118 protein-coding genes, 2 pseudogenes and 2 riboswitches (2 of these 122 cut by a window edge) are annotated in these 111,003 nt (G+C 73.4%); of the genes and pseudogenes, 60 read left to right on the top strand and 60 right to left on the bottom strand.

Features of this window, described 5'->3' with window-relative positions:
• Positions 1–312, top strand: partial view of a DUF4037 domain-containing protein gene (locus tag GA0074696_RS18325; protein WP_088962229.1) — the final stretch only. The gene continues 762 nt to the left of window position 1, outside the view; 312 of the gene's 1,074 nt are visible here — the last part of the coding sequence; the start codon falls outside the window, past its left edge; it ends in the stop codon at positions 310–312.
• Positions 313–321: 9 nt separating this feature from the next.
• On the opposite strand, the gene GA0074696_RS18320 is transcribed toward GA0074696_RS18325, so the two are convergent.
• A complete protein-coding gene (locus GA0074696_RS18320; protein WP_088962228.1) occupies positions 322–1,584 on the bottom strand; it encodes an MFS transporter in 1,263 nt (420 codons plus the stop codon).
• 86 nt (positions 1,585–1,670) lie between these two features.
• Between GA0074696_RS18320 and GA0074696_RS18315 the strand changes: the two genes are divergently transcribed.
• The 7 genes from GA0074696_RS18315 to GA0074696_RS18285 all read left to right on the top strand — a co-directional run bounded on the left by GA0074696_RS18315 (position 1,671) and on the right by GA0074696_RS18285 (position 11,650).
• Positions 1,671–2,564 (top strand): winged helix-turn-helix transcriptional regulator, encoded by an 894-nt coding sequence (locus tag GA0074696_RS18315; protein ID WP_088962227.1) that lies wholly within the window; start codon positions 1,671–1,673, stop codon positions 2,562–2,564.
• 228 nt (positions 2,565–2,792) lie between these two features.
• Positions 2,793–7,241 carry a HAMP domain-containing protein gene (locus GA0074696_RS18310; RefSeq protein WP_088964660.1) on the top strand — a complete coding sequence of 1,483 codons (4,449 nt, stop codon included), beginning with the start codon at positions 2,793–2,795 and terminating at the stop codon, positions 7,239–7,241.
• 124 nt (positions 7,242–7,365) lie between these two features.
• Positions 7,366–8,610 (top strand): low temperature requirement protein A, encoded by a 1,245-nt coding sequence (locus GA0074696_RS18305; RefSeq protein ID WP_231925062.1) that lies wholly within the window; start codon positions 7,366–7,368, stop codon positions 8,608–8,610.
• Between the two features lie 9 nt (positions 8,611–8,619).
• Entirely contained in the window at positions 8,620–9,735 is a 1,116-nt protein-coding gene (locus GA0074696_RS18300; protein ID WP_088962225.1) for a M24 family metallopeptidase, read from the top strand.
• A complete protein-coding gene (locus GA0074696_RS18295; RefSeq protein ID WP_088962224.1) occupies positions 9,732–10,874 on the top strand; it encodes an acyl-CoA dehydrogenase family protein in 1,143 nt (380 codons plus the stop codon). Before GA0074696_RS18300 ends, GA0074696_RS18295 begins: the two co-directional genes overlap by 4 nt.
• 9 nt (positions 10,875–10,883) lie before the next feature.
• Entirely contained in the window at positions 10,884–11,105 is a 222-nt protein-coding gene (locus GA0074696_RS18290) for a DUF433 domain-containing protein (RefSeq protein ID WP_088964659.1), read from the top strand.
• 53 nt (positions 11,106–11,158) lie between these two features.
• Positions 11,159–11,650, top strand: coding sequence for an Lrp/AsnC family transcriptional regulator (locus GA0074696_RS18285; protein WP_088964658.1), 492 nt, complete (start codon positions 11,159–11,161; stop codon positions 11,648–11,650).
• Between the two features lie 24 nt (positions 11,651–11,674).
• Here the strand turns inward: GA0074696_RS18285 and GA0074696_RS18280 are convergent, their stop codons facing one another.
• Complete coding sequence (locus tag GA0074696_RS18280) at positions 11,675–12,241, bottom strand: histidine phosphatase family protein (RefSeq protein WP_088962223.1); 567 nt, start codon at positions 12,239–12,241, stop codon at positions 11,675–11,677.
• A 312-nt stretch (positions 12,242–12,553) separates the two neighbouring features.
• Between GA0074696_RS18280 and GA0074696_RS18275 the strand changes: the two genes are divergently transcribed.
• Positions 12,554–12,745, top strand: coding sequence for a CsbD family protein (locus GA0074696_RS18275; RefSeq protein ID WP_088962222.1), 192 nt, complete (start codon positions 12,554–12,556; stop codon positions 12,743–12,745).
• Positions 12,746–12,807: 62 nt separating this feature from the next.
• A complete protein-coding gene (locus GA0074696_RS18270; protein WP_088962221.1) occupies positions 12,808–13,140 on the top strand; it encodes a YnfA family protein in 333 nt (110 codons plus the stop codon).
• On the opposite strand, the gene GA0074696_RS18265 is transcribed toward GA0074696_RS18270, so the two are convergent.
• Both GA0074696_RS18265 and GA0074696_RS18260 read right to left on the bottom strand, forming a co-directional pair.
• Positions 13,118–14,281, bottom strand: a complete 1,164-nt coding sequence (locus GA0074696_RS18265) for a low temperature requirement protein A (RefSeq protein ID WP_088962220.1) — start codon at positions 14,279–14,281, stop codon at positions 13,118–13,120. The genes GA0074696_RS18270 and GA0074696_RS18265 overlap by 23 nt on opposite strands.
• Before the next feature lie 93 nt (positions 14,282–14,374).
• A complete protein-coding gene (locus GA0074696_RS18260; RefSeq protein ID WP_088962219.1) occupies positions 14,375–15,781 on the bottom strand; it encodes a KamA family radical SAM protein in 1,407 nt (468 codons plus the stop codon).
• Between the two features lie 145 nt (positions 15,782–15,926).
• On the opposite strand from GA0074696_RS18260, the gene kdd reads away from it, so the two are divergent.
• The 6 genes from kdd to GA0074696_RS18230 all read left to right on the top strand — a co-directional run bounded on the left by kdd (position 15,927) and on the right by GA0074696_RS18230 (position 22,676).
• Positions 15,927–16,988, top strand: coding sequence for an L-erythro-3,5-diaminohexanoate dehydrogenase (kdd, locus tag GA0074696_RS18255; protein WP_088962218.1), 1,062 nt, complete (start codon positions 15,927–15,929; stop codon positions 16,986–16,988).
• 5 nt (positions 16,989–16,993) lie between these two features.
• Positions 16,994–18,565 carry an amidohydrolase gene (locus GA0074696_RS18250; RefSeq protein WP_088962217.1) on the top strand — a complete coding sequence of 524 codons (1,572 nt, stop codon included), beginning with the start codon at positions 16,994–16,996 and terminating at the stop codon, positions 18,563–18,565.
• A gap of 67 nt (positions 18,566–18,632) precedes the next feature.
• Positions 18,633–20,195, top strand: coding sequence for a lysine 5,6-aminomutase subunit alpha (gene kamD / locus GA0074696_RS18245; RefSeq protein WP_088962216.1), 1,563 nt, complete (start codon positions 18,633–18,635; stop codon positions 20,193–20,195).
• Positions 20,192–20,953, top strand: a complete 762-nt coding sequence (gene kamE, locus GA0074696_RS18240) for a lysine 5,6-aminomutase subunit beta (protein ID WP_088962215.1) — start codon at positions 20,192–20,194, stop codon at positions 20,951–20,953. Before kamD ends, kamE begins: the two co-directional genes overlap by 4 nt.
• Complete coding sequence (gene kal / locus GA0074696_RS18235; RefSeq protein ID WP_088962214.1) at positions 20,950–21,342, top strand: 3-aminobutyryl-CoA ammonia lyase; 393 nt, start codon at positions 20,950–20,952, stop codon at positions 21,340–21,342. Before kamE ends, kal begins: the two co-directional genes overlap by 4 nt.
• Positions 21,339–22,676: a glutamate mutase L gene (locus GA0074696_RS18230; protein WP_088962213.1), complete on the top strand. Its 1,338-nt coding sequence runs from the start codon at positions 21,339–21,341 to the stop codon at positions 22,674–22,676. The genes kal and GA0074696_RS18230 overlap by 4 nt, the downstream gene beginning before the upstream one ends.
• Before the next feature lie 402 nt (positions 22,677–23,078).
• Here the strand turns inward: GA0074696_RS18230 and GA0074696_RS18225 are convergent, their stop codons facing one another.
• A complete protein-coding gene (locus GA0074696_RS18225; RefSeq protein ID WP_088962212.1) occupies positions 23,079–23,783 on the bottom strand; it encodes an alpha/beta fold hydrolase in 705 nt (234 codons plus the stop codon).
• A 142-nt stretch (positions 23,784–23,925) separates the two neighbouring features.
• On the opposite strand from GA0074696_RS18225, the gene lnt reads away from it, so the two are divergent.
• From lnt to GA0074696_RS18210, 3 genes are all read left to right on the top strand, one after another.
• Positions 23,926–25,503 carry an apolipoprotein N-acyltransferase gene (gene lnt, locus GA0074696_RS18220; RefSeq protein WP_231925455.1) on the top strand — a complete coding sequence of 526 codons (1,578 nt, stop codon included), beginning with the start codon at positions 23,926–23,928 and terminating at the stop codon, positions 25,501–25,503.
• An 11-nt stretch (positions 25,504–25,514) separates the two neighbouring features.
• The gene (locus GA0074696_RS18215; RefSeq protein WP_088962210.1) at positions 25,515–26,315 is read left to right on the top strand and encodes a polyprenol monophosphomannose synthase; all 801 of its coding nucleotides are present in this window, start codon (positions 25,515–25,517) and stop codon (positions 26,313–26,315) included.
• Between the two features lie 98 nt (positions 26,316–26,413).
• A complete protein-coding gene (locus tag GA0074696_RS18210) occupies positions 26,414–26,953 on the top strand; it encodes an FxsA family protein (RefSeq protein WP_088962209.1) in 540 nt (179 codons plus the stop codon).
• A gap of 66 nt (positions 26,954–27,019) precedes the next feature.
• On the opposite strand, the gene GA0074696_RS18205 is transcribed toward GA0074696_RS18210, so the two are convergent.
• Complete coding sequence (locus GA0074696_RS18205; RefSeq protein WP_088962208.1) at positions 27,020–27,361, bottom strand: RNA polymerase-binding protein RbpA; 342 nt, start codon at positions 27,359–27,361, stop codon at positions 27,020–27,022.
• A gap of 216 nt (positions 27,362–27,577) precedes the next feature.
• On the opposite strand from GA0074696_RS18205, the gene GA0074696_RS18200 reads away from it, so the two are divergent.
• The gene (locus GA0074696_RS18200) at positions 27,578–29,059 is read left to right on the top strand and encodes a peptide MFS transporter (protein ID WP_088962207.1); all 1,482 of its coding nucleotides are present in this window, start codon (positions 27,578–27,580) and stop codon (positions 29,057–29,059) included.
• Between the two features lie 102 nt (positions 29,060–29,161).
• Positions 29,162–31,240, top strand: a complete 2,079-nt coding sequence (locus tag GA0074696_RS18195; protein ID WP_088962206.1) for a molybdopterin-containing oxidoreductase family protein — start codon at positions 29,162–29,164, stop codon at positions 31,238–31,240.
• Here the strand turns inward: GA0074696_RS18195 and GA0074696_RS18190 are convergent.
• Entirely contained in the window at positions 31,228–32,346 is a 1,119-nt protein-coding gene (locus tag GA0074696_RS18190) for a hypothetical protein (RefSeq protein WP_088962205.1), read from the bottom strand. The two genes, GA0074696_RS18195 and GA0074696_RS18190, sit on opposite strands and share 13 nt — an antisense overlap.
• A 33-nt stretch (positions 32,347–32,379) precedes the next feature.
• Complete coding sequence (locus GA0074696_RS18185) at positions 32,380–33,726, bottom strand: MFS transporter (protein ID WP_088962204.1); 1,347 nt, start codon at positions 33,724–33,726, stop codon at positions 32,380–32,382.
• A 59-nt stretch (positions 33,727–33,785) separates the two neighbouring features.
• Between GA0074696_RS18185 and GA0074696_RS18180 the strand changes: the two genes are divergently transcribed.
• From GA0074696_RS18180 to GA0074696_RS32295, 4 genes and pseudogenes are all read left to right on the top strand, one after another.
• Complete coding sequence (locus tag GA0074696_RS18180) at positions 33,786–34,427, top strand: TetR/AcrR family transcriptional regulator (protein ID WP_269458680.1); 642 nt, start codon at positions 33,786–33,788, stop codon at positions 34,425–34,427.
• A 65-nt stretch (positions 34,428–34,492) separates the two neighbouring features.
• Positions 34,493–35,821, top strand: a complete 1,329-nt coding sequence (locus GA0074696_RS18175) for a flavin-containing monooxygenase (RefSeq protein ID WP_088962203.1) — start codon at positions 34,493–34,495, stop codon at positions 35,819–35,821.
• Positions 35,818–36,642, top strand: a complete 825-nt coding sequence (locus GA0074696_RS18170) for an SDR family NAD(P)-dependent oxidoreductase (RefSeq protein WP_088962202.1) — start codon at positions 35,818–35,820, stop codon at positions 36,640–36,642. The genes GA0074696_RS18175 and GA0074696_RS18170 overlap by 4 nt, the downstream gene beginning before the upstream one ends.
• 3 nt (positions 36,643–36,645) lie before the next feature.
• A pseudogene (locus GA0074696_RS32295) lies at positions 36,646–37,044 on the top strand (NUDIX hydrolase); the annotation flags it as partial.
• 148 nt (positions 37,045–37,192) lie between these two features.
• Here the strand turns inward: GA0074696_RS32295 and GA0074696_RS18160 are convergent.
• A complete protein-coding gene (locus GA0074696_RS18160; protein WP_088962201.1) occupies positions 37,193–37,843 on the bottom strand; it encodes a LysE family translocator in 651 nt (216 codons plus the stop codon).
• Positions 37,844–37,948: 105 nt separating this feature from the next.
• Between GA0074696_RS18160 and GA0074696_RS18155 the strand changes: the two genes are divergently transcribed.
• Complete coding sequence (locus tag GA0074696_RS18155) at positions 37,949–38,506, top strand: GNAT family N-acetyltransferase (protein ID WP_088962200.1); 558 nt, start codon at positions 37,949–37,951, stop codon at positions 38,504–38,506.
• 2 nt (positions 38,507–38,508) lie between these two features.
• Here GA0074696_RS18155 and GA0074696_RS18150 read toward each other — a convergent pair whose 3' ends face one another.
• Positions 38,509–39,234: a sulfite exporter TauE/SafE family protein gene (locus GA0074696_RS18150; protein ID WP_088962199.1), complete on the bottom strand. Its 726-nt coding sequence runs from the start codon at positions 39,232–39,234 to the stop codon at positions 38,509–38,511.
• The gene (locus GA0074696_RS18145; RefSeq protein WP_088962198.1) at positions 39,231–39,635 is read right to left on the bottom strand and encodes a YkvA family protein; all 405 of its coding nucleotides are present in this window, start codon (positions 39,633–39,635) and stop codon (positions 39,231–39,233) included. Before GA0074696_RS18145 ends, GA0074696_RS18150 begins: the two co-directional genes overlap by 4 nt.
• A gap of 143 nt (positions 39,636–39,778) precedes the next feature.
• Here GA0074696_RS18145 and GA0074696_RS18140 point away from each other — a divergent pair, with 143 nt between their 5' ends.
• Positions 39,779–40,264, top strand: coding sequence for a DnaJ family domain-containing protein (locus tag GA0074696_RS18140; RefSeq protein WP_088964656.1), 486 nt, complete (start codon positions 39,779–39,781; stop codon positions 40,262–40,264).
• A 58-nt stretch (positions 40,265–40,322) separates the two neighbouring features.
• On the opposite strand, the gene GA0074696_RS32620 is transcribed toward GA0074696_RS18140, so the two are convergent.
• From GA0074696_RS32620 to GA0074696_RS18125, 3 genes and pseudogenes are all read right to left on the bottom strand, one after another.
• A complete protein-coding gene (locus GA0074696_RS32620) occupies positions 40,323–40,919 on the bottom strand; it encodes an endonuclease domain-containing protein (protein ID WP_088962197.1) in 597 nt (198 codons plus the stop codon).
• Positions 40,901–41,110 (bottom strand): hypothetical protein, encoded by a 210-nt coding sequence (locus GA0074696_RS31420; RefSeq protein ID WP_088964655.1) that lies wholly within the window; start codon positions 41,108–41,110, stop codon positions 40,901–40,903. Before GA0074696_RS31420 ends, GA0074696_RS32620 begins: the two co-directional genes overlap by 19 nt.
• Positions 41,097–41,870 (bottom strand): annotated as a pseudogene (locus GA0074696_RS18125) (IS256 family transposase); the annotation flags it as partial. The gene GA0074696_RS31420 and the pseudogene GA0074696_RS18125, both read right to left, overlap by 14 nt.
• 45 nt (positions 41,871–41,915) lie before the next feature.
• On the opposite strand from GA0074696_RS18125, the gene GA0074696_RS18120 reads away from it, so the two are divergent.
• Positions 41,916–42,704, top strand: a complete 789-nt coding sequence (locus GA0074696_RS18120; protein WP_088962196.1) for a maleylpyruvate isomerase family mycothiol-dependent enzyme — start codon at positions 41,916–41,918, stop codon at positions 42,702–42,704.
• Between the two features lie 626 nt (positions 42,705–43,330).
• Here the strand turns inward: GA0074696_RS18120 and GA0074696_RS18115 are convergent.
• The gene (locus tag GA0074696_RS18115) at positions 43,331–44,272 is read right to left on the bottom strand and encodes a DUF1062 domain-containing protein (RefSeq protein WP_231925060.1); all 942 of its coding nucleotides are present in this window, start codon (positions 44,270–44,272) and stop codon (positions 43,331–43,333) included.
• A 377-nt stretch (positions 44,273–44,649) separates the two neighbouring features.
• Here GA0074696_RS18115 and GA0074696_RS18110 point away from each other — a divergent pair, with 377 nt between their 5' ends.
• A complete protein-coding gene (locus tag GA0074696_RS18110; protein ID WP_088962195.1) occupies positions 44,650–45,426 on the top strand; it encodes a maleylpyruvate isomerase family mycothiol-dependent enzyme in 777 nt (258 codons plus the stop codon).
• A 69-nt stretch (positions 45,427–45,495) separates the two neighbouring features.
• On the opposite strand, the gene GA0074696_RS18105 is transcribed toward GA0074696_RS18110, so the two are convergent.
• Positions 45,496–45,723: a PNPOx family protein gene (locus tag GA0074696_RS18105; RefSeq protein WP_231925059.1), complete on the bottom strand. Its 228-nt coding sequence runs from the start codon at positions 45,721–45,723 to the stop codon at positions 45,496–45,498.
• A 60-nt stretch (positions 45,724–45,783) separates the two neighbouring features.
• A complete protein-coding gene (locus tag GA0074696_RS18100) occupies positions 45,784–46,305 on the bottom strand; it encodes a maleylpyruvate isomerase N-terminal domain-containing protein (RefSeq protein WP_231925058.1) in 522 nt (173 codons plus the stop codon).
• Between the two features lie 199 nt (positions 46,306–46,504).
• Here GA0074696_RS18100 and GA0074696_RS18095 point away from each other — a divergent pair, with 199 nt between their 5' ends.
• Complete coding sequence (locus tag GA0074696_RS18095; protein WP_157746002.1) at positions 46,505–47,086, top strand: hypothetical protein; 582 nt, start codon at positions 46,505–46,507, stop codon at positions 47,084–47,086.
• An 8-nt stretch (positions 47,087–47,094) separates the two neighbouring features.
• Entirely contained in the window at positions 47,095–47,832 is a 738-nt protein-coding gene (locus GA0074696_RS18090) for a class I SAM-dependent methyltransferase (RefSeq protein WP_088962193.1), read from the top strand.
• Positions 47,833–47,840: 8 nt separating this feature from the next.
• Here GA0074696_RS18090 and GA0074696_RS18085 read toward each other — a convergent pair whose 3' ends face one another.
• Positions 47,841–49,364, bottom strand: a complete 1,524-nt coding sequence (locus GA0074696_RS18085; protein WP_088962192.1) for a glycosyltransferase family 39 protein — start codon at positions 49,362–49,364, stop codon at positions 47,841–47,843.
• A gap of 110 nt (positions 49,365–49,474) precedes the next feature.
• Between GA0074696_RS18085 and GA0074696_RS18080 the strand changes: the two genes are divergently transcribed.
• Positions 49,475–49,960 (top strand): GNAT family N-acetyltransferase, encoded by a 486-nt coding sequence (locus GA0074696_RS18080; protein WP_088962191.1) that lies wholly within the window; start codon positions 49,475–49,477, stop codon positions 49,958–49,960.
• A 70-nt stretch (positions 49,961–50,030) separates the two neighbouring features.
• Positions 50,031–50,426 (top strand): cupin domain-containing protein, encoded by a 396-nt coding sequence (locus GA0074696_RS18075; RefSeq protein WP_088962190.1) that lies wholly within the window; start codon positions 50,031–50,033, stop codon positions 50,424–50,426.
• Positions 50,427–50,430: 4 nt separating this feature from the next.
• Here GA0074696_RS18075 and GA0074696_RS18070 read toward each other — a convergent pair whose 3' ends face one another.
• Positions 50,431–51,660 carry an MFS transporter gene (locus GA0074696_RS18070; protein ID WP_088962189.1) on the bottom strand — a complete coding sequence of 410 codons (1,230 nt, stop codon included), beginning with the start codon at positions 51,658–51,660 and terminating at the stop codon, positions 50,431–50,433.
• A gap of 68 nt (positions 51,661–51,728) precedes the next feature.
• On the opposite strand from GA0074696_RS18070, the gene GA0074696_RS18065 reads away from it, so the two are divergent.
• From GA0074696_RS18065 to GA0074696_RS18040, 6 genes are all read left to right on the top strand, one after another.
• Positions 51,729–52,226, top strand: a complete 498-nt coding sequence (locus GA0074696_RS18065; RefSeq protein ID WP_088962188.1) for a MarR family winged helix-turn-helix transcriptional regulator — start codon at positions 51,729–51,731, stop codon at positions 52,224–52,226.
• A 55-nt stretch (positions 52,227–52,281) separates the two neighbouring features.
• Positions 52,282–52,800, top strand: a complete 519-nt coding sequence (locus GA0074696_RS18060) for a DUF2087 domain-containing protein (protein ID WP_088964654.1) — start codon at positions 52,282–52,284, stop codon at positions 52,798–52,800.
• 52 nt (positions 52,801–52,852) lie between these two features.
• On the top strand, positions 52,853–53,320 hold the full coding sequence (locus tag GA0074696_RS18055) for a MarR family winged helix-turn-helix transcriptional regulator (RefSeq protein WP_088962187.1): 468 nt from the start codon (positions 52,853–52,855) through the stop codon (positions 53,318–53,320).
• 75 nt (positions 53,321–53,395) lie between these two features.
• Positions 53,396–53,809, top strand: coding sequence for a DUF6069 family protein (locus GA0074696_RS18050; RefSeq protein WP_088962186.1), 414 nt, complete (start codon positions 53,396–53,398; stop codon positions 53,807–53,809).
• 113 nt (positions 53,810–53,922) lie between these two features.
• Positions 53,923–54,447 (top strand): GNAT family N-acetyltransferase, encoded by a 525-nt coding sequence (locus tag GA0074696_RS18045; protein ID WP_231925057.1) that lies wholly within the window; start codon positions 53,923–53,925, stop codon positions 54,445–54,447.
• 70 nt (positions 54,448–54,517) lie between these two features.
• Positions 54,518–54,949, top strand: a complete 432-nt coding sequence (locus GA0074696_RS18040) for an Hsp20/alpha crystallin family protein (RefSeq protein ID WP_088962185.1) — start codon at positions 54,518–54,520, stop codon at positions 54,947–54,949.
• Here the strand turns inward: GA0074696_RS18040 and GA0074696_RS18035 are convergent.
• Entirely contained in the window at positions 54,939–55,961 is a 1,023-nt protein-coding gene (locus GA0074696_RS18035; RefSeq protein ID WP_088962184.1) for a helix-turn-helix transcriptional regulator, read from the bottom strand. The genes GA0074696_RS18040 and GA0074696_RS18035 overlap by 11 nt on opposite strands.
• Before the next feature lie 81 nt (positions 55,962–56,042).
• Between GA0074696_RS18035 and GA0074696_RS18030 the strand changes: the two genes are divergently transcribed.
• A complete protein-coding gene (locus tag GA0074696_RS18030) occupies positions 56,043–57,041 on the top strand; it encodes a tyrosine-type recombinase/integrase (protein WP_088962183.1) in 999 nt (332 codons plus the stop codon).
• 61 nt (positions 57,042–57,102) lie between these two features.
• Here the strand turns inward: GA0074696_RS18030 and GA0074696_RS18025 are convergent, their stop codons facing one another.
• Together GA0074696_RS18025 and GA0074696_RS18020 are read right to left on the bottom strand one after the other, a co-directional pair.
• Positions 57,103–57,477 (bottom strand): VOC family protein, encoded by a 375-nt coding sequence (locus GA0074696_RS18025; RefSeq protein ID WP_088962182.1) that lies wholly within the window; start codon positions 57,475–57,477, stop codon positions 57,103–57,105.
• Positions 57,478–57,519: 42 nt separating this feature from the next.
• Positions 57,520–57,957, bottom strand: a complete 438-nt coding sequence (locus GA0074696_RS18020) for a DUF6194 family protein (RefSeq protein WP_088962181.1) — start codon at positions 57,955–57,957, stop codon at positions 57,520–57,522.
• Between the two features lie 209 nt (positions 57,958–58,166).
• On the opposite strand from GA0074696_RS18020, the gene GA0074696_RS18015 reads away from it, so the two are divergent.
• Positions 58,167–58,625 carry an Rv0361 family membrane protein gene (locus GA0074696_RS18015; protein ID WP_088962180.1) on the top strand — a complete coding sequence of 153 codons (459 nt, stop codon included), beginning with the start codon at positions 58,167–58,169 and terminating at the stop codon, positions 58,623–58,625.
• Here the strand turns inward: GA0074696_RS18015 and GA0074696_RS18010 are convergent.
• The 3 genes from GA0074696_RS18010 to GA0074696_RS18000 are packed head-to-tail and all read right to left on the bottom strand — an operon-like array spanning position 58,622 to position 61,553.
• Positions 58,622–59,338 carry a thymidine kinase gene (locus tag GA0074696_RS18010; RefSeq protein WP_088962179.1) on the bottom strand — a complete coding sequence of 239 codons (717 nt, stop codon included), beginning with the start codon at positions 59,336–59,338 and terminating at the stop codon, positions 58,622–58,624. The genes GA0074696_RS18015 and GA0074696_RS18010 overlap by 4 nt on opposite strands.
• 43 nt (positions 59,339–59,381) lie before the next feature.
• Positions 59,382–60,770 carry an MFS transporter gene (locus GA0074696_RS18005; RefSeq protein WP_088962178.1) on the bottom strand — a complete coding sequence of 463 codons (1,389 nt, stop codon included), beginning with the start codon at positions 60,768–60,770 and terminating at the stop codon, positions 59,382–59,384.
• Between the two features lie 15 nt (positions 60,771–60,785).
• Positions 60,786–61,553 (bottom strand): glycerophosphodiester phosphodiesterase, encoded by a 768-nt coding sequence (locus GA0074696_RS18000; RefSeq protein ID WP_088962177.1) that lies wholly within the window; start codon positions 61,551–61,553, stop codon positions 60,786–60,788.
• Positions 61,554–61,692: 139 nt separating this feature from the next.
• On the opposite strand from GA0074696_RS18000, the gene GA0074696_RS17995 reads away from it, so the two are divergent.
• Complete coding sequence (locus tag GA0074696_RS17995; RefSeq protein WP_088962176.1) at positions 61,693–62,514, top strand: ATP-grasp domain-containing protein; 822 nt, start codon at positions 61,693–61,695, stop codon at positions 62,512–62,514.
• A gap of 6 nt (positions 62,515–62,520) precedes the next feature.
• Here the strand turns inward: GA0074696_RS17995 and GA0074696_RS17990 are convergent, their stop codons facing one another.
• Together GA0074696_RS17990 and GA0074696_RS17985 are read right to left on the bottom strand one after the other, a co-directional pair.
• Complete coding sequence (locus tag GA0074696_RS17990) at positions 62,521–63,363, bottom strand: SDR family NAD(P)-dependent oxidoreductase (RefSeq protein WP_088962175.1); 843 nt, start codon at positions 63,361–63,363, stop codon at positions 62,521–62,523.
• A 133-nt stretch (positions 63,364–63,496) separates the two neighbouring features.
• Positions 63,497–64,273, bottom strand: a complete 777-nt coding sequence (locus tag GA0074696_RS17985) for a lysophospholipid acyltransferase family protein (RefSeq protein ID WP_088962174.1) — start codon at positions 64,271–64,273, stop codon at positions 63,497–63,499.
• A gap of 177 nt (positions 64,274–64,450) precedes the next feature.
• Between GA0074696_RS17985 and GA0074696_RS17980 the strand changes: the two genes are divergently transcribed.
• The 3 genes from GA0074696_RS17980 to GA0074696_RS17970 all read left to right on the top strand — a co-directional run bounded on the left by GA0074696_RS17980 (position 64,451) and on the right by GA0074696_RS17970 (position 68,185).
• Entirely contained in the window at positions 64,451–65,866 is a 1,416-nt protein-coding gene (locus tag GA0074696_RS17980; RefSeq protein WP_172894325.1) for a cytochrome ubiquinol oxidase subunit I, read from the top strand.
• A gap of 13 nt (positions 65,867–65,879) precedes the next feature.
• Entirely contained in the window at positions 65,880–66,878 is a 999-nt protein-coding gene (gene cydB, locus GA0074696_RS17975; RefSeq protein ID WP_088962172.1) for a cytochrome d ubiquinol oxidase subunit II, read from the top strand.
• Positions 66,879–66,994: 116 nt separating this feature from the next.
• Positions 66,995–68,185: a GNAT family N-acetyltransferase gene (locus GA0074696_RS17970; RefSeq protein ID WP_088962171.1), complete on the top strand. Its 1,191-nt coding sequence runs from the start codon at positions 66,995–66,997 to the stop codon at positions 68,183–68,185.
• A 191-nt stretch (positions 68,186–68,376) separates the two neighbouring features.
• On the opposite strand, the gene GA0074696_RS17965 is transcribed toward GA0074696_RS17970, so the two are convergent.
• The 3 genes from GA0074696_RS17965 to GA0074696_RS17955 all read right to left on the bottom strand — a co-directional run bounded on the left by GA0074696_RS17965 (position 68,377) and on the right by GA0074696_RS17955 (position 70,464).
• Complete coding sequence (locus GA0074696_RS17965; RefSeq protein ID WP_088962170.1) at positions 68,377–69,060, bottom strand: hypothetical protein; 684 nt, start codon at positions 69,058–69,060, stop codon at positions 68,377–68,379.
• 67 nt (positions 69,061–69,127) lie between these two features.
• Positions 69,128–69,586 (bottom strand): peroxiredoxin, encoded by a 459-nt coding sequence (locus tag GA0074696_RS17960; RefSeq protein WP_088962169.1) that lies wholly within the window; start codon positions 69,584–69,586, stop codon positions 69,128–69,130.
• A 47-nt stretch (positions 69,587–69,633) separates the two neighbouring features.
• A complete protein-coding gene (locus GA0074696_RS17955) occupies positions 69,634–70,464 on the bottom strand; it encodes a patatin-like phospholipase family protein (RefSeq protein ID WP_088962168.1) in 831 nt (276 codons plus the stop codon).
• A 78-nt stretch (positions 70,465–70,542) separates the two neighbouring features.
• Between GA0074696_RS17955 and GA0074696_RS17950 the strand changes: the two genes are divergently transcribed.
• On the top strand, positions 70,543–71,271 hold the full coding sequence (locus GA0074696_RS17950) for an SDR family NAD(P)-dependent oxidoreductase (RefSeq protein ID WP_088962167.1): 729 nt from the start codon (positions 70,543–70,545) through the stop codon (positions 71,269–71,271).
• Between the two features lie 136 nt (positions 71,272–71,407).
• Here the strand turns inward: GA0074696_RS17950 and GA0074696_RS17945 are convergent, their stop codons facing one another.
• Entirely contained in the window at positions 71,408–72,592 is a 1,185-nt protein-coding gene (locus tag GA0074696_RS17945) for a saccharopine dehydrogenase family protein (RefSeq protein WP_231925056.1), read from the bottom strand.
• Between GA0074696_RS17945 and GA0074696_RS17940 the strand changes: the two genes are divergently transcribed.
• A complete protein-coding gene (locus GA0074696_RS17940; protein WP_088962165.1) occupies positions 72,567–73,523 on the top strand; it encodes a helix-turn-helix domain-containing protein in 957 nt (318 codons plus the stop codon). The genes GA0074696_RS17945 and GA0074696_RS17940 overlap by 26 nt on opposite strands.
• 132 nt (positions 73,524–73,655) lie before the next feature.
• Here the strand turns inward: GA0074696_RS17940 and GA0074696_RS17935 are convergent, their stop codons facing one another.
• The 5 genes from GA0074696_RS17935 to GA0074696_RS17915 all read right to left on the bottom strand — a co-directional run bounded on the left by GA0074696_RS17935 (position 73,656) and on the right by GA0074696_RS17915 (position 76,512).
• A complete protein-coding gene (locus GA0074696_RS17935) occupies positions 73,656–73,964 on the bottom strand; it encodes a hypothetical protein (protein ID WP_088962164.1) in 309 nt (102 codons plus the stop codon).
• A 276-nt stretch (positions 73,965–74,240) separates the two neighbouring features.
• Entirely contained in the window at positions 74,241–74,576 is a 336-nt protein-coding gene (locus tag GA0074696_RS17930; RefSeq protein ID WP_172894323.1) for a hypothetical protein, read from the bottom strand.
• Positions 74,577–74,652: 76 nt separating this feature from the next.
• Positions 74,653–75,444 carry a hypothetical protein gene (locus tag GA0074696_RS17925; protein WP_088962162.1) on the bottom strand — a complete coding sequence of 264 codons (792 nt, stop codon included), beginning with the start codon at positions 75,442–75,444 and terminating at the stop codon, positions 74,653–74,655.
• A gap of 21 nt (positions 75,445–75,465) precedes the next feature.
• Complete coding sequence (locus GA0074696_RS17920; RefSeq protein ID WP_172894321.1) at positions 75,466–76,068, bottom strand: TetR/AcrR family transcriptional regulator; 603 nt, start codon at positions 76,066–76,068, stop codon at positions 75,466–75,468.
• A 234-nt stretch (positions 76,069–76,302) separates the two neighbouring features.
• The gene (locus GA0074696_RS17915) at positions 76,303–76,512 is read right to left on the bottom strand and encodes a hypothetical protein (RefSeq protein ID WP_088962160.1); all 210 of its coding nucleotides are present in this window, start codon (positions 76,510–76,512) and stop codon (positions 76,303–76,305) included.
• A gap of 1,309 nt (positions 76,513–77,821) precedes the next feature.
• Between GA0074696_RS17915 and GA0074696_RS17910 the strand changes: the two genes are divergently transcribed.
• Positions 77,822–78,829 carry a tyrosine-type recombinase/integrase gene (locus GA0074696_RS17910; protein WP_088962159.1) on the top strand — a complete coding sequence of 336 codons (1,008 nt, stop codon included), beginning with the start codon at positions 77,822–77,824 and terminating at the stop codon, positions 78,827–78,829.
• Positions 78,830–78,842: 13 nt separating this feature from the next.
• Here GA0074696_RS17910 and GA0074696_RS32290 read toward each other — a convergent pair whose 3' ends face one another.
• A complete protein-coding gene (locus tag GA0074696_RS32290) occupies positions 78,843–79,931 on the bottom strand; it encodes an SRPBCC domain-containing protein (protein ID WP_088962158.1) in 1,089 nt (362 codons plus the stop codon).
• 144 nt (positions 79,932–80,075) lie between these two features.
• A riboswitch (ZMP/ZTP riboswitch) is annotated at positions 80,076–80,152 on the top strand.
• Between the two features lie 13 nt (positions 80,153–80,165).
• Between GA0074696_RS32290 and GA0074696_RS17900 the strand changes: the two genes are divergently transcribed.
• On the top strand, positions 80,166–81,056 hold the full coding sequence (locus GA0074696_RS17900) for a bifunctional 5,10-methylenetetrahydrofolate dehydrogenase/5,10-methenyltetrahydrofolate cyclohydrolase (RefSeq protein WP_088962157.1): 891 nt from the start codon (positions 80,166–80,168) through the stop codon (positions 81,054–81,056).
• Between the two features lie 40 nt (positions 81,057–81,096).
• Here the strand turns inward: GA0074696_RS17900 and GA0074696_RS17895 are convergent, their stop codons facing one another.
• The gene (locus GA0074696_RS17895) at positions 81,097–81,876 is read right to left on the bottom strand and encodes an endonuclease/exonuclease/phosphatase family protein (protein WP_088962156.1); all 780 of its coding nucleotides are present in this window, start codon (positions 81,874–81,876) and stop codon (positions 81,097–81,099) included.
• A gap of 195 nt (positions 81,877–82,071) precedes the next feature.
• Here GA0074696_RS17895 and GA0074696_RS17890 point away from each other — a divergent pair, with 195 nt between their 5' ends.
• The 3 genes from GA0074696_RS17890 to GA0074696_RS17880 all read left to right on the top strand — a co-directional run bounded on the left by GA0074696_RS17890 (position 82,072) and on the right by GA0074696_RS17880 (position 85,357).
• Positions 82,072–82,854 carry a sulfite exporter TauE/SafE family protein gene (locus GA0074696_RS17890; RefSeq protein ID WP_269458679.1) on the top strand — a complete coding sequence of 261 codons (783 nt, stop codon included), beginning with the start codon at positions 82,072–82,074 and terminating at the stop codon, positions 82,852–82,854.
• A gap of 18 nt (positions 82,855–82,872) precedes the next feature.
• Complete coding sequence (locus GA0074696_RS17885) at positions 82,873–83,688, top strand: GNAT family N-acetyltransferase (protein WP_088962155.1); 816 nt, start codon at positions 82,873–82,875, stop codon at positions 83,686–83,688.
• A 94-nt stretch (positions 83,689–83,782) separates the two neighbouring features.
• A complete protein-coding gene (locus GA0074696_RS17880) occupies positions 83,783–85,357 on the top strand; it encodes a VWA domain-containing protein (RefSeq protein WP_088962154.1) in 1,575 nt (524 codons plus the stop codon).
• A 48-nt stretch (positions 85,358–85,405) separates the two neighbouring features.
• On the opposite strand, the gene def is transcribed toward GA0074696_RS17880, so the two are convergent.
• Positions 85,406–85,915 carry a peptide deformylase gene (gene def, locus GA0074696_RS17875; RefSeq protein ID WP_088962153.1) on the bottom strand — a complete coding sequence of 170 codons (510 nt, stop codon included), beginning with the start codon at positions 85,913–85,915 and terminating at the stop codon, positions 85,406–85,408.
• Between the two features lie 47 nt (positions 85,916–85,962).
• On the bottom strand, positions 85,963–86,718 hold the full coding sequence (locus GA0074696_RS17870; RefSeq protein ID WP_088962152.1) for a TetR/AcrR family transcriptional regulator: 756 nt from the start codon (positions 86,716–86,718) through the stop codon (positions 85,963–85,965).
• A gap of 73 nt (positions 86,719–86,791) precedes the next feature.
• Between GA0074696_RS17870 and GA0074696_RS17865 the strand changes: the two genes are divergently transcribed.
• The 3 genes from GA0074696_RS17865 to GA0074696_RS30840 are packed head-to-tail and all read left to right on the top strand — an operon-like array spanning position 86,792 to position 88,730.
• Positions 86,792–87,751: an ATP-binding cassette domain-containing protein gene (locus tag GA0074696_RS17865; RefSeq protein WP_088964651.1), complete on the top strand. Its 960-nt coding sequence runs from the start codon at positions 86,792–86,794 to the stop codon at positions 87,749–87,751.
• Complete coding sequence (locus GA0074696_RS17860) at positions 87,748–88,560, top strand: ABC transporter permease (protein ID WP_231925055.1); 813 nt, start codon at positions 87,748–87,750, stop codon at positions 88,558–88,560. Before GA0074696_RS17865 ends, GA0074696_RS17860 begins: the two co-directional genes overlap by 4 nt.
• A complete protein-coding gene (locus GA0074696_RS30840; protein WP_157746000.1) occupies positions 88,557–88,730 on the top strand; it encodes a hypothetical protein in 174 nt (57 codons plus the stop codon). Before GA0074696_RS17860 ends, GA0074696_RS30840 begins: the two co-directional genes overlap by 4 nt.
• Before the next feature lie 131 nt (positions 88,731–88,861).
• On the opposite strand, the gene GA0074696_RS17855 is transcribed toward GA0074696_RS30840, so the two are convergent.
• The gene (locus GA0074696_RS17855) at positions 88,862–90,061 is read right to left on the bottom strand and encodes a chorismate-binding protein (protein WP_088962151.1); all 1,200 of its coding nucleotides are present in this window, start codon (positions 90,059–90,061) and stop codon (positions 88,862–88,864) included.
• Positions 90,062–90,184: 123 nt separating this feature from the next.
• On the opposite strand from GA0074696_RS17855, the gene GA0074696_RS17850 reads away from it, so the two are divergent.
• On the top strand, positions 90,185–90,385 hold the full coding sequence (locus tag GA0074696_RS17850) for a DUF5999 family protein (RefSeq protein ID WP_088962150.1): 201 nt from the start codon (positions 90,185–90,187) through the stop codon (positions 90,383–90,385).
• 123 nt (positions 90,386–90,508) lie between these two features.
• On the opposite strand, the gene gcvP is transcribed toward GA0074696_RS17850, so the two are convergent.
• Positions 90,509–93,331, bottom strand: a complete 2,823-nt coding sequence (gene gcvP / locus GA0074696_RS17845) for an aminomethyl-transferring glycine dehydrogenase (protein WP_088962149.1) — start codon at positions 93,329–93,331, stop codon at positions 90,509–90,511.
• 75 nt (positions 93,332–93,406) lie between these two features.
• Positions 93,407–93,505: riboswitch (glycine riboswitch) on the bottom strand.
• 96 nt (positions 93,506–93,601) lie between these two features.
• Positions 93,602–94,492, bottom strand: a complete 891-nt coding sequence (locus GA0074696_RS17840; protein ID WP_088962148.1) for an NAD-dependent protein deacetylase — start codon at positions 94,490–94,492, stop codon at positions 93,602–93,604.
• A gap of 80 nt (positions 94,493–94,572) precedes the next feature.
• Between GA0074696_RS17840 and GA0074696_RS17835 the strand changes: the two genes are divergently transcribed.
• On the top strand, positions 94,573–95,244 hold the full coding sequence (locus tag GA0074696_RS17835; protein ID WP_088962147.1) for an NAD(P)H-binding protein: 672 nt from the start codon (positions 94,573–94,575) through the stop codon (positions 95,242–95,244).
• A gap of 42 nt (positions 95,245–95,286) precedes the next feature.
• Here the strand turns inward: GA0074696_RS17835 and GA0074696_RS17830 are convergent, their stop codons facing one another.
• On the bottom strand, positions 95,287–95,724 hold the full coding sequence (locus tag GA0074696_RS17830; RefSeq protein WP_088962146.1) for a VOC family protein: 438 nt from the start codon (positions 95,722–95,724) through the stop codon (positions 95,287–95,289).
• A 1-nt stretch (position 95,725) separates the two neighbouring features.
• Positions 95,726–96,310: a DinB family protein gene (locus GA0074696_RS17825; RefSeq protein WP_088962145.1), complete on the bottom strand. Its 585-nt coding sequence runs from the start codon at positions 96,308–96,310 to the stop codon at positions 95,726–95,728.
• 61 nt (positions 96,311–96,371) lie between these two features.
• On the opposite strand from GA0074696_RS17825, the gene GA0074696_RS17820 reads away from it, so the two are divergent.
• Entirely contained in the window at positions 96,372–97,331 is a 960-nt protein-coding gene (locus GA0074696_RS17820; protein ID WP_088962144.1) for a helix-turn-helix transcriptional regulator, read from the top strand.
• 27 nt (positions 97,332–97,358) lie between these two features.
• Here the strand turns inward: GA0074696_RS17820 and GA0074696_RS17815 are convergent, their stop codons facing one another.
• The 15 genes from GA0074696_RS17815 to GA0074696_RS17745 all read right to left on the bottom strand — a co-directional run bounded on the left by GA0074696_RS17815 (position 97,359) and on the right by GA0074696_RS17745 (position 109,912).
• The gene (locus tag GA0074696_RS17815) at positions 97,359–98,021 is read right to left on the bottom strand and encodes a DivIVA domain-containing protein (RefSeq protein ID WP_088962143.1); all 663 of its coding nucleotides are present in this window, start codon (positions 98,019–98,021) and stop codon (positions 97,359–97,361) included.
• Entirely contained in the window at positions 98,018–99,247 is a 1,230-nt protein-coding gene (locus GA0074696_RS17810; RefSeq protein ID WP_088962142.1) for a globin domain-containing protein, read from the bottom strand. Before GA0074696_RS17810 ends, GA0074696_RS17815 begins: the two co-directional genes overlap by 4 nt.
• Positions 99,248–99,252: 5 nt before the next feature.
• Entirely contained in the window at positions 99,253–100,434 is a 1,182-nt protein-coding gene (locus GA0074696_RS17805; RefSeq protein WP_088962141.1) for a nitric oxide synthase oxygenase, read from the bottom strand.
• Positions 100,435–100,884: 450 nt separating this feature from the next.
• Positions 100,885–101,478 (bottom strand): MerR family transcriptional regulator, encoded by a 594-nt coding sequence (locus GA0074696_RS17800; protein WP_172894319.1) that lies wholly within the window; start codon positions 101,476–101,478, stop codon positions 100,885–100,887.
• Between the two features lie 200 nt (positions 101,479–101,678).
• Positions 101,679–102,143, bottom strand: a complete 465-nt coding sequence (locus GA0074696_RS17795) for a bifunctional nuclease family protein (RefSeq protein ID WP_088962140.1) — start codon at positions 102,141–102,143, stop codon at positions 101,679–101,681.
• Between the two features lie 183 nt (positions 102,144–102,326).
• Positions 102,327–103,025 carry a transcriptional regulator FtsR gene (gene ftsR / locus GA0074696_RS17790; RefSeq protein WP_172894317.1) on the bottom strand — a complete coding sequence of 233 codons (699 nt, stop codon included), beginning with the start codon at positions 103,023–103,025 and terminating at the stop codon, positions 102,327–102,329.
• Between the two features lie 50 nt (positions 103,026–103,075).
• Positions 103,076–103,528 (bottom strand): oxoglutarate dehydrogenase inhibitor Odhl, encoded by a 453-nt coding sequence (odhI, locus tag GA0074696_RS17785; protein WP_088962138.1) that lies wholly within the window; start codon positions 103,526–103,528, stop codon positions 103,076–103,078.
• A gap of 215 nt (positions 103,529–103,743) precedes the next feature.
• Complete coding sequence (gene gcvH / locus GA0074696_RS17780; protein ID WP_088962137.1) at positions 103,744–104,124, bottom strand: glycine cleavage system protein GcvH; 381 nt, start codon at positions 104,122–104,124, stop codon at positions 103,744–103,746.
• A gap of 56 nt (positions 104,125–104,180) precedes the next feature.
• Entirely contained in the window at positions 104,181–105,182 is a 1,002-nt protein-coding gene (locus tag GA0074696_RS17775) for a DUF881 domain-containing protein (RefSeq protein WP_088962136.1), read from the bottom strand.
• A gap of 10 nt (positions 105,183–105,192) precedes the next feature.
• Positions 105,193–105,525: a small basic family protein gene (locus GA0074696_RS17770; protein WP_067311500.1), complete on the bottom strand. Its 333-nt coding sequence runs from the start codon at positions 105,523–105,525 to the stop codon at positions 105,193–105,195.
• Positions 105,522–106,469, bottom strand: a complete 948-nt coding sequence (locus GA0074696_RS17765) for a DUF881 domain-containing protein (protein ID WP_088962135.1) — start codon at positions 106,467–106,469, stop codon at positions 105,522–105,524. The genes GA0074696_RS17770 and GA0074696_RS17765 overlap by 4 nt, the downstream gene beginning before the upstream one ends.
• Positions 106,466–107,104 (bottom strand): CDP-alcohol phosphatidyltransferase family protein, encoded by a 639-nt coding sequence (locus GA0074696_RS17760; RefSeq protein WP_088962134.1) that lies wholly within the window; start codon positions 107,102–107,104, stop codon positions 106,466–106,468. The genes GA0074696_RS17765 and GA0074696_RS17760 overlap by 4 nt, the downstream gene beginning before the upstream one ends.
• Positions 107,105–107,397: 293 nt before the next feature.
• Complete coding sequence (locus GA0074696_RS17755) at positions 107,398–107,868, bottom strand: MarR family transcriptional regulator (RefSeq protein ID WP_088962133.1); 471 nt, start codon at positions 107,866–107,868, stop codon at positions 107,398–107,400.
• Between the two features lie 46 nt (positions 107,869–107,914).
• Positions 107,915–109,093, bottom strand: coding sequence for a PP2C family protein-serine/threonine phosphatase (locus GA0074696_RS17750; protein WP_088962132.1), 1,179 nt, complete (start codon positions 109,091–109,093; stop codon positions 107,915–107,917).
• Between the two features lie 72 nt (positions 109,094–109,165).
• Positions 109,166–109,912: an SAM-dependent methyltransferase gene (locus GA0074696_RS17745; RefSeq protein ID WP_088964648.1), complete on the bottom strand. Its 747-nt coding sequence runs from the start codon at positions 109,910–109,912 to the stop codon at positions 109,166–109,168.
• A 118-nt stretch (positions 109,913–110,030) separates the two neighbouring features.
• Here GA0074696_RS17745 and GA0074696_RS17740 point away from each other — a divergent pair, with 118 nt between their 5' ends.
• Complete coding sequence (locus tag GA0074696_RS17740) at positions 110,031–110,912, top strand: universal stress protein (RefSeq protein ID WP_088962131.1); 882 nt, start codon at positions 110,031–110,033, stop codon at positions 110,910–110,912.
• Positions 110,913–110,984: 72 nt separating this feature from the next.
• Positions 110,985–111,003, top strand: partial view of a phosphatidylethanolamine-binding protein gene (locus GA0074696_RS17735; protein WP_088962130.1) — the 5' end (the start) only. 191 nt of this gene lie beyond the right edge of the window; the window shows 19 of its 210 coding nt (coding positions 1–19); it begins with the start codon at positions 110,985–110,987; the stop codon falls past the right edge of the window.

Here is a 111,003-nt window from a genome sequence, read left to right as displayed (position 1 = left end):
GACGCCCTCGGGCCGGCCGGCTGGACGGCGCGGGAGGCCGGGCTCGGCCGGGCCCTGGAGACCCTCGCGGACTGGACGAACGGCATGGGCCTCGCCGCGCCGGTCGACCCCCGGGTGCGGCCCTTCCACGGCCGGCCGTTCCTGGTGCTGGACGCCGGCCGGTTCGCCACCGCGTTGCGCGCCGCGATCGGTGACCCGGCGCTGCGCGGGCGTCCGCCGGTCGGCGCCGTCGACCAGTACGTCGACAACGTGGACGTGCTCACCCACCCGGAGCGGGTCCGCCGGCTCGCGGCGGCCCTGCCGCTGCGCTGACCCCCCCCGTCACCGAGCGCCGAGGACCTCCCGGCGATCGACGCCGTCCACCCGCAGGTCGGTGAAGTCCCGCAGCCGGCGTACGGGCGAGCGGAGCAGGGCCAGCGGCGCGCACACCGCGGCGGCGGCGAAGACGAACAGGGTGCCCCGCGCGCCGACGACACCGGCGAGAGCGCCGGCGACCAGCCCGCCGACGGGGATCGCGCCCCAGGAGACGAAGCGGACGGTGGCCATCACCCGGGAGAGCAGCTCGGGCGGGCTGGCCGTCTGCCGGTAGGTGCGGGTGGTCACGCTGAGCACCACCACGCTGCCGGCGAAGACCACGTTGCCGACGGCGAACGCCAGGTACGCCGGCCAGCCGACCCCGAGCGGGACGACGAACGCGCCGGCGACGGAGACCACGCAGGCGACCAGGACCGACCGGGCGGTGCCCCACCGGCCGGTGATCCAGGGGGTCAGCGCGGCGCCCACCAGCGACCCGACGCCCTCCACGGCGAGCAGCACGCCGACCAGCACGGCCGGGGCGTGCAGCTCGCGGACGAGGTAGAGCGGGTAGACCGCGAGCTGCGCCCCGCAGACGAAGTTCACCGCGGTGGCGGTCCACATGGTCGGGCCCATCACCGGGTGGCGGGTCACGTACCGCCAGCCCTCGCCGATCATCTGGCGGATCGGGGGCCACCGGTCGGGTGCGTCCGCGCGGCGGGCCGGCAGCGAGCGCAGCAGCGCCGCGGAGACGAGGTAGCTGGCCGCGTCGACCAGCACCGTCGGCACCGCGCCGAGGGCCTGCACCGCGAGCCCGCCCAGCGCGGGACCGCTGAGCTGGGTGGCGGCGTGCGTGGCCGAGGTCAGGCTGTTGCGGGCGTGCAGCTGCTCGCGGCCGACGATGGCCGGCAGGAAGGTGGAGTTGGCGACGTCGAAGAGCACGTTGGCGAAGCTGACCACCAGCGCCACCACGACCAGTTGGGCGACGGTCAGCCATCCCCACCACCAGGCCAGCGGGATGGACGCCACCGCGACGGCGCGGGCCAGGTCGGCGCCGACCTGCGCGCCGCGCAGCGGCAACCGCTGCACGATGACCCCGGCGGGCAGCCCGATCACCAGCCAGGCCACGTAGCCGGCGGCGGCGACCAGGCCCATCTCGAAGGCGGTCGCGTCCAGCACGGTCAGCGCGGTCAGCGGCAGCGCCACCCCGCCGACCGCCGACCCGACCAGGCTGGTCGTGCCGGCGGCCCACCAGCGCCAGAACACTCCGGCTCCCTGCTCGACGGTCATGACCGTCAACCCCCGTCCCCGAGCCAGTGAGTTCCAATCTGGAACGGACTATAGTCGACGGCGGACCGAGCGAGGGGGTGGGTGGGATGAGGCGGACGGACCTCGCCGACGCCGACTGCGGCATCGCCCAGGCCCTCGGCGTGCTGGGCGACTGGTGGACGTTCCTGATCGTGCGCGACGTCGCCGGCGGCACCACCCGCTTCGACGCGCTCCAGCGCGAGCTGGGGGTCAGCCGCCGGGCGCTGACCGAACGACTCGCCGCGCTGGTCGAGCACGGGGTGCTGCGCCGGGAGGCGTACTCGGACCACCCGCCGCGCCACGACTACCTGCTCACCCCGAAGGGGGAGGGACTGCTGCCGGTGCTGGTCGCCCTGCAGGACTGGGGCAGCCGGCACGTGATGGGCGACGGGGCCCTCACCGCGACCGCACGCGCCGACTCCGCCGAGGCCCGCCGGGTGCGCCAGCTCGTCGGCCGCCGGCTGCCGGCGGTCACGCTGCCCCGGCACGACGGCGGCGACGAGCCGGCGGCCGTGCCGGGCCGCTGGACGGTGCTCTACCTCTTCCCCGGCGCGTTCGCCCCTGGCGACCAGGGACTTCCGCCGGGCTGGGGGGACATCCCCGGTGCCGTCGGGTGCACGCTGGAGGCCCGCACGTACGCCGACCGGCACGAGCTCATCCGGGCCGCCGGCGCCGAGGTGCGGGGCGTGAGCACCCAGCGCCCGGACCAGTTGCGGGCCTTCGCCGGGTACGCCCGGCTGCCGTACCCGCTCCTGTCCGACCAGGACGGGCGGCTCGCGGCGGGGCTGCTGCTGCCGACGTTCCGGGCCGGCGGGGTGGACCGGTTCAAGCGGCTCACCCTGCTGGTCGACCCCGATGCCGTGGTCCGCGCGGTGCAGTTCCCGGTGACCGACCCGGCCGGCTCGGTGGCGGAGATGGTGGAGCTGGTCCATCAGTCGTGCGGGCGCCCGTCGCCGCACTGACCCGGGTACGCCCGAGCGCACCCGCCCAGCTCCGTCCCCGCCACCCCGGCCCAGCTCACCCCGGTTCGCTCTCCCATGCGGGCCGCTCGCCCAATGGGCATACTTGCGCGGTTGATGTTGTCGCCGGGACGGCTCCGCCCGTGCCCGGCGGCTCGGCGATGGGGGCGAGTGGTGGTCGAACAGACGGTGCCGCGGCGACGCGAGACGGCGGGCAGCGCCGGCGGGCCGATGGCCGATCCGGGCCTGCGGCAGCTGCTGGCGGGCCTGACGGCGGTGCGGGACGGCGACTTCGGCACCCGGCTGCCCGAGGACGCCGACGGGCTGCTCGGCGAGATCGCCACCGTCTTCAACGGCATGGTGGACCAGTTGTCGCTGTTCACCTCCGAGGTGACCCGGGTGGCCCGGGAGGTCGGCACCGAGGGCCAGCTCGGCGGTCAGGCCGAGGTGCCCGGCGTCTCCGGCACCTGGAAGGACCTCACCGACTCGGTCAACGCGATGGCCGGCAACCTCACCGACCAGGTCCGCGACATCGCCGAGGTGGCCACCGCCGTGGCGCGGGGCGACCTGTCGCAGAAGATCACGGTCGACGTGCGCGGCGAGATCCTCGAACTGAAGATCACCATCAACACGATGGTGGACCAGCTGTCGTCGTTCGCCGACGAGGTGACCCGGGTCGCCCGGGAGGTGGGCAGCGAGGGCCGCCTCGGCGGCCAGGCCGAGGTGCCCGGTGTCGCCGGCACCTGGCGCGACCTCACCGACTCGGTGAACTTCATGGCCGGCAACCTGACCAGCCAGGTCCGCAACATCGCCCAGGTCACCACCGCCGTGGCCCGGGGCGATCTGTCGCAGAAGATCACCGTCGACGCCCGCGGCGAGATCCTGGAGCTGAAGAGCACCATCAACACGATGGTGGACCAGCTGTCGTCGTTCGCCGACGAGGTCACCCGGGTCGCCCGGGAGGTCGGCACCGACGGGCGCCTCGGCGGCCAGGCCCAGGTCAGTGGCGTCGCCGGCACCTGGCGCGACCTCACCGACTCGGTCAACTCGATGGCCGGCAACCTCACCGACCAGGTGCGCAGCATCGCCCAGGTGGCCACGGCGGTGGCCCGGGGCGACCTGTCGCAGAAGATCACCGTCACCGCGCACGGCGAGATCCTGGAGCTGAAGAGCACCATCAACACGATGGTGGACCAACTGTCGTCCTTCGCCGACGAGGTCACCCGGGTCGCCCGCGAGGTGGGCACCGAGGGCCGCCTCGGCGGCCAGGCCGACGTGAAGGGCGTCTCCGGCACCTGGAAGGACCTCACCGAGTCGGTCAACGTCATGGCCGACAACCTCACCGCGCAGGTGCGCAGCATCGCGGAGGTCACCACCGCGGTCGCCAAGGGTGACCTGACGCAGAAGATCCGGGTCGACGCGCGTGGGGAGATCCTGGCGCTGAAGGAGACCATCAACACGATGGTCGACCAGCTCTCCGCGTTCGCCGACGAGGTGACCCGGGTGGCGCGCGAGGTGGGCACCGAGGGGCGGCTCGGCGGTCAGGCCCGGGTCTCCAACGTGGGCGGCACCTGGAAGGACCTGACCGACAACGTCAACGAGATGGCCAACAACCTCACCAACCAGGTGCGCTCGATCGCGCTGGTCGCCACCGCCGTCGCCCAGGGCGACCTGAGCCGGCAGATCACCGTCGAGGCCAAGGGTGAGGTCGCCGTCCTGGCCCAGACCATCAACACGATGGTCGGCACGCTGAGCGCCTTCGCCGACGAGGTGACCCGGGTGGCGCGCGAGGTGGGCACCGAGGGACGCCTCGGCGGTCAGGCCCGGGTGCCGAACGTCGCGGGCACCTGGAAGGACCTCACCGACAACGTCAACTCGATGGCGAACAACCTCACCGGCCAGGTCCGCAACATCGCCCAGGTCACCACGGCGGTGGCGCAGGGCGACCTGACCAAGAAGATCGACGTCGACGCCCGCGGCGAGATCCTGGAACTGAAGACCACCATCAACACGATGGTCGACCAGCTCTCCAGCTTCGCCGCCGAGGTCACCCGGGTGGCCCGGGAGGTGGGCAGCGAGGGCCGCCTCGGCGGTCAGGCCGAGGTCGAGGGCGTCTCCGGCACCTGGAAGCGGCTCACCGAGAACGTCAACGAGCTGGCCGGCAACCTGACCCGCCAGGTGCGGGCGATCGCCGAGGTGACCAGCGCCGTCGCCACCGGCGACCTGACCCGGTCCATCACGGTGGACGCCCCGGGCGAGGTCGGCGAGCTGAAGGACAACATCAACTCGATGGTGGAGTCGCTGCGCGAGACCACCCGCACCAACCAGGAACAGGACTGGCTCAAGACCAACCTAGCCCGCATCTCGGGGCTCATGCAGGGCCACCGCGACCTCGAGGTGGTCGCCGGTCTGGTGATGAACGAGCTGGCGCCCCTGGTCTCCGCGCAGCTCGGCACGTTCCTGCTGGTCGACGACCTCGCCGAGGGCAGGGCGCTGCGGGTCGTCGGCGGCTACGGGCACGACGCCACCCGGCGCCGCTACGCCCTCGGCGACTCCCTCGTCGGCCAGGTGGCGGTGAGCAAGCGGGCCATCGTGGTCGACGCGGTGCCGGCCGACTACGTGACCGTCTCGTCCAGCCTGGGGGCCGCCGCCCCGCTGCACCTGGTGGTGCTGCCGGTGCTCTTCGAGGACCAGGTGCTCGGCGTTATCGAGCTGGCCAGCATGAGCCGGTTCACCGACACCCAGCGCGACTTCCTCGACCAGCTCACCGAGACCATCGGGGTGAACGTCAACACCATCGTCGCCAATGCCCGTACCGACATCCTCCTCACCGAGTCCCAGCGCCTCGCGGCCGAGCTGCGGACCCGGTCGGAGGAGCTGCAGGCCCGCTCCGAGGAGCTGCAGCGCTCCAACGCCGAGCTGGAGGACAAGGCGGCGCTGCTGGCCCGGCAGAACCACGACATCGAGACGAAGAACTCCGAGATCGAGCAGGCCCGCCAGGAGCTGGAGGCGCGCGCCCAGCAGCTCGCGCTCGCCTCGAAGTACAAGTCCGAGTTCCTGGCCAACATGAGCCACGAGCTGCGGACCCCGCTGAACTCGCTGCTGATCCTGGCCCAGCTGCTCGCGCAGAACCCGAACCGCAACCTGACCAGCAAGCAGGTCGAGTACGCCACCGTCATCCACTCCGCCGGCACCGACCTGTTGCAGCTCATCAACGACATCCTCGACCTGTCGAAGGTCGAGGCCGGCAAGATGGACATCAACCCGGAGACCTTCGACCTGTCGGTCCTGCGCGACTACGTCGACGCCACCTTCCGCCCGCTGACCACGCCACGCGGGCTGGAGCTGGACATCGTCACCGGCCCGGACGTGCCCACCACCCTGCACACCGACGAGCAGCGGCTGCGCCAGGTGCTGCGCAACCTGGTCTCCAACGCGGTCAAGTTCACCAAGCAGGGCAGCGTGCAGCTGCGCATCGAGCGGGCCCGGCCGGACGAGCTGCCCGGCGGCGTCGAGCCGGCGGAGACCGTCATCGCGTTCCGGGTCATCGACACCGGCATCGGCATCGCCGAGCAGCACCTGACCGCCATCTTCGACGCCTTCCAGCAGGCCGACGGCACCACCAGCCGCCGGTACGGGGGCACCGGCCTCGGCCTGTCCATCAGCCGCGAGATCGCCCACCTGCTGGGCGGCCGGATCACCGCGCAGAGCGTCCTGGGCCAGGGCAGCACCTTCACCCTCTACCTGCCCGCCACCGTCGTCGGGCCGTACGGCGTCGAGGCCGCCGGCCCGGTCGGCGGTCACCTGACCGCCCCGGCCGAGCCGGACACCTACCGGCGTGCCGAGCAGCGGCGCCTGCTGGTGCTCGAGGAACACGACAAGGGACTGCTCACCATGCTGGCCCAGGGCGTCGCGGCGGGGCCGGCGGAGCACGCGGTCGACGTGTCCACGGCGGTGGACACGGCCTCGGCGATCGAGGCGCTCACCGCGCACCGGTACCACCTGCTGGTGCTGCACCTGGACATGTCCGTCGAGGGCGGGACGGCCCTGCTCAAGGCGCTCGACGACCACCCGGACCTGCACCGCCTGCCGGTGCTGGCCTACCTCGGGCAGCCGTTGACCGCCGGCCAGGAGACGCTGCTCCAGGCCATCGGCAAGGACCGGCCGGTGGAGGTGCTGCGCAGCCTGGACGACCTGCGCGAGCGAATCGCCCTGCACCTGTCGGCGGAGAGCCCCGAGCGGGTCGTGCCGCTCACGTCCCCCACCGCCGACCCCGCACTGGCCGGGGACGCGTTCGCCGCGGCGCTGACCGGGCGCAAGGTCCTGGTCGTCGACGACGACGCCCGCAACGTCTTCGCGCTGACCAACATCCTGGAACTGCACGGCATCGACGTCGTCTACGCCGAGAACGGCCGCAAGGGCATCGAGACGCTGATGCGCCACGACGACATCGACCTGGTGCTGATGGACGTGATGATGCCGGAGATGGACGGGTACGCCGCCACGGCGGCGATCCGGGCCATGCCCCGCTACGCCGAGCTGCCGATCATCGCCGTCACCGCCAAGGCGATGCACGGCGACCGGGAGAAGAGCATCTCCTCGGGCGCCAGCGACTACGTCACCAAGCCGGTCGACGCAGACGACCTGCTGCGCTGCATCCAGCGCTGGCTCAGCAGCTGACGCCGCCGTCCGCCTCCCGGGACCCCGTGCCCCGGGAGGCGGACGTTTCCCCGACGCTCCCGTCCGGCCCCGCCACCGGCCCTAGCATCGGATCCAGTCGGCGGGACGGACGGGTGGTGGCGCCGTGCGGTTCTCAACGCGCGGCCCGGCGGCCCGGATGGCGCGGGACCATCCGGCCACCACCTTCGAGATCTTCTTCGACCTCGTCTTCGTCTTCGCGCTCACCCGGATCATCGCGTTCATGGGGCAGCCGCCGTCCCCGCAGTCCATGGCGCGGGGGCTGCTCCTGCTGGTGCTGCTCTGGTTCTCCTGGTCGTCGTACGCGTGGTTGGGCAACCAGACACCGGCGGACGTCGGCGTGGTCCGCGCGGGTGTCCTGGCCGCCATGGCCGCGCTCTTCGTCGCCGCCCTGGTCATGCCGCAGGCCTGGTCGTCCGGTCCGGGCCTCGACGGTCCGCTGCTGCTGGCGCTGGCCTACGTGCTGCTGCGGGTGGTGCACCTGGCGCTCTACTACTGGTCGGCGGCGGCGACGCCGGGCCTGCGGGCCCGGATCCGGATCTTCGCGGCGGTCAGCGCCGTGGGCTGGCTGCCGCTCGTGCTCGGCGCGCTGCTCGGCGGTACGGCAGAGTCGGTGCTCTGGGTGCTGGCCTTCGCGGTGGAGGTCGGCGGGCAGCGGCTCGCCCATCTTCTCCGCGGCGGCTGGCCGCTGCGCAACCCGCACCACTTCGCCGAACGGCACGGGCTGGTCCTGATCATCGCGCTGGGCGAGTCGCTGGTCGCCGCCGGTGTCGGCGCCGGATCGGCGGTGACCCGGCCGCCGGTGCTCGGCGCGGCGCTGGTCGGGCTCTCGGTGACCGTCTGCCTGTGGTGGCTCTACTTCGACCACGTCGCGCCCGCCGCCGAGCGGAGCCTCGACCTGTCGACGGGGGACCGCCGGGACCGGATCGCCAGCGACGCCTACAGCCTCTCCCACCTGCTGCTGGTCATCGGTGTCATCTACGTCGCGCTCGGCGTCGAGCAGGTGCTGATGCTCGTCGCCGGCGGGCACGGCGCGCCGCCGGCCGCCGGGTCGATGAGCTGGCCCGGCGTCACCGCCCTGTACGGCGGGACGGCCTTGTTCCTGGTCGGGCGGCTACTCTTCCGGCGGTTCTCGGCGCACCAGGTGCGCCGGGCCCAGGTGGCCCTCGTCGGCGTCATCCTGGCGCTGCTGCCGCTCGGTCGGGCCCTGCCCGCGGTGGCGGCGCTCGGCCTGCTCGCCGTGGTCCTCCTGGTCGCCGCCGTGCAGGAGCGGCGACGGCAACGCGCCCGGCCCGGGTCGGGTGACGCCGAACCGGCGACCGACTCCCTGGAGCGCCCAAACGACCGTTAAGCTGACGGGGTGGGAACCGCCGAGCTGTATCCGCCCGACCGGCTGGCCGCCGCGCGCCGCGCCACCGCCGCCGCCGGCCTGGACGCGCTGCTGCTCACCCCCGGTTCCGACCTGCGCTACCTGACCGGCTACGACGCGCACGCGGGGGAGCGGCTGACCTGCCTGGTGCTGCCCGCCGAGGGCGAACCGACCCTGATCGTCCCCACCCTGGAACGTCCGGCCGCCGAGGCGTCCCCGGCGCCGGACACCGGCGTGCGCATCGTCGACCACGCCGACGGCACCGACCCGTACCCGCTGGTCACGGCCGCCCTCGGCGGACCGGTCGCGGCGGTCGGCCTGGCCGACCGGATGTGGGCCGAGCAGGTCCTCGCGCTGCGCGCTGCGCTGCCGGGGGCGACCCAGCGGCTGGCCGGGGAGGTGCTGCGCGAGTTGCGGGTGCGCAAGTCGTCCGCCGAGATCGCCGCCTTGGCGGAGGCCGGCGCCGCGATCGACGCGGTGCACGCGCGGATGGGCGAGTGGCTGCGGCCGGGGCGGACCGAGGCCGAGGTCGCCACCGACATCGCCGCGGCGATCCGCGCCACCGGCCACGCGACCGTGGACTTCGTCATCGTCGCCGCCGGCCCGAACGGCGCCAGCCCGCACCACGGCACCTCCGACCGCCGGATCCAGGCCGGCGAACCCGTCGTCGTCGACATCGGCGGCACCATGCCCTCGGGTTACTGCTCCGACTCGACCCGCACCTACCTCGCCGGCGGGCGCGCCCCGGCCGAGTTCACCGACTACTACCAGGTGCTGCACGCCGCGCAGCGCGCGGCCGTGGCCGCGGTCCGGCCCGGCGTGACCGCCGAGGCGGTCGACGCGGCCGCCCGCGAGCCGATCACCGCCGCCGGGTACGGCGACGCCTTCCTGCACCGCACCGGCCACGGCATCGGCCTGGACGGGCACGAGGAGCCGTACGTCGTCGCCGGCAACTCCCGGCCGTTGGAGCCCGGCATGGCGTTCTCCATCGAACCCGGCATCTACCTCGCGGGCCGACACGGCGCCCGCATCGAGGACATCGTCGTCTGCACAACGGACGGCGTGCACCGGCTCAACACCACCCCCACGGAGCTCATCGCGCTATGACTGTCGACCGGATCCTCCCCACCGACGAGGCCCACGACCTGCTCGACCTCGCCACCGAACTCGCCGACCGCGAGCTGGCCCCCCGGGCCGCCGGGTTCGAGGAGCGCGCCGAGTTCCCCCGGGAGGTGCTGCGCACCCTGGGCCGGGCCGGCCTGCTCGGCCTGCCCTACCCCGAGGAGTACGGCGGCGCCGCCCAGCCGTACGAGGTCTACCTCCAGGTGCTGGAGATCCTGGCCAGCCGCTGGCTCGCCGTGGCCGAGGCGGTCAGCGTGCACACCCTGTCCTGCTACCCGGTGGCCCAGTTCGGCACCGACGCCCAGCGCAAGCTGCTGCCCGACATGATCGGCGGGGAGCTGCTGGGGGCCTACTGCCTCTCCGAGCCGCAGGGTGGCTCGGACGCGGCGGCGATGACCACGAAGGCCGTCCGGGACGGTGACTCGTACGTCGTCTCCGGCACCAAGGCGTGGATCACGCACGCCCGGGTCGCGGACTTCTACAACATCTTCTGCCGCACCGGCGGCCCCGGCCCGAAGGGCATCTCCTGCCTGTTGGCCGAGAAGAACACCCCGGGCCTGCACCCGCAGGCCGCCGAACGGACCATGGGCCTGCACGCCTCCCCGGTCGCGCAGATCGCCTTCGACGACGCCCGGGTGCCCGCCGACCGGCTGATCGGCGGCGAGGGCATGGGCTTCACCATCGCCATGTCGGCCCTGGACTCCGGCCGGCTCGGCATCGCCGCCTGCGCGGTCGGGCTGGCCCAGGCCGCCCTCGACTACGCGGTCGGCTACGCGAAACAACGGCGGCAGTTCGGCCAGGCGATCATCGACTTCCAGGGGCTCGGCTTCAACCTCGCCGACCTGGCCACGCAGATCTCCGCCGCCCGAGCGCTGACGCTCTCCGCCGCCCGGCTGCGCGACGCCGGCCGGCCGTACTCGATCGAGGCGGCGAAGGCGAAGCTCTTCGCCACCGACGTGGCGATGCGGGTGACCACCGACGCGGTGCAGGTGCTCGGCGGCGCCGGATACGTGGCCGACCACCCGGTGGAGCGGTACATGCGGGAGGCCAAGGTGCTCCAGATCGTCGAGGGCACCAACCAGATCCAGCGGCTGGTGATCTCCCGGGCCCTCGCAAAGGGCTAGCCTGTGCCGGTGACCTTCCCCCGGATCACCGTCGACCCCGAGGTGATGGGCGGCGCGCCCTGCGTGCGGCAGTCCCGGATCCCGGTGGCCACCCTGCTGGCGATGATGGCGGAAGGGATGTCCGTCACCGACATCCTCACCGACCTGCCCTTCCTCGACGAGGAGGACCTGGCCGAGGTGCTGAACTACGCGGCCGATGCGGTGCGCGACCGGACGGCCCGCCCAGCGTGACCGCGGCCGGCCGGTCGTCGCACCCCGGGCTCGGACCCGGTAGGTTGCACGCCGTGGAGGAGATCGACCGCGCCATCGTCGCGGCACTGACCGTTGACGGTCGGCTGTCGTACACGGATCTGGCGGAGAAGGTGGGGCTGTCGGTCTCCGCGGTGCATCAGCGGGTCCGCCGGCTGGAGCAGCGCGGGGTGATCAACGGCTACGCCGCCCGGGTCTCGTTCGAGGCGCTGGACCTGCCGCTGACCGCGTTCGTGGCGATCCGCCCGTTCGACCCGTCGCAGCCGGACGACGCGCCGGAGCGGCTGGCTCACCTGCCCGAGATCGACTCCTGCTACTCGGTGGCGGGGGAGGACTTCTACCTGCTGCTGGTGCGGGTGGCCGGCCCGGCCGACCTGGAGCGGGTGCTTCAGGAGATCCGCACGGCGGCCAACGTCACCACCCGCACGACCGTGGTGCTCTCCACCCCGTACGAGGGGCGGCCGCCGAAGATCGACCTCGACCCGCGGACCCGGGTGCGGCCCCGCACCAACGGCGAGGCCGGCTGAGCGGGCCGGCCGGCTCCCGTTCCCTCAGCTCCCGTTCCAGCGCAGAATGACGGGGCGCCCGTGCTCGTGCCCGAGCACGCTGATCGTGGCGGTGTCCAGCCGGAGCTTCCCGCCGCCGGACGGGGGCAGCCCGATCCAGCGCGCGCCCACCACGCGCAGGTTGTGCGCGTGTCCGACCAGGGCGACGCTGCCGTGGTCGAGCAGGGGAGTGACCCGGGCGAGCAACCGGTCGACCCGCTCGCCGACCTGCTCCGGTGTCTCCCCTCCGGGACACCCGTCGGTCCAGATGTTCCAGCGCGAATCGTCCTTCTGGATGTCCACGGTGGTCCGGCCCTCGTACTCGCCGTAGTTCCACTCGGCCAGGTCGTCGTCCACCTCGTCCACCGTGAGGCCGGCGAGCTGCGCGGTGGCCCGGGCGCGCTGGCGAGGACTGGACAACACCCGGGCGAACCGTCGGCCGACCAGCACCGCGCCGAGGGCGCGGGCCTGCCGCTCGCCGTCGGGCGTCAGGGCCAGGTCGGTGTACGAGGTGTGTTGGCGGCTGGCGCTCCAGGTGGTCTCGCCGTGCCGGACCAGGAGGATCTCGCTCATGCCCCCAGTCAACCAGTACCGGACGCCGTCGGCCGGACAGTGACGAGCCACCCATTGTCCTAGGACGCCTCAGCGGGTGTGGCGCGGTGACCACGCCAGCGCGGTCACCGCGCCAGCCGCCGCCCGGCGGGATGAGGTCTCCAGGGCAAACCCCTCAGACCAGTATCCTAGGATGCCTTACGCGACGCGCTCCTGGTCACGGCCCAACAGAGCCGCAACCAGGAGCGCACGGTTTCGGGTCTTGGGGACCGGGGACGCACCGGGGAAGCGGGGCGGAGCGCCTCGCACACCGCCGGAGCAGCAGGAGGCGAGATGAGCTTCACGGACAAGGCGAAGAACAAGGCCCAGCAGCTCGCCGGCGTCGCGAAGGAACGGATCGGCGACGTCACCGACAACGAGCCGTTGCGGGGTGAGGGCGCCACCGACCAGAGCACCGCCCGGGCCCGGCGGACGGGCGGGGACCCCCGGGACGCCGGTCGCCGGGCGCGCGACACGTTCCGCTGACCCAGGCACCTGACGAGCGGTCCCCGGCTACCGCCGGGGACCGCTCGATTAGCGTTGCGGGCGTGACGGTCGCCCGGTCCCTTCTGCTGTTCGCCCTGGCGGCGCTCGCCGAGATCGGCGGAGCCTGGCTGGTCTGGCAGGGCTGGCGCGAGCACCGGGGCCTGTGGTGGATCGCGGCCGGGGTGATCGCGCTGGGCTGCTACGGCTTCGTGGCCACCTTCCAGCCGGATCCACACTTCGGCCGGATCCTGGCCGCGTACGGCGGCGTGTTCGTGGCCGGGTCACTGGCGTGGGGGATGGTCGTGGACGGTTTCCGGCCGGACCGCTGGGACCTGGCCGGTGCGGCGATCTGCCTGGTCGGCGTCGCGGTGATCATGTACGCCCCGCGCGCCTGACGCCGGTGACCGCCGGGATGTCGTGGCGGCGGCGGTCGGCCACCAGCATCACGGTGAGCAGGGCGGTCACCACGGCCAGGTGCAGCGAGCCGTTCACCGTGGCGCCGACCGGGAGGGTGAGAAGGATCAGGGCGGCGACGGCGAGGCGATCTCCGCGCCGGCCGGTGCCGAAGGTGCGACGCGCGTCGGCCATGCCGGCGAGGAAGAGCGCCGGGCCGCCGGAGAGGGCGAGCGCGGCCGGCCAGCCGGAGGGCTCGTCGGGGTGGGCGACGACGGCGTGCAGCCCGGTGGCGGTGAGGACCACGCCGAGCAGCAGCACGAAGTGCCCGAAGACGTAGGTGTGGGCGGTGAGCCGGGTGCGGGTGGCGGGTGCGGCGTCGGCGAGCGCGTGTTCGGTCCGCGGGGTGTCGGTGAAGTAGGTCCACCAGAGGGCGGCGGGCAGGGCGAGGGCCAGCACGACGGCGCCGACGGTGCCGGGGCCGAGGTGGTCGGGGGGTACGCCCATGCCGATGGCGATGACGGTTTCGCCCAGGGCCACGATGAGCAGTAGGCCGTGCCGTTCGACGAAGTAGGCGGCGTTGACCTGGAAGCTCGCCGCCACACCGATCCAGGAGTGGCGGGGGGTCAGGTAGGGCAGGACGCTCTGGGTGAGCACGGCCGCGATCCAGAGGGCGGGTACGGCGGGGCCGGTGAGCAGGCCGGCGGCGATGACCAGCGCGGCGGCGCCGAGGTTGTAGGGGGCGAGTCGGCGGACCCCGGCGCGGGCGGTGCTGCGGGCGAACAGGGTGAGGTGGACGAGGACGACGACCAGGTAGCCGACCCCGAAGAGCAGGCCGCTGCCGGTGAGGGCGTCGGGCAGGGCGACGGCGGTGATCAGGAAGCCGGCCATGCCGGCGAAGAGCAGAAGTTTGCGGCCGGGTCGGCGGGGCGGCACGTGGTTGGTGAGCCAGACGTAGCCGGTGTAGAGGTACCAGAGCAGCCCGAAGATCAGGACGGTGCGGCCCAGGCCGGTCCAGTGCAGGTCGGCTTCGAGGAGCCGGGCGAGTTGGGTGATGGTGAGGACGAAGACGACGTCGAAGAAGAGTTCGACGGGGGTGACCCGGTCGGCGGTGTCGGGGCGCTCGGCTGGTGAGGGCCACATGTCGTGACGCTAGCGTCGGCGGGGCGGGCCGGGAGGAAAGTCGTCACCCCCGCCGGCCGGTGGGCCGCGCGGGGGTGACGGGGGTGGTGCGGGTCAGTCGTCGCGGTGGGCGGCCCACCACTGCTGGCCGGCCTCGGGCAGCGTGTCGATCGGGTCGTAGTAGGCGTAGCGCTTGTTGAGCGCCTCCAGGTCGGCGGACTCGATGGAGGTGCGGTAGTTCTTGGTCCAGTACGAGATGCCGCGTTCGCGGTCGTACTCGGTGAGCATGTGCACCCAGCGCTTGCCGACGAAGGGGACGTCGCAGACGATCCGCGGGGTGGCGTAGCCGGGCAGGTAGCCCATGATGTCGTGCTGGAGCTGCTGGGCGTGCCAGACGGGGACCCGCCAGTGCTCGGCGTTGGGGATCATGTCGCACATGTAGAAGTAGTACGGCAGGATGCCCGCCTCGCCCTGCAGGGCGAAGCAGAGGTCGAGCAGGTCGGGGGCGGTGGCGTTGACGCCGCGCATGAGCACGCCCTGGTTGCGTACGTCGCGGACGCCGACGTCGAGGGCGGTCTGGGCGGCCTTGGCGACCAGCGGGGTGATCGACTGGGCGTGGTTGACGTGGGTGTGGATGGCCAGGTTGACGCCGCGTCGGGCGGCGGTGCGGGCGACCCGCTCCAGGCCCTCGACGACGTCGTGCTGGAGCCAGTGCTGCGGCAGGCCCATCAGGGCCTTGGTGGCGAGCCGGATGTCGCGGACGGTCTCCAGTTCCAGCAGCCGCATCAGGTACGACTCGAGGTTGCGCCACGGCACGTTGGCCACGTCACCGCCGGAGACCACGACGTCGCGGACGCCGGGGTGGGCCTTGAGGTAGGCGATGTGGGCGTCGTAGCGGTCGACGGGCTTGAGGGTGAGCTTGAGCTTGTCGACGGCGGGGGTGGAGTTGCCGACCAGGTCCATCCGGGTGCAGTGCCCGCAGTACTGCGGGCAGGTGGAGAGCAGCTCGGCGAGGACCTTGGTGGGGTAGCGGTGGGTGAGGCCCTCGGCGACCCACATGTCGTGCTCGTGCAGCGAGTCGCGGCTGGCGTACGGGTGTGACGGCCAGTCGGTGCGCCGGTCGGAGGCGACGGGGATCATGTAGCGCCGCACGGGGTCGGCGTGGAACGCCTCGGTGGTCATCGGGGCGAACGGGACCATGGTGTTGAGCATCTGCGGCGTCACCAGCATGGACATGGTGGCCAGGGCGCTCTGGTCGGCGGCGAGGTCGTCGTAGAAGGTCTCGTCGACTCCGTCGCCGAGGACCGTGCGCAGCTGCTTGATGTTCTTGACGCAGTTGACGCGCTGCCACTGGGCGTTCTCCCACTGGTCGCGGGTGACGTGGCGCCAGCCGGGGAAGCGGGTCCAGTCGGGTTCGACCAGGGGGCTGCGGCGGTATTCGTACGGCTGCCCGGCGGTCGGCGTCGCGACCGGGGCGTGACGGGGTTGAGGGATGGTCTCAACCGGTTGGGTCTGGGTCACGGCCCCTCCTCGGTGCGTAGTGGTGCAGATGATCAGCGGCCCGTAGGCTACTGGAAAATATCCGGTGAAGATATTAGTCTGCCGGAAGTTTTCCCGCGATGCGAGCCCAGGCCGGGGCTTCACGCGGCTGACAGGGGAGGTCGGCGTGACGTCACCGGTGGGTCTGCACCGCGTTGTGGAACCGGCGGGGGTGCTGCCGCAGGCGGCGTGGCGGCTGGACGCCGACCCGCGGATCGCGCCGAACGAGGTGCGGATCCGGGTCGAGCGGCTGAACCTGGACGCGGCGAGCTTCCGGCAGTTGTCGGAGAAGCACGGCGGCGACGGGGAGAAGGTCCGCGCCGAGGTGCTGGAGATCATCGCCACCCGGGGCAAGATGCAGAACCCGGTGACCGGGTCGGGCGGCATGCTGATCGGCACCGTGGAGGAGGTCGGCCGGCGTTCGCCGCTGGAGCTGACGGCCGGTGACCGGGTGGCGACGCTGGTGTCGCTGACCCTGACCCCGCTGACCGTCCTCGACGGGCTGGCCCGCTGGGACGGGCGCAGCGAGCAGGTGCCGTGCGACGGGTACGCGATCCTGTTCGCCCGGTCGATCGCGGCGGTGCTGCCGGCGGACCTGCACCCGGAGTTGTCCCTGGCGGTGCTCGACGTGTGCGGGGCGCCGGCGCTGACCGGGCGGGTCGTCGCGGAGCACGTGGCGCGCAGGCAGCGCGAGAACGACCCGACGCCGGTGCGCGTCGCGGTGATCGGTGGGGCCGGTAAGAGCGGGTCGCTGTCGCTGGCGGCGGCGCGGCGGGCGGGCGCGGGTCGTACGGTCGGGGTGGTGCCGGTGGCGGCTGAGCGCGACGCGCTGACCGACGCCGGGCTGGCCTCGGTGGTCGCGTTGGCCGACGCCCGGGATCCGGTGGCGTTGTCGACGGTGGTGACGTCGGCGCTGGGGGTGCCGGCGGACGTGACGGTGGTCTGCGTGGACGTGCCGGGTTGCGAGCACGGGGCGGTGCTGGCCACGGCGGACGGCGGCACGGTGATCTTCTTTTCGATGGCGACGAGCTTCGCGGCGGCGGCGTTGGGCGCGGAGGGCCTGGCGGCTGATGTGACGATGCTGGTGGGCAACGGGTACGTGCCGGGTCACGCGGAGCTGGCGCTGGGTCTGCTGCGGTCGGAGCCGGGGGTCCGCGCTCTGTTCGAGTCCCGGCTGGCGGCAGACTGAGTGTCATGACGAACCCCTCGACTCTGTACCGCGGCGGCGTGCTGCACTGTCCGGCCGATCCGCGCGCGACGGCCCTGCTGGTGACCGACGGCCGGATCGTTTGGTTGGGCGCGGACCGGGACGCGCCGGTCGCCGACCGGGTGGTGGAGCTGGACGGTGCGCTGGTGACGCCGGCGTTCGTGGACGCGCACGTGCACGCCACGGACACGGGGTTGGCGTTGTCGGGGTTGGACCTGTCCGGGGTGCGGTCGGCGGCGGGGCTGCTGGCGGCGGTGGCGGCGTTCGCGGCGGGGTTGCCGGCGGACGCGGTGGTGCTGGGGCACGGGTGGGACGAGTCGAACTGGCCGGTGCCGCAGTTGCCGGACGCGGCGGCGCTGGACCGGGCGGCCGGGGGTCGGCGGGTGTACCTGTCGCAGGCGTCGATCCATTCGGCGTTGGTCTCGGCGGCGCTGTTGGCGGCGTGTCCGCAGGCGGCGCAGGCCGCCGGGTACGACGCGTCGGGGTGGTTGCGTCGGGACGCGCACCACGTGGTGCGGGCGGCGGCGTTCGCGTCGGTGACGCGTCCGCAGCGGGTGGCGGCGCAGCGGGCGGCGTTGGCGCACGCGGCGTCGCTGGGCATCGCGGCGGTGCATGAGTGCGGTGGTCCGGAGATCTCCGACGAGGAGGACTTCACGGGTCTGCTGGCGGTGTCGGGCGACGGCGTGCCGGAGGTGTACGGCTACTGGGGTGAGCTGCTGGGTGCGGCGCGGGCCCGGGAGTTGGGCGCGGTCGGGGCCGGTGGTGACCTGTTCGCCGACGGGGCGTTGGGCTCGCGGACGGCGCACGTGTCGTCGGCGTACCTGGACGGTGACGCGGGTTCGTGCGGGCACGGGTACGTCTCCGCGGACGAGGTGCGTGACCACCTGCTGGACTGTGCGGCGCACGGGATGCAGGGCGGGTTCCACGCGATCGGGGACGCGGCGATCTCGACGGTGTTGCAGGGGTTCGCGGCGGCGGCGGAGAAGCTGGGCACGGACCGGGTGCGGGCGGCGCGGCACCGGGTGGAGCACGCGGAGATCATGAACAAGCGGCTGATCGCCGGGTTCGTGGAGTACGGGATCGTGGCGAGCATGCAGCCGGCGTTCGACCGGTTGTGGGGTGGCGCGGGTCGGATGTACGAGTCGCGGTTGGGTTTGGACCGGTCGTTGGAGTCGAACCCGATGGGGGCGATGCACGCGGTCGGGGTGGCGTTGGCGTTCGGGTCGGATTCGCCGGTGACGCCGCTGGACCCGTGGGGTTCGGTGCGGGCGGCGGCGGCGCACCACAACCCGGTGCAGCGGATGAGTGCGCGGGCGGCGTTCGCGGCGCACACCCGGGGCGGTTGGCGGGCGGTGCACCTGGACAACGAGGGTGTGCTGGCGTTGGGGGCGCCGGCGACGTTCGCGGTGTGGTCGACGCCGGCGGGGGTGGAGCGGGGTCTGCCGGTGTTGCAGGCCGAGGACCCGGAGCTGCGGGGTCCGCAGGATCCGACGCCGTTGCCGGTGTGCCGGCGCACGGTGCTGCGCGGTGAGGTCATCTATGAGGAAGGGTCTGCGTGAGCGAGCGAAGCATCGAGGCAGCACGGGCGCGGGTCGCGCCGGCGGCGAGTGGGGCCGGGGTGACGGCGTGACGGGCAAGCTCGACCTGGATCCGGTGCTGGTGGCGCGGGCGCGGGAGTTGGCGCGCCGGGCCGGGCAGCCGGTGGTGGATCTGGCGCGTAGCCACACGACGGTGTCGGTGGAGCGGGCGGTGTTGCGGCTGGCCGGGGTGACCGGCGCGGACCCGGACGGCATTCCGTGGGTGAACCGGCTGGTCGACGCGGTGGTGGCCGACGTCGGGTTGGGGCACGGGGTGGCGGTGCCGGTGTTCGACGCGCTGGCCCGGGAGCAGATCAGCGACGTGACGTTGCTGGCGCAGAAGGCGGCGGCCGGGTCGGTGCGCTTCACACAGCCGGCCGGAAAGGCGGCCACCGCCGCCCGGAAGGCGGCCCGCAAGGCGGTCGGGGCGGGGATCCGGTCGATCGACCGGCGGCGCGCGGAGCGGGACCGGCTGGTGAAGCGGTACGGGGATCCGGCGCAGCGGCCGTGGATCTACCTGATCGTGGCGACCGGTGACATCTACGAGGACATCCCGCAGGCGCAGGCCGCGGCGCGGGCCGGCGCGGACGTCATCGCGGTGATCCGGTCGACGGGGCAGTCGCTGTTGGACTACGTGCCGGAGGGGGCGACCCGGGAGGGTTTCGCCGGCACGTACGCCACGCAGGAGAACTTCCGGTTGATGCGGGCGGCGTTGGACGAGACGTCGAAGGAGCTGGGCCGGTACGTGCGGCTGACGAACTACGCGTCGGGTCTGTGCATGCCGGAGATGGCGGCCCTGGCCGGCCTGGAGCGGCTGGACATGATGCTCAACGACTCGATGTACGGGATCCTGTTCCGTGACATCAACCCGATCCGCACGTTCGTGGACCAGCGGTTCTCCCGGCAGGTGCACGCCCGGGCGGGGATCATCATCAACACCGGTGAGGACAACTACCTGACCACTGCCGACGCGGTGGACGAGGCGCACACGGTGACGGTGTCGCAGCTGCTCAACGAGTTCTTCGCGCACGAGGCGGGGTTGGCCGACTGGCAGTTGGGGCTGGGGCACGCGTTCGAGATCAACCCGGATCTGCCGGAGTCGTTCCGCCTGGAGTTGGCGCACGCGCTGCTGGCGCGGGAGTTGTTCCCGGACGCGCCGTTGAAGTGGATGCCGCCGACGAAGCACATGACCGGGGACGTGTTCCGCGGGAATCTGCTCGACGGGTTCTTCAACCTGGTGGGTGCCATGACCGGGCAGGGCATCCTGCTGGTGGGGATGATGACCGAGGCGGTGGTGACGCCGTGGCTGTCGGACCGGGACATCGCCCTGCAGAACGTGCGCTACGTGCTGGGCGCGGCCGGTGGGCTGCACGAGGACTTCGTGCCGGCGCCGGGCGGGTTCATCCAGCAGCGCGCCAACCGGGTGCTGGGTGAGGCGCTGGATCTGCTGGAGCGCATCGGTGACCAGTCGCTGTTGACGGCGATCGCCGAGGGCACGTTCGGGATCATGAAGCGGCCCGCGGACCGGGGCAAGGGCCTGGCCGGGGTGGCCGCCCACGACGCCGACTACTACAACCCGGCCACCGAGATCCTGGAAGGGGAGCGCCCGTGACGGCCCCGGCGGAGAAGAAGATCGTCCGGCCGTACGGGGACACCACCGGTGACGGCATGGTGCAGGTGTCGTTCACCTTGCCGGTGCCGCACGACAAGCGGGCCGAGGGCGCGGCGATCCAGCTGGCCAACAAGATGGGCATCGACCCGGCGATGCTGGTGCACGCCAAGCCGATGAGCGACGGGTTCACCTTCTTCGTGGTGTACGGGCGGGTGAACCATCTGGTGGACCTTTCCGCGGTGCAGGTGGTGGAGCGGGACTTCCCGCTGCTGAGCGCCAAGGAGGTCAACGCGGTGGTGAAGCAGCGGTTGCGGCGCAAGCTGTCGGTGGTGGGGGCGTGCATCGGCACGGACGCGCACACCGTGGGCATCGACGCGATCCTCAACGTCAAGGGCATCGCGGGGGAGAAGGGCCTGGAGTACTACCGGGAGCTGAAGGTCACCAACCTCGGCGCGCAGGTCAGCGTGCCGGAGCTGGTGGAGGCGGCCCGGGTGGAGAAGGCCGACGCGGTGCTGGTGTCGCAGGTGGTGACGCAGCGCGACGCGCACCTGCACAACACGCGGGAGATGTCGGCGGCGTTCCGGGAGGCGATGCCGGCGGGGAAGCGGCCGCTGCTGATCGTGGGCGGGCCGCGGTTCGACGAGACGATGACCGGCGAGTTGGGCGTGGACCGGATCTTCACCCGGGGCACCACCCCGGGTGAGGTGGCCAGCTACCTGGTGCACGCGCTGATCACGAACAAGAAGGCAGGGGCATGAGTGATTCCCGGGTCGGGCTGACCGTCACCCACCGGCGGTATGTGCCGTACTCGCACGCCCACTACGCGGGGAACCTGGTCGACGGGGCGTACGCGCTGGGGTTGTTCGGGGACGTGGCGACGGAGGTGTGCATCCGCACCGACGGCGACGAGGGGTTGTTCGCGTCGTACTCGGATGTGCAGTTCCGCGGCGCCATGCGGGCGGGGGACGTGTTGGAGGTGACCGCGACGGTGACCCGGGTGGGCACCCGCAGCCGCACGATCGACTTCGAGGCGCGGGTGGTGTGCCGGGGTCGTCCGGACCGGTCGGAGTCGGCGGCGGAGGTGCTGGACACGCCGATCGTGGCGGTCACCGCGACCGGCACCGTGGTCGTCCCGCCGCCGGCGTGACCCTCGCCGTCTGCGCGGACGTCGGGTCCACGTACACGAAGGTCGCGGTGGTGGACCTCGACGGCGCCGCGCTGGTCGCGGCGGCGTCGGCGCCGACCACGGTCGGCACGGACGTGCTGCACGGCCTGGACGCCGCGGTCGGCGCGGCCACCGCCGGCCTGGGCGTGCGGGACGTGCCGTGGTACGTGTGCTCGTCGGCCGGTGGTGGGCTGCGCCTGGCGGTGGTGGGCTACGAGCCGCTGGTCACCGCGCAGGCGGGCCGCCGGGTGGGGTTGTCGGCGGGCGCGAACGTGGTGCACGTGGCCGCGGGCCGGCTCGGCGCGGCGGAGTTGGCGGCGTTGCGGGCGGCCCGCCCGGACGTGGTGCTGCTGGTCGGTGGCACCGACGGTGGGGACGCCGACACGTTGACGCACAACGCGACCCGGTTGGCGAAGGCCCGCTGGCGGGTGCCGGTGGTGCTGGCCGGCAACGTCGCGGTCCGCGACGAGCTGTCCGCGCTGCTGGCCGGGGCGGGGGTGCCGGTGACGGCGGCGGACAACGTGCTGCCGCGCATCGGGGTGCTGGCCCCGGCGTCGGCGCGGGCGGCGATCCGGCAGGTGTTCCTGCGGCACGTCATCGGCGGCAAGCGGCTGTCGCGGGGGACCCGGTTCGCGCGGCTGGTACGCGCGGCCACCCCGGACGCGGTGCTGACCGGCGTGGAGGTGCTCGCCGACACCCTGGGCGGGGACCTGGCGGTGGTGGACGTCGGTGGGGCCACCACCGACGTGTACTCGGTGCTCACCCCGGACGAGCGGGCCGACGGGCCGGGCCGGGAGGTCGCCGGGACGCTGTGGCGGGCCCGCACCGTCGAGGGGGACCTGGGGATGCGGTGGAGCGCCCCGGGGGTGGTCCGCGCCGCCGCCGAGGAACGCCTGCTCGTGGTGGGGGAGCAGGACGATCTGGAGCGGGCGGCGACGGTGCGGGCCGCCGACCCGGGGTTCCTGGCCGAATCCGGTGCGGAGCGGGCCGTCGACCGGCGGATCGCGGCGCTGGCCGCGACGGTGGCGCTGCGCCGGCACGCCCGGGGCGCGGCCACCGGGGAACGCGCCGGCCGGGACCTGCGGGACGTGCGGCTGATGGTGGGTTCCGGTGGTGTGCTGCGGCATGCGCCCGCCGACCACGCCGCCGGGGTTCTCGCCGCGGTGCTGGCCGACCACGCCGGCGGGTGGCCGCTGCCCCGGGAGGCGCGCGCGGTGGTCGATGTGGACTACGTGCTGGCCGCCGGCGGGCTGCTCGCCGACGACCATCCGCAGGCGGCGCGGGCGTTGCTGCGCCGGCATCTCGGCACGGATTGAGACGCGCCGACGCGACACGCCGTGTCGCAACACACGACTGGCCGGGGGTGGGTTGACAGCGGCGGGGGTCCAAGCCGTACCGTCTTTGAGTCCTACTACGGGAAGCGGCTGTTGTTCGCTTCGTCCCTTCGTCCGCTGGCCGAGCGACACGGTGCAACTCGTCGCGGCGGCCAGGTCCAGCGGGCGGGGGTCGGCGGGGCGGCGCGAACCGGCCGCGGTTACCGGTGTACGGGCAGGGTGAGAGGCACGGCCAGTAGACAACGGCCCGGCGGGGGCAGCCAGTCCGCGTCCGGTCGGTCCGAAGGTCGGCGCACCTTACTCTCGCCCCACCGGCCGGGGAGGGCCTGGGAGCATCGGGGCGCGGCGTATGCCGCGCCCCGATTTCTGTTCCCGCCCGCCCGTTCAGATGTCCCGGGCGTAGGACTCCAGCAGGTCGGCCAGCCGGCGGGGCTGGCTCAACGCCAGCAGGTGCCCGCCGGGCAGCTCGTCGGGGCGCGCGCCGAGGCGCTCGACGGCCAGGCGGCGCTGGAAGTCCGCCGGGAAGAACCGGTCGTCGCGGCCGGTCACCACCCGGGTCGGCAGGTCCGGCCAGCGGCGCAGCGGGTTCGGCCGGACGAACACCGCCTCCGCCTCCTCGCCGCCCCCGCCGGCGAGCAGCCGGGCGGTCACCTCGGCGGGCACGTCGTGGAAGAAGTCCACCGCCAGGTCGACGCCGGCGTGCGGGTCACGGCCCTGGGCGGCGGCGTACGCGGCGCGGGCCGGGCCGTGGCCGGTGGCCGCCCACCAGTCACCGGCCGTCTCACCCGGCGCCGGCACCATCGGGTTGACCAGCACCAGCAGCCGCACCGCCGGATGGTCGGCGACCAGCGGGGCGGTGAACGCGCCCAGTGACTGCGCCACCAGCACCACCCGCGGGTGCGCGTCGACGGCGGCGCGGACCACGGCCGCGTACTCGGGCAGCGCGGCGTGCGGGTCGGCGGCGGGCAGCGCCACGGCCACCGCCTCCCGGCCCCGCCGGCGCAGCTCGTCGACCAGCGGCTGCCAGTAGTCGGCGCTGCCGCCGGCGCCGGGTATCAGCACGTACGTCACGGTCGGGGGTGCTGTCATGCCGGTCACCCTGCCAGCCGGGTACGACACGACCCTGCCCGGCCGGCGGCACCGGCCACCGCCGGCCGGGTAGCCTTCGGCGCGTGATCGTGGTGAGGTGCCGGTGACGACGCTCGACCGGGATGAGACCCGGGCCGCCGAGGTGGTCGGCCGCGCGGACGCCCCGCGCGCGCTGCCGCTGCGGCTGGCCGTGCCCGCCGCCGTGCTCGCCGGCCTGGCGATGCTGCTGGCGTTCCCGCCGTACGGGGTGTGGCCGCTGGCCCCGGTGGGGGTGGCGCTGCTCGGCGCGGCGGCGCACCGGCGGCGGCTGCGTGCCGGCGCCGGCCTGGGCTTCCTGACCGGGGTGGCGCTGTTCGCGCCGATGCTGGAGTGGACCAACCTGCACACCGGCTACCTGCCGTGGGTGCTGCTGTCGCTGCTGCAGGCCGGCTACCTGGCGCTGCTCGGCGTCGCCACCGCGTGGGTGTCGCCGCTGGTGGACCGGCGCCGCTGGGCGTGGCCGGTGGTGACCGGGCTGCTCTGGGTGGCGCAGGAGGCGCTGCGCGACCGCACCCCGTTCGGCGGGTTCCCGTGGGGGCGGCTGGCGTTCAGCCAGGACACGTCGCCGCTGCTGCGGCTGGCCTGGCTCGGTGGCGCGCCGCTGGTGACGTTCGCCGTGGCGCTGACCGGTGGGCTGCTGCTCGCCGCCGGGTGGCGGCGCTGGCCGGGCGGTGACCGGCGCGGCTGGGCGCCGGTGGCGCTGCTGGTGGCGTCGGCCCTCGCGCTCACCGGCGGGGCGCTGCTGGTGCCCACCGGCGCGGCCGGCACCGGCCGGACCGTCACCGTCGCGGTCGTGCAGGGCAACGTGCCCCGCCTCGGGTTGGACTTCAACGCGCAACGGCAGGCGGTGCTCAACAACCACGTCGACGCCACCCTGGAACTGGCCGCCGGGGTCGCCGCCGGCACGCGGCCGCGCCCCGACCTGGTGGTGTGGCCGGAGAACTCCTCCGACATCGACCCGCTGCGCAACGCCGTCGCCGGGGAGCGGATCTCCCAGGCCGCCGACGCGATCGGCGCGCCGATCCTGGTCGGCGCGGTGCTGCTCGGCCCCGACCGGGGGCAGGTGCGCAACGCGGGGATCCTGTGGCGCCCGGGCACCGGGGCGGACCTGTCGCAGCTGTACACCAAACGGCACCCCGTCCCGTTCGCCGAGTACGTGCCGCTGCGCACGCTCGCCCGGATGGTCAGCAAGCAGGTCGACCTCGTCCGCAACGACTTCGTGCCCGGTGAGCGGCCCGGCGTGGTCCGGTCCGGGCCGGCGGTGCTCGGCGACGTGATCTGCTTCGAGGTCGCCTACGACGGCCTGGTGCGCGACACCGTCGACGGTGGGGCGCAGCTGCTGGTGGTGCAGACCAACAACGCCACCTTCGACGTCGCCGAGGCCCGCCAGCAGCTGGCGATGGTGCGGCTGCGGGCCGTCGAGCACGGCCGGGGCGCGTTGATGGCCTCCACGGTCGGGGTGTCCGGGTTCGTGGCCCCCGACGGGCGGGTAAGCGGCGCCACCGGGTTCAACACCCGCGCGGTGGTGCTGCGTCAGATGGCGCTCGCCGACGGGCGTACCCCGGCCACCCGGGCGGGTGTGTGGCCGGAGCTGGCCCTGGCCGGGCTCGCGGTGGCGGTCCTGGTGGCCGCCGGCGGGCTGCGCCGCGCACGCCGCCGGGAGGTCGACGCCGGCCGCTGAGGCCGGGGCGGATGCGCGAAAGGGGTGCGGTGAGCGAGCCAGTGCCGGTGGGCCACCCCGGGGTGGGGCGCGTGCTGGTGGTGATCCCCACCTACAACGAGGCGGAGAACCTCCCCGACGTCGTCGCCCGGGTCCGCGCCGCCGCGCCGGCGGTGGACATCCTCGTCGCCGACGACAACAGCCCCGACGGCACCGGCGTCATCGCCGAGGCGATGGCGGCCACCGACCCGCACGTCGACGTGCTGCACCGCCCCGCCAAGGAGGGCCTCGGGGCGGCGTACCTGGCCGGGTTCGCCTGGGCGCGCCGGCGCGGCTACGACGCGGTGGTGGAGATGGACGCCGACGGCTCGCACGCCCCGGAGGACCTGCCCGCGCTGCTGGCCGCCGCCCGCGACGCCGACGTGGTCATCGGCTCCCGGTGGACCCGCGGGGCGCGGGTGCTGAACTGGCCGCTGCGGCGGCTGCTGCTGTCGCGCTGCGGCAACCTGTACGCGCGACTGGCGCTGGGCATGCCGGTCTCCGACGCCACCGGCGGCTACCGGGTGTACCGGTCGACGGCGCTGACGGCGATGCAGTTGGAGTCGGTCTGCTCGCAGGGCTACTCGTTCCAGGTGGAGCTGTCGCGGCTGGCGCACCGGGCGGGGGTGCGGATCGTGGAGGTGCCGATCACGTTCGTCGAACGGGAGCGCGGCGCGAGCAAGATGAGCCCGCTGATCGTGGCGGAGGCGCTGTGGCGGATCACCACGTGGGGGCTGCGGGACCGGCGGGCGGGGGCGTGGTCCGGCCGGCGGGTCGCGGGCCGGTGGCCGTGACGCGCGGGCGTGTCATGCTGGAGGGGCGGGGTTTCCGCCCCGTGTCCGGTTCACGGCGGCGTCGTCGACCGGGCGCCGCGCGACGCGGATGAGGTGAGATGCGCCGATACCTGAGGTTCGTGCCACCGGCCCTGCTGCTGGCGGTGGTGCTGGAGCTGGCGGTCTTCGTCGGGGTGGGCCGGGTGATCGGGTTCGGCTCGGCGGTGCTGCTGGTGTTCGCGGCGTCGCTGCTGGGGCTGGTGCTGCTGCGCCGGGAGGGGATGCGCGCCTGGCGCGGGTTCCGCTCGTCGGTGGAGGCCCGGCAGCCGCCGGGCCGGCAGGTCACCGACGGGCTGGTGGGGCTGCTGGGGGCGCTGCTGCTGGCCACCCCGGGTCTGGTCAGCGGCGTGGTGGGCCTGTTGCTGCTGGTGCCGCCGGTGCGCCGGCTGGCCCGCGCCGGGGTGCAACGTGCCGCCGAGCGCCGGGTGTCGTCGATGGTCGCCGGTGACCTGTTCGGGCCGCGCACCGTGCGGGTGCGCCGCGGCGCCAGCCGGCCCGCGCCGGAGCCCACGGTCGACGGGCAGGTCGTCGAGCCGCCGCAGGTCGTCGACGGGGGTCGGGCCATCGAGGGTGAGATCGTCGAGCCGCGTCGCCCCTGACCGCAGACACACGACGGCGCCCCCGGGAAGTTCTCCCGGGGGCGCCGTCGTCGTCAGGTGGGGCGCTCAGGCGCGGCCGCGGCGGGTACGAATCTCCTGCAGCCGCTCGGCGAGGATGTCCTCCAGCTCGGCGATGGAGCGCCGCTCCAGCAGCATGTCCCAGTGGGTACGCGGCGGCTTGGCCTTCTTCTGCTCCGGCTCGGTGCCGTCGACCAGCCGCGCGACGCTGCCGTCGAACTTGCACTCCCAGGTCGTGGGGACCTCGGCGTCGACGGCGAACGGCACCTCGAACTGGTGACCCTTGGCGCACAGGTACTCGCGGGTCTGACGCGGCGCGAGCTCCGTGTTGCGGTCGGATTCGTAGCTGACCGCGCCCAGCCGGCTACCGCGCAGCATACGCTCGCCCATGATCGACTTCCCCTCGTTCGTGGTGCTGGTCTTCTCGTGTAACGGCCCGTCGCCCCCGCGGCATTCCCGCCCGGCTGGGTGATCCGGCCGGTGGCCCCTGCAAGGGTAACCGGCCACGGGCGGGACCCGGCGGGGTCGTCCCCGGCCGGGTCGAATCGGTGGAGTGTTTCGGCGCTCACCGGGGATGTTAGCCGCCCCAGGTTGCCGGAGGTGACGATGACCAGTGACACGCCGGTCGACGCCCGACCGCCGGGCGGGAAGACGTTCTTCGGTCATCCCCGCGCGCTGTCGACGCTGTTCCTCACCGAGATGTGGGAGCGGTTCAGCTTCTACGGCATGCGCGCGATCCTGGTGCTCTACCTGACCGCGGCGGTCGCCGAGGACGGCCTGGGCATGCGGGAGTCCACCGCCAACGCGGTCTACGGCACCTACAACGCCATGGTCTACCTGATGGCGCTGCCCGGCGGCTGGGTCGCCGACCGGCTGATCGGGGCCCGCCGCAGCGTGCTGTGGGGCGGCGTGGTCATCGCCGTCGGGCACTACGTGATGGCGATCCCCGCCCGGTGGAGCGTGTTCGCCGGGATGACCCTGATCGTGCTCGGCACCGGGCTGCTCAAACCCAACATCTCGACCATGGTCGGTGGGCTCTACGACCGCGACTCGCCGCGCCGCGACGCCGGCTTCTCCATCTTCTACATGGGCATCAACCTGGGCGCGTTCATCGCCCCGCTGGTCACCGGCTTCCTCGGCGAGAAGATCAACTGGCACCTGGGGTTCGGGGCCGCCGCGATCGGCATGACCTTCGGGGTGCTGCAGTACGTCCTGGGCCGGCGCAACCTCGGCGACGCCGGCGAGCGCCCCGCCGACCCGCTGCTGGGCGCCGACCGGCGCCGCGCGCTGACCCGCGTCGGCGTCGGCGTGCTGGTGCTGCTGCTGGTGCTCGCCGCGCTCGCCGTGGCCGACCTGTTCACCGTCAACACCGTGGTCAACACCCTCACCGTCGCCACCGTGCTGATCACCATCGGCTACTTCGCGCGGATCATCACCGACCGGGAGATCAGCAACACCGAACGCAGCCGGATGAAGGCGTACCTGTGGCTGTTCGTCTTCGCCGCCGCCTTCTGGCTGATCTACGACCAGGCCGGGTCGGTGCTGAACATCTTCGCCGCCGACCGGACCGACCGGGACGTGCTCGGCTTCACCTTCCCCGCCTCCTGGCTGCAGTCGGTCAACCCGATCCTGATCATCATCGGGGCGCCGCTGTTCGCCTGGCTCTGGCTGCGCCTGGGCCACCGGGTGTCCACGCCGGTGAAGTTCGCCGTCGGCCTGGTTCTCAACGGCCTGTCGTTCGTGCTGATGGCCGCCGCCGCGCAGGCCGCCGTCGGCGGGGACCTGGTCTCCCCGTGGTGGCTGGTCGCCGTGTACGCCATCCAGGTCGCCGGCGAGCTGTCGCTGAGCCCGGTGGGCCTGTCCGCCACCACCAAGCTCGCCCCGGTCAAGTACGCCAGCCAGATGATGGGCCTGTGGTTCCTCGCCACCGCCGTCGGCGACGCCATCGGCGGGCAGGTGGCCCGGCTCTCCGAGACCTGGCCCGAGCCGACCTACTTCCTCACCTTCGGCCTGGCCTCGGTCCTGCTCGGCCTCGGCGCGGTGATGTTCACCCGGCACATCTCCCGGCTGATGGCCGGCATCCACTGACCCCGTCCCGGCCGCACCCGGGGCGCGGGCCGTGCCGCGCGGCGCCGCACCCGGCGCGCGCGGGGCCGTCCCGTGCGGCGCGGTGGGGATACGATCCGCGCCATGGCCCGCACCACGATCCACCCCGGCGCCTGCCCGCTGGACTGCCCGGACACCTGCACCTGGCAGCTCACCGTCACCGACGGCAGGGCGGTGGCGCTGCGCGGCGACCGGGACCACCCGTTCACCCGGGGCGCGCTGTGCGGCAAGGTCAACCGCTACCTCGACGCGGTCAACGGCCCCGACCGGCTCACCCGGCCGCTGGTGCGGGTCGGGCCCAAGGGCGTCGGGTCGGTGTCGTACCGGCCGGCGAGCTGGGACGAGGCACTGGACCGGGTGGCGGCCGGGCTGCGCGCCACCATCGACGCCGACGGGCCGCAGGCGATCCTGCCGTACTACTTCGCCGGCACGATGGGCCTGGTGCAGGGCTGGACGATGGGGCCCCGGCTCTTCGCCCACCTGGGCGCGTCGCGGCTGCGCACCACGATCTGCACCGCCGCCGCCCGCGCCGCCCTCCAGTCGATCTACGGCGGGTCGGTCGGCTTCGAACCGGAGTCGATCGTGGACGCCCGGCTGATCGTGCTGTGGGGCGCGAACCTGCTCTCGACGAACCTGCACCACTGGCCGTTCGTACAGGAGGCGCAGCGGCGCGGCGCGTACGTGGTGACGATCGATCCGCTGCGCACCGACACCGCCGCGCGCAGCGACGAGCACGTCGCGCCGCTGCCCGGCACCGACGCCGCCCTCGCGCTGGGGCTGATGCGCCACATCCGCGACCTCGGTGGCGTCGACCGGGAGTGGCGGGACGCGCACACCACCGGCGGGGAACGGCTCGACGCCCGCCTCGACGAGTGGCCGGTGGAACGCGCCGCCGCCGAGTGCGGTCTCGACGTCGAGGTGCTGCGCCGGCTCGGCGCGCGGATCGCCGGCACCCGGCCCACCGCCATCCGGGTCGGGCTGGGCCTGCAACGGCACGCCGGCGCCGGCCAGGCCGTCCGGGCCATCGCGGCGATCCCGCTGCTGACCGGGGACTTCCGCTACCCGGGCGGCGGGGCGCTGGTCACCACCTCCGGGCACCACCGGATCGACCCCGACCGGGTGGCCCGCCCGGCCGACCTGCCCACCCCGCCGGCCCGCTCGATCAACATGAGCCGGCTCGCCGCCGCGCTGACCGGCGAGGCCGACCCGCCGGTCACCTCGCTGGTGGTGTTCGACGCCAACCCGGCCGCCACCGTCCCCGACCAGAACCGGCTGCGCGCCGGGTTGGGCCGGGCCGACCTGTTCACCGTGGTGCTGGAACAGCGCTGGACGGACACCTGCGACTGGGCCGACGTGGTGCTGCCGGCCACCATGCAGCCCGAACACCTCGACCTGCACACCTCCTACGGGCACCACTACGCGACGCTGAACCTGCCGGCGAGCACCCCGCCGGGGGAGGCGCTGCCGAACACGGAGATCTTCCGCCGCATCGCCGCGGCCCTCGGCCTGACCCATCCCCGGCTGCGCGACACCGACGAGGACCTGGCCCGGCAGTTGCTCGACGGCGCCGGGGTCAGCTTCGAGGAGCTGCGCGAGCACACCTACGCGCGGGCCACCGGCGTCGACGTCGGCGCCGCCCCCTACGCCAAGGGCGGCTTTCCCACCCGCGACGGGCGGGCCCGGTTGTACGACCCGCAGCTCACCGGGCAGGGCGTCGACCCGCTGATCGGCTACACCCCGCCGGTGGAGGCCGCCGACCCGCAGCTGGCGCGGCGGTTCCCGCTGGCGCTGATCTCACCGGCCGGCCGGTTCCTGATGAACTCCACCTTCGCCTCGCTGCCCTGGCACCTGGACCGCACCGGCCCGCCCCGCATCCACCTGCACCCCGTCGACGCGGCCGCCCGGGGCCTGGCCGACGGCGACGCGGCGCGGGTGCACAACGACCGGGGCGGGTTCCTGGCCACCGTCGCGGTGGACGAGGCCACCCGGCCGGGGCTGGCGTTCACCTACAAGGCGTACTGGGCGCGGCTGAGCCCCGGCGGCAGCACCGTCAACGCGGTCACCGCCGTACGCGACACCGACCTGGGTGGCGGGCCGACGTTCCATGACACCAGGGTGCAGGTCGAGGGCGTGCCGGCCGAGGCGCCCGGTCAGCCCGCCTGAGGCGGCGCGCCGAGCCGGGCCAGCGCGGCAGCCAGGTCACTGACCTGGTCGGCGAGCTGCGCCGCCCGCCGCTGGGCGGCGTCCCGGTCGGCCTCGGCGGCGCGCAGCCGTACCTCGATCTCGGTCAGCCGGGCCTGCGCGGCGTCGCCGCCGCGGCGGGCCTCGGCCAGCTCGGTCGTCAGCGCGTCGCGCTGCGCGGCGGCCCCGGCGGCCTCCTCACGGGCGCGGGCCGACACCGCGGCGGCCTCCTCGCGGGCGGCGTCGGCCGCCGCCCGCGCGGCGTCCCGGTCGCCGGCCGCGGCGGCGGCCTCCGCGTGCGCCCGCCGGGCCTGCTCGGCGTGCCGGTCGGCCTCGGTACGCGCCCGCGCGGCCTCGGCCGCGGCCCGCTCGGCCTGCCGCACCGCCTCCGCGGCGGCGGTGGTGGCCCGCTGGGCGTCGGCGCGGGCGGCGTCGCGCTCGACGGTCAGGTCGGCGGCGCGCTGCCGGTCGGTGTCCCGCTCGGCGCGCAGGCCGCGCAGCTCGTGGCGGGCGGCGTCGCGGTCCCGTTCGGCCTGGGCGCGCAGCGCCTCGGCGGCGCTGGCCTCGCGGCGGGCGACGTCCCGGTCCGCCTCGGCGCGCTCGGCGCGGTCCCGCGCGGCGGCGGCCCGCGCGTCGGCCTGCTCGGCGCGGGCCAGGGCGGCGTCACGGTCCGCGGCGGCGGCCCGCGCCTCCTGCCGGGCGCGGGTGGCCTCGGCGGCGGCGGTCTCGGCGTCGGTGCGGGCCTCGTCGCGCTCGGTGTGCGCCCGGGCGATGTCGGCGGCGGTCTCGGCGCGCAGCTGGGCGAGCTGGCGTTCCACCCCGGCGGGGGAGAGCTCGGCGTGCAGCGCCTCGGTCAGCGTCTCGACGATCTGGTCGAGCCGCTCCACCGCCTCCCAGGTGCGGGCCACCTGCCCCGGCAGGCCGGGGGCGTTGCGGTGCCGCATCCGCACGTTGCGTGAGGCCCGCTGGCAGGCGCCGTCGTTGTCCCGGCAGTAGCGGAACGGCCGGCCGGCGCCGACGCGCTGTGGCACGTCCCGTCCACAGTGGGCGCAGGGGCGGGTGTCGGTGGGGGCGGGCTGGGCGTCCATCGAGGCGGAAGTCTAGTGCCGGCGCCGGGACGGTCAGTCCCCGGCGCGGGCGGTGCGGTCCAGGGTGTAGCGGCGTTGCAGCAGCAGCGCCGCGAGCATCGCGGCGGCGGGCAGCAGCCCGAAGCCCCAGCGGATCGCGTCCAGCGCCGCGTCGGGCTGGGTGACGCGCTGCCCGGCGGCGGAGGCGACGAACCCGCCGGCGGCCAGGCAGAGCGCGTACGCCCAGGGGCCCAGCGCCGCGCCGGTGGCCTCGGTGGCCGTCCACACCCCGGTGTAGGTGCCGGCGGCGCCGGTGCCGGCGCGGATCACGTCGGGCACCATCGAGAACGGCAGCAGCTGCATGCCGGCGAAGGCCACCCCGAGCACCGCCACCGCGGCCACCAGGACCGGCAGCCCCGCCGGCCGGCCCACCGCCAGCACCAGCGAGCCGGCGGCGAACGCGCCCTGGGCGCCCAGCAGCGCCCGCTGCTTGCCGACCCGGCGGGCCACCGCCAGCCAGCCGGGGGTGACCAGCAGCGCCGGGGCGACGAACGCGGCCACCAGCACCGTGGTCAGGCCCGGGCGGCCCAGCTCGTACTCGGCGTAGTAGGGCACCCCGGCCAGCACCAGGTGGGTGGTGGTGGACATGGCCAGGTAGGCGGCGACCAGCCAGCGGAACTGCCGGTCGCGCAGGGCGGCGGCGAGCGCCCGCCAGCCGCCGGCGTGCGGGGCGGCGCCCGCGGCGGCGGCCCGGCGCAGCCGGGCGATGCCGGCGACGCCGACCAGCATGGCGGCCAGCATCCCGACGGCGAGCAGCACGCCCATCCGCTGGTAGCCGCCCCGGGTGGCGGCGTCCCCGCCGGTCAGCAGCGGGGCCAGCAGACCGGAGACGAGGATGCCGAGGGTCAGCACCACCATCCGGAAGGCCATCAGCCGGGTCCGCTCGTGGTAGCCGATCCGCAGGTCGGCGGGGGTGGCCAGGTAGGGGACCTGGTAGGCGGCGAAGAGCAGGTTGCCGGCGACGAAGAACACCGCCACCCAGGCGGCGGCGGGCGCGCCGGTCAGCCCGCCGGGCACCGCGAAGAGCGCCGCGAAGGCCACCGGCAGGGCGCAGCCGAGCAGCAACAGCCGCCGCCGGTCACCGCGGCGGGCCTGTTCGACGTCGCAGCGGTGCCCGACCCACGGGTGCAGCAGCACGTCGGCGACCTTGGGCAGCAGCAGCGCCAACCCGGCCAGCCAGGGGGCGACGGCCAGCACGTCGGTGAGGAAGTAGAGCAGCAGCAGGCCGGGCACGGTGACCCAGATGCCCATGCCGAGCGAGCCGGCGGCGAAGCCGAGCAGCGGACCGCGGGGCAGGGCCGCCGCGTCCGCGCTGGTCGGCTGCTGGTCGAGCCCGGTCATGCCGCGTCTCCTCCCGGCCAATCCAACGGATGCTGGATTGTAGGGGCACAATGGCCGGCATGACCATGCCCCGACGCCGCCCGGGCCGTCCCCGCCGTGAGGAGACCCGGCAGACCCGTGAGGTGGTGCTCGCCGCGGCGACCGAGCTGTTCGCCCGGCGCGGCTTCGACGCCGTCGGGTTGCGGGAGGTCGCCGCCGCCGCCGGCGTCGACGTGGCCACGGTCTCCCACCACACGGGTACGAAGGCGCAGCTCTACGACGCCTGCTTCGGGCGGGTGTTCGCCGCCGAGCGGGGGGCCCTGGAGGAGGCGACGGCACGGGCCCGGACGGCTCTCGAGGCGGGGCCGGGTGAGGCGCTGCGGGCGCTGCACGAACTGGTCGACGTGTTCGTGGACTTCCTGGAGGACCGGCCGGAGACCACCGCGCTGTGGCTGCGCCGCTGGTTGGAGCCGCAGCGCCACGCCGAGCTGGACGAGCGGTACGCGGCGCCGCTGTACCGGCTGGTCGCCGAGCTGCTCACCGCCGCCGCGGCGACCGGCGCGCTGGCCGAGCCCACCCCGCACGTCACCGTGCGCAGCCTGGTCTGGGCGGTGCACGGGCACGTGGTGGCCCTGGCCGCCGGCGGCGGATCGCAGGCCCGCGAGCGCCGCGAGTTCCGCGCCTTCGTGCACCGCTTCCTCGACGGCCTGTACGGCTCTTGACGCGCGGCCCCACCCGCGCCCATTATCCGACAGTCGTTGGATTTGGCGCGGGAGGGGAGGCGGGGATGGGCGCACCACCGTCCGTGGCGGTGATCGGGGCGGGCGCGGCCGGGCTGGCCACCCTCAAGGCCCTCGCCGACGCCGGCGTGCCCGCAGTCTGCTTCGAGGCCGGCGACCGGGTCGGCGGGCTGTGGGTCTACGGGTCGCCCGGCTCGCCGGCGTACCGGACGCTGCACCTGAACACCAGCAGGCGGCGGACCGAGTTCGCCGACCACCCGATGCCGGCGCACTGGCCCGACTACCCCGACCACACCCGGGTCGCCGGCTGGCTCGCCGACTACGCCGACCGGTTCGGCCTGCACGAGTCGGTACGGCTGCGGCACACCGTCGACCGGGTCGTCCCGCAGGCCGGCGACCGGTGGACCGTGCACGCCGACGGATCCGACGGGCCGGTCAGCGTCAGCGTCGCCGCCGTGGTCGTCGCCAACGGGCACAACCGGGTGCCGAAGTCACCGGTCCCGCCGCCCCCGGGCACCTGCACCGCCCGGCAGCTGCACAGCCACGGCTACCGTGGGCCCGAACAGCTCGCCGGCCGGCGGGTGCTGGTCGTCGGCGGCGGCAACTCCGCGATGGACATCGCCGTCGACGCCTCGTACGCCGGCGCGCGCACCCTGCTGTCGCTGCGCCGCGGCGTGTGGGTGGTGCCCAAGCACCTGCTGGGCCGCCCGTCGGACACCCTCAACGGGGCGCTGGCCCGCCGGCTGCCGTGGCGGCTGCGCCAACGGATCAGCCAGACCATGCTCACCGCCACCGTCGGACCCCCGACCCGCTACGGCCTGCCCGCCCCCGCCCACGGCTTCCTCCAGGACCACCCCACCCTCTCCGACGGGCTGCTGTCCCGCCTCACCCACGGTGAGATCGAGGTGCGGCCCGGCATCGCCGGCTTCGACGGTGACCGGGTCACCTTCACCGACGGCCGCGCCGACGAGGTCGACCTGGTGATCTGGTGCACCGGCTACCGGGTGGACCTGCCGTTCCTGGACCCGGCGCTGCTCGGCGACCGGCCGGACGCCCTGCCGCTGTACCGGCACGTCTTCCACCCCGACGTGCCCGGCCTGGCCTTCGTCGGGCTGATGCAGTCCACCGGGGCGGCGTTCCCGCTCGTCGAGGCGCAGGCCCGGCTGGTCGCCGCCCAGCTCGCCGGCACGTACGCGCTGCCCGACCCGGCCCGGCAGCACGCCGACATCCGGGCGGAGCTGCGCGCGGCGATTGACCGCTGGGGCGACCGCCGCCCGGCGATGCGCGTCGACTTCGACGCCTACCTCGCCCAGCTCGCCCGGGAACTCGACGAGGGCGTCCGCCGGGCTGCCGCCACCACCCGGGTGCCGGCGTGAGCGGGCTGGTCGGCCGCCGGGCGGTGGTCACCGGCGCGCACGGCACCTTCGGCCGGCAGCTCTGCGCCGCGCTGCACGCCGCCGGGGCGCGGGTCGTCGGCGTCGACCGCTATCCGGGCGTCGCCGCCGGCGTGCCCGTGCTCGGCTGCGACCTGACCGACCCGGGCGCCGTCCCGCCCGCCGTACGCGCCGCCGTCGACCGCCTCGGCGGGCTGGACCTGCTGGTCAACAACGCCGGCGTCGGTGGTCCCGCCCCGGCGGAGCTGCCTCCCGACGAGATCGTCCGCCAGCAGTTGGAGGTGAACCTGCTCGCCGCCTGGCGGACCACCGCCGCCGCGCTGCCCGACCTGGTCGCCGCCCGCGGCCGGGTGATCTTCGTGGCCAGCCGGATGGCGGTGCTGCCGCTGCCTCTCGCCGCCGCGTACGGGGTGAGCAAGCGAGCGCTGGTCGCCTACGCCGACGCGCTGCGCCACGAGGTCGGCACCCACGTCGGGGTCAGCGTCGTCTACCCGAGCATGGTCGCCTCACCGATCCACGACAGCACCGCCGAGGCCGGTCTGTCGCTTGGCGGGGTGTCCCGGATGGAACCCGTCGAGGGAGTGGTGGCGGCGATCCTGCGGGCGGCCACCGCCCGCCGGGCGCCCCGGGACGTGGCCACCACCGCCCGGGGCCGGCTGGAGATGGCCCTCGCCCGGCACGCGCCCGCGCTGGCCGACCGGATGGTGCGCCGTACCGTCGCGGGCCGGATCGCCGCCGGTGACCTCGACGGGGCGCCGCTGGCCGCCGGGATGGTCCGCCGGCACCGCGACGCCACCGGCTAGCGTGTGCCGGTGCCCGTCCCCGCGTACGTGACCCGGCTGCGCGCCCACATCGGCCACGGCCTGCTCCTGCTGCCCGGGGTCAGCGGCGTGGTGCGCGACGACGCCGGGCGGGTGCTGCTGGCCCGGCGGGGCGACAACAGCCGCTGGTTGGTGCCGGCCGGGATCGTGGACCCGGGTGAGCAGCCGGCCGACGCCGTGGTGCGGGAGGTCTTCGAGGAGACCGGCGTGCGGGTCCGGGTCGAGCGGGTCGGTGGCGTCGCCACCCACCCGGTGGTCTACCCCAACGGCGACGTCTGCGAGTACCTCAACGTGTGGTTCCGCTGCGCGCCGGTGGGTGGCGAGCCGCGCGCCGACGGCGACGAGTCGACCGAGGTGGGCTGGTTCGCCCCGGACGACCTGCCGGAGCTGGACGAGTGGGCGCGGCTGCGCATCGACACCACGCTGCGCGAGGACGCCCCGACCTGGCATGCACGGCCCGGCGAGCGGCACCCGGCGCTGCGCCGACCCGACGCTCTCTGCGGCCCGGTGCCAACCGTTCGGCCGGGACGGGTCAGCCGGTGGCGACGGCGGCCCGGGAACGGTCCGCGGCGATGCGCACCGCGAGGCCGGCCAGCACGGTGCCCATCACGTACCGCTGCGCCCGCGCCCAACCCGGCCGGCGGACCAGGAACGCCGACACCGAACCGGCGGTCAGCACGATCAGCGCGTTGACCGTCAGCGCGATCACGATCTGGGTCAGCCCGAGCAGCAGGCTCTGCACCGCCACGTGGCCGCGCGCCGGATCGACGAACTGCGGCAGCAGCGACACGTACAGGATGGCGATCTTCGGGTTGAGCAGGTTGGTGACCAGGCCCATGGTGAACAGTCGGCGTGGCCGGTCCGGCGGCAGCGGCGTCGGGGTGAACGCCGATTGCCCGCCCGGGCGAAGCGTCCGCCAGGCCAGCCACAGCAGGTACGCCGCGCCGGCCAGCTTCACCGCCGTGTACAGCGGCGGCACCAGCACGAAGACCGTGGCGATGCCGGCCACCGCGGCGGCCAGGTAGACCAGGAAACCGACCGCCACCCCGAGCAAGGAGACCAACCCGGCGCGGCGGCCCTGGGTCACCGACCGGGACACCAGGTAGACCATGTTCGGCCCGGGCGTCAGCACCAGGCCGAGCGCCACCAGACCCATTCCCACCAGCGCGCCCACCGTCACCATCGCCGCACCGCCCCTCCCCGTGCCGGCCCCGACCCTACGCCGGGAACCACTGCGCCGTACGCACCGCAGCTTTGCGCCGGCCCGTTCAGCGGTGACACTGCTGTGATGTCCGTCGTCCTGCGGGTGCCCGCCACCGCGTCCACCGCCGCCGAGCTCGTCCTGCGCCCGTGGCGCGACGACGACGTCGAGGCGCTGCGGGAGATCTACCGCGATCCGGAACTGCGGGCGCGCACCCGGCGCCCGGTGCGCACCGTCGCCGACGCCCGCCGCTGGGTGGCCCGGCACCGGCAGGGCTGGGCGGCCGGCCGCCGCTTCTGCTTCGCCGTCTGCGAGACGGACCCGGTCGACGGCGGGCAGCGGCTCGTCGCCTGCGTGGTCCTCAAGGACGTCACGCCGGGACGGCCGGACGCCGAGGTGGGCTACTGGACGGCCGCGGCGGCCCGGGGCCGCGGGGTGGCACCGCGCGCGGTGGACGCGGTGAGCCGCTGGGCGTTCACCCGCTTCGCCGCGACCGGACTGACCCGGCTGGAGCTGCTGCACGAGGTCGACAACCCGGCGTCCTGCCGGGTGGCGGAGAAGAGCGGGTACGCGTTCGTGGAGGTGTTGCCCGCCCGGCCGCCGTACCCGGGCGACGGGCACCGCCACGTGCGCCTTCGGGACTGACCTCACCCGCCCAGCAGGAACAGCACTCCCGCGACGACCAGGCCGACCTCGACCAGCAGCACGAAGACCCGGTCGTCGAGCCGGGCCACGACCCGCCGCCCGACGGCCGCGCCGAGCAGGGTGGCCGGGGTCAACGCCGCACCGAGCAGCAGCACCTGCCGGTCCAGCAGGCCGCCGGCGGCGTACCCGGCGGTCTTGGCCAGGTGCAGGGTCAGCGCGCCGGCCGCCTCGGTGCCGACGTACCCGGCGCGGGTCAGCCCGTACGCCAGGAAGAACGGCGCGGTCAGCGGCCCGACGGAGCCCAGCAGCGCCGAGCCCAGGCCGGACGCGGCGCCGACCACGGTGAACGTCCGCTGCCGGGGGCGCCCCGGCCGGGGCCCGCGCCGCCGCCAGGCCACCGCCGCCAGCAGGAACACCCCCAGCAGCCGCTTGAGTGCGGCAAGCGGGGCGTGCGCCAGCAGCAACGCCCCGGCCAGGGCGAACGGCACCGCACCGGCGGCGAACCGGCCCACCAGCGGCGGGCACAGCTCCCGGCGGTTGAGCCATACCCGGGCGCCGTTGCTGGACAGCTGCGCCAGGGTGAGCACCGGCACCGCGACCCGCAGCCCGAACAGGGCGGTGAAGACCGGCAGCAGCAGCACGCCGCCGCCGAAACCGGTCACCGCCGACAGCAGCGCCAGGGCGAAGGCGGCCGCCGAGGCGACCAGCAGGGTCTCGACCGGGCTCACGCCGGCGGCGTGGGGGGCGGGCCGAGCAGCCGCAGCAGCAGCCGCGGCTCCCCGGGCCAGGCGGCGAGCAGCACCTCACGCGGCACCTGCCGGCCCGCGTAGCGCAGTGCGAGGGCGACCACCACGATGTCGTCCAGCGGGCCGATCACCGGCAGGAACTCCGGGATCAGGTCGATCGGGCTGGCCAGCCAGAGGCCCGCCAGCACGATGGCGATCTTCGCCTTGCGGGGGACCCGGGGGTCGGCGCGCAGCCGTCGTACCGTGGTCAGGCAGTCGGGAATGAACGCGGCCAGGTCGCGCAGGATGCCCGGCGGCAGCCGCCGGGCCAGCAGCACCAGCAGCGCCCAGCTGGCCAGCAGGCAGGCCACCGCCACGCCGAGCCCGATCAGCCACTCCCGCACGCTGCCTCCTCCGACCCGCGTCGACCCTGCCGGGAATCTACGCCCCGGCCGCCGCCACCGCCCGCCGGCGGGAATGCCCGGCCGCGCCGGGACGCTGAACCTCGGCGGTACGGCGGATACCTTGGTCCGGGGAGGTGGGCGACGTGAGCAACGCGTGGGAAGCGGCGGTCGAGGCGCAGATCCGCACCGCCGTGGAGCGCGGCGACTTCGACAACCTGCCCGGCATGGGCAAGCCGATCCCGGGCCGCGGCGCCCCCTACGACGAGTCATGGTGGATCAAGAGTTTCCTGGAGCGGGAGGCGCTGCCCAGCGATCTGCTGCTGCCGACGCCGCTGCAGCTGCGCCGGCGGGTCGAACAGGTCCCCGACGAGGTTCGTGACCTGCCCACCGAGGAGTCCGTCCGGGCGTACGTGGCGGTGCTGAACTCCGAGATCGTCGCCTGGCTGCGTACCCCGACCGGCCCGCGCGTCGTGGTCCGGCCGGTCAACGTCGACGAGACGGTACGACGCTGGCGGGCCGACCGGGAACAGCGGTCGGCGGCTGTCGTGGCCGCTGCCACCGAGCCGGCGACCACTGCCGGCCGGCGGGCCCGCCGCCGCTGGCGTTTTCCGTGGCAGCGCTCGCGCTGACCTGATCGTCGTCGCGGGCGCCCACCACCCCCGAGCCGGTGGCCGCTCGCGACGACGATCAGGCCCCCGCCGTGGACTGCGGGCGGGCGGCAGCAGCAGTGCGGGCAGCGCTGCGAGCTGGATGAAGCCCACCCACCAGAACGTCGCGGCGCCGCCGCCGCCCGGACGACCGGGTCGAGGCTCGCCCCCGCGCCCCCGGCGAGCTGCCGCTGAACGACCACCGCGACCACCGCGAGCACCGCGCCGCCGAGCTGACGGTCGCCATCGTGCCGACGTTGCCAGAACCTTCGCAGCGCACCGCAGAGAGGCGTGGCGGTTTATTGGATAACCAGTAACGACAATCCAGTAATTTGCTCGGGCATAACGGGCAAAGAGGCGATGCATCATAATGTCTGTTCTGTTGTTTTCCTACTTTGAGGTAGGGATTAGCTTCGTGGAGGTAGCGCAGGGCCGCGGTGAGGGTCTCGGGCGAGTCCCTGAAGTGGCCCAGGGCCGAGTTGCATCCTGTGCACAGGAGCCCTCGTACGCGCTTGGATGAGCGGCAGTGGTCGACGACCAGCCGCACGGCAGCGGCGGTCGCCTTGCGTCTGGCCCGGGTGACGCCGTCCCCGACGAGAGGCGGCGCATCGTCACGTCCTACATATCCGGCTCCCAGGCTATGAGCAGCTCGAAGAGACGTCGGTCGCCGTCGAGCTTCAGGGAGTCCACCGGAATACGCCCGTAAAAGGCCAGGACCAGCTCACTGGCCGTGCCTCGGAGGGAGGCGTCGGCCGCGTCCGGGTCCTCGCCGGCAGCGGGGCTGTCTCGTGAACGGTGTTTCCGGCGATCTTGGTTAGTAGGCTTCAGCGGCGGGGAAGCGGTCGCTGAAGGTGATGGCGAAGGCGTTCAGCGCGGGTTTCCAGCGCATCGTCCATCGGGTTCTGCCTGCTCTGGTGGGGGCCAGGGATCGGGTCACCAGGTACAGACACTTCAACGCGGCCTGCTCGTTGGGGAAGTGGCCGCGGGCTTTGACCGCCCGCCGGTAGCGGGCGTTGAGCGACTCGATCGCGTTGGTGGAGCAGATGACGGTGCGGATTTCCAGGTCGTAGTCGAGGAACGGGATGAACTCGGCCCAGGCGTTGTCCCACAGCCGGATCACCGCCGGATACCGCCCGCCCCACTTGTCGGCGAGGTCGTCGAAGGCTGCCGGGGCCGCAGCCGCGTTGACGGCGGTGTAGATCGGCTTGATGTCGCGCTTGAGTTCGTCCCAGTACCGGCGTGAGGTGAGCCGGAACGTGTTGCGGATCAGGTGGATGATGCAGGTCTGCACGACGGTCTGGGGCCAGACGTTCGTGACGACCTCTGGCAGGCCTTTGAGGCCGTCGCAGACGAGGAAGAACACGTCCTTGACGCCGCGGTTGCGCAGGTCGGTCAGCACGCTCATCCAGAACTTCGCGCCCTCGCCACCGGCGCCGGCCCACAGGCCGAGGATGTCCTTGTCTCCGTCGAGGGTGACGCCGATCGCGGCGTAGAACGGCCGGTTGGCGACCTGCCCGTCTCGCACCTTGACCACGATGGCGTCGATGAACACCGCCGCGTAGATCTCGTCCAGGGGCCGGTGCGACCAGTCGGTCGCTGTCCGGTTGCCGAAGCACAGTGATAGAAAGCCGGGGTGCACAAAATTCTGACGTTCTCTGATCATCTGCGGCTGATCAACGAACGGTCGACCGCCTTCCGCGCCGCGGTCGCCGCGGCACCCAGCCTCGACCTGCAGGTGCCGACCCATCCCGAGCGGACGCTGTTCGACCTCGTGCAACACGTCGGCATGGGCCGCCGCAAATCAGCCGCCATCGTCGCCGCAGGGCCCGCAGACGCTCCCCCAGACAAGTCGGCCTGGGAGGACGGCATGGGTGCGCCTCGGGAACGCGAGGCCCTCCTGGCCTGGTGGACCGAGTCCATCGAACAACTAACGAGCACGCTGCGCGAAGCCGGCCCGGACCGCGGTTGCTGGACGTGGTGGGATGACTCGCCGTCACCACAAACCTCCGGTGCATGGGCGCGGCGCCAGGTTCCCGAGATCGCAGTGCACACCTACGACGCCCAGCTCACCGTGGGTGCCCCGCAGCCGCTACCAGACGAGGTCGCCCTCGACGGATTCGACGACTGCCAGTTCACCCTCTGCGCAACGACGGTCGCCTGGCCACACGAACCCGCCGTCGTCGAATACCACGCCACCGAGGGCCGCTCCTGGCGCCTCCGGCTGTCCAGCGACGGCGCACGGGCCGCCCGCCTCGGCGCGCCCGCCGCCGGCGAGGACCCGGACCCGGTCGACGCAGCCGCCCGCGGCACGGCCAGTGACCTGGTCCTGATGTTCTACGGCCGCATACCGCTGGATTCCCTGAAGCTGGAAGGCGACCGCCGCATCTTCGACCAGCTCATCGCTTGGGACCCGTCCGTGTGACAATCGACGACACTCCACCTCCTGCGCCCCGAGGCCAAGGCCGCAGCAAAGTCACAGGCATCCGGCCCGGGTGGCTACGCTCGTGAACAACGCGGACGTACTCATCCTGCACGGATCGCCGGCTCAGGAAAGTCCACCCTGTCGGGCGCCATAGCAGAACTGCTGCGTGAGTCCGGTTTGGCGAACGCGGTGATCGACCTCGATGGCCTCAACATGGTCTACCCGCACCCCGACCGGTCTTTCGCGTGCAACAATCTCAGGGCTATCTGGCCCAATTATGCGGCTATTGCGGGCCTGCGGCTCGTCATTCCCAGTGTTATCGCGGACGAGGACGAACGGGTGCAGCTTCGCGCTGCCGTGCCGGGCTCACGGTTCGTCATCTGCGAGCTGACCGCACCTGAGACGGTTGAAGGAACGGGTCACTGCCCGGGAACCGAACGAGTACTGGCGCAGCCGGCTGCGCAACTTCGTCGATCTCTATCAGCAGCGGAGCGATCTTGCGAGGATCCGAGACTTTCAGGTGTCGACCCACGCAAGGCCTGTTACGGAGGCAGCTCGCGAAGTCATCGAAAAGGTCGGGTGGCAGCTTCGGCCTGAAGCCGAGCGCCTACATATCTAACGCACAGTCACTGATCTGATCTCCTGCGGCAGGCCGGGGTGGGGCCAAATCGGGCCGTCACACCACCGCACGCCTCACCACGACGGGGCCACCGCAGACCGTCCGCGCGGGGCCACCGCAGGCCGTCAGAATCACGGAGGTCTTTGATGCGCGGGATTCGCACGCAGGCATGTCCGTACGGGCGAAGGCCGGCACATTCAAGTGAGCCGCCGCACGCTGGGCCGGCCCGCCGACCGCGACGGCCGGCGGGCCGGATGGTACGGGCCGCCCCACGGCGCAGGTCATCGCGCCGTGGGGTGGCACCTCCTGCCCGCTCGGGTGACAGCGGTGGGGCGGCGACGACAAGGAAGGTGAAGTCCTCGCGGGCCTTGGCGTCGATGGGCAGGGGCAGGCGGATGCGCCCGGAGTCGACCATGCCTCGCACGGCGGGACGGCTCAGGCCGAACCCGGCGGTGAGCAGCTTCTCGACCCGGATGGGTGCCGGGAGCTCGAACCTGATGATGACCTCGAGTGGCGCGGCATCCTCGCGCTGGAGGTCGTAGAACGGTATGTCGGTGTCCAGCTGCCAGGTGCCGGTCCAGTCGAGCTGGTAGGCGGCCTTGTGGGCGAGCGTCGCGTCCATGGTCAGCTGTCGCACTATGGCCGGATCGTTGTTCTCGAACCTCAGTAGCCGCTCGTGGTCCAGCGCCCGCACGTTGATGCGCTCGTGGACGGGGATTTTCGACGTGCGGCCGCACAGGTCGCAGCAGATCAGCAGCCACACGTCGAGCAGCTTGTGGTTCGCGTTGACCCGGATCTTGCCGGTGGGACGGTGCCGCGTGGACCTGCATGACACGCAGGTTTTGACGATGGTGGGCAGTCCGAGCTCGCTGACCACCCACAGCGCTTTGCGGTCGATGCCGGGTCCGCGACCGTGGGCCGGCACGCGGATATGGCGGGAACTATTCATGGCTTCGGCGATTCCAAGGTCTAGGCAGGAGGCGCCCGGCAGCGCGATGGCGCGCCGGGGGGTGCCTCCCGGATCCAGTGGCGGGCAGCCGGAGTCTCGGCGGGGAGCACGCCGGCTGGCGCGACGTCGCAGATCACGTCGCGTGAAAGAAGCCCGCACCGGTCACCCGGTGCGGGCTTCGAGGGGCACGGCGGACCGAGACGGGGAGGTGACTCGAACCCGCCTTCATCGCGCACGTGCGCCACTGGTCACTGATCCATGCGCGTCAGCATGGTCAACCCGTGGGCCGCCGGGCAACGGATTTTCCGCGTGGCCCCGCCGCCGGGGGTGGGGAAATCCGCTGTCGGTTGTCGGAGGGGGGGTGGTACAAAGCCGCGGTGGAAAAGACTCTGGAGTTCGCTGACCTGTTGCGGCTGATGGACGAACGATCGACCGCTTTCCGGGCGGCGGTCGCCGCGGCACCCAGCCTCGACGTGCGGGTGCCGACCTGCCCCGAGTGGACGTTGTTCGACCTGGTGCAGCACCTGGGCGAGGGGCGCCGCAAGTGGGCCGCCATCGTGGCCGCGGGGCCCGCCGACGCTCCTCCGGCGATGTCCGCCCCGGTGGCGCCCCGGGAGCGCGAGGCCCTGCTGGCCTGGTTCGCCGCGTCGACGGGGGAGCTGCTGGACGCGCTGCGGGAGGCCGGCCCGGATCGTGGTTGCTGGACCTGGTGGGGTGATTCGCAGTCGCCGCAGACGACTGGTGCCGTCGCCCGGCACCAGCTCCAGCAGGTCGCCGTGCACACCTACGACGCCCAGGTCGCCGTGGGCGCCCCGCAGCCGCTGCCGGACGAGGTGGCCCTCGACGGTGTCGACGAGTTCCTGACCACCTGCGTCGCGACGACGGCCGCGTGGCCGCACAAGCCCGCGGTCATCGACTACCACGCCACCGAGGGCCGTTCCTGGCGGCTCTGGTTCTCCGCCGACGGCGCCCGGACCGCCCGCCTCCCCACGCCGGTCGCCGGCGAGGGCCCGGAGGTGGCCTATGTCTCCGCCCGGGGCACGGCCAATGAGCTGGTCATGTTCTGCTACGGCCGCATTCCGATGGACTCGCTGCGGCTCGACGGCGACCGGCGCGTCTTCGAGCAGCTGATCGCCTGGGAGCCGGAGGAATAGGACGCGACGACGGACCCACCGCCCTGCGCCGACCTCGGCCTCAGCGCACGGCGGTGGGTCCGCGGCCCGTCACTCGTAGCGGTATTTCAGCGAGTCCGCCTCCACCTGTTCGATGTCGGCGATCGTCAGCGCCGGCATCCGCAGCTGGGCCAGCGTCACCTCGGCCGAGGTCGGCTGGGCGTCCGCCGGCAGCCACTGCTCCGGCTTCCAGGCCCCGCCGCGCAGCAGCGCCTTGGGGCAGTGCGGGTAGACCTCCTCGATGCCCAGCACCAGCGCACTGGCCGGTGGCTTGCCCACGGCGGTCAGCTACGACAGCAACGTATATGTGAGATCCCCAGAGCAAGATCGTTCTCAGCGCTAACCGCTGTACCGCTCTTCCTCAACCCCGAACAGGAACTCCTCGACACCGTCGAGTGCCACCTCGTCCGGCAGCGGCTGCGGGGCGCCCAGAGTGACCTGAGCGTCGTAGGTGTGCACCGCGATCTCCTGGAGCTGGTGTCGGGCGACGGCACCGCAGGTCTGCGGCGACTGCGACGTACCCCACCACGTCCAGCAACCGTGATCCGGGCCGGCCTCCCGCAGTGCGTCCAGTAGCTGCTGCGTCGACGCGGCCGACCAGGCCAGCAGGGCCTCGCGCTCCCGAGGCGCAGCCGGGCCCTCCGATGCGGACTTGGCCGACGCGGTTGGCCCTGCGGCGATGGTGGCGGCCCAGGAGCGGCGCCCCTCGCCCAGGTGCTGCACCAGATCGAACAGCGTCCACTCGGGGCAGGTCGGCACCTGCACGTCGAGGCTGGGCGCGGAGGTGACCGCGGCGCGGAAGGCGGTCGACCGTTCGTCGATCAGCCGCAGCAGCTCGGGGAACTCCAGAGTCTTTTCCACTCCGGCTGTCTATCACCGTGCTCCGACAGCCGGACAGCGAGTTTCACAGCCGACGCAAGCGCGCGGCACGGGCCGCGCGCCCTCGGATGACGCGGTGTCCTCATTGAGCGGGCATGTCAGACCGAACCAGACAGGACATGTTCCAGGTACGCCACGAGCCGGGCCAATGCTTGCTTCCCTGCGGTGGCAGACTGCACCGATGATCGACGAGGTCGGTGACGAGGACGCCCTGGACCGCAGCGATTTCGTTCCGGCCGAGGGCGGTGAGTGGCGGGGGCTGTTGTTCGAGAACCCGACGCTGGGACTGGCACCGCAGCTGACCTGGAGCTTTCACTTCCCCTTCCAGCCGGTGTCGCGCGATCACGGGAGCAGTCCACTCACCCTGGACCTCGAGTGGCTGCCGATCCAGGCGGACGGGTGGCGCAGCATGGCAGGCCGGAGGGCCAGCAGCTCACGATTCGCCGAGCCGGGCGAGGCCAGCGTCTACTACTTCGCGCACCACCGCTATGACGCGATCCACGTGCAGATACTGGAGCAGCGCGACCTGGCCATCCGGGTCCGGGCGAACGTGTCCGGTGACCTGGACAGCCTGGGAGTCGAATCGGTCGCCGCAGACGCCTGGCTGCACTTTGCCGGCATCACCGTGTCGCTGAGCGACACGGTGACCGCCGACGCGGCCCTCGCTCGGCTCAGTGAATTCAGCGACATCACCGGGCTGGCGCATGCCGCCGCTCCCAACGGGATCCACTTCCGGTTTGCTCCCTCCGGCCCGGTGGGATAGGTGCGGCGGTGCGCAACGCGGAGTTCACCGATCCCCGCCTCGTCGCGGTCTACGACGTCGAGTGCCCGTGGGGCCCCGACGACGACTTCTTCCGCACCGAGGTCGGCGCCGAGCCGGCCGCCCGGGTGCTGGACTTCGGCTGCGGTACCGGCCGGCTGGCGCTCGCCCTGGCCGCCGCCGGGCACACCGTCACCGGCGTCGACCCGGCCCGCGCCTCACTGGACGCGGCCCGCGCCAAGCCCGGCGCGGACCGGGTCACCTGGCTCGAGGGTGGCGCGGAGGTGCTGCCCGGTGGGGCGTACGACGCGGCGTTGATGACCAGCCACGTGGCGCAGTTCGTGGTGGACGACGACGAGTGGCGGCAGGTCCTCGCCGCGCTGCGTCGGGCGCTGCGTACGGGTGGTCGGCTGCTCTTCGACTCCCGGGATCCGGCAGACCGGCGCTGGGAGCGGTGGAACCCGGTCGACTCGCGGCGGTCCGTCCACCTGCCGGACGGTTCCGTCGTGGTCACCTGGACCGAGGTGACCGACGCCCGGGACGGCGTCGTGCGATTCACCCGGCACTTCGGCTTCGCCGACGGCGAGCTGCGCGGCGACGCGGTGCTGCGGTTCCGTACCGAGGGGGAGTTGCGGGACTCGCTCGCCCAGGCGGGATTCAGGGTGCAGCGCATTCACGGTGGCTGGCAGGGAGAACCGGTGGGTGCGGGGGACGACGGCGAGTTCGTGGTGGTGGCGACGGCGGTCTGACGCTCCGCTCAGCCGGCGTGGCGTACCTCCTGGTCCCAGATCTGGTCCCACGGGCGCCGCAGGCCCTGACAGAGCCAGATCGGGCCGCCGTTCTCGTCGTTCTCCACGTCGACACGCTGGTCGACCCGACCGGCGAGGGTGACCTGCCGGAACCAGCCGCGCAGCTGGTCGGGGCGGTCCCAGCCGACCGCGATCACCACGTCGGCGTCGGCGGGCGGCCGGCCGAATTCGGCCATGCTGTTGTGCCCGGAGTAGGCGCGGGGCAGGTCGCGTGCGGGGCCGTAGCGGGCGACGGCGCCGGCCTCGCCGTAGTTGCCGGTCAGGATCACCGCGCGCTGCCGCTGCTCGGGCGGCAGCCCACGGTGCACGGCGGCGAGCGAGTCGGCGAACGCCGGCCAGCCGATGGTCTCCCCGGCGTCGTAGTTGACCTCGACGACGAAGCCGGGCAGCCGGTCGGCGGGCAGCGTGGGCAGCAGCAGCACCGCGCTCCCGGTGACCGCGACGACAGCGGCGGCGGCCAGCAGGACCCGACGCGGCACGGTACGCGCCCAGTCGGCGGTGACGACCGCGCCGGCGGCGGTGAGCACCAGCAGCAGGGGCGCGTCGTAGTAGCCCTTGCCGCCGGCCACCAGCACGATGCCGAACACCACCAGCCAGGCCCAACCCAACGCCCGGTAGGCCCGCCACCGAGGGTGGCGCAGCAGGGCGAACAGTCCGGCGACCCAGATCGGCACCGCCATCGGGCTGATGATGAGCAGTTGCAGCACGACGGCGTCGAGGCGGCCGCTGTAGGAGCTGTCCCCGTCGGCGATCGACGAGGCGACCGCGAGCTGCGGGAAGTCGTGCGCGGCCTGCCAGGCGAGGTTCGGCGCGGCGAGCAACGCGGCCAGCGCCACGCCGGCGAGCACCCACCGGTCGCGCAGCAGCCGGCGCGGCCCGGCGATCGCCACCCCGGCGAGCAGGCCCACGCCCAGCAGCGCGGGCAGCAGCTTGTTGAGCATCCCGGCGCCGAGTACCGCGCCGAGGCCGAGCGCCCAGCGCGGGTCGCCGCGCAGCACCCGGACCGCGCAGTACGCCGCGGCCAGCCAGACCAGCAGGTCCACGGTGGTGGTGCTGAGCAGGTGCCCGGCGGCGAGGACGACCCCGGCCACCGCGGCGGTGCCCGCGGCGAGGAGCTGCCCGCCGCGTCCGGCGCCGAACTGGCGGGCCAGCGCCGCCACCAGCAGCACCGCGGCCCCGGCGATCAGCGCCGACGGGGTGCGCAGCACGACGAGGTTGCCCGGGGCGAGGGTGTCCATCGCCCGGGCCAGGGCCGGGACGAGCGGCCCCTGGTCGACGTAGCCCCAGTCCAGGTGCCGGCCGCAGAGCAGGAAGTACAGCTCGTCGCGGTGGTAGCCGTACCGGTGGGCGAGCGCCAGCAGCACGACGGTGACCGCGCCGGCGGCCAGCCACGGCCCGTTCGTGCGGGGTCCGGGTGGCGGCGGCCCGGCGGGAGCTGCCGAGTCCGGGCGGTCGGTGACGGGAACGGCCACGCTCCCATGGTGACCGCTCGGGTGCGTACCCCGATGTCCCGTTCCGGTCACGGTTCGGCACCGTCGAATCCATTTGGCGTCGCGGCGGGGCTGCGGTTAGCTTTGCCCCGATGCTGATCAGAGAGTTCACCGACGCCGACTGGCCGCAGGTGTGGTCGATCGTGCGGGAGGTCGTCGCCGCCGCCGACACCTTCGTCTACGACCCGAAGCTGACCGAGGAGTCGGCACGCGCCATGTGGGTGGAGGCGCCGCCGGGGGTGACCGTGGTCGCCCTGGACGGTGATCGGGTCCTCGGCACGGCGAAGATCGGCCCGAACAAGCCCGGGCCCGGCGCGCACGTCGCCACGGCCAGTTTCATGGTCTCCGCCGACGCGCGGGGCCGGGGCGTCGGCCGGGCGATGGTCGAGTACGCCCTGGACTGGGCCCGCCGGCAGGGGTACGCGGCGATGCAGTTCAACGCGGTTGCCGAGTCCAACACGTGGGCGGTGGAGCTGTACCGGCGGCTCGGGTTCACGGTGATCGGCACCGTGCCGGAGGCGTTCGCGCTGCCCGACGGCAAGCGGGTCGGCCTGCACATCATGCACCGCTTCCTCTGAGCCCTGCGGGGGACGCCGAGCGCCCCGCCGGGGACCACCCGCGCGGGCGCGGCGGTGCCAGGATGGGCCGATGAGCGATGAGCCGATCGACCTGGCGGTGGCCTTGGCCGGTTTCGACCAGCTGTGGAGCCCGCGGATCGTCACCCGGGTCAACGAGTACGACGTACGGATCGCGAAGGTGGCCGGGGAGCACGTCTGGCACGTCCACGACCACACCGACGAGTTCTTCCTGGTCCTCGACGGCGAGCTGCACATCGCGCTGCGCGACAGCGACGGCGACGGCGAGCGGACGGTGGTGCTGCCGCGCGGCGCGGTGTACGTGGTGCCACGCGGGACCCCGCACCGGCCGTCCTCGGCGGACGGGGCGTCCATCCTGATGTTCGAGCCCTCCGGCACGCCCAGTGTCGGGGACCGGCACGACGAGATCCCCGAGCACGTGGACGCCACCACCGGCCACGTGCTCTGACCGGTCAGCCCACCGCCGCCCCGGCCCGCTCCGGCGCCGGGGCGGCGGGCCAGGCCAGCCGCCGTACGCCCGGCACGGCGGCGGTGCCGGCGCAGGCGAGCGCGACCAGCAGCGCCGCCCCGGCCAGTGGCGCGGACGCGCCCCAGGCTCCGGCGGCGAGCGGGGCGACCGCGTAGCCGATCGGCATCGCGCCCAGCGACATCAGCCAGTCGTACGAGGTGACCCGGGCGAGCACCTCGGGCGCGAACTGCCCCTGCACCACGGTCTCCCAGACCGGGTTGAGGAAGCCCAGCGCGGTCAGCGCGAGGCAGTACGCGGCGATCACCGCCGGGGCGGGCGCCGCGGCGGCCAGCAACGCCAGCGGGACCGCGTACGTGGCCAGGGCGAGGTTGCCGACCAGGACGGGCCGGCGGGGCCGGAACCGGGCGGCCGCCAGGGATCCGGCCAGCATGCCGACGGCCCCGCCCTGGAGCATGAGCACCCACACGCCCTCGCCGCCGAGGCGGTCGACGGCGACCGCGGGGCCGAGGGTCATCAGCACGGCCGCGGCGCCGTTCCACACGCCGTGCCCGACCAGGCTGGTCCAGTACCAGTCGCGGGCGCGCACCTCCCGCCAGCCGCGCACCAGGTCGGTGCCGAGGGAGCGGCGCGGCACCGGCACGTGCCGGACCCGGATGGCGGCCAGCAGCAGGGCGCTGACGGCGAAGGAGATCCCGTCGAGGATGAACGCCCAGCCGGGGCCGGCGGCCCAGATCAGCAGCCCGGCCAGGGCGGGGCCGGCGAGCCGGCTGGCGTTGGCGGTCACCCCCAGCAGGGCGTTGGCGCGTTGCCGCCCGTCGGCCTCGACGGTGCCGGCGACCAGCGGGGCGGCGGTGGGGATGGCGAAGGCGGAGGCGGCGCCGCCGACCGCGGCGGCCACCGCGACGTGGGTCAGCGAGGGGGTGTCGGCGAGCAGTTGCACCCCGACCACCAGTTGCGCGGCGCAGCGCACCAGGTCGGTGGTCACGGCGACCCGTTGGGCGTGGAACCGGTCGGCCACCACGCCCCCCAGGGGCAGCAGGAGCAGCCGGGGGACCATGGCGCAGGCCAGCACCAGGGCCAGCGAGCCGGTGGAGCCGGTGGCGCGGAGCACCGCCAGGGCGAGGGCGACCGGTACGACCGCGTCGCCCAGGCCGGAGACGGTGCGGCCGAGGAACAGCAGCCGGAAGGAGCGTACGCGGAGTGGATGTGTCACCCCGCCAAGCTATTTCGACACCGAACATTTCGTCAACGAATATTTAGCTGTCGACGTACAGTGGCGACATGACCGCACGCGACCGCACCGATCGGCACATCGAGCGCTGGCTGCCCGTGCTGCCGGAACTCGACCCCGACGTCGAGGGGGCGGTCACCCGGATGTCCGGCTTCACCCGGCACCTGCGCACGGTCAAGGACCGCTCCCTGGCCGAGCTCGGCCTGCCCGCCCACGAGTACGACACCCTGCACGCCCTCGCCGGGCGGCGCGGCCGGGCGACCCCCGGCGAGCTGGCCGACGACATGGCGATGGCGCCCGCCTCGGTGACCGCCCGGGTCGACGCCCTGCAGCGACGCGGCTTCGTGCGGCGCATCCCCTCGACGGTGGACCGGCGCCGGGTCGACGTGGAGCTGACCGAGGCCGGGCGCGCGGCCTGGCACGCGGCGATAGAGGTGATCGGCCAGGAGGAGCACCGGCTGCTCGGCGTGCTCACCCCGGACGAGCGCCGACTCCTGGCCGACCTGCTGCGGCGGGTCTCGCTGCACGCGGAACGCACCACGGCCTGAGCCGGCCGGGAAAACGCCTGGCGTCGCCGGTGAGCCGGCTGGCAGGGTGGCCGGCATGACGGCCCAGGCTCTGGCGGGCGCCCTCGCCGACCACGTACGGCGACAGGTCTTCGCGGCGATCGTGCTCGGCGCCGCCGACGCGACGGCGGTGGCGGACCGCACCGGCCTGCCGACCCGGCAGGTGCTCACCGCGCTGCGGCGCCTGGTCGACGCCGGGGTGATCGTCGACGCGGGCGCTGACCTGCGGGTCGACGCCGACCGGTTCCGCGAGGCCGCGCGGACACCGGCACCGGACGCCGCCGCGGACGAACCGACGGACCGGGTGCTGCGCAGCTTCCTGCGCGACGGGGTGGTGGTGCGGCTGCCGGCGCAGCGCGGCCGGCGGCGGGTGCTGCTGGCCCACGTCGTGGCCGCGTTCGAGCCGGGCGTGCGCTACCCGGAACCGGCGGTCGACGAGATCCTGCGGCGCTGGTGCGACGGCGGCGGCTCGGACCACGTGACCCTGCGTCGCCACCTGGTGGACGAGCAGTTGCTCGCCCGTGAGCAGGGGATCTACTGGCGCATCGGGCCGTGACCGTCCGGGGCGCAAACCATCTGGTGCCGGACGGTGTTGTTAGCCTCGGGGCATGACCTCCCGCTCGCTCGATGGCTCACCCGACCTGATGTTCCTGCTCTCCTGGGCGAGTCACGCGCTGATGGCGGAGCACGCTGCCGGCCTGGCCCGGCTGGGCATCTCCCCGCGCGCGCACTGCGTGCTGCTCAAGGCGCGGCCCGGCGGACTGACCCAGCGGCAGATCGGCGAGCTGTGCGGGATCGACAAGACCACCATGGTGGTGACCCTGGACCAGTTGGAGGGCGCGGGCCTGGCCCGACGCCTGCCCTCGCCGAGCGACCGGCGGGCGCGGCTGGTCGAGGTGACCCCGGAGGGGGAGAAGGTCCTGGACGAGGCGCAGGAGATCGCCGGCCGGATCCAGCGGGACGTGCTGGCCACCCTGCCCGAGGCCGACCGCGCCGTGTTCCTGCGCTCGATCAGCGCCCTGGCCGGCGGCCGGCTGGCCGGCGGCGGAGCCTGCGGCGTGCACCCCGCCTGCTAGTCCCGAGCAGGATAGTTCCGAACAAAACTATCTGGTACGGTCGCACCTGTCTGGTTCCCTGACCGAGGAGCACGCATGACCGCGACCGCGCATCCCACCGCCACGACCTCGTCCCTGCGCCGCCGCGCACTCGGTGTGGCCGTCACCGTCCTGACCTGCGTCGTGCTCTGGACCGTGGGCGCCGTCGCCGGCGTCGACTACACCGTCGTAAATCCCGGGCAGCCGGCGTTCGTCGTCGGCGTCGTGCCGGTCATCGTCTTTTCCCTCGGCTCGGCGCTGGTGGGCTGGGCCGGACTGGTCCTGCTGGAGCGCTTCGCCGGCCGGCGGGCCACCGTTGTCTGGATCGCGCTCGCGGTGCTGATCGCCCTGCTCTCCCTCGTCCCCGTCGTCGCCACCGAGGCCACCACCGGCGCCAAGGTGATGCTGGGGACGATGCACCTGGCCGTCGCCGCGGTGCTGATCGCCTTCCTGCCACGGCGCGCCCGCTGACGACCGACGGCTGACGGCGGCGTCCCCGATGCGGGGGCGCCGCCGCCGCGTCCCCGGCCGGGCCGGTCCCGTCGTCAGCGGAATTGCGTTGACCCGGGCGCGAGGATCGACGGGTGCGCACCACTGACCCGAGCACCTGGACGCTGATGCCGGCCCGGCCCGCCGACCCCGACGCGGCGGCTCTGCTTCGGCGCTACTTCGAGGAGATCGTCCGCCGCTACCACCGCCGGGACCTCCGGCCCGGCGAGGTCGAGGCGGCGGTGGCCGAATCTCCCAGCGACGACCTCGTCCCGCCGACCGGGCTGCTGCTGGTGGCGTACCGCGACGGCCGACCCGCCGGCTGTGCCGGGCTGCGGCTGCGGCCGGGCTGGGCGGAACTGACCCGGGTCTTCGTCCACCCCGCCCACCGGGGCCACGGCGGCGGCGCCGCGCTGCTGGCCGGCGCCGAGCGGCACGCCCGCGCGCTCGGGGCCGACCGGATCCGGCTGGACACCCGCGCCGACCTGGTCGAGGCCCGCGCCCTGTACGCCCGGCACGGCTATCTCGAGATCCCCGCCTACAACGACGACGTGTACGCCGAGCACTGGTTCGAGAAGGTCCTCTGTGAGTTGACGCCGGGCGCGCGGCGCGCTAGATAGAGAAGAGGAAGTTGAGTCGTACGGACTCAACTACGGCACCTTCGGCCAGGAGAACCGAGGAGGCACGACCATGCTGATGCGTACCGACCCGTTCCGTGAGATCGACCGGCTCGCCGAGCAGCTGTTCGGCACCACCAGCCGCCCCGCCGTCATGCACCTGGACGCCTACCGCGACGGCGACCACTTCTACGCCGCGTTCGACCTGCCCGGCGTCGACCCCGACAGCATCGACTGCACCGTCGAGCGCAACGTGCTGACCGTCCGCGCCGAGCGGCGCCGCCCCACCGGCGACAACGTCGAGCTGGTCGCCGCCGAACGTCCGATGGGCACCTTCACCCGGCAGCTGTTCCTCGGCGACACCCTCGACGCCGACCGCCTCGAGGCCGGGTACGACAACGGCGTGCTGACGCTGCGCATCCCGATCGCGGAGCGCGCCAAGCCGCGCCGGGTCACCGTCACCGCCGGCAGCAGCGGCAACGGGCACAAGCAGCTCACCTCGTGACGGTGGGATCGCCGGTGGACGTGGGCGGCGCGTCCGCCGGCCCCGGATAGATGGCGGCCATCGCGTGGGCGGTGGCCGCCATCAGCTCCCGCAACTCCGCCGGGGCGAGCACCTCCACCTGCGCACCCAGCTTCAGCAGCTCGGTGTGCCCGTGCCGCACCGACTCGATCGGCACCGTCGTGTGCAGCCAGCCGTGCGCGTCCGGCGCTTCGGCCGCCGCCCGGGCCGCCCGGCTCATCGCCGGCGGGAAGACGTACGCCATGAACTCCAGCGCCGCCGCCGTGACCCGCACCCGGGCCTCGTCGCGGTAGACGCCGCGCTCGTAGCGGTCGGTCCACTCGCGCCAGAAGGCGACCAGGTCGAAGTCGGCGGGCCGGTCGAACCGCTCGTCGCGCACGGTCAGCGCCAGGACGGCCGCGACCCGGTAGGTGCGGACCTGCTCCCCGGCCCGGGCCACCAGGTACCAGCGGCCGGCCTTGAGCACCACGCCCAGCGGCGCCAGCACCCGACTGACCTCGCGGGGGCGCTTCCACCGCTGGTAGCGGAGATCGACCAGGCGCTCCTCCCAGATCGCCTCGGCCAGCGCGGTCAGGTGCGGGGTGGGTTCCGGGTCCCGGAACCAGCCGGGCGCGTCCAGGTGGAACCGCTGCCGGATCCGGTCGCCCTGCTCGGCCAGGTCCGGCGGCAGGGCGGCGCGCAGCTTCAACTCGGCCGCGGTGAGGACCGCGCCGAGGCCGAGTTCCGCGGCCGGCCCGGGGACCCCGGCCAGGAACAGCGCCGCCGCCTCGTCCGAGGTCATCCCGGTCAGCCGGGTGCGGTAGCCGCCGAGCAGCCGGTAACCGCCGGCCGGGCCCCGGTCGGCGTACACCGGGACGCCGGAGGCGCCGAGCGCCTCGACGTCGCGGTAGACGGTACGCACCGAGACCTCCAGCGCCTCGGCGAGTTCCTGGGCGGTCATCCGCCCCCGGGTCTGCAGGAGCAGCAGCAGGGAGACCAGCCGGCTGGCGCGCACCCGACGACGGTAGCGCGCGCCACGGATCCGCTCGGGCGCGCCTCGTGGTCATTGGCCGCCGAGGCTGAGAGCCTTTTTCACATGCTGCGTTCTGACGTCCCGGTCCTGCCCCGCGCCTCGGCCCGGCCCGCCCTGCCGACCGGGCCGGTCGACTTCACCGAGGCGTGGCTGCGCAACCGGCGGCTGTCGGAGCACACCCGCACCGCGTACCGGCGGGACATCGCCGGCTGGCTGGCCTGGTGCGCCGCCCGTCAGCTGGACCCGCTGCACGCCAACTTCCTCGACGTCAACGCCTACGGCCGCGACCTGGAGGCCACCCTCGGCGCGCGGACCGGCCGGCCGCTGACCCCGGCGACCGTGGCCCGCAAGCTCTCCGCGCTCTCCAGCTGGTACGACTTCCTGGTCAAGCTGCGGGCGGTGGAGGCGAACCCGGTCTCCGGCGCCGACCGGCCGCGCGTCGACCGGGACCACTCGGCCACCGTCGGGCTCACCCCCGAGGAGGTGGACGCGTTGCTGGCCGCCGCCGACACCGACACCGGCCCGACCGCCGCCCGCAACCGGGCCGCCATCGCCCTGCTCGCCGACCTCGGGCTGCGGGTGGGGGAGCTGGTCTCGCTGAACCTCGACGACCTGGGCGCCGAGCGGGGGCACCGCAGCGTGCGGTTCGTCGGCAAGGGCGGCAAGCCACGCCGTCGGGCGCTGACCCCCGGCACCGCGTACGCCGTCGACGCGTACCTGGCCGACCGGGCGGCCGCGCAGGGGGTGGGCGTGGAGCAGCTCACCGGCCCGTTGCTGGCCACCGCCACCGGCGGTCGACTCGACCGGCACTCGGTGTTCCGGCTGGTCCGCCGGCTCGCCCTGGCCGCCGGCATTCCGGCGGCGGCGAAGCTGTCGCCGCACTCGCTGCGGCACGCCTTCGCCACCACCGCCCGCTCCGAGGGCGTGCCGCTGGAGGACGTGCAGGACGCCATGGGTCACGCCGACCCGCGCACCACCCGCCGCTACGACCGGGACCGGCACAACCTCGACCGGGACCCGGCGTACGCGATCTGGGCGGCGCGGGCCCGCCGCCGCGGCTGACCCGCGCCGCGCCAGGCGGAGGACCCACCCTCGCTCCCGGCCGGGCCGGGGGCGACGGCCGTCAGCCGCGCGGGCGGGGGCAGATGCAGAACGGCTGGCCCACCGGGTCGAGCAGCACCACCCAGCGCCCGTCGCCGGGCTGGAACTCGGGCTTCGTCGCACCGGCCGCCACGAACTCCTTCTCCGCGACGGTCAGGTCGTCGACGTACAGGTCGAGGTGGTAGCGCTTGGCGGCGGCCTCGTCGGGCCAGCGCGGCGGCTGGTAGCCGTCGACCCGGCCGAACCCGATCGAGACGCCGTCGGGCCTGCTGATCATGGCGTAGTCGGCTTCGCTGTGGGTGATCTCCCAGCCGAGGACGCGGTGGTAGAAGTCGGCGTGCGCGGCCGGGGCGGAGCTGTCCAGGTTGACCATGGCGAGGTCGGCGGTGACTGTCATGACCGCAACCCTGCCGCAGGTACCTGACATCTTCTGGCAGGTTCAGTCGGCGTGCCGGCGGCGGCGCTGGTTGGCGTGCTTGCGGACGGCGAAGTCGTACGCGTCGGCGAGCAGTTCGGAGACCAGGTCCCGGGTCGCCGGGCCGGGGTCGACCACGCACACCCAGTGCTGCGGGGCGTAGACCGGGTGCGGCAGCAGCGTGTCGGCGCGGGTGTGATCCACGGCGGCCGGCGGCGTCGGGAACAACGACAGGTACCGCGCCCGGGTCAGCCCGATGTTGAGCCGCCACGCCCCTGGCCGGTCCAACGCCGAGGCGGTGTCGTAGCGGTCGCCGGTCACGATCGTGGCGAACGGCAGCCACCGGTCGGCGGGCAGGTCACCGAGCGGGTCGTAGACGAGATACGTGTCGCCGCCGCCGTCAACGGCGGTGACCCCCTCGTACGAGTCGCAGATGTGTTGCTTCATGTCACCGGCGTCCATGACTTTAATTTTTTCATTGAAGCTCCTTGTGAAAGTTGAGCCGGACTTCGCGCGCGAAGACCGGCTCAACCCTCAACTGGGGCGGTAACCCCTCAACAGAGCACCACCACCGCGACCGCGCCGGGGTCGGCGGCGACGTCGGTGAGCGCGCCGCGCAGCGGGGGCGATGTTCCTGCGCGGACCGGACGGTGCGCATACGGTCGCAGGTGATGGGCGGTGAGCAGGCGTGGACCCGACCGGCCCGGCCCCGCCGGCCGGTACGCACCGGTCTGCTGCTGGGTGGCCTGACGATGGCGCTGTGCCTGGTCGGCGTGGCCGGGCTGGGCGCCTGGAACGCGCAGGTGGTGCTGCAGGCCGGCGGCCCGGTGCGGGAGACCGCCGACGGGTTCTTCCGGGAGCTGTCCGCCGGCGAGGTCGACCGGGCGTACGACCGGCTCTGCGACCAGGCGCGCAGCCGGTGGAGCGAGGTCGGCTTCACCGGCTGGGTGAAGACCCCGCCGGTGGTCAGCGGCTACGAGATCCTGGACGTGTCGGTGCGTACCAAGGCGGGCCGCCCGATCGGTGAGGTGACCGTCCGCGTCACCCGCGAGGGTGGGGCCGCCGAGGAACGCCGGCTGCCGGTGGTGAAGGAAGACGGCGAGTGGCGGGTCTGCGGGGACCCGTTCTAGGAGCGGGGGCCGAGGTCGCCGGAGCGGTAGTGCCGCCGGCAGAGCACCTGGTAGCGCACGTCGGCGGTGTCCGCGGTGTCGCCGATGACGACCTGCGCGCCCTCGCGGACCACCCGCCCGTCGACCACCCGGGCGTTGAGCAGCCCCTCCCGGCCGCACCAGCAGAGCACCTCGATCTGGATCCGGGCCACCTCGTCGGCCAGCTCGAACAGCCGCTGCGCGGCGGGGAAGAGGCAGGACCGGAAGTCGGTGGCCAGGCCGAAGGCGTACACGTCGACGTCGTAGCCGTCGACCAGTTCGGCCATCTGCTCGACGTGCTCGACGTTGTAGAAGGACGCCTCGTCGCAGATCAGGTAGTCGACGCGTACCCCCTCGGCCCAGGTGTCGCGGACCAGCGCGCGCAGGTCGAGGGAGTCGGTGACCTCGACGGCGGAGTGGGCCAGGCCGATGCGGCTGGTGACCTGCGGGCCCAGCGACCGGTCGATGCGGGTGGTGACCAGGCCGCGGCGGCCCTGCCGGGCGTGGTTGTAGTTCATCTGCAACGCCATGGTGGACTTGCCGCAGTCCATCGGCCCCCAGAAGAACTTCAGCGCGGCGGCGTGCAACGGCCGCCCGTCGACACCGCGGGCGGCGGCACAGCCGATGCCGTTCTCGTCCGGGCCCGGCAGCGGTCGGGCCAGGCAGGTGGGGGCGGCAGCGGCGTCGTCGGTCACGTCGGGGCAGCCTAGTCCATCGAGGCGCCCCGATCGGTTCGGCTCAGAGCACCTTCGGTGGGGTGTTGCCGGCCGCGAGGATGGCCCGGCGGATCGGCACGGCGGCCAGCAGCGCGAAGCCCAGCACGAAGAAGATCAGCAGTGAGACCAGGCCCACCCGGTAGGAGGCGGTGAGCTGGAACACCAGCCCGAAGGCGAGCGGCCCGAGCCAGCTGGTGCCCTTGTCGCTGATCTCGTAGAAGCCGTAGTACTCGCCCTCCTTGCCGGTGGGGATCAGCTGGCTGAACAGCGACCGGCTCAGCGCCTGGCTGCCGCCGAGGACCAGGCCGATCGCCCCGCCCAGCGCCATGAACGGCAGCGGCGCCTCGGCGGGCAGCCGGAACGCGGCGATGATCACGCCGGTCCACAGCACCAGGGACAGCAGCACCGTCTTCCACGCGCCGATGCGCCGGGCCAGCGCGCCCAGGGCGAGCGCCCCGCCGAAGGCGAGGAACTGCACCAGCAGGATCGTCACGATCAGGGTGCTCTGCTCCAGCTTCAGCTCCTCGGTGCCGTACTGGCTGGCGAGGGTGATCACGGTCTGGATGCCGTCGTTGTAGACCAGGAACGCGAGCAGGAAGAACAGCGTCAGCGGGTACGCCTTGACCTCGCGCAGGGTGCGGCCGAGCTGGCGGAAGCCGTCGGTGAGCACGTTGCCGCCGCCGGCCAGCGCCGCGGCGGTGGGGTGTTCGCGCAGCCAGCGCAGCGGCACCAGGGTGAACACCGCCCACCACACGCCGGCGGACACGATGGACCAGCGGGCCAGGTCCAGGGTGCGCTGCGGGTTGCCCTCCTCGCTGAGCACGGTCACCGCGACCAGGTTCAGCGCGAGCAGCAGCCCGCCGCCGAGGTAGCCGATGGCCCAGCCCCGGCTGGAGATGGCATCGCGTTCGTCGGGGCCGCCGAGCTGCGGCAGGAACGAGTTGTAGACGACCACCGCCGCGCCGAAGGCGATGTTGGCGACGAGGAACAGCGCGCCGCCGAGCAGGTACCGCTCGCCGGTGACGAAGGCCATCGCGATGGTGGCCCCCGCGCCGGTGAACGCCGCGCCGGCGAGCAGCCGCTTCTTGTGCGTCGACCGGTCGGCGATCGCCCCGATGACCGGCAGCACGAAGACGGTGAGGAACACCGACAGCGAGATCAGGTACGGGTAGTAGGAGCCGGCAGCGACGCGGATGCCCAGCGGGTGCACGTATCCGTCGCAGCTGTCCGCGCCGAGTTCGCAGCCGGCCGCCAGCTCGGTGACGGTGGTGAGGAACGGGCCGAGGAAGACCGTGATGACGGTGGTCTGGAACGCCGAGTTGGCCCAGTCGTAGAGGTACCAGCCGCGGCGTTCCCGGCGGGTGCTCGCCGGCGGTGGGTCCTGCACCGCGGGGGTGACGGTCTCGGCCATGGGGTTCCTCGGTGTTCAGGCGGCCCAGTGGCCGCGGCTGCGGTAGACGTCGCGCAGCACGCCGACGTGATCGGTCATGATGCCATCCACCCCAAGATCAAGTAAGTCGTGCATCTCGGCAGGTTCGTCGATCGTCCAGACGTGCACCTGCAACCCCAACCGGTGGCAGTAGGCGAGGAACCGCCGGTCCACCACCGGCACCCGCCCGTAGCGCGGCGGCACCTGCGCGGCCACCACCGACGGCGGCAGCCGCAGCCGCCAGCCGTGCAGCGACGCCACCCGCAGCCGGGCCACCCCGCGCATGCCGAGGCCGGTCGCGACCCGACCCTCGGTCAGGGCCCGCAGCCGGATCAGCCGGGCGTCGCTGAACGACGCCAGCAGCACCCGGCCGGCCGCGCCCGCCCGGGTCACCGTCTCGACCGTCGGCGTGACCCCGCCGTCGGCCTTCACGTCGATGTTGAACCGCACCCGCGGCCACGCGGCCAGCACCTGGTCGAGCCGGGGTACGACCGCCGCCCCGCCGACGCGTACCGACGCCAGGTCCGCCCAGCGCAGGTCGGCGATGCGTCCCCGCTCACCGGTGACCCGCTGAAGGGTGGCGTCGTGGAAGACCACGGCCACCCCGTCGGCGGTGCCGTGCACGTCGGTCTCGACGTACCGGTAACCGAGGCCGACCGCCCGGGCGAACGCCTCGACGGTGTTCTCGTCGCCCTCGGCGGCCCCGCCGCGGTGGGCGAAGGCCAGCGGCGCGGGCGCGTCGAGGTAGCCGGATCGGGTCAGCACGCAGCGCAGTATGCCTCGCCCCGGTGGCCCGCGGGTGACCGGCCGGCGGGCACCCCGTGTCGCCGGTCCGGCCACCCGGTACGGTGCCCTGCGACGTCGCGGCGCGCCCGCCGCGACCGGCGTGAGGCGGGGGAGACGCGTGCGGCCCAGCATCCTGTTCGTCACCGACCTGGCCTACCCGGCGCAGGGCCGTCGCTACGGCGACGAGGACGTCTTCCTGACCTCCCGGCTGCGCGAGGACTTCGACCTGGCGCTGTGCCATCCGCGCGACGCGGCCGCCCTGATGGACCGCTTCGACGCGGTCGTGGTCCGCAACAGCGGCCCGGTCCTGGCCTACCGGGAGGCGTACCAGGCGTTCCGCGCCGCCGCGCTGGCCGGGGGCGTGCGGGTGTACAACCCGCTGACCGGCCGGGGCGACATGGCGGGCAAGCGGTACCTGGTGGAGCTGACCGCCGCCGGCGAGCCGGTGATCCCGACCGTCGACCGGCTCGCCGACGTCGACCGGCTGCCGCCGACCGACGAGTACGTGGTCAAGCCGATCGCCGGCGCCGACTCCGTCGGGCTGCGGTTCGTCGCGGGCGACCGGCTCGCCGAGGCGGTCGACGGGCAGTCGCTGATCCAGCCGCGGGTGCCCTTCCGGTACGAGGTGTCCTTCTACTTCGTCGACGACGCCTTCCAGTACGCCCTGCACGGCCCGGACCCGCGGCGGCGCTGGGCGCTGGCGCCGTACGCGCCCACCGGGGCGGACCTGGACTTCGCGCGCCGCTTCGTGCGCTGGAACACCCTGGCCCACGGCGTGCAGCGGGTGGACGCCTGCCGCACCGTCGACGGGGCGCTGCTGCTGGTGGAGCTGGAGGACCTCAACCCGTACCTGTCGCTGGACCTGGTCGCCGCCGAGGTGCGGGACGAGTTCGTGGCGGCGCTGAGCACCTCCCTGCGTCGCTTCCTGGCCGGCGGCTAGGTCGGGTCAGCGCAGCCAGCCGGAGGTCAGGTCGGTGACCGCCGTCCCGGCGAGGTCGGCCAGTTTCACCCGGACGAACTCCCGCGCCGTCGTCGAGGTCTGCGTGCGCGGCGACGGGGTCGGGCCGGTGACGGCCGCGACGACGATGGTGGCGGCGTCCGCCGGGGACTGCGCCGCCGCGAAGGCCCCGGCGCTGCGGTCGAGGTACGCGCGCAGCGCCGGCCCGTACACCCCGGCCCGCTCGATCGCGCGGTCCCGGTCGACGCCGACGTTGGCGACGAACTCGCTTGCCACCGCCCCCGGCTCGATCACGGCGACGGTCACCCCGACGCCCGCCGCGACCGGCGCGAGGGACTCCATGAACCCCTCCACCGCGAACTTCGCCGCGCAGTACGCCTCGTTGAACGGCTGACCGACCACCCCACCGACGCTGGTGACGGTGACCAGCCGGCCCCGACAGGCCCGCAGGTGCGGCAGCGCGGCCCGGCTGACGTGCAGCACCCCGAAGAAGTTGACCTCCATGACGGCCCGTACGTCGTCGACGGTCTCCTGTTCCAGGGTGCCGACGTGCCCGGCGCCGGCGTTGTTGACCACCGCGTCGAGTCGCCCGTACGCGGCCACGGTCTCCGCCACGGCGGCGGCCGCCGCGTCGGCGTCGGTGACGTCGAGCGGGCGTACGTCGATCAGGTCGGCGACCCCGGCGGCGTCGGCGGCTTCGCGCAGCCGGTCGGCGCGACCCGGGTCGCGCATGGTTGCCACCGTGCGCCAGCCGGCGCGCGCGCAGCCCAGCGCGATCTCCAGCCCGATCCCGGTGGAGGTGCCGGTGACCAGCACCGTCTGCTCGCTCATGCCCTGCCTGCCTTCCCTCGCCGTTGCCTACCGGGCAGACTCTCACCGTTGGAGTGCGCTCGAAGGCAAATCCACCCGGCCCGCGCCGACTCCACCGGGCGCGCCGGCCGAGTCGGGCGAGTTGGCGGTGGGGTCAGCCCGGCGGGCGGCGGCGGTGGGCGCGGCTGGTGTCGACGGGGCGGCCCGGGTCGACGTGCCGGGGCCGGTCCGGCTCGTCGCGGCGCAGCGGCACCAGGGTGTCGGTGATCGCGTCGATGATCCGGTCGGTGCCCTGCCGGGCGGCGCCGGGCGCGCCGTGGGTCAGGTCCTGCAGGTCGAGCGGGTCGCCGAAGCGCACCCGGATCACCGGTCGGCGCAGCAGCGAGCGGGCGATGCCGGGCAGCATGTCCTGAGGTGTCCGGTAGGGCAGCACCTCGTGCGAGCCCCACTGGGCGACGGGGATGATCGGGGCGCCGCAGGCCAGGGCGAGCCGGGCGGCGCCGGTCTTGCCGCGCTCCGGCCACAGCCCCGGGTCCAGGCCGATGCGGCCCTCCGGGTAGACCAGCACCACCGAGCCGCGCGCCACGGCCGCGGCGGCGTCGTCGAGGGCCCGGTGCACGCCGGCGGTGCCCCGGTCGACGCGCAGGTGCCCGGCGTGGCGCATCAGGGCCCCGATCACCGGGGCGCGGAAGAGCCCGCCGGTGGCCATGATCCGGGGGGCGACGCCCCGGACCTGGCAGGCCGCGGCGAGGACGATCGGGTCGAACGGGCTGATGTGGTTGGCGGCCAGGATCAGCGGCCCGCGGCGCAGCTCGGCCGGCACGTCGCCGCTGACCTCCAGTCGGGCCAGCAGGGCGACGATGAGGCGGGCGAAGACCTGCGCGGCGCGCCAGAACCGTGGCGGCCGCCAGGGGGCGGTCGGGGTGTCCATCAGTGCTGGATGGTCGCACGCCGGTGGGTGATGGTGGGCACCGATCCCGGGCCCTGCGGCAGAGGTGATCAGGGTCATTGGTCCCGGGGCGGGTCGGGACCCCCGACCCTGCCGCAATCTCTACGACGGGCAGTAGTATTTACTACGTCTCGTAGTATGAACAGCTGGGGGTTACTGGTGGACGCGTTGGACGTCGCCCGCTGGCAGTTCGGTGTCACCACCGTCTACCACTTCCTATTCGTGCCGCTGACCATCGGCCTGTCGGTCCTGGTGGCCATCCTGCAGACCCTGTGGCACCGCACCGGCAACGAGCGCTACCTCAAGCTCACCAAGTTCTACGGCAAACTCTTCCTGATCAACTTCGCGATGGGCGTGGTCACCGGCATCGTGCAGGAGTTCCAGTTCGGCATGAACTGGAGCGACTACTCCCGCTTCGTCGGCGACATCTTCGGCGCCCCCCTCGCGATCGAGGCGCTGGTCGCGTTCTTCCTGGAGTCGACCTTCATCGGCCTGTGGATCTTCGGCTGGGACCGGCTGCCCAAGCGGGCGCACCTGGCCAGCATCTGGGCCGCCGCGATCGGCACCAACCTCAGCGCCTACTTCATCCTCGCCGCGAACTCGTTCATGCAGAACCCGGTCGGCTACCGGATCAACCCCGACACCGGCCGCGCCGAACTCACCGACTTCGTCGCCGTGCTCACCAACAAGGTCGCGCTGATCACCTTCCCGCACACCCTGGCCGGCTCGTTCCTGGTCGCCGGCTCGCTGGTGGTCACCGTCGGGCTGTGGCACGTGATGCGCAACCGCGGCGGCGCCGACACCGGGGCGTACCGGTTCGCCACGAAGTTCGGCTCGTGGGTGGTGCTCGTCTCCGCCGCCCTGGTCGTGATCACCGGCGACATCCAGGGCAAGATCATGACGCAGGTGCAGCCGATGAAGATGGCCGCCGCCGAGGGCCTCTACACCACCGAGAGCCCCGCCTCCTTCTCGGTGCTCACCGTCGGCAGCCTTGACGGCAGCCGCGAGCTGTTCGCCATCAAGATCCCGTACCTGCTGTCGTACCTGGGTACCGGCGACCCCAACGGCACCGTGCACGGCATCAACGACCTGCAGGCCCAGTACGCCAGCCAGTACGGCGCCGGCAGCTACGCCCCGATCATCCCGGTCACCTACTGGAGCTTCCGCTTCATGATCGCCTTCGGGATGGCCGCCGCCGCGATCGCCCTGCTGGTGCTCTGGTCCCAGCGCAAGGGCCGTACCCCCACCAGCCGCTGGCTGCTGCGCGCCGGCCTGGTCATGCCGGTGCTGCCGCTGCTCGCCAACTCCTTCGGCTGGATCTTCACCGAGATGGGCCGCCAGCCCTGGATCGTCTTCGGCGAGATGCTCACCCGCGACGGCGTGTCCCGCAGCGTCTCGCTGACCGAGGTGCTCACCTCGTTCACCGCCTTCACCCTGATCTACGCCACCCTCGCCGTCATCGAGTTCAAGCTGCTCGTCCGCTACGCCCGCGCCGGCGTACCCGACCTCACCCCCGATCCCGCGATCGACGACAGCCACGACGACGCCGAGCGCCCGCTCGCCTTCGCCTACTGACCCGGAGCCCACCGTGGAACTGACGACCGTCTGGTTTCTCCTCGTCGCCGTGCTCTTCACCGGCTACTTCATCCTCGAAGGCTTCGACTTCGGCGTCGGCATGCTGCTGCCCGTCCTCGGCCGCGACGACCGGGAACGCCGCGTCCTGATCAACACCATCGGCCCGGTCTGGGACGGCAACGAGGTCTGGCTGATCACCGCCGGCGGCGCCATGTTCGCCGCCTTCCCCGAGTGGTACGCCACCCTCTTCTCCGGCTTCTACCTGCCGCTGCTGCTGATCCTGCTCGCCCTGATCGCCCGGGGCGTGGCCTTCGAGTACCGGCACAAGCGCTCCGAGGCGTCCTGGAAGCGCCGCTGGGACACGGCGATCTTCGTCGGCTCGGTCGTACCGGCGGTGCTGTGGGGCGTCGCCTTCGCCAACATCCTGCGCGGCGTGCCACTGGACGCCGACCACGAATACGTCGGCGGCCTGGTCGACCTGCTGCACCCGTACGCGCTGCTCGGCGGGGTGACCACCGCGGCGCTGTTCCTCACCCACGGCGCGGTGTTCCTCGCCCTGAAGACCACCGGCGAGATCCGGGAGCGGGCCGGCGCGCTCGCCGTGCGCCTGGGCGTGGGCACCGCGGTGGTCGCGGTGGCGTTCCTGACCTGGACGCTGAGCATCCGCTCCAGCACCGCCGCCGTCGTGTTCGCCGTCGGCGCGGCCCTGGCCCTGCTCGGCGCGCTCGCCGCCGCCCAGGCACGCCGGGAGGGCTGGGCGTTCACCGGCACCGCCGTGGCGATCGGCCTGGCCGTGGCGACCCTGTTCGCGGCGCTGTTCCCGAACGTGCTGCCCTCCACCCTGGACGCCGCCGGCACGCTCACCGCCACCAACGCCGCCTCCACCCCCTACACCCTCAAGATCATGACCTGGGTGGCGGTGATCTTCACCCCGATCGTGCTGGCCTACCAGGGTTGGACGTACTGGGTGTTCCGCAAGCGAATCGGGGTAGTGAACATCCCGCAGCACTGAAAACCTGCGGGGGCGCGGGACGCGGGGCCGGGGCGAGGGGGTCGCACCGGCCCCGCGGGCTGTTCCCCGCCGGAAAATCCGCCCGCCCTCAAGATCCGCGCCGCTATGGTGGCCCGATGGCCAGCCCCCCGCACGTGCGTGAGCTCACCGTCGACGACCTCACCGACGCGTGGCACCTCGGTCGGCGCGCCTTCGGCTCCGACCCCCAACCCACGCCGCACGCCACCGTCGCGGTGCCCGGCCTGACCCGCTACGGCGCCTTCGACGACACCGGCCGGCTCCTCGGCAAGGCCGTCGACCTGCACCACGAGCAGTGGTGGTCCGGGCGGGCCGTGCCGGCCGCCGACGTCGCCGGGGTCGCCGTCGCCCCCGAGGCCCGCGGCCGTGGCTTGGCCCGCGCCCTGCTCACCGGCCTGCTGCGCGGCGCCCACGACCGCGGCGCCGCCGTCAGCGCCCTGTTCCCCACCGTCACCGCCCCCTACCGCGCCTGCGGCTGGGACGTCGCCGGAGTGATGCGCACCGTCGATGTGCCCACGGTGGCGCTGCCCCGACACCGCCCGGCCCCGCACCTGAGCGTCCGGGCGGGCGGGCCCGCCGACATGCCGGCCGTCGTCGCCCTCTACGAACGCCTCGCCCGGGACCGGCGCGGGCTGCTCACCCGCCGCGGTGACCTCTTCGACCCGCACACCACCGCCGACACGCTGCCCTTCGACGGGCTCACCCTCGTCGAGGACGACGGGCGGCTCGTCGGCTACGCCAGCTGGGACCGCGGCCGCGGCTACGGCGACGACGCCGTGCTCACCGTCCACGACGTCCTGGCCACCACCGCCGACGCCGCCCGGGAACTCGTCGGCGTCCTCGCCAGCTGGCACAGCGTCACCCCCACCCTGCGGCTGCGCCTGCTCGACGGCGACGCCGTCAGCGCCCACCTGCCGCTGGAAGCCGTCCGTGAACACGAACAGGAACCGTGGATGCACCGGCCCGTCGACGTCACCCGCGCCGTCGCCGCCCGCGGCTGGCCCACCCACACCCGCGGGACCGTCGAGTTCACCCTCACCGACGAGCTCGCCGAGTGGAACACCGGCACCTGGCGGCTGACGGTCGCCGACGGCGCCGCCCAACTCACCCGCGTCACCGCCGACGTCGACCTGCACCTGTCCGTACGCGGCTTCGCCCTGCTCTACAACGGCGCCAGCAGCGCCGCATCCGTCGCCGACGCCGGCCTGCTGCACGCCACCGGCACCGACCCGCGCGCCCTGGACCTGCTGGCCGCCGGGGGAGCGGCGCACCTGCTCGACTACTTCTGAGCCCGACGGGCGGCCCGGCCGGGCCGCCCGCTGGTGGTGGCCCGGCCGCCGTGGTCGGTGTCAGTGCGCGTGGTGGTAGGCGTGCACGACCGCGTGGCCCTTGCCGCGCGAGATCAGCCACCGGTTGACCGGTGTGGTCAGCGCCACACCCTCGCCGACGTGGGCCAGGATGCGGCGCGTACCGGCACCGGTCAGCGCGCCTCGCGCAACTCCGCCAGCCGCGCCTCGATCTCCGCGAGCTCCGCGCGCAGCTTCTCCGCCTGCTGCTCCGCCTCGGCCCGCTCCGCGGCCATGATCTGCTCCACCGCCTCGTGCACCCCCGGCACGTCGACCAGCGCCACCATCCTCAACGCCTCCGCCGGCTTCACCACGTACGGCTTCGCCAGCGCCTTGGCGCCCTGCTGCGCCGCCACCGTCCACTCACCGTCGGCGTACGCCAGGGTCACCGTCAGACCCGCCGGGCCCTTCGGCTTCGCCGCCTTCACCGCCCGCCGGGCCGGCTTCGCCTCCACCTGCTGCTCCACCTTCGACTCCTCCCGACGCGGCGCCGGCACCCGGTCCAACACGAACTCCGGCTCCGCCGGCGCGGCCGGCGGCTGCTCCACCTGCGGCTCCGGCTTCGCCTCGGCCACCTTGCGCCCCGTGCCCCGGGGCGCCACCGCCACGTCGGCGGGGGAGAAGGGCAACTCGTCGCGGCCGAAGCGCACCACCACGAACTCCTCGGAACCCTCGGGGTCGGTCAGCTCGACCACCTGGCCCACCTGCCCGGCGATCTGCCCCGCCGACGCCGTGAACACCACCTTGGGCTTCCGCCCGGCGGCCAACGCCTCCCGGATGCCGTGCACCTCGTCCTCGGACAAACCCTGGCCCGCCATCACAGCCCTCTTCCGTACATGTGTTTGACAGCTGCCTTGATACCAGCCGGCCCCGACAACCGGAAGATCAACCCCCCAGCGCCCGCAACGCCCCGTCCGCGTGCTCGTTCATCCCCAACTCGTTGTGGATCACCGCGAGCACCCGCCGGTCCGCGCCGATCACGAACGTCATCCGGCGCATGCTCAACGGCCCCAACGGCAACCGCCGCCGCACCCCGAACTGCTGCGCCACCACACCGTCGACATCCGACAGCAACGGATAGTCGAACCCGTGCCGCCGGGCGAACTCCGCCTGCTTCTGCACCGGGTCCCGGCTGATGCCCACCCGCTGCGCGCCCACCGCCGCGAACTCCGCCGCCAGATCCCGGAAGTGGCAGCTCTCCGCCGTGCAGCCCCGCGTCATCGCCGCCGGGTAGAAGAACAACACCACCGGCCCCGCCGTCAGCAGCTCAGACAGCCGCCGCGGCGTACCCGTCTGGTCCGGCAGCTCGAAATCCTCCACCAGGTCACCGACACCCACACCCACCGCGCACCTCCACCAATCGACCGACGACGCGCGGTGAGCCTAAGCGATCAGCCCCACACCCCGGCCACCTCGGCGGCAACCGCCTCGGCCTGCGCGAACCCCGCCCGCGCCGCGGCCGCCCGCCGCGCCGGATCCAGCACGTTACGGCCGATCGCCGCCCGCGCCGCCCGGTCCGGTGACACCACCGCCACCCGCGCCCCCGACCGCAACGCCGCCACCTGCGCCGACAACCGCGGCATCGGCCCGAACCCCGACGTCGCCGGCGCCAGCACCACCACCCGCTCCGCGCCCGCCGCCAGATCCGCGTTCACCACCGAGCGCACCCCACCGTCGACGTACTTGCGGTCCCCGATCGTCACCGGCGGCCACACCCCCGGCACCGCGCAACTGGCCCCCACCGCGTCCACCAACGACACCCCACTGGCCGCGTCGAACACCACGAACTCACCCGAGGCCGCCTCCACCGCCGTCACCAGCAACCGCCGGGCCGGCCACCTGTGCGCCGGCAACCGGGCCTCGATCACCGCCCGCCGCGACGCCTCCGACGGGGTACGCGCCGCCACCGCCATCGCCCCCACCCGGGCCCGGGCCCGCACCGCGTCCCGGGTACGACCACCGGCCCACACCAGCCGCGCCACCGCCGGCCACCCGAACCGCGCCGCCACCTCACCCGTCGGCGGCGCCAACTGCGCCTCGTACGACTCACGCACCGGCCGCCCCGAACACAACTGCGCGCCCACCACCGACCCGGCCGACGTCCCCACCACCAGGTCCGCGTCCGCCAGCACCACCCCCCGCTGCGCCAACCCCGCCAACAGCCCCCACTCCCAGGCCACCCCGGTCACCCCGCCACCACCCAGCACCAACGCCCGCGTCATCTGTGACCACCCTCTCCGTGACCGGCCCGTGCCCGAAACGGTAGCGTCGCCACCACACGGGGACAGGGGAGCGGTCCATTGAATCCGGTCACGGTCATCACCGGCGGCAGCCGCGGCATCGGCGCCGCCGTCGCCCGCCGCCTCGCCCACGACGGCCACCACATCGCCATCGGCTACCGACGCGACCACGACGCCGCCGCCGCGGTGCTGGCCGACATCCGCGCCCTCGGCCGCCAGGCCGTCGCCGTACCCGCCGACACCACCGACCCCGACCAGGTCACCCGGCTCTTCGACGCCGCCGCCGACCTCGGCCCACTCACCGGCCTGGTCAACAACGCCGGCGTCACCAGCCCCATCGGCGCCTTCACCGACCTGCGCCCCGACGACCTGCGCCACGTCGTCGACGTCAACCTCATCGGCTACGTCCTCTGCGCCCAGCAGGCCGCCCGCCGCCTCGACGCCGGCGGCGCCATCGTCAACATCTCCTCCGCCGCCGCCACCCTCGGCAGCCCCGGGGAGTACATCCACTACGCCGCGGTCAAGGCCGCCACCGACACCCTCACCATCGGCCTGGCCAAGGAACTCGCCCCGCACGGCATCCGGGTCAACGCCGTCGCCCCCGGCCTGATCCGCACCGACATCCACGCCCTGTCCGGCATGCCGGACCGGCCCGACCGCAACGCCGGCCGGGTACCGATGGGCCGACCCGGCGAACCCGACGAGGTCGCCGGCGCCGTCGCCTGGCTCCTCGGCCCCGACGCCTCCTACACCACCGGCGCGGTGCTGCGGGTCGCCGGCGGCATGTGAGCCGAGCCCCGCAGCGACACCCCGAGGCCCACCCTGCTCCTGTCCAACGGCACCGTCCCGGTCGACCAGGCCGACGTCACGACGGTGCCGCACGGCGGCAGCGGGGGCCGTCCGGCTGTCACCTGTGGCCGGGCGATCAGGCGAACTGTGGCGCGGGAGACTCGTGGGCCGGTTCGAGCGAGAGGTACGCCGACAGCGCGCGGAGGAAGTCGGGCGCGTCGAAGATCTCGCCGGCGGAGGCGACGCCGCTCGTCCTCGTCCGACCGCCGAGAATGCGGTGCACCGCTTCCACCGCCAGCGGTGCGCTGATGGCGTAGATGTCCCGGCCGCTGGCGACGACGCGTCGTTGCGTGTCGCCGGAGCGCACGATGACGTCGACGGTGAACGTCTGCGCCGACCGGCCCAGCTCGTCGACCGCGGTCGGTGCGGGTGTGCCCGGAGTGGCCAGGTCCCTGGCTGCGTCGGTGGTCATGTACGTGCGCACCTCGGGGATGGACAGGTGGCGGGGGACGGTGACCACGTCGGCCATCGTGAACTCGCCGAGGACGCTCCGGCGGCCCATCGGAGCGGGGAAGTCCCACTCCAGGGTCGGCAGGTCGCGCTCGGCGACGTAGTACTCCAGCCGGCCACCGGTGTAGCGGACCCGTCGGCCATCGCGCCGTTCCCGCGAGACGGTGCCGGAGGCGAGGGTCCCGGCCGTGGGGTGCCAACTGCTCAATCCGTACGCGACGTGCGCCTCGTCGGCCGCCGTCCAATCGCCCATCGCGGTCGTGACCAGCAGATCGCCGAGTCCGCCGAAGAAGGCCATCGCCGGGACCACCGCGACGCCCGCGGTCCGGGCCCGGTCGGTGAAGTGCGTGAACGTGTCGAGGTTCGCCTCGATCTCGGCCGCCACATCCACGTACGGGACCCCGGCGCGCAGAGCGGCCTCGATCACGGGGGGCGCGGTCGAGGCGAACGGGCCGGCGCAGTTGACGACCGCGGCCGCACCCGTCAATGCCTGGTCGAGCGAGGCCGGGTCGTCGACCGACGCCACCCGGTAGTCAAGCCCCGGATGCGCCGCCGCCAGCGCCTGGAGCTTGCCCGCGTCGCGACCGAGGAGAAGCGGGACGAACCCGCGATCGCGCAACTCCGTCACCACGAACCGCCCGGTGTGTCCGTACGCACCGAACACCGCCACGGTCTGACTCGTACCCATTTGCAGTTCCCCCTCGGAAGATCGACCAGATAGATCCTCCAGCAGCGGCCAGCCCCGCAGTAGTGTCTGGAACGCCATGCCCCGTACAATTTCGGACATGGCCACTGTCGCGCTCGCCGCCACCGACGCGATGCTGCACTTCGAACTCGCCATGGCCTGCGAGGTGTTCGTCCGCGACCCCTCCGGCCTGGCAGACCCGTGGTACGACCTCGTGGTCTGCGGCCCGGGCCCGGTCCGGATCGGCCGATTCCGAATCGAACCCGACGACGGGCTGGACCGACTCGCCCGCGCCGACACCGTGATCATCCCGGCCGTGGAAGACATCGACGCCGACGTGCCACCCGACCTGCTCGACGCCGTCCGCGCGGCCCACGCGGCGGGCGCTCGGATGGTCTCGCTGTGCACCGGTGCGTTCGTGCTGGCCGCCGCCGGGGTGCTGGACGGGCTGCGCGCGACCACACACTGGGCCCACACCGAGGCGCTGGCCGCCCGCTATCCCCGGGTGCAGGTCGACCCGGACGTGCTCTACGTCGACAACGGCAACGTGCTCGCCTCGGCCGGCAAAGCCGCCGCGATCGACCTGTGCCTGCACCTGATCCGCCGCGACCACGGCTCGACGGTCGCCAACGCCGTCGCCCGCCGCCTGGTCGTGCCGCCGCATCGCGCCGGCGGCCAGGCCCAGTTCGTCACCACCCCGGTGCCCGCCCGCGACGACCATCCCCTTGCCAACCTGTTCCCCTGGGCGATGGAACGGCTGAACCGTCCGCTGACCGTGAACGACCTGGCTCGCCAGGCGAACATGAGCTCGCGCAACCTGGCCCGCCACTTCAGGTCGGCGACCGGCACCACCCCGCTGCAGTGGCTGTCGACGCAGCGGATCCGCCGAGCCCAGGAGTTGCTGGAGAACACCGACAACAGCATCGACGCCATCGCCGAGGCGGCTGGCATGGGAACCGCCACGACGCTGCGCCGACACTTCCACCGCACCGTCGGGGTACCGCCGGACGCTTACCGTCGCACCTTCCGCAGCGCCGGGCCCTCATCAAGATCGTGATCACTATCCGGTCGGCGGCCTGACAGGGGGAGCGGTGCTCTCCTGCGCATCGATCCGTGTGGGAGCGGTGAGAACCCCGTGCGTGGGCGGTGACGACTCCGCGCTGCCAGTCGTCGCGTCGTGCCCAGATCGTCACGGGGCCGGTGGCGCGACCATCGGCGGGTCGCACCACATCGGCGGTGTCTCGGCGATCGCCGCGGCGCTGTCGCTGGCGCTGAGCTCCGCCAACGTCCAGCGGTCGCTCTCGGCGGCGTACGGCGCCGGGCAGTTGCCCAGGTACACCTGGTCGTAGGCTAGGTAGACGCCGCGCGTTCCGTCGCCGGTGCGTAGCCAGTCGAGCAGGGTGTTGTACTGCCGCAGGGCGTCGTCGACGCTCCAGGCCCGCTCGCTGTCCGACCGCTGCGGGCCGCCGAGACGGCGTTTGCGGGGGCGCGCGCTCATGGACCGACGGTACCGATGCCGGCCGACACTCCACCACCGGCGCCTGAGCGCGGCCTCGACGAGCAGGTCGCCAATCGCACCGTCGCAGCCTTTGCCGTTAACCCACGGGTGTAGTTCCAACAGAGGCGTTGATGCAGGTCACGACGGGGTACCAACCGGCGGTGGCTGCACGGTGCACGGGTTGCCCGGCCAGTAGGGCCCGCACGAGCCGGGGACAACAGATCACCTACCCTGGCCGCCACTTTGGTTGCCTGCGGCACAGTTCCCCGTTTCGCCCTACTTTCTGTTCCAGACCGCATTCTGATCGGTGCTCGGGTCCTTCATGGTGAGGTTCTTGCCGTCGGCGCTCAGCGTGCCGTCCACCGAGTACTTGGTGATGCCGCAGTCGAACTCGAACCGGTACGCCCGTTTGCCCTGACTCTTGGTGGCGCCGGTGCATGATTTGCCCACACTGGCCGACAGTGAACCGTCGTCGCGCACGGTCATCGTCCGCGAACCATTCTCCGCCATGACCCAGGTGCCCGCGAGTGACGGTCCGTCGCCACCTCCGCAGCCAGTCGCGAGCAGCGCGACGCCGAACGCCAATCCGGCCAGTCTCCAGCGAGTACGCACGTCTACCCCTGACCGGGCCGGGGCGGTCGTCCGGCCGGACGGCCGCCCCACGCCCGAGGAAGCCTCGCAGCGTTCTTCAGGCGGCGCTCGGCGCCGGAACACTCCGCCTGGTCGTGAGCGAGAAGGCGCGTGCCAGCAGCCCAGCGAGCCCTCGCGGATGGAAGACGGTCACCACAAGCACGGCACAGGCAAGCAGTCCAGGCAGCACGCCGAGGGTGCGCAGCGCGACCGTGGCGACGGCGGCCGTACCGAGTCCGAGGCTGAAGGGGACGACCAGCAGCAGTGCGCCCGCCCGCGCCCGGGCGAGCCCGTCGCCGGCCCACCACCCCGCTTGCAGCCACAGCATCGTCGGGATCAGGACCACGCCCATCCCGTACAGGGTGAGCGCCACCGGGCTGGTGAGGAACCCGAGCGGATCGAACTCGCCCGCCCGCCATGCTGCCGTGGTGGGCGCGAAGAACCGCCGGTACCCGGTGCCGTCCCAGCCGTACGCCAGCACAAAGAACATCGCGAAGTAGCCCAACGGCATCTGCAGCCACGAGAGGTACCGGTGCCCGCTACGCCACAGGTGCCGGGCCACGCAGTACCCGACGATCCCCTGGGTCACGTTGGTCATCGCGAAGGTGGCGACCAACCAGGCTGGCAGGTCGGCGGTCGTCGGCGCGGCGTGCATGGTCTCCCAGCCGGTGAACTGCCACACCAGCCACAGCCCGCTCGGGGCGAAAACACACGACAGGAACAGCACTGTCGTGGTGAACCGGCGGTCGGACAACAGCGGGCGGACCGGTTCGGCGACGGCCGCGCGGGCGGCGGCCGTGCCGAACCCCGCGCCGATCGCGTACGACCAGAAGACGTCTACCTGGACCATGCCGCTCCTCCTAGGCTCTCCCTAACGGGCGATTCCGTCGAACATCAGCGCGACGACGGCACGAATCCACCGGTCACGCAGCCGCTGCGGATCATCGGTATGCGTAACCTGGGCGGCACCCTCGAAGATCATGCCGTTGATCACTCGCGCGGTCGTGTCCACGTCCAGGTCGGGGCGCAGGAATCCCTTGGCCACCCCGTTCCGGAGGTACGACGCGGTGTACTCGGCAAACATCTCGTGGGCGGCGCGCAAGCGCTCCCGCAGTTCGTCGTCGACGGCGCCGAGGTCGTAGAAGACCAGCCGGCCGAGTGCCCGGTCGGCGACGAACAGCTCGTACAGCCGGTGGCCGAGGCGCTCCACCTGTGCCCGGTACTCGGCCAGGGACTCCGTGGCCGTTGCGTCCTCCGCCATGACCACCGCAGCGATTCGCTCGAGCGCCCGGTTCAGCACCGCAGCGGCGACGTCGCGCTTGTTCTCGAAGTACCGGTACACGGTACCGTGCGCGATGCCCAACTCCCCGGCGACGTCGGCGATGCCGGCGGCGGCGTAGCCCTTGCGGGCAAAGATCGAGTGGGCCGCGTCGAGGATGGACTCCCGGCGGTTAGGGTCAGCGGTACGGGCCATAAATGAATGACACGTCATTCCCTTAACCCGCGCAACCCCCTGCGATGGTGCGTGGCAACGGATGTCGCGGGGTTGACCTGGGTCGATGGATGCGAGAAGCCGCCACGGCTGACGCCATCCGCCAAAAGTCCCACCCAAGCCCGAGCGCGGCATCATCCATGTGCTCTCCAACGCGCCGGACGGCCCGCTCAACCCTGTCCCTGTGCCGGGCAGGATGAGCGGGCCGGATCCGGCTCAGGCGAAGTCGAACACGAGCGGGAAGGCGAGGACGACTGTCCAGGCCCCGACGGCATACAGGATCACGTAACGGGTCTGCCAGTGTTCCAGGCGGGCGAAGGGCAGGCGGCCACGCACGAACCCGAGGAACAGCCATGCCGACCACGCCAGGTTGGTGAGCAGGATGACGTTCTCACCCAGTGGCAGAGCAGGTTTCGTCGGCGGCAATGACGGTCTGGCCAGGCCGGCGGCTGGGGCGCTGCGGCCAGGAACCAGCCGTCGCCAGTCGTGGGATGGGCCAGCGCGGCGGTGACGTCGCGGTGCACAGCGCGAGTCCCGCGGGCGAGCAGGGCGAATGCCTGAGGGAAGGTCGTGTGCACGGAGTTGTCCAGCGCGGCGGATAGGCGAGCGATGGCGGCCGGCCACTCGGTGATGGTGTCCGGGATGTGTAGCGGGCTGGGCTGATCGAGCAGCCGAACGGTGCGGACGATCTCGGGGGTGGCGGTGCACAGCGGCACGGGTCGACCCAGCACCCGGGCGGCCTCGGACGCGAACACAGAGCCCGCGTACTCCGGCGCGTCCGGCCGGCGCGCCGCCGGCCCAGCAACGGCGGCGGCGGTATGGCGGCGACCGGCGCGCGGGTCGACAACAGGCGGCGCAGAAACCCGGGCAGCGGGAGCGGCGCCGGTCCTGCGCCGGTTCAGTCTGCTCGGGCATACGCCACAGTTCCAGGTGGGGGTAGGGCCCGTCTGAGCTGGGGTCAAGCAGCACAGCGCTGCTGCGTAGGGCCTCAGCGCCGGCGCGGCCGAGCGCAGAGCATCCTGACCATCGACGTGAAGGGGTTGAACGACAGTGTCCGTTACGGAGCGTAGTAGGGGGCAAGTGCCGAGCAGCCGACGGGTTAGTACCGGGGGGGGGGCTCAAGTTAGTGAGAAGAGTTAGGAGATGGCTCAACTTATCGAGAATGGCTCAGGATGGTTGAGAAGGAACAGTGGAGGCAGCTCGAGCCGACGCCTGGCCAGGTCACTGCAGCTGTGTGTGCTGATTCGATAATGTACATTATGTCAAGTAGACGCGGTGGAGGCCTCCTCTGGGAGGGGTGGTCGGCGCTGTCGTCGGCTGCGGCGAGCCGTGATCGGGTAGCAATTTCCGACTGCCACGTCGGCGTGTCGCCTCGGAAACTGCTACCCGATCACGGGAGACGGCAAAGGTAAGCCGGCGCGGAGAACCGCGGCACGTGTCCACTCGTCCACCAATGATGGTCGCGTTGGGCACGACATCATCGGCACTGCTGCAAGTGCAGCGCGGCGGCGAGCCGGACCGCGTCCCCGAGTTTGGCCCTGCCTCCGGCTGGGACGCCACCTCGCGTCCATGGTCAATGGCGGCGCCGCTGGCGCCTCAGTCCGCCGCCCCTGCCCGAACTTGCTCGCCCGGACACCGCCACTCGAGAGCGATCCGGAGCAAATTCCCCCGGCCGCGGCGCTCCCCCTCTTCCCGCCTCTGGCCCCAAACCCGAGAAACCTGCATAATATGCCTTATGCATCATAAACAGGACGAATCGGTAGGGCGGCTGATCGAGGAGTTCCTGACGGCGCGGGCCACCCGCAAGCCCTCCCCCCACACGCTCGAGGCGTACCGGCGGGACCTGCGGGCGGTCGCCGCCCTGGTCGGCGAGGACACCACTCCCCTCCCCCTCGACCAGGTGATGATCTCGGACCTCTCCCCCCGGGTCATGCGTGCCGCGTTCGCCCGGTTCGCCGCTCCCCGGGCGGCGTCCTCGGTGCACCGTGCCTGGTCCAGTTGGAACAGCTTCTTCACGTTCCTGGTGGCCGAGGGGGTGGTGGCGGGCAATCCGATGCCGGCGGTGGGCCGGCCACGCGCTCCGCTCCCCCAGCCCAAGCCGTTGCGGGGCGAGGACACCCCGGAGGAGTTGCTCGCCTCGGTCGCCCGGGACGACGGCCGGCAGCGGGACCCGTGGCCGGAGCGGGACGTGGCGGTGCTGGCCCTGGCGCTCTGCGCCGGGCTGCGCCTGTCGGAGCTGCTGGCGCTGCGGGTGTCGTCGCTGAGCGGCCGGGCCGGCGAGCGGCGGGTGGACGTGGCCGGCAAGGGCGGCCGGCCGCGGGTGGTGCCGGTGGAGCCGGAGCTGGACGAAGTGCTGGCGGCCTACCTGGACAGTCGGGTGCGACGGTTCGGGTCGCGCAGCGTACGGCCGGATTCGCCGTTGCTGGTGGACCGGCGGGGTGAGCCGTTGCGTCGGGGTGGGCTGCAGTATCTGGTGGACTCCTGCTACCGGCGGGCGGGCATCGGTGACCGGGTGCCGCGGGGGGCGCGGCTGCACGCGTTGCGGCACACGTTCGCGACGCGGTTGGCCGAGGACGGGGCGAGCGCGGCGGAGATCATGCGGTTGCTGGGGCACGCGTCGTTGGCATCGTCGCAGACGTACATCGAGGTGACGGCGGGTCAGCAGCGGGCGGCGGTGCGGTCGAACCGCACCAACCGCGCGTTGGCGGGGCTGGTGCGGCTGTCGTTCGATCCCGCGGGTTGACCGGGGCGTCGGGTCACAGGCCGGTGCAGGGGGTGTCGTCGATCGTGCAGCCCTCGGGTGCCTTGGTGCGCGGGTCCGGGTTGCGGACGTCGAAGGTGATGGTCTGCGACTGTCCGGCCGGGACGGGTGCGCCGGTGAAGGTGACGGCCTGACCGTCCTGCTGCCAGTTGGCTCCCTGGGCGTTGGTGACGGTGCCGCCCTCGGCGAGGGTGACGACGAGGGTCCAGCTCTTCGCCGCCGGGCCGTCCGGGTTGTCGAGCACCACCTGGCCGGTGTAGCCGAGGATCCGGGTGGCGGTGGTCTCGTAGCGGGCGGTCATGGTGGCGGCGCTCGGGGCGGCGGAGGTGGGTGTGCGCGACGGGGTGGCGGTGGGGGTCCGGCTGGGGCGCGGGGTGCTGCGAGCGGCGTTGGGTGTGGGCGGGGAGCTGCGGGTGGCCCGGGACGCGACACTGTCGCTGGTGGCGCCAGCGGTGGGTGGTGGGGGCAGCGGGGCCGGTGCGGCGCTCTGGTCCGCGTCGCCGGGTAGCAGGGCCCAGAGGGCCGCGCCGGTGGCGAGGGTCGCGGCGGTCAGCGCCCCGACGATCGCCAGCCGGCGTCGGCGGTCGGACGGTGCGGGTACGCGGCCGGACAGGGCGATGGTGGGCAGCTCGGTGGTCGGCGGGCCCTCGCCGCGGCGCAGGTCGACCTGCTGGAAGGCGAGCCAGTCGAGGATGGCGGGGAGCCGTCCGGTCAGGGTCTGCTGGTAGTACCGCTCGCGGTGGTCGCGGTCCTCGGCGGGCCAGCTGCCGTGTTCCATGCTTTCCTGCACCGACAGTCGGCAGCCGTCGGCGGTGCGGGTGATGGTGCAGGTGAGCCGGGTGCGGCGGTCGCCTTCCCGGCACTGCAGGACGAGCAGCTCGGGTGCCCGCTGTTCGGTCACCTCGGCGTCGACGGCGGCGTGGAAGCCGGGCAGCCCCGCGGTGTGCAGCAGCAGCCGGTGCGGTGCCGGCGTGACCGTCTCGGTCTCGGTGAACCAGCGGCTGAGCAGTTGCGGATTGGTCAGTGCCTGCCAGACCCGGTCGCTGGGGTGCGACAGGTCGACCTGGGCGTCGATCTCGATCACGGCGAGACTGTACGGCTTGTGGCGGGTGGCCGCTGGGCGGCGGGTGCTGGTCCTGACAGGACGGGCGGTGGCGGGCGGGCGCGGGGCTGGCCTGGCTGGGCGGTGGCGGCTGCGATCCGGGCCGGCGGTGTGGCAGGCTGAGGGTGGACGCGACTGGCGGCACGGGGATGGGTGAACCATCGGGGAGCTCGTCGCGGGGGTCGACCGCCTGGGCCTCCGCGGACGAGGTGAGCCATGTCTGTTTCCGCTTCCCCGACGACTACGACGGCCCGGCTGCTGCCTGGTAAGCCGGTGGCGGAGAAGATCCTGACCGAGGTCGCCGAGCAGGTGGCGGTGTTGCGCGCGGCGGGGGTGACGCCGGCGTTGGCGACGGTGCTGGTGGGTGACGACGACGCGAGCGCCGGCTACATCCGGATCAAGCAGCGTCAGGCGGCGGAGTTGGGTTTCGCGTCGCCGCACGTGCACCTGCCGGCGTCGGCCTCGCAGCAGGATCTGCACCGGGTGCTGGCGGATTTCAACGCCGACTCGGGGGTGCACGGGGTGCTGGTGCAGCATCCGATCCCCGGTCATCTGGACTACGACCGGGCGTTGGACGTCCTGGACCCGGACAAGGACGTCGACGGCATGCACCCGGTGAACATGGGCCGGTTGGCGTTGGGTCTGCCGGGGCCGTTGCCGTGTACGCCGGCGGGGATCGAGGCGTTGCTGGCGTACCACGGGGTGCCGGTGGCCGGTCGTGAGGTGGTGATCCTGGGTCGGGGGGCGACGTTGGGGCGGCCGTTGGCGATGCTGTTGGCGCAGAAGCGGCCGACGGCGAACGCGGCGGTGACGGTGGTGCACACCGGGGTGGCGGACTGGCCGCGGTACACCCGGCGGGCGGAGATCCTGGTGGCGGCGGCGGGGGTGCCGGGGATCGTGCGGCCGGAGCACGTGCGCCCGGGCGCGGTGGTTGTCGGTGGTGGGGTGCGGTACGAGGGGCGGCGGTTGCTGCCGGACGTGGACGAGTCGTGTGCCGAGGTGGCGGGGGCGATCACGCCGCGGGTCGGCGGGGTGGGTCCGACGACGGTGGCGATGTTGTTCCGCAACGCGGTGCGGGCGGCGCAGCGGGCCGTCGGGCAGGGCTGATCCTGCGGCGGCGGCGGGCCGGGGTCGGGTCGCCGCCGGGTCAGCCGAGGTCGACGACGAGGGGCCGGTGGTCGGAGATCGTCGACAGCGGTGTGTCGACGGCGGTGACCGGGGGCAGCCGGTCCAGGCCGTGCCGGTCGGCGAGGATGTGGTCGAGCTGCACGCGGGGCGCGGCGGCCGGGTAGGTGGGGCGGCGGCCCAGCGGCCGCCAGCCGCTGAGCAGTCGGGCGGCGCCGGTGGGCAGGTTGAGGTCGCCGAGCAGGATCCGGGGGGCGGGCAGGGTGCGCAGCGCGCGTACGACGCGGCGCAGTTGGTGGGCGTTCCAGCCGGGGACGAACGACAGGTGGGTGGCGGCGACGGTGAGTGGCCCGTGCGGGGTGTCGAGGATCGCGGCGAGCACGACGCGGGGTTCGTCGCGCAGCAGGGTGAGGCCGCCGCCGGGACCGGGGACGTAGATCGGGGACCGTACCGGGGCGGGGCGCAGCCGGGTGACCTGCCAGGAGCGGACGGGGTGTCGGCTGACCAGGCCGACGCCGTAGCAGGGTTCGCCGTGGCCGTCGTCGTCGTGGCGCAGGGGGCGGAACTGTTCGCCGGGGGTGCCGACGACGGCGGCGGCGAAGCGGTGTTCGGGGGCGTCGAGGGCGCGGGCGGCGATGGCGGTGAGGTCGAGGTTGCCGCTGCGGGACTGGTCCCGGTCGACCTCCTGCAGGGCGAGGATGTCGGCGTCGAGGGTCTGTACCGCGGCGGTGAGCCGGTCGGGGTCGACCAGGCCGTCGGTCAGGGAGCGGCCGTGCAGCAGGTTGAACGTCGCCAGGCGCACTCCTGCACCCTACGTCGCCGTGGCACAGTTGCCCGATGGTCAAGGCGTTGCTCTGTTCGGTGCTGGTGTTCGTGGCGGTGGCCTCGGCGGGGCTGTGGCTGCGTCGTCGGCGTGGTCGGTGAGGGGGGCGCCGGTCGGTGAGGTCGGCCACAGGGTGGCGCGGCGGGTCGGGGCGGGTGGGCAGAATGGCCGGCCGTGGATCCCCTGTCGCTGACCACCCTGCTCGCCGCGGCCGCGATGGCCGGTTGGGTCGACGCGGTGGTCGGTGGTGGTGGTCTGTTGCTGCTGCCGGCGCTGCTGGTGGCCGCGCCGGGGGTGCCGGTGGCGACGGCGTTGGGCACGAACAAGCTGGCCGCGATCTTCGGTACGTCGACGGCGGCGGTGACGTACGCCCGGCGCACGAAGATCGACTGGATGGTGGCGGGGCCGTCGGCGGGGCTGGCGGTGTGCTGCGCGGGTGTCGGGGCGGCGCTGGCGGGGGTGGTGCCGGCGGGGGCGTACCGGCCGGTGGTGCTGGCGGTGCTGGTGTCGGTGGCGTTGTTCGTGGTGTTCCGTCCCCGGTTGGGGGTGGTGGCGGTGCCGGCGCGGCGGACCCGGCTGCGGGTGGTCGCGGCGGTGGCGGTGGCCGGGGTGGGCATCGCCCTGTACGACGGTCTGATCGGCCCGGGTACGGGCACGTTCCTGGTGGTGGCGTTCACGGCGCTGGTGGGCGCGGACTTCGTGCACGGTTCGGCGATGGCGAAGATCATCAACGCGGGCACGAACCTGGGCGCGCTGGTGGTGTTCGCGGCCACCGGTCACGTGTGGTGGCTGCTGGGGGCGGCGATGGCGGTGTGCAACGTCGCCGGGGCGGTGGTGGGGGCGCGGATGGCGTTGCGCCGGGGCGCCGGGTTCGTGCGGATCGTGCTGCTGGTGGTGGTGTTTGCGCTGGTGGCGAAGCTCGGCTACGACCAGTGGCGGGCGAGTTGGGCGCCGTGACGGGAGGTGGCTGACCCGATGTCGGTACGTGCCGAACACGACCGCGACGCCCTGGCGGCGCTGCTGCGCCGCGATCCGGTGCTGCACGCCTACCAGCTGGGCGACCTGGACGACTTCTTCTGGCCGTACACGTCGTGGTTCCGTCGTGGCGACCAGGTGGCGCTGCTCTACCACGGGGTGACACCGCCGGTGCTGCTCGCCTTCGCCGGGCCCGACGGCCTGCCGGAGCTGGCGGCGCTGCTGGCCGACCTGGCGCCGATGCTGCCCGCCCGCCTGTACGCGCACCTGTCCCCCGGCCTGGCGGAGGTGCTGGGCGGCTGGTTCGCCTTCGATCCGGCCGGGGCGCACCTGCGGATGGCGCTGACCGACCCGGCCCGGCTGGCCACGGTCACCCCCGCGGGTGAGGTGCTCGGGGAGGCCGACCTGCCGGCCCTGCGCGCGCTCTACACGGTGGCGTATCCGGGCAACTGGTTCGATCCGCGGATGCTCGCCACCGGCCAGTACGTGGGGATCCGGCAGGCGGGTGAGCTGGTGGCGGTGGCGGGGGTGCACGTCTGGTCGCCCACCTACCGGGTGGCCGCGCTGGGCAACGTCACCACCCATCCCCGGGTACGCGGGCAGGGCCTGGCCGCCGCCGTGGTGGCCGCGCTGTGCGGGCGGCTGCGCGCCCACGTCGACCACGTCACCCTGAACGTCAAGGCCGACAACGTCGCCGCCGTGCGGCTCTACCGACGGCTCGGCTTCAGCCGGGTCGCCGACTACGGCGAGTACATGCTGACCGCGGTGACCGACAGCATGTCCAGCCGCCACGCTGGGTCAGCAACCCGACCCTGAGCTGGACCTGTGTCGGACGGGCGGGTGCCCTTCGGGCCCCTAGCGTCTCCTGGCAGAGGCCGCGTCGTGACGCGGCGGAGCCAAAGGAGCACAGATGGCAGTGACATCAGTACGGGGTCGAAGTCGGTTGGCGGTCCTCACCGCCGCCGTGGCGGCCCTGGTGACCGCCGCGGGCGCGCCGGCGCTCGCGGCGCCGGGCGTCGACCCGGCCGTCGTGGACCGCGACGCCGACCCGGGCACGAGCATCGACATCGCCAAGGTGGTCGCCACCCCGCCGATCCCGCCGAAGCCGGATGTGGTCCTGCTGGTCGACACGACCGGCAGCATGGGCACCGTCATCGGTGACGTGCAGGCCAACCTGCAGCAGGTCATCAACAACGTGCGGTCGGTGCAGCCGAGCGCGCAGTTCGCGGTGGCCTCCTATCGGGACGAGAGCGACGGCGCGGAGCTGTTCCAGGTCCGGCAGAACCTCACCGACGACGCGACCGCGCTGCAGAACGCGGTCAACGGGCTGTCGGCCGGCGGCGGCGGGGACACCCCCGAGGCGTGGGTGAACGGGCTGTTCCAGGTTTCCGACGGCGGGATCGCCTACCGCTCCGGTAGCAGCCGGATCGTGGTGCTCGTCGGCGACGCCCCCAGCCACGACCCGAGCGCCGGGCACACCCTGGCGCAGGCCACCGCGGCCCTGCAGGCCGACGAGGCGAAGGTGCTGGCGGTCAGCGTCAGTGGCGGCGGTGGTGGCCTGGACGTCACCGGGCAGGCCAGCGCGGTGGTCGCCGCGACCGGCGGCCAGCTGGTCGGCAGTGCCCCCGAGACCGTCACCGATGCCATCCTCAGCGGGCTGCGGGACCTCGACGTCACCGTCACCCCGACGGTGACGTCCTGCGACCCGGGGCTGACCGTCACCTTCGACGCGGCCTCGCGTACCCAGCAGAGCGGCACGAACGTGCCGTTCGCCGAGACCATCGCGGTGGCCGGGGACGCCCCGCAGGGCGCCACCCTGCACTGCACGGTGGACTTCCTGCTCAACGGGCTCTCCGGTGGGCCGGCGTTCGTCGAGCAGATCAGCGTCACGGTCAACGACGTCACCCCGCCGGTGGTGGTCGTGGACGACCGGACCGTCGAGGCGACCAGCCCCGCCGGCGCGGTCATCACCTACCCGGCCTCGGCGACCGACAACGTCGACGGGCCGCTCACGCCGACCTGCGTGCCGCCGTCGGGCAGCACCTTCCCGCTCGGCGCCACCACGGTGACCTGCACCGCCACCGACGCGGCCGGCAACACCGGCAGCGACACCGCGACGATGCGGGTGGTCGACACCACCGCGCCGGCCACGGCGTGCGTGCCGACGAACAACCCGAGCGGGGACAACACCCCCGGCTCGTACAACCCGGACGGGTTCTACCAGCTCACCTCGACCGACATCGTCGACACGGCGGTGGACGTCTACATCGGTGACAGCGCCGACCCGACGGTCAAGTTCGGTCCGTTCCCCGCCGGCACCAAGATCAAGCTGGTGCAGGCGCCGGGTGCCCAGTCCAAGGTCAAGGACGGCACCGGCGACATCGAGTACAAGGTGACGCTGCGCGGCGACGCGGTGATCACCGGCGTGGACAACGTCGGCAACAGCTCCACGGCGATCTGCCTCGTGGCCCCGCCGCCGAAGTGACCCGCGGCTGATCGGGTGCGGGGGCGGCCGTCGGCCGCCCCCGCGTCGTCAGCGGTGCCGGCTGGGCGAGTCGAACCGGCCGGCGCGGATCTCCCGCAGCGCCCGGCGCCGGACGTCGCCGGACAGGGTGTCGACGTAGAGGCGTCCGCGCAGGTGGTCGGTCTCGTGCTGCAACGCGCGGGCCAGGAAGCCGCTGCCGGAGATGGTCAGCGGCTCGCCATGCCGGTCGAAGCCGTGCACGGTGGCGTGCATCGCCCGCCGGGTCGGGAAGTACAGCCCGGGGATGGACAGGCAGCCCTCGTCGTCGTCCTGCGTCTCGTCGGACAGCTCGATGCGCGGGTTGATCATGTGTCCGCGGTGGCCGTCGGCGTCGTAGACGAACACCTGGGCGCTCACGCCGATCTGCGGCGCGGCCACGCCGGCCCGGCCGGGCGCGCCCAGCAGGGTGTCCATCAGGTCGTCGACCAGGTGCTGCAACTCGGCGTCGAAGCTGGTCACCGGCTCGCAGGCGGTGCGCAGGACGGGATCACCGATGATCCTGATGGGGCGTACGGTCATGCCGGAAAGGCTATCCGTGCGTCACGGCCGGCGGTGGCGCACCCCGGTCAGCGCTCGCCGACCAGGACGGCGACGCCGTCGAGGATGCGCGCCAGGCCGAACTCGAAGGCCCGGACGGGGTCGCCAGCCGCCTGGTACTCCTGCCCGGCGGCGGTGCCCACCCGGGCGGCGGTGGGGAACCGCTGCGGGTCCATCACCTTCTCCAGGTACGGCGCGTGCGCCCGCCACCACTGCTCGTCGGTCATGCCGGTGCGCTGCGCCGCCTGGGCGGCCTCCACCGCGCCGCGCACCGCGCCGTGGACGTACCCGTCGACGAGGGTGACCACGGCGTCCATCTCCAGGTCGGTCAGTCCGATGCCCTCGACCGCGCGCAGTTCGTACTCGTACTTGGCGGTGACGTTGGGGCCCAGGGGTGGGCGGGTGGTGGCGACCTGCAGCAGCCAGGGGTGGCGCAGGTAGAGCGCCCAGTTCTCCCGGGCGATCTGCTCCAGCCGGCCGCGCCAGCCGCCGGGGACCTCGGCGGGGCGGGCGGTCTCGCCGTAGACGGTGTCGAGCATGACGTCGAGCAGTTCGCCCTTGCCGGGCACGTGGGTGTAGAGCGACATGGTGCCGACGCCCAGGCGTTCGGCGACCCGGCGCATGGACAGCGCGGCCAGTCCCTCGGTGTCGGCCACCTCGATGGCGGCCCGCACGATCCGGTCCACGCTCAGGTCGCCGCCCCGGCGGCTGGCCTTCTCGCTGGTGCGCCAGAGCAGGGCGAGGCTGCGCGCGGGGTCCCCGGTGCCGCTGTACTCGACGCTCATGCCGCCACCCTACCGACCCCCGTACCGTATGGTGTACGGTACGGCGCACGGCAACGGGGAGAGGGGCGTGCCCATGCGACGCGACGAACCGGCCATCGAGGTCGAAGGACTCCGCAAACGCTACGGCGACACCGAGGCCCTCGCCGGGGTCGACCTAGACGTGGCCGGCGGCACGGTCTGCGCGGTCCTCGGGCCCAACGGCGCCGGCAAGACCACCCTGGTGCGGATCCTGACCACCCTGCTGCGCCCCGACGCCGGCACCGCCCGGGTGGCCGGCCACGACGTGCGCCGGCACGCCGACCGGGTCCGCGCCCACATCGGGCTGGTCGGCCAGCAGACCGCCGTCGACGAGGTGCTCGGCGGCCGGCAGAACCTGGTGCTCTTCGGCCGGCTGCACCACCTCTCCCCCGCCCGGGCCCGCGCCCGCGCCGACGAGCTGCTGGCCCGCTTCGGCCTCGCCGACGCCGGTCACAAGCCGGTCGGGGCGTACTCCGGGGGGATGCGCCGCCGGCTGGACCTGGCCGCCGCGCTGATCCTCGACCCGCCCGTGCTGTTCCTCGACGAACCCACCACCGGCCTCGACCCGCGCGCCCGCGGCGACGTCCGCGACGCCGTCCGCGGGCTCGTCGCCGCCGGCACCACCGTCCTGCTCACCACCCAGTACCTGGAGGAGGCCGACCAGTTGGCCGACACGATCAGGGTCGTCGACCACGGCCGCATCATCGCCGCCGGCAGCCCCGACGAACTCAAGTCCGACCTCGGTGGCGACCGGGTCGACGTGGTGCTGCACCATTCCGGCGAGCTGGCCCGCGCCGCCGAGGTCATCGGCGCGGCCGCCGCCACCGCACCGCGCGTCGCCCCGGACGAGCTGCGGGTCAGCGTCACCACCACCGACCGGGTGGGCACCCTCGCGGCCGTGCTGCGCGCCCTGGCCGACGCACGGCTGGAGGCCGCCGACGTGGCCGTGCGCCGACCCACCCTCGACGAGGTGTTCCTGCACCTCACCGCCGATCGGGACGAGGTGAGCGCGTGAGCACGCCGACCCTGGCGCTGCGGCGGGCCCGCTGGGCGGTCACCGACGCGGCCACCCTGACCGGGCGGGCCCTGGCCCACTGGACGCGGCAACCCGCCCCGGTGATCGTCGCCCTGCTCTTCCCCGTGCTGCTGGTGCTGATGTTCGGCTACCTGCTCGGCGGGGCGATGGCGGTGCCCGGCGGCGGGGACTACAAGGAGTTCCTGCTGCCCGGCATGTTCGCCATGACCATGCTCTTCGGGGTGGAGAGCACCTACACGGCGGTGGCCACCGATGCCGCCCGCGGCGTCACCGACCGGTTCCGCTCACTGCCGATGGCCCGCTCGGCGGTGGTCACCGGGCGGGCCGTCGCCGACCTGCTGCACGCCGTCGTCGCGCTGGCCGTCATGCTCGGCTGTGGCGCGCTGGTCGGCTGGCAGTGGCACCTCGGCGCCGGCCGGGCCGTCGCCGCCGTCGGACTCCTGCTGCTGCTGCGCGCCGCGATGATCGTCCTCGGCATCCACCTGGCGCTGCTGCTGCGCGCACCGGAGTCGGTGGCGGTACTGCAGATCCTGGTCTGGCCGCTGGGCTTCGCCTCCAACGTCTTCGTCGCCCCGGACACCATGCCCGGCTGGCTGGCCGCCGTCGCCCGGTGGAACCCGCTGTCGGCCACCGCGGCGGCCTGCCGGGAGCTGTTCGGCAACCCCGGCTGGGGCGGCGAGTCCTTCGCCGCGCAGCACGCCGTCGCCCTGGCGGCCGCCTGGCCGCTGCTGCTGATCGCCGTCTGCGCACCGCTGGCCGTGCACCGCTACCGGAACCTGAGCAGATGAGCGCCGTCGTGACCGGGACCGACCGCCCCGACCCTGGGTACGCCGGACGGCCCGGTGGCGGTCAGCCTGCCGTTCCTGCCGCGGACCCCGGCGTGGTCGTGGACCCGCTGCCGCGACGGATCGCGCTCGCCGCCGCCCGCGAGGTCGAGGGGCCGTGCGGGACGCTGTAGAGCTGATGACGCCAACGGATCAGCTGGTCGGGACATCGGCGTGAGTCGCTTACGTCATCAGCTCTACAGCGTGCGGAATGCCTCCTCGGACGGCGACAGCAGCCCTGTCTGTGCGCGCGAGCCGAGTGAGGTCAGCCGGTGGCGAGCAGGGCGCGTACCGGGGCGGCCTTGGCCGCCGCCTCGGCGACCTCGGCGTCCGGGTCGCTGTCCCAGGTGATGCCCCCGCCGGCCCAGACGTGCAGCCGGTCGGCGTCGGCGGCCACGGTGCGGATGGTCAGGCCCAGGTCGAGGCGGCCCGGGCCGACCCAGCCGAGCGCCCCCATGCTGGCGCCGCGCCCGACGGGTTCCAGGGCGGCGATCCGGGCCAGGGCGGCGAGCTTCGGGGCGCCGGTGACCGACCCGCCGGGGCAGGTCGCGCGCAGCAGGTCGGCCAGGCCCAGCCCGTCGGCCACCGCCGCGGACACGGTCGACTCGGCCTGCCACAGGTCGCACCAGCGGCGCACCGCGAACAGCTCGTCCACCCGTACCGAGCCGGTGCGCGCCACCCGGGCCAGGTCGTTGCGTTCCAGGTCGACGATCATCACGTGCTCGGCGCGTTCCTTGGCCGAGGCGAGCAGGTCGCGGCGCCCGGCGGCGGTGGCCGGGCGGGTGCCCTTGATCGGTCGGGTGATCACCCGGCCGTCGGTCACCTCGACCAGGGTCTCCGGGGAGGCGCAGCCGATCGCCCAGCCGTCGCCGTGCAGGGTGCCGCCGTAGCGGGCGCCGGGCAGTGCGCCGAGCCGGGACAGCGCCGGTCGCGGGTCGCCGAGGTAGCGGGCGGCGGCGTGCCCGACGACGTTGACCTGGTACACGTCGCCGCGGGCGATGGCGGCGCGGACCGCGGTGACGGCGCCGGCGTGCTGCCGGGGGGTCCAGCTCTCCCGCCAGTCGCCCAGCCACCAGCCGGGACCGGGCCGTGCCGCGCGTGGCGGTGTGGCCGGGGACGGGTGGTGACCGTAAACGACCACGGCGAGCTCCGGCAGGGCCGGCGCCGGGGTGGCCGCGCCGGGTGCAGCGCCGATCATGCGGGCGCCGGCGGCGGCGGAGACGTACAGGGCGGCGCCGCAGACGCCGGTCGGCTGGTGGGTGGCGGGCCGGGCCAGGTCGGTCAGGTCGAGCCCGTGCGCGGCGAGGAACTGCTCGGCCAGCGTGGCCGGGTCGCCGCCGTCGGCGGGGCGCCACTCGTACCGGGCGCGCTCCACGAGCAGGCCGCGGCACGACGGCGGCGCGCCGGGTACGTCGATCAGCGGTAGTGGGAGCGTTTCCACACCGGTCGGCCCATTCTTCCTCATCCGTTCAGTGGATTTCCGGCGAACATGACGGATGCCTGCTCGATTCCGCGCGCTCCACCTTGGTACTGTGCGTCACTGGTCATGTGAACCATGACACAGTGCCCCCACAGTCCGGAGAACCCGATGTGCCAGCACCAACCCACCTGCCCCTCCGCTGAGGCGACCGACCGCGAAGCCGCCCGCGTCATCGCCTGCTTCCGTGAGCAGGGCTGGAGCCTGCTCTGCAACGGTGTCATCGTCTTCGAGGACACCGGCGAACTGCTCCCCGACGGCAGCACCATCGCCCCGCACCGCGGGCCCGCCCGCCACGCTCTCGTCGCCTGATTCGACCACGCTCCGTCACAGGAGCAGGTCAACGGCACCAGGCTAGTCCCCCGGCCCGGGACCGCCCTCCCCAGGACCCACCGGCCGGGGCGGCACGACGTCCGCCCCGGCGCAGCGTACGGGTCACTCCTCGAAGGCCTCCGGCGACGGGCACGAGCAGACCAGGTTCCGGTCGCCGTACGCCCCGTCGATCCGCCGCACCGGCGGCCAGTACTTGCCCGCCCGGTCCACCCCGGCCGGGTACGCCCCCACCGACCGCGGGTACGGGTGCGGCCACGAGTCCCCGGCGACCATCGCCGCGGTGTGCGGGGCGTTGGCGAGCGGGTTGTCCCCCGCCGGCCACTCCCCGGCGCCCACGTTGTCGATCTCCGCGCGGATGGCGATCATCGCGTCGCAGAACCGGTCCAGCTCGGCCAGGTCCTCGCTCTCGGTCGGCTCCACCATCAGCGTCCCCGCCACCGGGAACGACATCGTCGGGGCGTGGAAGCCGTAGTCGATCAGCCGCTTGGCCACGTCGTCCACACTCACCCCGGTCGACTTCGTCAGCGGCCGCAGGTCCAGGATGCACTCGTGCGCCACCAGGCCCTTGTTGCCGGCGTACAGCACCGGGAAGTGGTTGCGCAGCCGCGCCGCCACGTAGTTCGCCGCCAGCACCGCCACCCCGGTCGCCCGGGTCAGCCCCTCGGCGCCCATCATCCGCAGGTACGCCCACGGGATCGGCAGGATCCCCGCCGAGCCGTACTTCGCGGCCGAGATCGCCGGCCGGCTGTCGACGTGCGCGCCCAGCGGGTCGCCCGGCAGGAACGGCGCCAGGTGCGCCCGCACCGCCACCGGACCCACGCCGGGGCCACCGCCGCCGTGCGGGATGCAGAACGTCTTGTGCAGGTTCAGGTGCGAGACGTCCGCCCCGAACTTGCCGGGCTTGGCGAACCCGACCAGGGCGTTGAGGTTCGCCCCGTCGACGTACACCTGGCCGCCGGCGTCGTGCACCTTCGCGCACAGCGACGCGATGCCCGTCTCGTACACGCCGTGCGTCGACGGGTACGTCACCATGATCGCCGCCAGGGCGTCCCGGTGCTTGTCGATCTTCGCGTCGAGGTCGACCAGGTCGACGTTGCCGTCCGCGTCGCAGGCCACCACGACCACCCGCATCCCGGCCATCACCGCGCTCGCCGCGTTGGTGCCGTGCGCCGACGACGGGATCAGGCACACGTCCCGGTGCCCCTCGCCCCGCGAGGCGTGGTAGGACCGGATGGCCAGCAGCCCCGCCAGCTCACCCTGCGAGCCGGCGTTGGGCTGCACGCTGACCGCGTCGTAGCCGGTCACCTCCGCCAGCCACGACTCCAGCTGGCCGATCATTTCCCGGTAGCCGGCGGTCTGCGCGTCCGGCGCGAACGGGTGCACGTGCGCGAACTCCGGCCAGGTGATCGCCTCCATCTCGGTGGTGGCGTTCAGCTTCATCGTGCACGAGCCCAGCGGGATCATGCCCCGGTCCAGGGCGTAGTCGAAGTCCGACAGCCGCCGCAGGTAGCGCAACATCGCCGTCTCGGAGTGGTGGGTGCGGAACACCGGGTGGGTGAGGAAGTCACCGGTGCGGGCCAGGCCCGACGGCAGCGCCGCGTCGACGTCACCGCCGACCCCGGCCACGCCGAACGCCGCCCACACCGCGGCCAGATGCTCGGCGGTGGTGGTCTCGTCGCAGGAGATCCCCACCCGGTCGGCGTCGACCAGCCGCAGGTTGACCCGCCGCTCGGCGGCCGCCGCGACCACCTCGGCCGCCCGGCCCGGCACGGTCGCGGTGACGGTGTCGAAGAACGCGACGTCTTCGACCGGCACCCCGCCGGCACGCAGCCCGGCCGCGAGCCGCGCCGCCATGTCATGGGTACGCCGGGCGATCTCCCGCAGCCCGTCCGGGCCGTGGTACACGGCGTACATGCCGGCCATCACCGCCAGCAGCACCTGCGCGGTGCAGATGTTGCTGGTCGCCTTCTCCCGCCGGATGTGCTGCTCGCGGGTCTGCAACGCCAGCCGGTACGCCGGGTTGCCGTCCGCGTCGCGGGACACGCCGACCAGCCGGCCCGGCAGCATCCGCTCCAGACCCGAGCGGACGGCCAGGTAGCCGGCGTGCGGCCCGCCGAAGCCCATCGGCACCCCGAACCGCTGGGTGGTGCCCGCGGCGATGTCCACGCCGATCTCCCCCGGCGGGCGCAGCAGCGTCAACGCCAGCAGGTCCGCCGCGACGGTGACCAGCGCCCCCACCGCGTGCGCCGCCGCCACCAGGTCGGCGTGGTCCCGGACCGCGCCGGACGCGCCCGGGTACTGCAGGTGCAGGCCGAAGAACTCCCCCGGCAGCTCGTCGCGCTCGACGTCGAGCACGCGCACCTCGATGCCCAGCGGCTCGGCGCGGCTGGTGATCACCGCGATGGTCTGCGGCAGGGTGTCGGCGTCGACGACGTACACCGGGCTCTTGCTCTTCGACGCGCGGCGGGCGAGGGTCATCGCCTCGGCCGCGGCGGTGCCCTCGTCGAGCATCGAGGCGTTCGCGGTGGCCAGCCCGGTCAGGTCGGTGACCATGGTCTGGAAGTTCAGCAGCGCCTCCAGCCGGCCCTGGCTGATCTCCGGCTGGTACGGCGTGTACGCCGTGTACCAGGCCGGGTCCTCCAGCACGTTGCGGCGGATCACGGCGGGGGTGTGGGTGCCGTGGTAGCCCAGGCCGATCATCGACACCGCGACGGTGTTGCGGGCGGCCAGGGCGCGCAGCTCGGCGATCGCCTCCCGCTCGCTGGCCGGGTCGGGCAGGTCCAGGGTGCCGTGCCAGCGGATCACCTCGGGGATCGCCGCGTCCATCAGCTCGTCGATCGAGCCGTAGCCGACGGCCTCCAACATCCGGCGCTCGTCACCCGGATCGGGGCCGATGTGCCGGTCGGCGAACTTCTCTACGGTCATTGCGCGGCGCTCCTGCGGGGGCGAGGTCGACAGGTCGGCCTCCCCCTGAGTCGCACCCGAGGGCGCTCCACAGTGCCTGCCCCCGCGGTCCTTTTGCCTGAGAGGTTCCGGGGAGGATATGCCCCTTCGGCGCCGCCCAAGCGCTGTTTGGGCGGTCTCTCCCGCGTGGGTGGTACCGGCATGGTCAACGCTACCAGCGCCGGTGTTTCCGGCAGATGTCGTACCCTCCGCCGCGTCACCGACCGTCCCGCGCGGTCGGCCGGCCGCGGGTCAGAGCGTGGCGGGGGCCGGCACCGCCGGCAGCGCGCCGGCCGCCGGCACCCGCGCCGACACGGCGCCGCAGACCCGGTCGGCCAGCGCGGGCAGCAGCCGCCCCAGCGGCGCGTCGACGGTCAGCGCCGCGTACCCGTCGCCGCGGGTCGGGCCCTGGTTGGCGATCACCACCGGGATGCCCAGCTTCGCCGCCCGCAGCACGAACCGCCGCCCCGACATCACCGTCAACGACGAGCCGAGCACCAGCAGCAGCCGCGCCGCGCCCACCATCGCGAAGCAGTGCGACACCCGCGGCGCCGGGACCGTCTCCCCGAAGAACACCACGTCCGGTTTCAGCATCCCGGTGCCGCAGAACGTGCAGTCGACCGTGCGGAACCCGGCCACCTGCTCGTCGGCGAGCTCCACGTCACCGTCGGGGTTGACCGTCCCGACCGCCGCGTCGAACCCCGGGTTCGCCTCCCGCAGCCGGCGGTCCAACTCCTCCCGCGAGGTGCGGTTGCCGCAGTCCAGGCACACCACCTCGTCGAGGCGGCCGTGCAGCTCCACCACCTGCGGGCTGCCCGCCGCCGTGTGCAGCCCGTCGACGTTCTGGGTGATCACCCCGTCGACCAGCCCGGCGTCCTGCAACCGGGCCACCGCCCGGTGCCCGTCGTTCGGCGCCGCCCGGGCGATCATCCGCCACCCCAGGTGGCTGCGCGCCCAGTACCGCCGCCGCGCCAGCGGGTCCCGGGTAAACGTCTGATAGGTCATCGGGCTGTGCCGGCGGGCCGCGCCGCTGGGCCCCCGGTAGTCGGGGATGCCGGACTCGGTGGACAGCCCCGCCCCGCTCAGCACCACGACACCACCACCGGCGACCAGGCCGGCCAGCGCGTCGATCGTCTCCGTCACCCGTCCATGCTGCCTCAACGCCACCCCGGGCGGCGAGCGTAAGCCGGTGACCCTCGTCGCCGGCGGCTAGGTTGGCAGGTATGCACGTCGTCATCGCCGGAGGCCACGGCAAGATCGCTCTGCTGCTGGAACGGGAACTGGCCGGCCGGGGCGACCGCGCCGTCGGGCTGATCCGCAACCCCGACCACGCCGCCGCGCTGCGGGCCGTCGGCGCTCACCCCGTCCTGGCGGACCTGGAACACGCCGGCGTCGACGAGATCGCCGGGCACCTCACCGGCGCCGACGCCGTGGTCTTCGCCGCCGGCGCCGGCCCCGGCAGCGGCGCCGCCCGCAAGGACACCGTCGACCGGGCCGCCGCCGTCCTGCTCGCCGACGCCGCCCAGGCCGCCGGCGTACGTCGCTACCTGCTCGTCTCCTCCATGGGCGTGGAGGAGACGCCGGCACCCGGCACCGACGAGGTGTGGGCGGCGTACCTGCGCGCGAAGAAGGCCGCCGAGGACGACCTGACCCGCCGCGACCTGGACTGGACGGTGCTGCGACCCGGCCGGCTCACCGACGACGCGCCCACCGGCCGCATCCACCTCGACCGGCGCGTCCCGCGCGGCGCGGTCACCCGCACCGACGTGGCCCGGGTCCTCGTCGCGCTGCTCTACCACCCGAGCAGCGCCGGCCGGATCCTCGAACTCGTCGACGGGGAAACCCCGATCGGCGAGGCCGTCGCCGCAGCCGGGGCGCCGCACCACCCTGCGTGACCGGCATCGGGGAATCTCGACCCGGGCCGGCCGCGCGGCTGATCAGTCGAGGCAGAACTCGTTGCCCTCGGGATCTGCCATCACCAGGTGACCGGCGCCGAGCGGGGGCGCCGGCTCGTGGCGGCTGAGCCGGGTGGCGCCGTGGCCGGCGAGCCGCTCGGCCTCCGCCTCCAGAGCCGCCATCCGCGCGTCGCCCTCGAGCCCGGGGGCGGCCCGCACATCGAGGTGCACGCGGTTCTTGGCCTGCTTGCCCTCCGGCACCCGCTGGAAGAACAGCCGCGGCCCGGACCCCTCCGGGTCGATGACCGCCGAGGCGTCGTTGCGCCGCTCGGGCGGCACGCCCATCGCCTCCAGCGCCTGCTCCCACGACTGGAAACCCCCGGGCGGGTCCTGCAACCGGTAGCCGAGGGCCTCGGCCCAGAAGGCCGCCAACCCGGCCGGGTCGGCGCAGTCGAAAGTGATCTGAACGTCGCGGGCCATCTCAGCTCGCCTCCCGTCGGGTCTGCCGATCAGTGTGCAGGTAGAGGTCGCGGAGCAGGCACACCTCGGCCAGGTGGTGGATCAGCTCGCGGTTGATGTGCAGCACCAATGCTGCCAGCGGATACTCGGCGTACGGTCCCTCCGCCTCCCCGCACGGGCGGGCCAGGCCGGTGTCGCCGAGGGACTCCACCCCGGCCAGCCACGTGGCGTACTCCGTGTCGAGCTGGGCCAGCGCCGCGGCCGCGGTCGGGGCGTACTCGAACGACTGGTAGTCGGTGGGCGCGCGACCGAAGTGCGCGGCGTTGCGCACCGCGAGCACGCCGACGATGACGTGCCCGAGCCGCCAGGCGATCGTCGTGAACGGCGGCGGGTCGGGCTCCGGCATCGCGAAGTCGATCCTCATCGCGCCGGACCCGGCCCGCACCGGTGCGGCGCCGGTGCCGGGCGGGCGCACGCTCCAGCCGCCGGCTGCCGGCTCCCAGAAGTACTCGTCGTCGGTGAGCCCGTCGAGGCGCTCGCGCAGCCGGCTGGTCCAGTGCCCGGCGAGCTGGTCCCGGAGCAGGGAGTTCCAGTTCTGGTCGGTCATGGGCCCAGCCTCCCGCAGATAGCGGACAGGATCGTTCCGCGATTCGTGCGACGATGGGCGGGTGAGCGTCGAGGCGACGACCGAGCGGGTGCTGCGGTTGCTGGCGCTGCTGCAGCGGCGGCCGTCCTGGACCGCCGCCGAACTCGCCACCGAGCTGAAGGTCACCGACCGCTCGGTGCGCCGCGACGTGGAGCGACTGCGCGCCCTCGGCTACCCCGTACACGCCACGGCGGGCGTCGGCGGCGGCTACCAGCTCGGCGCGGGCACCCGGCTGCCGCCGCTGCTCCTCGACGACGAGGAGGCGATCGCGACGGCGGTCTCCCTGCGGATGGCGTCGGGCGGCACGGTCGCCGGGGCGGGTGAGGCGGCACTGCGGGCGCTCGCGAAGCTCGACCAGGTGATGCCGGCCCGGCTGCGCGCCGAGGTGCGGGCGGTGCACGGCGCCACCGAGACCCTCGTCGGCCCCGGCGTGCAGATCGACGCGGAGCTGCTGGTGACGCTCGCGCGGGCCTGTCGCGACGCCGTGCGGGTGCGGTTCCGCTACGCCGGGCGCGACGGCGGGGAACGCGAGCGCACGGTCGAGCCGGTGCGGATGGTCACCACCGGCCGCCGCTGGTACCTGATGGCCCGTGACGTCGACCGCGACGACTGGCGCACCTTCCGGCTCGATCGGATGCACGAGCTGGCGGCGACGACCTGGCGCTTCCGGGCGAGGGGGCATCCGGACCCGGTCGCCTACGTGCAGCGGTCCGTGACCGAGGCGCCGTACCGGTATCTCGCCCGGGTACGGGTGCACGCCCGACCCGACCGGGTGCGGGAGCTGGTGCCACCCCAGGTGGGTCGCGTCGAGGACGACCGCGACGGGTGGTGCGTGCTCGTCGTCGGCGGGGACAACCTCGACTGGCTCGCCGCGCAGGTGGCCCGGCTGGGCTTCGAGGCGGAGGTGCTGGAGCCACCGGAGCTGCGCGAGGCCGCCGCCCGGCTCGCTCGCCGCCTCGCGGCGATGGCCGGGACCGGCTGACCGACTCCGGTCAGTCCTGCGCGACAGCTAGCCGCCGAGAACGGCGCGCAACTGGGCGCTCGCCCCGCCGGCCGCCGCCGCGTCGGCCCGCAGCTGCTCCGACTGCGCCGACAGGTGCGCCTGCCACCGGTCCAACTGCTGCTGCGCCGCCGCCACCGCCGCCAGCGCCGCCGCGTGCCGCTCCTCCAACTCGTGCAACCGGCGCTGCACCTCCGGCGACAGCACACCCGCCGGCCCGACCGGCCCGACCGGCCCCGACGTGCTCAGGTCACCGGCGCGCCGGTGCGCCTCGGCGAGGATCTCGTCGGCCTGCCGGCGCGCGTCGGCGATGATCTCCGCCCCCTCGGCGCTGGCCTCACCGATCGTGCGGTTCGCCTCGTCCTGCGCCCGCATCGCCAGCTCCACCGCCATCGGATCCGGCCCCTGCGGGGCGGTGCTCGGCAAGGTGCCGTGCCGCAGCATCTCCACCTGGCTGAGCAGCCCGTGGTTCTCCCGCCGCTGCCGCTCCAACTCGTTGACCAGCAACGCGATCCGGTCGTCCGCCGTACGGATCACCACGGCGACCTCGTCGGCCGACAACCAGTGACTGCCCCGGAACCGCCGCGCCTCCAACATGGACAACTGGCGGGCCAGCTCTCCCTGGTCAGGCATGCCGGGCAGGGCGAGGCGGTCGGAGTGGTCGATGCTCATCGGGCACCTGTCCAGCTGAAGTCGCGCGGGGCGGCGTCATCGGCCTCGGCGAGGGGCGGGTAGAGGGAGTGATCGTAACTCTCGGTCAGGATCTGCTCGGGCTGGACACCCGAGCGGGCCAGAATCGTGATCGTGTCCCGGGTCATCTCCGGGCTCCCACAGACCAGCACCTCCGTGTCGGTCCACGGCCCCAACCGCACCGCCGTGTCGGCGGCCTTGCCGATCGCCCCCTGCCACCCCCACCCGATCTCCACCGTCGGCACGTACCGCAACCAGGTCGAGCCGCCGTTCTGCCACGCCGCCGCCGGGGGCATCGACGCCAACTGCGCCAACGCCTTGTCGTCGTACAGGTCGTCCGGGGTGCGACCCCCCACCACCAGCGTCGTGCGCCGGCCCTTGCCCTGCTGCAACGCCTCCGCCACCGCGCGCAGCGGCGCCAGACCGGTGCCCCCCGCGATCAGCAGCAACGGCAGGTGCGGCGAGCGGTCGTACGACGACAACGCCGTACCCGTGGGATGCCCCAGCAGCAGCCGGTCCCCCGTGCGCAGCTTGCGCACCAGGTGGGTGGAGAACCGACCGGCGGCCCGTACGTGGAACTCGATCGTCCCGTCCGCCCGCGGCGCGTTCGCCGGCGACAGGTACCGCCAGGTCCGCAACTGCGGCACCTGCACCGGCAGCGACTGCCCCGGCAGGTAGGTGCACAAATAGTTCGGACGGACCGTGAACACCGCAATGTCGGAGCGGCGCCGCTCCGCGCCCAGCACCTCCGCCTCCCAGTACGGCGGGGACGTCCGCTCCGCCTCCGCCGCCCCGGCGAGCATCAACTTCGCCACCAGCTCGTACGCCGCCGCCCACTCCGCCTGCAACGCCGGCGTCCAGTGCGGCCCGAGGAACCGCTCCAACGTCGCCAGCAGCGCCTGACCCACCCAGATGTAGTGCCGCTCCCCCAGCACCACCGGGTTGCCCCGCTGGTCCTGGCCGTGGAACCGCCGGTGATCCGCGCCCAGGCGCTGCGCGAACGCGGTCAACGCCGTCGGGTCGTCCAGGTTGGTGATGATGTGGCCCAGCGCCTTGAGGAGCTTGTCCTCCTGGTACTGCATGTTGGTGGGGAACATCGGCCGCGCCTCCGGCGCCACCACGAACAGCGTCGCGTAGAAGTACTTCGCCGCCTCCACACCGGCGGCCGAGAACTGCGTCCAACTCTGGCGCAGCGCCACGTTGTCCATGTCGGTCAGTCCTCCTGCGCGCGGGCCGTGTCGTGACGCTCCCGCAGCGTCGTCTTCACCACGCCACTGGGGTCGTACACCCGGTCCGTCGGCCAGATGTTCGGGTTCGGCACCGCCGTGTCGTAGTAGCGGTGATGCACCGCGTGCAACGCCGCCCACCCGACACTGCCGTTGAGCCACGACCAGTCACCGTGCACCGGCCGCCCCGCCCGCTCCTCCTGCGCGCAGAACTTCATGAACAGCTCCGACTCGGTGTGCGGGTCCGACACCCGCACCCCCGCCAGCCTGAACGAGTGCAGCACCGCCTGGTTGATCACCAACACCGCGTGCTCCCGCCACAGGGTGTCCTCCCGGCTGGTGTCCAACCCCAACCCGGCCGCCACCACCCGCAGCTGGTCGTAGCGTTCCCCGTCGCCCATGTTGCGGGTGCCGATCTCGTCACCCAGGTAGTGGCCGTTGAACGGGGCGCAGCTGTAGTCCACCCCGCCGATGCGCAGCCGCATGTTGCTGATCACCGGCAGGGCGTGCCACCGCAGCATCAGATCCGCGAACCACGGATGCTCCGGATGCGACAGCGCGACCTCCCGCACCAGCTCCCGGGGCACGCCCACCAGCGTCGGCTGTTCCTGCGCCGTCTCGATCACCCACGGCAGCAGGTCGAAGCGGCCCGGCGCCGGCGGTGGCTGCCAACCCAACCGCCGCGCCGCCTCCGTCATCCCCACCTGCGCCGGGTCGCCCAACACCGAACCGTCGTCCCGACGGTGCCCGCAGTAGCGGATCAACTGGTCGTTCCAGATCCGCGCCCGCGGCCCCACCCCCGGCAGGTCCGGCGCGAACACCGTCACCACCGACTGGATCCGGCCGCCGTTGTCCCCCGCCGCCAGGTGCGCCGCCAACTCCTGCGCGATCCCCGCCACCGACGTCACGTGCCGCCGGTCGCGGACCTTCAACCCCGCCCACCGGATCCGCCCCACACAGCGCACCGACTGCCGCCACGCCACCTTCGCCCCGTACACCAGCTCGTCGCGGGTGTGCCGGTACGACCCGGTCAACGTGATCTCCTCGCGGACCTCCGCCAACCGCGCCGCCAGCCCCGGCAGCCGCCGCTCACCGTGGTACAGCTCCAGGAACTCCGCCGCCTCCGCGGCGACGTCCTCCGCGCGCTCCACGGCGGCACCGGCGCCCACCGGCGCCCGCTGCGCCGGCGTCCCGGTGACCGGACAGGAGGGTGCGGCATGGTCGGCGACAGCACTGCCGGCCCGTACGGAGCGGACGCCGACATGGTGGTCAGTGTGCACTTCGGCTCGTTTCCCCGTCCTCTGGCAGGCCACGACGCGACTCTCGCGCCGCCCCCCACACATCAGCTCGGCACCACCCACCGGCCATCACTCACAGTGACGGCCCGGTGCTCTTGGTGATTGCCCTGGACAGGATTCCTGGGAACACCACAACTGTCAACAACACGACTTCAGGGCGCGAGTGTGCACATCGGACAGTCGCCGCGGCCCGGCCTTACCGGCCAACGAAAGCGACACACCGACACCGGACGATGAGGATCGATGCGCCGTGCCGCAGGCGCGCAGCGGCGATCCGCCGCGCGCCGGCACCGGCCGCGACGCCACCTGACGAGGACAGACTCAGCCCGCGCGACGACGCGCCCGACGCGCCGCCAACTCGTCGCCCACCACATCCGACGCCGGCTCGGCGGGCTCCCCGCCACCAGACGTCGCCGGCTCCGCCGGCAGGTGCGACAACGACCCCTGAATCTCCTTGAACGCGCCACCGATCGCGATGCCGAACACGCCCTGGCCGCCCTGCAACAGGTCGACCACCTCCTCCGGCGACCGGCACTCGTACACGGTCGTGCCGTCCGAGATCAGGGTGATCCCCGCCAGGTCCTCCACGCCGCGCGACCGCAACGCCTCGATCGCCTTGCGGATGTTCTGCAGGGACACGCCGGCGTCCAGCAACCGCTTCACGACCTTCAACACCACCAGGTCGCGGAACGAGTACAACCGCTGCGTCCCCGACCCCGACGCGTCGCGCACACTCGGCACCACCAGCGCCGTCCGCGCCCAGTAGTCCAACTGCCGGTAGCTGATCCCCACCGCGTGGCAGGCCGTCACACCCCGGTAACCAACCGAACCGTCACCGTCCGTGCCCACCGGCGACGACACCACACCCGGCTCGCCCCGCTCCACACCTGGCTCAGGATCCCGCGGCTCGTGCATCCCGACAACCTCCCCGTCAGTGCGGTGACACGTCGTTTCCGGGACGTGCACCCCTCGACACGGCAACCCTATCGCCGGGCGCAGGGGTTACCGCGGAGGAACGGTCGCGACACGCCGCGCAGCGACACGACGCACCACCACACACACCCGGGGCGTCACCCACAGTGACGCCCCGACAGAAGATGGCCGAGCCTCGACCCTCAGCCGGCGAAATCCTCCGGACGCACCTGCTCCAGGAACTCGCGGAACTTCTCCACCTCGTCCTCCTGCTCGTCGGGAATCACGATCCCCGCCTCGCTGAGGACCTGCTCGGCACAACGAATCGGAGCACCCACCCGCAACGCCAACGCGATCGAATCGCTCGGCCGGGCCGACACCCGCACGCCGTCCCCGATCAGCAGATCGGCGTAGAAGACGTTCTCCTTCAACTCGGTGATCTCCACCGCCCGCAACGGCGCCTTCAACGCCGCCAGCACATCCCGCAACAGATCATGCGTCAACGGCCGGGCCGGCTTGACCCCCTGCTGCTCGTAAGCGATCGCCGTCGCCTCCACCGCACCGATCCAGATCGGCAGGTAGCGGTCCCCCTCGACCTCCCTGAGCAGGACGATCGGCTGGTTGCTGGGCAGCTCCACCCGAACTCCGACCACGCTCAGCTCGCGCACCGCCGCCTCCGTGTCGTTGTCACCTACGCCCGCACCGCGCCCTTCCCTGCACGGTACACGGACCGCGACACGGTCGTCCCATGCGCACCAGCACCACGCCCCGCGCCAGAAAAGGGTTACCCCGGCAAGCCTACGACACGCTTCCCGGGGCAGATCTTTCCGCACGACGCCTCGACGACCAGCTCACCGACCCAACGTCGAGCGCAACCCCACCCGCACCAACGCGGCGTGCAACTGCTGCGACAACGCCATCAACTCCCGCGCCGTCTCCGCCGCCCGCGCCCGCGCCGCCGGATCACTCTGCCGCGCCAACGGCGCCACCAACTGAGCGAACAGACCGACCTCACGATCCGCCGCCGACCGGTACGCCCGCAGATGCCGCGGCTCCAACCCGTACGCCGCCAGACCCGCCACCGCCCGCGCGATGATCAACGCATCCGCGTCGTACCAGCCCGGCGGATCCGACACCAGCACACCGAGGCGCTCCAACTCCGCCAACGTCGACTCGTCGACCCCGCTGTGCGCCACCAGATCCGCCCGCCCGAGCCGCACCTGCGACGACTCGGGCTCCTCCACCGCACGGCCCGGCACCTCACCACCCGGACCCACCGCCACCAACGTCGGCCGCTGCCGACCCGGGCCGTCACCACCGGTGTCCCACTCGGCCAACTGGTCACGGATCACCCGCAACGGCAGATACTGATCCCGCTGCGCGGTCAACACGAACCGCAGCCGGGCCACGTCGTCCCAGCTGTACTTCCGGTAACCCGCCGCCGTCCGCTGCGGCTCCACCAGACCCTCGGCCTCGAGGAACCGCAACTTCGAGATGGTGACGTCCGGGAACTCCACCCGCAACTGCCCCAGCACCTCGCCGATGCTCATCAGCGGATGCGCACGGGCCGCACCGGGCGGCGAGGAAGCCGCAGGATCGTTCACCCCCGGCCGGCCTCCTCCTCCGGGCGCGGACCGGCGATGAACACCACCCGGAACTTACCGATCTGCACCTCGTCACCATTGCTCAACGTGGCCGCCTCGACCCGCTCCCGGTTCACGTACGTGCCGTTGAGGCTGCCCACGTCCCGCACCGTGAACGTGCCACCGTCACGGTGGAACTCCGCGTGCCGCCGCGACACCGTCACGTCGTCGAGGAAGATGTCACTGTCGGGGTGCCGGCCACTCGTGGTCACGTCATGGTCCAGCAGGAACCGGGCACCCGCGTTCGGGCCACGACGAACCACCAGCAGCGCCATTCCCGGCGGCAACGAGCCGGACATCCGGCTCGGCACCACATCGGTGTCCGGACCCTCCAGCACTTCGTCCAACGAACCGAGATTGAGCGTCGAAGTGACGTCGAGCGGGGGGAACTCGTCGCCTGGGCGCGTCATGGGACCACCTCACGGATCTGTTCGGTCAGCGTCGGGGTAATGGCGGGTCTGGCCGCCGGGCAGTCGCACACCCGGCGGCTGGCTCCCCGTGCCCGGGAAGGCAATTACACAACGCTCAACTATTGGGGTTCTCGGTCGACTGGGCGAGCCTAGCCAGCGCCGAAATGCAGGGCAACCGGACGCGCGGAAACTCCCCGCGCCCGGACAGGGCACACTCAGCTCTCGGTCAGCTCGCGGTACGCACCGGCGGTCAGCAAGCCGTCCAACGCCGACGGATCATCCGGCGTGATCTCCAACAGCCAACCCGCACCGTACGGGTCCGTGTTGATCACCTCGGGGGTGTCGCCCAGCGCCTCGTTCCGCGCCGCCACCGTCCCGCTCACCGGGGCGTAGATCTCCGACACGCTCTTGGTCGACTCGATCTCACCCAGCGGCTCACCGGCCGCCACCACCGCACCCTCGTCGGGCAACTGGACGAACACGATGTCACCCAACGCGTCCTGCGCGAAGTGGGTGATGCCGACGCGGAGCGTGCCGCCGTCGGCGCCGACCACCCACTCGTGCTCGGCGGTGTAACGCAGATCCTCAGGAATCACCAGACGCGTCCTTCATCCATCGGTGCGCCGGAGGTGATCCGACGCGGCCGCGCCGGTCAGGAGACCGGACGGGCGTGTTCCAGCTTCATCGGCGCGTGCAGTGCCGAAACCTCGGCAACCCCACGCTCATCAACGTTCACGGTACCGCCGTCACCCGCGACCGATGCGGCCACCCCGCCCGGAATCTTCAACGCCGTCTCCATCGTCTTCGGATCACCGATCACCGTGATCGTGAACGGACCCGACAACGACCGCCCGTCCACCACCAACGAGCCGCCCGACCCGTCCAGGAAGTACGTCGAGGCGATGATCCGCACCGGCGACCCGCCGGCGCCGGAGATCTGCATCGCCTCCGCGCCCGCGCCCCGCAACTCCTGCACCGCGTCCAGGATCCGGTCCGCCCGGATCGGCTTGCCCGCACCCGGCCGGAACTCCACACTCAGCCCCGGACCCCGCGCCGGCAACGTCCCCGCCAGGATCCCCAGCTCGTCCGCCCGCCGCCGCGCCTCGTCCAACGCCGCCTGCCGACCCTGCTCACCCGAACGCAACTGCCGCCGGCTCTCCTCCAGCGCCTCGATGTCCTGCTGCAGCCGCTTCTCCCGGGAATCCAGATCCGAGAAGATCCGGACCAGGTCCTCCTGCCGGGTCGCCGCCAGCGTCGGATCCGTCGACGTCGTCTTGAACTGGACCACCAGGGTGAACCCGAGCAACGCCAGCAACACCGCGATCATCACGCCCGCGGAGGTCCACCGGCGACCCGCCGGCACCGGGGCCACCCGCTCCGCGTCGACGCGCTCCGGGTCGGCCGCGGCCGGTTCCGGGTCCACCTCGGCGGGCGCCGGTGCGGCCTCGATCCGCTGTGTCTCGGCCTCCTCCGCCGGCGGCGACGCCGGCGGCTCCGGCCGCGCCGGCTCCTGCGCCGGCGGCACCAGCGGACTCAACTCGTCCGGATCCGGGGCGTCCGGCCGGGGATCCGGCTCACCCGCCGGCCCCGACGGCCGGCGCGGCTCCGCCGGCTGAGGCCATCCCGTGCCGGTGTCCCGCTGCTCGTCGCTCATCGCCACAAACCTACGCCCGGAACAGGTGACGACGGATCGCCGCCACGTTGCCGAAGATCCGCACCCCGAGCACGACCACCACACCGGTGGAGAGCTGACCACCCACCCCCAGCTGGTCACCCAGGTACACGATCAGACCCGCCACCAGCACGTTCGAAATGAACGACACCACGAACTGCTTGTCGTCGAAGATCCGGTCCAGCTTCGCCCGCACCCCACCGAACACCGCGTCCAGCGCCGCCACCACCGCGATCGGCAGATACGGCTGCAACGCGGCGGGCACGGTCGGGTCCAGGTAGATCCCGAGAACCACACCGGCGAGCAGCGCCAGCACCGCGATCATCGGACACCTCCGGAGGGGCGGGGGGACGTACCCGAACCGGACGGCCCGGGACTCGACGAACGGTCGCCCGAACCCGACGGCGACGGGCTCGGACTGACCGAAGGCTGGGCGTAGCGTAGCCGCGGCTCCGGCGCGGCCGGCAGGGTGAGGTCCTCCGCGTCCCGGACCTGGAACGACAGGCCGGTCTCCTTCGCCACCCGGCGCATCAGATACGCCGCCCGGCTCTCCTCGAACTTGTCGCGCATCGACCCCGGCCCGATCGCCGTCACCTCGTACGGGCTCGTCACCGGGCGGAAATCCACCAGGATCGCCGCACCCGCCGAGCGGATCGTCGACGTCGCCGTCAACCGCTGACCGTTGATCGCCACCGCCTCCGCCCCGGACGCCCACAGGTCGTTGGCCACCTTCTGCAGGTCCGTGTAGATAACGCGGGGCGGACCGGCGTCCGAGGCGCCGGAGACCGCGTCGTCGTCCTTCGGCTCCGCGTCGGCCAGCCGGACCACCACCCCGTCGCCCCGTACCCGACCCAGACCGGTCCCCGCCTCCAGGTTGCGCAACCGGGCCGCCTGCGAACCGCTCAGCGCGGCGTCGCGCTGCCGACCCACCTCCTCGCGCAGCCGGTCCGCGCGGGCGGTCATCTCGTCGGTCTCGCTCTCCCGCTGCTTGATCTGCGCGATCAGCCCGGCCCGGGCCTGACTACGGCTCGGCTCGTCCGCCATCGTCTCCCGGTAGGCCACCGCGAACAGGAAACCGACCACCGCGATCACCACGACGCTCACCGCGCGCGTGGAGGCGCCCCGCCACCCCGCCGGCGGTGGCGACTCCCGGCGCCGGGCGGCCGCGTCGGCGTAGCCCGGATCCAACGGATTGCGGAACAGCTCGGTCAGGAAGTCGGGGGTGAACGCCCGGGTGGTACGCCCACCGGAGTCCGGCGGCGCGCTCATGCCGCCGCTCCCCCGGAGCGGGTCCGCACGGACCGGACCAGCCGGGCCGCCTGCACCACGTACATGGCGCCGGCCACCCAGTAGAGCACCAGGCCCCACCAGGCCAGGCCCCAGCCGATCGCCCCGGCGGCGGTGGCCACCGACTCCGACGCGGTGCCCAGCAGCAGGATCGGGAAGGCGGCCAGCAGCAGGAAGGTGGCCGTCTTACCCACGTAGTGCACCGGCGGCGGGCCGTACCCGTGCCGGCGCAGCACCGCCAGCGAACCGAGCAGCAGCAGCTCCCGGGCCAGCAGCGCGGCCGTGAACTGCCACGGCACCACCTCGCGGGCGGTGAAGGCGAGCAGCGTCGCGAGGATGTAGAGCCGGTCGGCGAACGGGTCGAGCAGCTCGCCGAGGCGGCTGACCTGGCCGAGGCGCCGGGCGATCCACCCGTCGACCCAGTCGGTGGTGCCGCCGACGGCCAGCACCACAATCGCCGCCACGTCCGCCTTCACCACCAGGAACAGGTAGAGGAAGAGCGGGACGCCGAGCAGCCGGACGAAGCTGATCAGGTTCGGCAGGGTCAACACCCGGTCGCCGACCGCGGTGCCGTCCGTGCTCTGCGGGTGCTCTGCCCGAGCCGGCCGACGCGACACCGAACCTCCTCCGCAGCACGGACCGGACGCCTGCTGGGCGCCTCGGCGGGACGTGCGCGCTGACGGGCCGGCCAGCGCCGGCGCCTCGGCGGCCCCGGCTGGGGCCTCCCCTGATGCCGTCCCGACGTGGTGATCGCGGGCCGGCGAGTTGCCACTATATCGGGCTCACGTATCGGCCCTCGGGGCCGCGCTTCCGTCGTTTCCCGGTTGTTCGGTGTGCGGTGCGTCACCACGTGTAAGGCATCCTAGGACACTAGTGGAGTGGGGGCCGGCTCCGTGCCTGGGTGAAGAGGTCAGGCGGTGCGCGCGGCGGTGGCGTCCGGCTGCGCCGCCGCACCGGCCTCCACGGCCTGCGCGAAGGCCAGCAACGACAGCAGCAGGTCGTGCTGCGCCCGCGCCGGCATCCGGTCGAGGATCGCCTGCACGGCCTGGTGGCGCCGCTCCTTCAGCTCGCGGAGCAGGGTCTGGGCCGCGGCGGTGGGGACCAGCCGGACCTCCCGCCGGTCGCGCGGGTCGGCCACCCGGCGCAGCAGGCCGGTGGCCTCCAGTCGGTCGCAGAGCCGGCTGGCCGAGGAGGGTACGACGTCGAGCAGCTCCGCCAGCCGGTTCACGTTGGTGTCCGGCCGCGCGCTGATCAGGGCGAGCACCCGCAACTGCGTCGGCGGGACGGTGACGTGGTGCCGCGAGGTGGCGGAGTCGAGCACACCGATCAGCGCCTCGGCGGCAGCATCGATCGCCGCGGCGAGATTCGGAGGTCGCTCCACCCGGTGCCCCCTGCGATTGTTCCGCTCGTACCCGGCTGCCGGCCTGCTACCGATCGCCCCGATCGCTGACACCGACCCAGTCCAGACAGACGACGACGGCGTCGTCGCGCAGGTCCGCTTCGGCGTGGTAAGCGAACAGTTCGCGCATCACGGTACCAACCGCCTCGGTCGCCGGCTGCAACCGCGTGGAGCGCATCGAACGCGCCATCGCCCGTTCCCCGTACGCCTCCTGGCCGCCCGGCTGCGCGTCGTAGACGCCGTCGCTGACCACGAAGAGGCGGTCCCCCGGCTCCAGGTCGAACTCCTGCACGTCGTAGCGCGTCTCGGCGAACATGCCCAGCGGGAGCTGGCGGTCCAGCTCGATCGGCGTCACCGTGGCGCCACGGACCCGCAGCAGGTGCGGCGAACCCGCGTCCACCGCGCGTACCCGCCCGGTGACGGTGTCGACGGTGAGCAGCAACGTCGCCACGTGCCGCCGGCCGCGGTGCTGGTAGTGGATGGTGTCCGAGGCCAGCTCGGCCTGCTCCACCAGCCCGCCGCCGGAGCGCCGGGCGTTGCGCATCGCGTTGACGGTCAACGTGGTCAGCAGGGCGGCGGACATGCCCGTGCCGGTCCCGTTGAGCACGGTGACGGTGAGCCGGTCCGAGTCGACGGACCAGTCGAAGTGGTCCCCGCCCACGCCGTACGCCGGCTCCAACTGGCCGGCCAGCAGGAACGCGTGGTGCCGCACGCTGCGTCCGGGCAGCAGGTCCCACTGCATCTCGGCGGCCATGCTGAGCCGTTCCCGGCGGCGGGCCCGGCGGTACCGGTCGGTCTCCCGGTCGGCCGCGCGCAGCGCGATGGCCAGCTCGTCGGCGACCTCGCCGATCGACGCCACCGTCTGCGCGTCCGCCGGCCCGGTCAGCTCGACCAGCAGCACCCCGAGCCGCTCCCCCCAGGCGGTCAGCGGCACCCAGACGCGGCAGTGCCCGTCGTCCCGGGCGTCCAGCACCGGCTGCTGGCTGCTGAAGCAGCGCTGCGCGACCCCCTGGCAGGCGAGAAAGCCGGCGTCCGGCAGGTCGGGGTCGAGGACCGGCCAGAGCCCGGTGATCCGGTAGTCGGCCAGGAACACGTCGGTGCGCGAGGCGGCGAGCCGCGACCGGACGACCCGGTCCGCGGCCTCCACCAGCTGGTCCGGCGGGGCGGCGCGCAGCGCGCGGGACACCGCTGCGGGCACGTCCGGCATGTTCGTCCTCCAGATATTCTTGCTGTAGGGCAAGCATCATACGGACGCGCGGCCGGATGCCGCACCGGCCGGTCAGTCGGTGGGCTTGCCGGCCAGCCCGCCGAGGAACGCGTCCGGCACCGCGGCCGGCTCGCCCCGCGGCCGCCACCGGGCCACCGGCACGATGCCCTCGGCCGTCGGCACCCACCGCCCCAGCAGCGGGGCGAACGACGCCGGCGTCCGCATCCGGAACTGCGGCCCCATCATCGCCAGCGCCTGCGGATGCCCGGCCAGCTCCTCGCTGTCGAAGTCGAACGCCAGGAAGCTGCCCGGCGCCACCGCGTCGTAGACCTCCTCGAGGGTCCGGGCCAGCGTCTCGTCGTCCAGGAAGGCGGCCAGGCCGAGGAAGACCACGCCGACCGGTCTCCTCCCCCAGCCGGGCACGAAGCGGTGCAGCTGGGCCGGGTCGACGGTGCCGATGTCGGTGGCGTCGCCGTAGCCGTAGCCGGCGCGGTCGCTGCCGGCCAGGATGCGCTGCCCGAGGCGGATGGTGACCGGGTCGACGTCGGTGTAGAGCACGGTGGCGGAGGTGGCCACCTCGTGCACGTTGCCCCGGGTGGGCAGGCCGGCCCCGAGGACGAGGAAGCCGTCGACCCCGGCCTCGGCGACGGCCCCGACCGCCCGGCCGAGGAAGTCCCGCAGGTCCCGGAAGATCGCCGCGCACGGCCCGTACGCCTCCTCGAAGGCACGGCCCGCCGCCACGTCCACCGGGAAGTGGTGCTCACCGCCCAACCAGAAGTCGATCATGCGGGCGGTGCTCGGCTGCTCCGGCTCGGCCATCGACGGCGCTCCCTTCCGACGGGTGGGCGACAGCGTAGCGAGGCGACCGCCCTCGCGGTATCGCCCCGGCGACAGTCGCCGGGCCGCGATACTGGCCGCGGGCAGGAGGTGCGCGGCGGTGAACTCGGCGAACGGCGCGGCGGTGGTGGTGGGCGTGGACGGCTCGGAGCCGGCGCTGCGCGCCGTCCGGCTCGCCGCGGCGGAGGCGGCCCGCCGGCACCGGCCACTGCGGGTGGTGCACGGGTTCATCTGGCCGCTGCTGCGGGTGCCCGTAGGCCCGCTCGCCGACGCCCCGCCCGGTGGCGGCCTGCGCCACCAGGCGGAGGAACTCGTCGCGCGGGCGGTCGCCGAGGCGGAGGCGACCGTACCGGGGATCCGGGTGACCGGCGAGATCATCGACGGCGAGGCGTCGGCGGTGCTGCTCGGCGAGACACCCACCGCCGCCCTGGTCGTGCTCGGTGACCGCGGGCTGGGCGGCTTCGGCGCGCTGATCCTCGGCTCGGTGGCGGTGCAGGTCGCCACGTACGCGCAGTGCCCGGTGCTGGTGGTGCGCGGCGAGGAACACGGTGGCGGCCCGGTGGTGGTCGGGGTGGACGGCTCCCCGGCGGCGCGGGAGGCCGTGGAGTTCGCCGCCGAGCAGGCCGACATCCGGGGCGCCGCGCTGCACGCCGTGCACGCCTACCGCCACCCGGCCTCCGGCGGCCCCGGCGACATGCAGCCGCTGGTCTACGACGAGTCCGAACTGCGCGCCGAGGAGGACCGGGTGCTCGTCGAGGCCCTCGCCGGCATCGGCGAGCGGTACCCGGACCTGCCGATCATCCGCGAGGTGGTGCGGGAACGGGCGGTCGCCGCGCTCACCGCCGCGTCCCGCCGGGCACTGCTGGTGGTGGTCGGCGGCCGGGGACGCGGCCAACTGGCCGGGCTGCTGCTCGGCTCGGTGAGCCACGGGGTGCTGCACCACAGCGCCTGCCCGGTGGTCGTGGTGCGTACCCCGGACTGAGCGGTTGACCCGCCGGCAGACGGGTAGACGGCGCGGGTACGGCACGCGGTGACAGCGACCGAGGAGGCGGCGATGCCAGGACCACGGCCGG

Origin of the sequence: Micromonospora purpureochromogenes (assembly GCF_900091515.1) — a bacterium.
Classification (GTDB): Bacteria; Actinomycetota; Actinomycetes; order Mycobacteriales; family Micromonosporaceae; genus Micromonospora; species Micromonospora purpureochromogenes.
Note: the sequence above shows the minus strand (reverse complement) of the source record. Positions and strands in the feature narration are given on the sequence as shown.

Coding starts and splice junctions, on each gene's coding strand:
- GA0074696_RS18005 (WP_088962178.1), bottom strand. CDS start 60,770: ATGGCCGAGACCGTCACCCCCGCGGTGCAGGACCCACCGCCGGCGAGC.
- GA0074696_RS17940 (WP_088962165.1), top strand. CDS start 72,567: ATGGCCACTGTCGCGCTCGCCGCCACCGACGCGATGCTGCACTTCGAA.
- GA0074696_RS17935 (WP_088962164.1), bottom strand. CDS start 73,964: ATGAGCGCGCGCCCCCGCAAACGCCGTCTCGGCGGCCCGCAGCGGTCG.
- GA0074696_RS17855 (WP_088962151.1), bottom strand. CDS start 90,061: ATGAGGAAGAATGGGCCGACCGGTGTGGAAACGCTCCCACTACCGCTG.
- GA0074696_RS18210 (WP_088962209.1), top strand. CDS start 26,414: ATGCGCCGATACCTGAGGTTCGTGCCACCGGCCCTGCTGCTGGCGGTG.
- GA0074696_RS17825 (WP_088962145.1), bottom strand. CDS start 96,310: ATGACCGACCAGAACTGGAACTCCCTGCTCCGGGACCAGCTCGCCGGG.
- ftsR (WP_172894317.1), bottom strand. CDS start 103,025: ATGAGCATCGGCGAGGTGCTGGGGCAGTTGCGGGTGGAGTTCCCGGAC.
- GA0074696_RS18055 (WP_088962187.1), top strand. CDS start 52,853: ATGACCTCCCGCTCGCTCGATGGCTCACCCGACCTGATGTTCCTGCTC.
- gcvP (WP_088962149.1), bottom strand. CDS start 93,331: ATGACCGTAGAGAAGTTCGCCGACCGGCACATCGGCCCCGATCCGGGT.
- kal (WP_088962214.1), top strand. CDS start 20,950: ATGAGTGATTCCCGGGTCGGGCTGACCGTCACCCACCGGCGGTATGTG.
- GA0074696_RS17885 (WP_088962155.1), top strand. CDS start 82,873: ATGTCGGTACGTGCCGAACACGACCGCGACGCCCTGGCGGCGCTGCTG.
- GA0074696_RS17965 (WP_088962170.1), bottom strand. CDS start 69,060: ATGGCGGGCCAGGGTTTGTCCGAGGACGAGGTGCACGGCATCCGGGAG.
- GA0074696_RS18200 (WP_088962207.1), top strand. CDS start 27,578: ATGACCAGTGACACGCCGGTCGACGCCCGACCGCCGGGCGGGAAGACG.
- GA0074696_RS17770 (WP_067311500.1), bottom strand. CDS start 105,525: ATGATCGCGGTGCTGGCGCTGCTCGCCGGTGTGGTTCTCGGGATCTAC.
- GA0074696_RS17850 (WP_088962150.1), top strand. CDS start 90,185: ATGTGCCAGCACCAACCCACCTGCCCCTCCGCTGAGGCGACCGACCGC.
- GA0074696_RS17970 (WP_088962171.1), top strand. CDS start 66,995: ATGGCCAGCCCCCCGCACGTGCGTGAGCTCACCGTCGACGACCTCACC.
- GA0074696_RS18050 (WP_088962186.1), top strand. CDS start 53,396: ATGACCGCGACCGCGCATCCCACCGCCACGACCTCGTCCCTGCGCCGC.
- GA0074696_RS18030 (WP_088962183.1), top strand. CDS start 56,043: ATGCTGCGTTCTGACGTCCCGGTCCTGCCCCGCGCCTCGGCCCGGCCC.
- GA0074696_RS17745 (WP_088964648.1), bottom strand. CDS start 109,912: ATGGCCGAGCCGGAGCAGCCGAGCACCGCCCGCATGATCGACTTCTGG.
- GA0074696_RS18250 (WP_088962217.1), top strand. CDS start 16,994: ATGACGAACCCCTCGACTCTGTACCGCGGCGGCGTGCTGCACTGTCCG.
- GA0074696_RS17990 (WP_088962175.1), bottom strand. CDS start 63,363: ATGAGCGAGCAGACGGTGCTGGTCACCGGCACCTCCACCGGGATCGGG.
- GA0074696_RS17810 (WP_088962142.1), bottom strand. CDS start 99,247: ATGGACAACGTGGCGCTGCGCCAGAGTTGGACGCAGTTCTCGGCCGCC.
- GA0074696_RS17870 (WP_088962152.1), bottom strand. CDS start 86,718: ATGAGCGTCGAGTACAGCGGCACCGGGGACCCCGCGCGCAGCCTCGCC.
- GA0074696_RS17830 (WP_088962146.1), bottom strand. CDS start 95,724: ATGGCCCGCGACGTTCAGATCACTTTCGACTGCGCCGACCCGGCCGGG.
- GA0074696_RS17865 (WP_088964651.1), top strand. CDS start 86,792: ATGCGACGCGACGAACCGGCCATCGAGGTCGAAGGACTCCGCAAACGC.
- GA0074696_RS17985 (WP_088962174.1), bottom strand. CDS start 64,273: ATGGACACCCCGACCGCCCCCTGGCGGCCGCCACGGTTCTGGCGCGCC.
- GA0074696_RS17910 (WP_088962159.1), top strand. CDS start 77,822: ATGCATCATAAACAGGACGAATCGGTAGGGCGGCTGATCGAGGAGTTC.
- GA0074696_RS18075 (WP_088962190.1), top strand. CDS start 50,031: ATGAGCGATGAGCCGATCGACCTGGCGGTGGCCTTGGCCGGTTTCGAC.
- GA0074696_RS17765 (WP_088962135.1), bottom strand. CDS start 106,469: ATGAGCGCGCCGCCGGACTCCGGTGGGCGTACCACCCGGGCGTTCACC.
- GA0074696_RS18080 (WP_088962191.1), top strand. CDS start 49,475: ATGCTGATCAGAGAGTTCACCGACGCCGACTGGCCGCAGGTGTGGTCG.
- GA0074696_RS18225 (WP_088962212.1), bottom strand. CDS start 23,783: ATGACAGCACCCCCGACCGTGACGTACGTGCTGATACCCGGCGCCGGC.
- GA0074696_RS17920 (WP_172894321.1), bottom strand. CDS start 76,068: ATGGCCCGTACCGCTGACCCTAACCGCCGGGAGTCCATCCTCGACGCG.
- GA0074696_RS18095 (WP_157746002.1), top strand. CDS start 46,505: ATGATCGACGAGGTCGGTGACGAGGACGCCCTGGACCGCAGCGATTTC.
- GA0074696_RS17815 (WP_088962143.1), bottom strand. CDS start 98,021: ATGAGCATCGACCACTCCGACCGCCTCGCCCTGCCCGGCATGCCTGAC.
- GA0074696_RS18025 (WP_088962182.1), bottom strand. CDS start 57,477: ATGACAGTCACCGCCGACCTCGCCATGGTCAACCTGGACAGCTCCGCC.
- GA0074696_RS18040 (WP_088962185.1), top strand. CDS start 54,518: ATGCTGATGCGTACCGACCCGTTCCGTGAGATCGACCGGCTCGCCGAG.
- GA0074696_RS30840 (WP_157746000.1), top strand. CDS start 88,557: ATGAGCGCCGTCGTGACCGGGACCGACCGCCCCGACCCTGGGTACGCC.
- GA0074696_RS18020 (WP_088962181.1), bottom strand. CDS start 57,957: ATGGACGCCGGTGACATGAAGCAACACATCTGCGACTCGTACGAGGGG.
- GA0074696_RS18015 (WP_088962180.1), top strand. CDS start 58,167: ATGGGCGGTGAGCAGGCGTGGACCCGACCGGCCCGGCCCCGCCGGCCG.
- GA0074696_RS18155 (WP_088962200.1), top strand. CDS start 37,949: ATGTCCGTCGTCCTGCGGGTGCCCGCCACCGCGTCCACCGCCGCCGAG.
- GA0074696_RS17800 (WP_172894319.1), bottom strand. CDS start 101,478: ATGCACGAGCCGCGGGATCCTGAGCCAGGTGTGGAGCGGGGCGAGCCG.
- GA0074696_RS17750 (WP_088962132.1), bottom strand. CDS start 109,093: ATGCCGGACGTGCCCGCAGCGGTGTCCCGCGCGCTGCGCGCCGCCCCG.
- GA0074696_RS18060 (WP_088964654.1), top strand. CDS start 52,282: ATGACGGCCCAGGCTCTGGCGGGCGCCCTCGCCGACCACGTACGGCGA.
- odhI (WP_088962138.1), bottom strand. CDS start 103,528: ATGACGCGCCCAGGCGACGAGTTCCCCCCGCTCGACGTCACTTCGACG.
- GA0074696_RS18315 (WP_088962227.1), top strand. CDS start 1,671: ATGAGGCGGACGGACCTCGCCGACGCCGACTGCGGCATCGCCCAGGCC.
- GA0074696_RS18265 (WP_088962220.1), bottom strand. CDS start 14,281: ATGTGGCCCTCACCAGCCGAGCGCCCCGACACCGCCGACCGGGTCACC.
- GA0074696_RS17835 (WP_088962147.1), top strand. CDS start 94,573: ATGCACGTCGTCATCGCCGGAGGCCACGGCAAGATCGCTCTGCTGCTG.
- GA0074696_RS18195 (WP_088962206.1), top strand. CDS start 29,162: ATGGCCCGCACCACGATCCACCCCGGCGCCTGCCCGCTGGACTGCCCG.
- GA0074696_RS17880 (WP_088962154.1), top strand. CDS start 83,783: ATGGCAGTGACATCAGTACGGGGTCGAAGTCGGTTGGCGGTCCTCACC.
- GA0074696_RS18310 (WP_088964660.1), top strand. CDS start 2,793: ATGGCCGATCCGGGCCTGCGGCAGCTGCTGGCGGGCCTGACGGCGGTG.
- GA0074696_RS18160 (WP_088962201.1), bottom strand. CDS start 37,843: ATGGTGACGGTGGGCGCGCTGGTGGGAATGGGTCTGGTGGCGCTCGGC.
- GA0074696_RS18180 (WP_269458680.1), top strand. CDS start 33,786: ATGACCATGCCCCGACGCCGCCCGGGCCGTCCCCGCCGTGAGGAGACC.
- GA0074696_RS17955 (WP_088962168.1), bottom strand. CDS start 70,464: ATGACGCGGGCGTTGGTGCTGGGTGGTGGCGGGGTGACCGGGGTGGCC.
- GA0074696_RS18190 (WP_088962205.1), bottom strand. CDS start 32,346: ATGGACGCCCAGCCCGCCCCCACCGACACCCGCCCCTGCGCCCACTGT.
- GA0074696_RS18280 (WP_088962223.1), bottom strand. CDS start 12,241: ATGAGCGAGATCCTCCTGGTCCGGCACGGCGAGACCACCTGGAGCGCC.
- GA0074696_RS18175 (WP_088962203.1), top strand. CDS start 34,493: ATGGGCGCACCACCGTCCGTGGCGGTGATCGGGGCGGGCGCGGCCGGG.
- def (WP_088962153.1), bottom strand. CDS start 85,915: ATGACCGTACGCCCCATCAGGATCATCGGTGATCCCGTCCTGCGCACC.
- GA0074696_RS18320 (WP_088962228.1), bottom strand. CDS start 1,584: ATGACCGTCGAGCAGGGAGCCGGAGTGTTCTGGCGCTGGTGGGCCGCC.
- GA0074696_RS17775 (WP_088962136.1), bottom strand. CDS start 105,182: ATGAGCGACGAGCAGCGGGACACCGGCACGGGATGGCCTCAGCCGGCG.
- GA0074696_RS18295 (WP_088962224.1), top strand. CDS start 9,732: ATGACTGTCGACCGGATCCTCCCCACCGACGAGGCCCACGACCTGCTC.
- GA0074696_RS18215 (WP_088962210.1), top strand. CDS start 25,515: ATGCGCGAAAGGGGTGCGGTGAGCGAGCCAGTGCCGGTGGGCCACCCC.
- GA0074696_RS18185 (WP_088962204.1), bottom strand. CDS start 33,726: ATGACCGGGCTCGACCAGCAGCCGACCAGCGCGGACGCGGCGGCCCTG.
- GA0074696_RS18205 (WP_088962208.1), bottom strand. CDS start 27,361: ATGGGCGAGCGTATGCTGCGCGGTAGCCGGCTGGGCGCGGTCAGCTAC.
- GA0074696_RS17925 (WP_088962162.1), bottom strand. CDS start 75,444: ATGGTCCAGGTAGACGTCTTCTGGTCGTACGCGATCGGCGCGGGGTTC.
- GA0074696_RS17900 (WP_088962157.1), top strand. CDS start 80,166: ATGTCTGTTTCCGCTTCCCCGACGACTACGACGGCCCGGCTGCTGCCT.
- GA0074696_RS18065 (WP_088962188.1), top strand. CDS start 51,729: ATGACCGCACGCGACCGCACCGATCGGCACATCGAGCGCTGGCTGCCC.
- GA0074696_RS18275 (WP_088962222.1), top strand. CDS start 12,554: ATGAGCTTCACGGACAAGGCGAAGAACAAGGCCCAGCAGCTCGCCGGC.
- GA0074696_RS18115 (WP_231925060.1), bottom strand. CDS start 44,272: ATGAATAGTTCCCGCCATATCCGCGTGCCGGCCCACGGTCGCGGACCC.